Source organism: Stenotrophomonas sp. YJH_SMC_80, assembly GCF_059372495.1.
In genome coordinates this window covers 1-114,896 of the sequence record NZ_JCAFVP010000010.1, presented here as the reverse complement: position 1 = coordinate 114,896, position 114,896 = coordinate 1, and the positions used below count along the sequence as shown (strand labels likewise).

Below are 114,896 nucleotides of genomic sequence, written 5' to 3'. Positions count from 1 at the left end.
GTCGGCAAGATTCTCCGTCGCGAGCTGCGTGATACGCCCGCCCAGTAAGGGTTTCCGGGCAACACGACAGTACAGGGGACCCCGCCGGAGACGGCGGGGTCTTTTTATTGCCGGAACATGGCCGACCCGGCGCTTGCGGGCGGTTCACGACGGGTGCATAGAATCAGTCGCCGCCGCATGTTCAGCTCGCCCCCTCACTCCTCTCCGTCCGCTCTGCGGTTGGCCGGACGGTCACACGGAGAACTCCCATGTCTGCAGTACGCCCCATCATTACCCGTCCCGAGCAGCACCCTACCCTGCGTATCACCGAAGAACCCGAGCGGGATGTTTACTGGATCCATATGCACGCCAACCTGGTCAACCAGCCAGGCCGGCCGTGCTTCGCCTCGCGCCTGGTCGATGACATCGTCGACTACCAGCGCGAACTGGGCGATCGCCTCAGCGCCTCGCACGCTCTGTCACCCCATGTCGTACTTGCCTCGGACAGCGACGTGTTCAACCTGGGCGGCGATCTCGAACTGTTCTGCCGCCTGATCCGCGAGGGCGACCGCGCCCGCCTGCTCGACTATGCCCAGCGCTGCGTGCGCGGCGTGCATGCCTTCCATGCTGGCCTGGGCACCCGTGCCCACAGCATCGCCCTGGTCCAGGGCAATGCACTGGGGGGCGGCTTCGAGGCCGCACTGAGCTGCCACACCATCGTCGCCGAGGAAGGCGTGTTGATGGGCCTGCCGGAGGTGCTGTTCGACCTGTTCCCCGGCATGGGCGCCTACTCCTTCCTGTGCCAGCGGATCAGTCCGCGGCTGGCGGAGAAGATCATGCTGGAAGGCAACCTCTACACCGCCAGCCAGCTGAAGGAAATGGGCCTGGTCGACATCGTGGTGCCGGTGGGCGAAGGTGTTGCCGCAGTCGAACAGGTGATCAAGGAAAGCCGACGCATCCCGCACGCCTGGGCGGCGATGCGTGAGGTCAACGAGATCGCCACCATGGTGCCGCTGCATGAAATGATGCGGATCACCGAGATCTGGGTAGACACCGCCATGCAACTCGGCGAGAAGTCCCTGCGCACCATGGATCGGCTGGTACGGGCGCAGGCCCGACGCAATGGCGACCCGGCCTGATCGTCTGGCGGGTCAGGACGGGCTGCGCTCGCTGTCGTCGCGGTGCGGTGCCCCCGCACTACGGGCAGCCAACGCATGCCTGCCGTTGCGCAGAGCGGTCGCCAGGTTGCTGAGGCGGGAGCTCCATTCACCCTTCAGCTGCCAGTCCGCCATGCGCATGATTTCGCCACTGGAGGCGGCAACCTGGACAAGCCCCAGGTTGCTTGCCACGCCGCGCAGCGCGTGGGCGTGCTCGCGGAAATCCTCCCAGGCCTGGCGCTCGCCGCAGCCCTGCAGCTGGCCCATGCTCGCGTCAACGTCCGCCAGGCATTGGTCGATGAACTTGCGTTCGAAGCCATCGCCCATGCCCAGCGACGCCAGCTCGTCCAGCACCGCGGTATCGAGCACGCCATCGCCGAACGGCAATGCAGGCACTGACTGGATGCCGGGTTCTGCGCGGGTGTTGGCGGCGACATCGGCCAGCACTTCCAGCAGGCGGGTGGCCACCACGGGCTTGGCAAGGAAGGCGCGGGCGCCGGCCTGCTCACAACGCAGGATGGACTCGGGGGTGACGTCTGCGCTCAGCACCATGACCGGAACGTAAGGCATGCCGCTGGCCTGCATCACCCGCAACTGCTTGAGCAGATCCAGTCCGCTCATGCCGGGCATGTGCAGGTCGACGATCGCTGCGTCGTAACTGGCCTGCTCCAACGCATCGAGCACTTCGGCGCCGCCGTTGACGCAGGTGACCTTGTGGCCGGCCTTCTCCAGCAGCCGCTGCAGCACCATGCGATTGGCCTCGTGGTCGTCGGCGACCAGAACCCGCAGGCTCCGCACCCGTGCACGATGGCGCAGGAAGGGGTTGGAAAACGCGATGACATTGCCGGCTTCAGCCACCTCGGACGGAACCGCCGGGGCTGATGAGGTGTCTGCGACGTCCAGCGTGATCTCGACCCAGAACACGCTGCCGCGCGGGCTGTTCGGCGCATAGCCGACCTGCCCGCCCATCGACTCGACCAGGCCCTTGGCAATGGCGGTGCCCAGACCGGTGCCTTCATGGCGACGGGCCAGGCCGACATCGCCCTGCTCGAACGCATTGAACAGGCGTCCGCGCAACGCCACCGGCACGCCGATGCCGGTATCGACGATCTCGAATCGCAGGCGCATCCGCTCGCTGCCCAGCGCATCGGGGCTGGAAACGCGCAGATGCACGTAGCCACTGTCGGTGAACTTGACCGCGTTGCCCATCAGGTTCAGCAGGATCTGCTGCAGATGCCCGGCATCCCCCAACAGGCGCGGCGGCACGTTGTCGTCCACCTGCACGCGATAATCCAGCGATTTGGAGCGGGTCTGCGGGGTCAGGATCAGGTTGATCGCCTGCAGCACGTCGGCCAGCGCGAACTCGTGCCACTCCACGCGCACCTTGCCGGCTTCGATCGCGGAGATGTCCAGCACCTCTTCCACCAGCGCCAGCAGGCTGCGGGTCGAGGCCTGGATGGTGTTCAGGCACTCGCGCTGTTCGTCGTCCAGGCGGGTGGTGGCCAGCACTTCGGTCATGCCGGCCAGCCCGTTCAACGGCGTGCGGAACTCATGGCTCATGTTGGCCAGGAAGCGGCTCTTGGCTTCGTTGGCCTGGCGCGCCTCGGCCACCGCCCGGGTCAAGGCATGCAGCAGCGAATCGAAGTACAGCGGAATCGCGCCCAGGCCCAGCAGCAGGCCCCAGCCCAGATAATCGTGGCCGCGCCAGTACGGCGACAGCATCACCGTGCACAGGAAGGCCAGGCAGCCCATGGCCGTGGCCACGCGCAGGTAGGTGCTGCCGTAGCGCATGCCGTTGCCGATCGTCACCCACAGCATCACCGCATACAGCGGTGCGGCCGGCTCGCCCTGGATGGTCATGATCCAGGCCATGCAGGTGTAATCGGTCAGCATGCCGATCACCCGGCGCACATGCGACACGCCCGGATTGACCAGGATCGCGGTCAGCAGGCCGGCGGAAATGGTCAGCTCGAAGGCGAGGATCAGCCACGTCGCCGTCAGCGCCTCACCGCCGCCGCTCAGCGAGCGCCATCCGAGATAGCTGATGAACAGTGCCGTGATGATGATGCGGATCAGGTTCTGCGCGTGCTCGCTGTCCTCGCGCCCGGACAGGCGCTGCTTGAAGCGGGCCAACAGCGAGCGCTTGTCGGATCCAGCGGCGGGAATCGTATCCATGGTTGGATGTCGCATCCTTCGGCGCAGCAGGGAGGAGCAGCACAACGGTACTGCCAGCAACCCCAACCACAGGGAAATGGCCAGCCCCAGGTTGGCCTGCCAATAGGGAGTCAACAGCACGGTAGTGCCGAAACTGACCATCGCCAGCACGATGGCAGCGGTCAGGTAACGCGGCCCGAAACGCAGGCCGTTGCCCACCGTGACCCACATCACCACCGCATACACCCACGCCAGCGGCTCACCCATCTGGATCATGCCGATCGCGATCAGTCCGTAATCGGCCAGCATCCCGGCCACCCGTCGCGGGCCCGAGCGCTGCGGCCTCCACAGCAGCCAGCCGAACAACAGCAGCGACAGGCCCAGCCCGGTCACCGCCGTTGCCAGCGCGCCCTGGTACTGATCCAGCCGGTGCAGGCGGGCGCCGGACAACAGAACATAGACCAGGATCAGCGAGATCAGCACTACCCGCACGATCGCCTGGCCATGTTCCGAATCCGGACGCTGCGCCAGCCGACGCCTCACGCGTGCGAACAGGTCCTGCATGTCACCCACCCGGTCGCGTCGATGCCGTCGAGTGCTGGGCGCAGATATCCATCAACTGCTGGTGGCCGCGCATCAGCGCATCCACGCAACGCGGATCGAACAGTCGCCCACGCTGGGCGTACAGATAAGCCAGAGTGGCTTCCATGGTCCATGCTTCCTTGTACGGACGGGGCGAGATCAGCGCATCGAAGACGTCGGCGACAGCAACGATCCGCGCTTCCAGCGGAATCGCTTCGCCGACCAGGCCGTCGGGATAGCCGCTGCCGTCATAGCGCTCGTGATGGCGCAGCGCGATGAGCGCACCCACCTGGATGAAACGGTTCTGGCTGCCACTGAGCAGCTCGTGGCCGATGCGTGGGTGCCGGCGCATGATCGCCAGCTCCTCGTCATTGAGCTTGCCCTGCTTGAGCAGCACCGCGTCGGGAATGGCGATCTTGCCCATGTCATGCAGCGGCGCCGCCATCTCGATCAGGCGCACGTCGTCTTCGGGCAGGCCAAGCTGCTCGGCGATCAGCCCCGCAACGCGCGCCATGCGTTCGAGATAGGCGCTGGTGCCGGCATCACGGAACTCGATCGCCCGCGCCAATCGCGACAGGGTCTCGCGTTCGCGTTCCTCGACCTCGTGCATGCTGGCCAGCAGGCGCTGCTCCAGCGACAACGCACGTTGCTTCACGTTCTCGGTCTGCTGGCGCAGCTGCAGCAGGTTGTAGCAGCGCGCGCGCAGTTCGCGCGGGCGGATCGGCTTGACCAGGAAGTCGATGACCCCCGCTTCCAGCGCCGCCTGGCGGATCGGCTCGTCGCCGACCACGGTGATCAGGATCACCGGGATATCGCGGTGCTTGGGCAGGCGCCGGAATCGACGGGCGAACTCCAGCCCGTCCATCTCCGGCATGCGGTAATCGAGCAGCAGCAGGTCGACCGGGTGCGCCTCGCACCAGGCCAATGCGGTCAGCGGATCACCGAAGTCATACACGCTCAGTTCCGGCGCGATGTCTTCGATGACGTGACGCAGCATCGTCCGCGCGGACGTCTGGTCGTCAACAATGACGATGTTCAACGCGTACTCCGCCTGGTTTCTCGACCATGCTGGATCATCAGCAGGCGAGGATACCCTGCTGCTGCGAACGCTCGCACCCTGCATCGGCCCGACTCCCGTGTCATGCGTCCCGGTTCATGATCGTCATCACATTGTGAAGCGGACTCTCCACAATGCGCACTCCCCCTGGCGCCGATCAAGCCATAACAGACGTCAAGGTAGTGCATTAACGATACGCCGAGCGCGGGAGGCGTCAATCGCGCCGTCTCATTTCGGGACGGCGCGCACAAACGGGAGTCAAAAAGACGACTTACTGCTCCGGACGCATGTACGGGAACAGCAGCACGTCACGGATCGAGCTGCTGCCGGTCAGCAGCATCACCAGGCGATCAACGCCGATGCCGAGGCCGCCGGTCGGGGCCATGCCGTACTCCAGCGCACGGATGTAGTCGGCGTCGTAGTGCATCGCCTCGTCGTCGCCGCCTTCTTTCGCGGCCACCTGGGCCTGGAAGCGCTGGGCCTGGTCTTCCGGGTCGTTCAGTTCGGAGAAGCCGTTGGCCAGCTCCTTGCCGTTGACGAACAGCTCGAAGCGATCCGTGTAGCCCGGGTCGTTGTCATTGGCACGGGCCAGCGGCGAGACCTCGACCGGATGGTCGGTGATGAAGGTCGGCTGGATCAGGGTGTGCTCGACCGTGGCCTCGAAGATTTCCAGCAACAGCTTGCCCCAGCCGTAGGACGGCTTGACGCGGATGTTCAAGCGCTCGCAATGGCGCAGCAGCGCATCGCGGTCAGTGCAATCAGCGGCCGAGATTTCCGGGTTGTGGTGGCGCACTGCCTCATCCATGCGCCAGCGACGGAACGCCGGGCCCAGGTCGATCTTCGCGCCGTCCCATTCCACTTCGGTGCCACCGTTCACGGCCTTGGCCACATCACGGATCACACCCTCGGTCAGGTCCATGATCTCGTTGTACGTGGCGTAGGCCTCGTACAGTTCCATCATGGTGAATTCCGGATTGTGGCGGGTGCTGACGCCTTCATTGCGGAAGTTGCGGTTGATCTCGTACACGCGCTCCAGGCCACCCACGGTCAGTCGCTTGAGGTACAGCTCCGGCGCAACGCGCAGGTACAGGTCCAGGTCCAGCGCGTTGTGGTGGGTGGTGAACGGCTTGGCCGCCGCGCCGCCGGGGATGTAATGCATCATCGGCGTCTCGACTTCCAGGAAGTCGCGGTTGTCCAGCCACGCGCGCATGGCGCGGATGATCTTCGAGCGCTTGATGAAGACCGCGCGCGATTCCGGGGTCACGATCAGGTCGACGTAACGCTGGCGATAGCGCTGCTCGACGTCGGCCAGGCCATGCCACTTGTCCGGCAGCGGGCGCAGCGACTTGGTCAGCAGGCGGATCGATTCGGCCTTGACCGACAGCTCGCCGGTCTTGGTACGGGTCAGGCCGCCTTCGACGGCGATGATGTCGCCCACGTCCCAGCCCTTGAAGGCGGTATAGGCATCGCCCAGCACCGTGCCCTGCAGGAACAGCTGGATGCGACCGGACTCGTCCTGGATCTGCGCGAAACTGGCCTTGCCCATGATGCGCTTGGCCATCAGGCGGCCGGCCATCTTCACCTGGCGGCCGTTACCTTCCAGGGCCTCGGCGGTCCACTGTTCGGCATCGGCGAACTCTTCCTGCAGGCGGCCGGCGAAGTCCTCGCGACGGAAGTCGTTCGGGTACGCGATGCCCTGCCCACGCAGCGTTTTGAGTTTCTCGCGGCGCTCGGCGATCAACTTGTTTTCGTCAACGGGGGGGGTATCGGTAGCTTCGCTCATGGATCTGCGGGAATCGTGTAGTGAGGGGGGGGATGTTGCACCCGGCACAGCCGGTTGCCCAGCATACCAAAACCGCCCCGCCCCGGCCCCGGCAGCGCCCGGTAGCGCCGGGCCATGCCCGGCGGTCGGTCGGCGCACGAATCCGCCGGGCGTGGCCCGGCGCTACCTCAGCCGTTCCCCGGGAAGGCCTGCCGCAGCTCGTCCACCAGCACCCGCTGGTTTTCCGAGTAATCCACCGGCACCGACACCAGGTGCACGCCTCCCTCGTTGAACGCCGCCTCCAGTGTCGGGATGAACTGCTCGATGGCGCTCACCTCATGCCCCTTGCAGCCATAGGCCTCGGCGTACTTGACGAAATCGGGATTGCTGAAGGTCATGCCGTAGTCGGTGAAGCCATCCACCGCCTGCTTCCAGCGGATCATCCCGTAGGCGCCGTCGTTGAGGATCAGCACCACCAGGTTCAGGCCCAGCCGGCGCGCGGTCTCCAGCTCCTGGCTGTTCATCATGAATCCGCCATCACCGCACACCGCCAGCACCCGCCGCTGCGGATACAGGATCGAGGCCATGATCGCCGACGGCAGGCCCGCACCCATGGTCGCCAGCGCGTTGTCCAGCAGCAGCGTGTTGGCCACCTGGGTGCGGTAGTTACGCGCAAACCAGATCTTGTACATGCCGTTGTCCAGCGCCACGATGCCGTCCGGCGGCATCACCTGGCGCACGTCATGCACCAGCCGCTGAGGAGTGAAGCCGGCCTCCTCGGCACGGGCGGCCAGGTGCTCCAGGATGGTCGCGCGCAACGGCAGCAGCGCATCGGCGTTCGGCACCGCGCCTTCGATGCGGTCGGCCAGCTGGGTCAGCGAGCGGCCGATATCGCCGATCACTTCCACCTGCGGGAAGTACACCTGCTCCACCGCCGCCTGCGAATAGCCGATATGGATCACGGTCGGCCCACCCGGGCGCATCACGAACGGCGGCTTCTCGGTGACCTCATGGCCGATGGTCACGATCACATCAGCCTGGTCGATGGCCATGTGCACGTAGTCGCGCTCGGTCAGCGCCGCGGTGCCCATGTACAGGCCCGAACCACCGGCCACCGCGCCCTTGCCCATCTGCGTGGTGAAAAACGGGATGCCGGCTCGCAGCACGAACGCCGACAGCGCCTCGCTGGACTGCGGCCGCGACGCCGCCGAAGCGATCATCAGCAACGGTCGCTTGGCATTGCGGATGATCTCCGCCGCGCGGTCCAGCGCCTCCGGACTGGCAATGGGACGATCCACCGCATGCGGCGGAATCAGCGCCACGTCCCCGACCTCATCAGCCGCAATGTCCTCGGGCAGCTCCAGCAGCACCGGACCGGGCCGCTCTTCCAGCGCCGTGCGGAACGCCTCGCGGACGATGGTCGGGATGGTGCGCGCCGAGACGATCTGCCGCGCCTGCTTGGTCAGCGGCTTCATGGTGCTGACGATGTCGACGATCTGGAAGCGCGCCTGCTTGCTGGCAACGATGCCCTTCTGGCCGGTGATCATGATGACCGGCCATGCACCGAGCAGCGCATAGGCCGCGCCCGTGGTGAAGTTGAGCGCGCCCGGGCCGAGCGTGGCCAGGCACACGCCGGGCTTGCCGGTCAGGCGGCCATAGGTGGCTGCCATGAACACCGCCGCCTGTTCGTGGCGGGTGATGACCAGCTCGATGCTGGAATGGCGCAGCGACTCGACCACGTCGAGATTCTCTTCGCCGGGAATGCCGAAAATGCGCTCGACGCCTTCGTTCTCAAGCGCGGCGACAAGCAGATCTGAACCCTTGGACATTGGAATGCCGTCCTTTTCGCTGGACTGGTGATGGATCGTTGCAGGAAGGATGGAAGCTGCGCGTCAACGCTTGTCGAACCATACCGTCTGCGCGTTGACGAATTCGCGGACGCCGAAGTGCGAGAGTTCGCGGCCAAAGCCGCTCTTCTTCACGCCGCCGATCGGCACGCGCGGGTCGGAAGCAGAGAAGCCGTTGACGAACACGCCGCCGGTCTGCAGCCGGCGCGCCAGCTGCATCGCACGGGCGCGGTCGCCGGTCCACAGGTTGCCGCTGAGACCGAACTCGCTCTGGTTGGCCAGCTCCACCGCATGGTCGGCATCACGAGCGCGGCTGATCGAGGCCACCGGACCGAAGGTCTCGGTATCGAAGGCCTGCATGCCCGGCTCCACGTCGGCCAGCACGGTGGGTGCGTAGAACGCGCCCGGGCGATCCAGCTGATGGCCACCGACCAGCAGCTTCGCGCCCGCTTCCACCGAGGCGCGTACCTGCGCATCCAGCTGTTCCAGCAGGTCCTGGCGTGCCATCGGGCCAATGCGATTACCCGCTTCACGACCATCGCCGATGGTCAGCGCCTGCGCCTTCTGGCAGAACTGCGCCACGAAACGGTCGTATACCGCGTCTTCAACGATGATGCGCTTGCCGGCGATGCAGACCTGCCCGGTGTTCTGGAAGCGCGAGGCCACCGCCGCATCGACGGCCGCATCAAGATCGGCATCGGCCAGGACGATGAACGGATCGGAACCGCCCAGTTCCAGCACCACCTTCTTCAGCGCCTGCCCGGCCTGGGCAGCAATGCTGCGGCCGGCGGCCACACTGCCGGTCAGGGTCACCGCGGCGATGCGGTCATCGGCGATCGCGCGGCTGGTGCCCTCGCGGCTGATGTTGGCCGCGATGAAGGTGCCCTCCGGCAAGCCGGCATCGCGCCAGGCGGCGTCGAGCAGCTGCGCGGTACCGACGATGTTCTCGGCCGGCTTCAGCAGGAAGCCGTTGCCGCCCATCAGGATCGGCACCGCCGCGCGCATCACCTGCCAGTACGGGAAGTTCCACGGCATGATGCCCAGCACCACGCCCAGCGGCAGGTAGGACACGTAAGCCTTGTCGTCGGGCACCTGGGTCGGTTCGTCGCGCAGGAACTGCGCACCGTTGTCGGCGTACCAGTCGCACAGCACAGCACACTTCTCGATTTCGGCCAGCGCTTCGGCCTGGACCTTGCCCATTTCGGCGGTAGCCAGCGCGGCCAGCTTTTCACGGTCACGGCGTAGTACCGCGGCCATCGCACGCAGTACGTCTGCGCGCTGTTCGAGGCTCTTGACGCTCCAGGCCGCAAAGCCGACCTGGCCGCGATCCAGGATTGTTTCCAGCTCGGCGTCGGTGGCGAAGGGATGGCTGGCGATCTGCTGGCCAGTGGCCGGATCGCGGGAAATGGCGGTGGTGGGGGCAGCGGACATGCAGGGCTCCTGTTGTCTCGACAACGGGCGGTGGCCCGTCTCCTGCACAGGAATGTGGACCCGAATGGCGGAGGCAACAAGGCGTCTGCTTATCCTGTGACCTGCACTTACCTGCCTGAATGGGGTTATCGGCAGGGCTGCGCCCTGCACCCGCCGAAGCCAGAGCAACGTCAACGGCAGAAGCTGGCATTCCGTGGGTTGGCGGGGTGGGTCCGGTTGAGGGGGGCGCTGCAAGTACGTCCATGTAAGCTCGATCGCCGCATCCATGCGGCTCACGCCCCCTCAACCGGACCCACCCCGCCTTCGACAGATTTCCGCGATCTGTCGGGACGGCGCTCTGCGTTGCTGTTGGTGGGTGTCGACCTTGGTCGACACAGTAGATCCACGCCATGCGTGGATGACTCATTCGATATCTGAAAGAAAAATCGTGTCGACCAAGGTCGACACCTACCAACAGCCGCGCGGAACAAAGCCGCAGTTGCCAACAACCGCGCGAAATCTGTCTGAGGTGGGGTGGTGTGGGTTGGCAGGACCGTTGGCGCCATGGATGGCGCCATCGAGCCCCCATGGACGGGTTTACGGCGTGTCCTGTCAACCCACACCACCCCGCCATCCCTCGGATAGTCCGCTGTTGCTGTTGCCGTTGCTGTCGCTTCGGCCTCTGCGGGTGCAGGGCGCAGCCCTGCCGAACACCCCCTACTTCCGCGGCAGGTAGGTCACCAGGGAAAGGTCATGCCGGCTCTCCGGCACCAGCGCCACGTACTGCAGGTCCAGCAACCCGCGCGTGGGATGGTTCAACTTCTTCGCACCTTCATCGAACCGGCGCACATCGTGCTCCGGCCACCACTGGCGGAACTCCTCGCTGTGCGCCGAGATGTCCTCGACCAGCGCCAGGAACGGGGCCTTGTCCGGTGCCTGCGCCATCGCCGCACGGAAGCCTGCCAGCAGGCCGCGGGTCATTTCTTCCCAGTTGAGGATCAGCGTGCGGTACGGCGGGTACAGGAACATCAGCCGCAGCGTATTGCGCTCGTGCGGTGCCAGCTGGCTGTAGTCCACGAACAGCTCGGCAATGGCCGGGTTCCAGGCCAGGATGTCAAAGCGGGTGTTGCGCACGTACGCCGGGATCGGCTGCATCGCCTCCACCAGCTGGCGCAGGCCGTCGGTCACACTCTCGTCCGGTGATTGCAGCGGCACGCCGTAGCCGGACAGCGCGAAGGCATAGGCGCGTTCGTCGTCGCTCATGCGCAGCACCTGTGCCAGGCGCTCGAGCACTTCGGGAGAGGCGCGCACTTCACGACCCTGCTCGATCCAGGTGTACCAGCTCACGCTGACCCCGATCGCCAGCGCCACTTCCTCGCGCTTCAGGCCCGGGGTGCGCCGCCGCCCGGCCGGCAGGCCGAGCGTGGCGGGGTCGACACGGGCGCGGCAGGCCTTGAGGAAGCCGCCAAGTTCCTTGCGTTCACTTTCGCTGCGCATCATCGCCACCGCCGTACCCGTTGTAGCGTCGAGCCATGCTCGACGCATCTGCTACTGCGCCAACAGCAGCCGAGCATGGGCTCGGCTCTACCGGAAGCGTGATCAGCCACCCTCGGCGTTGCGCACGAGGGTGACGATATCCGCGCAGGCGCGCAGATCAGGCATCGACGCGCTTGGAGCCCACGGCCAGGCCGGCCTTCAGGCTGGCCTCGACGAACTCGTCCAGGTCGCCGTCCAGCACCTTCTGCGTATCCGAACGTTCGATGCCGGTACGCAGGTCCTTGATGCGGCTCTGGTCGAGCACGTAATTGCGGATCTGGCTGCCCCAGCCGATGTCGGACTTGGTCGCTTCCACGGCGTCCTTTTCGGCGTTGCGCTTCTGGATCTCCAGCTCGTACAGCTTGGCGGCCAGCATCTTCATCGCGTTGTCGCGGTTCTGGTGCTGGCTGCGGCCGGTCTGGCAGGCCACCACGATGTTGGTCGGGATGTGGGTGATGCGCACCGCCGACTCGGTCTTGTTGACGTGCTGGCCACCGGCACCGGACGAACGGTACACGTCGGTGCGCAGGTCGGCCGGATTGATGGTGATGTCGATGTTGTCATCGATTTCCGGCGACACGAACACCGAGGTGAAGCTGGTGTGGCGGCGGTTGTCCGAGTCGAAGGGCGACTTGCGCACCAGGCGGTGCACGCCGGTTTCAGTCTTCAGCCAGCCATAGGCGTAGTCGCCTTCCACGCGCAGCGTCGCCGACTTGATGCCAGCGACGTCGCCGCCGGAGACTTCCATCAGCTCGGTCTTCCAGCCGCGCGATTCACACCAGCGCAGGTACATGCGCAGCAGGATCTCGGCCCAGTCCTGGGCTTCGGTGCCACCGGCACCGGCCTGGATGTCGACGAACGCAGCGGCATTGTCCATCTCGCCGGAGAACATGCGCTGGAACTCCAGCTTCTCCACGTGCGCCTGGTGCTTGTCCAGGTCGGCGACCACCGCCAGTGCGGTGTCCTCGTCCTGCTCGGACTCGGCCAGCTCGAGCAGTTCGGTGGCGTCGTTCAGGCCATCCAGCACCGAGGCGATGCCGCCCACGGTCTTTTCCAGGCTGGAACGTTCGCGGCCCAGGTTCTGGGCGTACTCGGCGTTGTTCCAGACGTCGGGGCTTTCCAGCTCCCGCGTTACTTCTTCAAGACGCTCTTTCTTGGCGTCGTAGTCAAAGATACCCCCGAAGCGACAGCACGCGATCAGTCAGATCGGTGATGCGCTGGCGGACAGGATTCAGTTCGATCATGTCGGCGGTTATGCATTCAAAAGATGACTGCCAATGATACCGCAGGCCGGGGGCGCCCGGAATGAGGGACCAGGCCCGCAGCTGGGAGCCAACCACTGGTAGACCCGCCTCAGTAGAGTCGACTGTCAGTCGACTGCTTTTCATTCAGGTTGCGGTGGAGCCCGCGCTGCGCGCGATAGTCGACCGACAGTCGACTCTACCCGCGCCCGCGCCGCCCAGCGCCTGCCGCAGGACCGGCAGCTGGCGCCGGCTGCAGGGCACTTTGGCTCCATCGGCCATGTGCAGCAGGGCCTCGCCTCCGTCCAGCGGCTCGATCGAGCGCAACTGGCCGCGATTGATCAGCCAGCTGCGATGTGGGCGCAGGAACTCGCCCGGGTCCAGCCGCTGCTCCAGCACCGCCATGGTGATCCGCAGCGGGTAGTCGTGCCCGCGCACCCGCAAGTTCACGTAGTTGCCCGCCGACTGCGCGTACTCCACATCTGCGGTGGCAACCAGGAATTCCTTGCCCAGCTTGCGCACCAGGAAGTGCTGGGGGCGCTCGACCGGCTCCACCGGCGGGCCGACGTCGGGCTCGGCCAGCAGGCTCGCTTCGCCCTGCCTGCGCCTGCCGAACCAGCTGGCAAAGTGCTCGAGGGCCACGAACATCGCGAACGTGCGCACATCCTTCAGGTACTCGTAGGCAAAACGCTCCAACAAACCGGCATCGTCCTGGTAGCGGTAGCCCAGCGACGCGTAGGCCAGATGCCGCAGCAGCATCATCCCCATCACGTGCAGCAGCGACCAGCCGACGCTGGCCAGCAGATACAGCGGCAACCGCCGCCTCCAGGTATCGGCATGCAGCGGCCAGCGCTCGCAGCCCCACCACAGCAACGGCAGGGTCAACAGGATCAGGGCGAGGCTGCTGAACTCCCAGATCATCGGCTCCCACAGCCCAAGATCCGCGCCGCGGCGACTGGCGTCCATCACTTCCACCAGCGCATTGGTCACTGCCGAGGCCGACAGGATCGCCGCCCATACCAGCAGGCGGGTTGACGTACGCCAGCGCGATGGTCGGCCCTGGGTCATTGCTGCATCCATGTCGTTGCGGTGCTCCAGCCTGCCTCAAGGGACCAAGGGTAGCGGCTCCATTGGTCCCACCACCCCCGCCATTGGTCACTGCGTCGGTTCCAGCGGCCCCTTGCCAGACGCCGCAAGGATCCGGACGGCGTCACCTTGGCTCGACTCTCCGGCACACCACCACCATGCCCCGACGCTACGACATCGACGCCCTGCGCGTGTTCGCCTTCGCCCTGCTGATCCTCTACCACACCGCCATGGCCTACGTGGACGACTGGGGCTTTCACCTCAAGAGCGTGCATACCGCCGAATGGCTGCAGTGGCCGATGCTGTTCGTCAACCGCTGGCGGATGTCGCTGCTGTTCCTGATCTCGGGTATCGCCATCGCGCTGATGCGGCCGGAAGGCAGGTTGCTGCGCTTCGCCGGCCTGCGCACCTGGCGGCTGCTGCTGCCGCTGCTGTTTGGCATGTTCGTGATCGTGCCGATCCAGCCCTACTGCGAAGGCGTAGCCAACGGCCACGTGGCACCCGGCTTCGGCCACTTCCTGCTGCGCTATTGGCAGGTGCGGCCGTGGCCGGAAGGGAGCTTTGCCGGTTGGCAGTACGGCATCACCTGGAACCATCTGTGGTACCTGGCGTATCTCTGGAACTACACGCTGGCCCTGGCCCTGTTGATGCCGTTGCTGGGAACGGCGGTGGTGCGCCGCGCGGTGGCGTTCTGCGCAGCATCGCCGATGCTGCTGATCGGCCTTCCGTCCGCCCTGCTGCTGGCCTGGGTGATCTGGCTGGAGCCGATCTATCCGTCCACCAATGCCCTGCTTGGCGACTGGTACCAGCACGCCAAATACGCAACGGTGTTCCTGGCAGGCTACCTGCTCGGTCGCGAGCCGGTGTTCTGGCAGCGTGTGGTCGCCCTGCGCCGCACCACGCTATGGCTGGCGCTGGCCGCGATCGCCTGGTATCTGGGGTTGCGCATCCTCGGCGAGGTACTGCCGGCTGATTCCTTTCTGCGGCAATGGCCTGAAACGTTCTGGGACCTGCAGGGCCGCACCAGCCAGTCGCTGTACGTCTGGACCGCGCTGCTGACCATCCTGGGCTGGGGCAAGGTCGCCCTCGACCGCCCGTTCGGCTGGCTGCCGTACTGCACCGAGGCGATCTATCCCTGGTACGTGCTGCACCAGAGCCTGATCATCGTGCTGTTGTTCTGGCTCAAGCCGCTACAGCTGGGGCCGTGGGCCGAACCGGCCCTGCTGCTCGGCGGTACCGTCGGCGGCTGCCTGCTGATCCATGAACTGCTGATCCGTCGTTCGCGCTGGCTGCGGCCGCTGTTCGGCCTGAAAGCCGATCCGCTATCGTCACCGACGGTACGCGCCGCGACGGCGCAATGAGGACAACGGATGTTCCAGACCCATTGGCACCTGTGGCTGCAGCAGACCTTCGATGCCGGCTGGGTGCTGTCGCAGATGCAGTTCGTCAGCCTGCTCGGCTACGAAACGGCCTATACCGCGCTGATACTGCTTTGCGCGTTTGGCGGGCGACTCCGCGCCGGGTTGTGCGTGATGCTGGCTGCCTAGGCGGCGGTGTGGCGCTGGCGAGGCGGATTCCGCGTGGGACCTGATACGGGCAACGGATACGCGCCCCTTCACGGCATTTGCAACTATTCGCATTGGATGTTCCACATCGCCCTGCCAGCCTAGGAGGTCGCCTTCCCGCCAGAAGGCCCCTTTGCCTGGAGACCTGCAATGGATCAATCCGACCTCAAGCTGCTGGTAGCCTTTGTTGACTCAGAAGAAGCTGCGCTTGCTGAGAAGCGTCAAGGCGACATTTACCCGGCTTATCACTACCAACTCGGCGTACTTGCACCGAAAGCAGGTCGCCACCTGTCTGGGGACATGCTGCAACGCTTCTACTTCCACTGGCTGCGAGTGGGGGACTGGAAGGTCGCCGGACTTCCCGAAAAGGATCTACCGGCACTGAGTGCCGCCTACCGTGAACTCACGCGGCTTCCTGTTGGCTATTACTCGCGCCTGCCAAGGCTCGGCCTTGAGCATCTTTTCTGCTTCGGCTTCGACGAGAACGGCGAGCTCCCAAGTGGCTCTCTTGGCAGCGCGGGAGAGCTCAAGCAGCGCGTGCGCCTGGTCGAGCATTGCAGAAAGTACCAGTCGTACTACGCCCAACGTGACAAAGTGGAGAGATTTCTGCCCTATCGCAGCTTGGCACCACAGGTCCTCGAAGCCATTCAACACGTTCAACACGTTCAACACGTTCAACACGATGCCGAACAGCTCGACAGCATCCTGTACTGGGGCATGATTCTGGTCACGCTGCTGGATACTCGAACCCGCCTCGGCGCGCTGCGAATTCAGCTTGATCGCGGTCACGCAGAGAGCGCAGCCCGTGAACGATTTCTCTCGCTTCTCCACTACACAGCGATGGCAGCCCAGCCGCATGGTCCCGAAGACCCGGCGTTCAACACCCTCTGCGAACAGCTGTCGACACTGCACAACGAGCGCGTCATGGCAGGCGCCGCCATCCAGCTGGTCCAGCGGCAGGGATGGACGGTGGAGAACATCCGTGACTGGAACGCGCGCATCACGCTGTATCAGGATGGCGAGCACAGCACCCAGAACGGCCATCCACGTGTCAGCCTGACTCTCAGTAGCTGGCCCGATAGCTCATGGTCGATCAGCTTGTCCGCAGGTGATGGATCGTACGAGGCATATGGGGACCGGCCCATCAGCAATGACCTCGAACTGCCGCCAGTTACAGGCGCCAATCTCGCACAGTTCCCTCAATGGATCAGGCAGGTCAATGCACAACTGGGCATCAATCTGGCACCTGGCAAAGGCATGGTCGCCAGCGCGCACAAGAACCGCGTGCTGGCAAAACAGCTGGATAGCTGGATGCGCGGTTAGAGCAAATGGCTGCGTGGCGCTGGCGCGATGGATTTCGCGTCAGTACCGGCTCGATGAATAAGGCCGGATTGATTCTGGCTCTTCTGTCCCCGAAAGCCGGGCATCCGAATCTGCGCGACGTGCGCACTGAATGGCTGGTCTCGGAATGGGCACACTGGATAGGCCCGGAGTGCCCGGTCGGAAAAGTCCGGGTCCTTTGCCCCTATCCTGCACCGCTTGCGGGAGAAATGCAGAGTCGAGCAAGCCCGACTCTACACGGGTGTGCGAGCGATCAACGCACCTCGAACTCGCCCACCAGCACGGTCTCGGCACGGTCCTTCAACCGCATCGTCACCATCTGGTCCTTCTGCTTGGCCGTACCCCAATGGGTGGTCAGGCGCAGCATCAGGGTCGTCGCACCGGTCACCAGCTGCTGGCGGCTGCCGAAGTAATTCGCCTCCACCTTGTACTTGCCCGGCTTGGCGTTGCGCAGCGAGAACTGCTCGGGACCATAGCCACCGGTGAAATCCTGCGACATCTGCCCGCCCTGGTAGGTCAGGCGGTTGCCGTAGTACGCACGCTCGCCGTTCGGGTCGGTCACCCACAGGTCCATGTCGCTGTTGTCGGCGTCCCACGACAGCACCACGCGCAGGTCCAGCGGCATTGCCTGCAGCAGGCGCGGGTCGATGCTGGTGGTATCCAGCCGGGGCGTGCTGCGGGCCACCAGGTTGGTCAGTTCATCCAATGCGATCAGGGCGATGCCATCGAAACGCCTGTCCCACGGCCGCACCACCACCTGGTACAGCGGCGCCAGCGCCTGCTGCGGCTTGCCGGCCGCGGCCAGTGCCAGGCCCAGGTCGCGGAAGCTCTGCGGCTCTTCCTGGCCCATCGCCAGCACCTGCTCGAACACCGGCACCGCCAGTGCGGAGGCATCAGCCTGCATCAGCCGGTAACCGAGCACGCGCAGCAGGTGGCGGTTGTCCAGGTCCATCTCGGCCAGGTTCGACAGCACGCGCAGTGCCAGGTCGCGCTGACCCTGCTCCAGCAGCAGGTCGGCCACGTCGAGGAAGAACGCGCTGCTGTCGGCATGCGCATCGCGCTCGGCCAGGTAGCGGTCATACAGTTGCGACGGCGGGCCCTGGCGCAGGCGCCGGGCGATGGCCGAGTCCGGCTGCCAGGCCGCCAGCTGGATACCGAGCTCGCCCTCGTTGGCGGCAGCGGGCGCAGCGACACGGCCACCAGTGACCGTAATTGAATCCAGGGCCTTGTTCGATGCAGGCGCAGAGCGACGTGCACGCGCGCTGCTGGCTTCCATGCGCTGCTCGGCGGCGGCCATCGGTGCCGGGGCGGGCGGTGCCGCAGGGGCCGGCGCGGCGAGCATTGCCACCGGCGCCGATTCCATCGCATGGTCCGCCGAGGCCACTTCCAGTGCCCCGCCCTTCGCCTGCGGTGGCGCCCCCTTCGGCCAGCTGCGGCTCCACCACTGCTGGCGCTCCTTCCAGCGTGCCGCCACCTCATCCAGGCGCTGGCGATCAGCAGCGGCGCGATCTCTTACCTGCACTGCAAACCTGGCGTCGTACCCGGCGCGCAGCGTGCCCGAAGGGCGAATCGCATAGCGCAGGTAGTCCTCCAACGTCTCCAGCACGATCAGCGAGGTGTCCGGGCCGACCAGGCCAAACTGCTGCGACAGCCGCTGCATCGCCTCGCGGTTGCCACGGCGGTCGGCGGCCAGCTGCTGCAGGCGCGCCTGCGCCCACAAGCCCGCCAGCAGTTCACCGTCGTTACTCTTCTGCGTGGCGGGCAGCGCCTGCCATTCGCCGCCACCCACGCGCACCCGCATCGGCACACCGTCGGCCGCCAGTCGTGCGTGCAGCCACAGCCAGCCCTGGGCTTCACTGCGACGATCGATCACCACGTCCTGCACGCCGCGCCCCGCATCGACCTGCACATCCAACGGCGACGACAGCAGCTCGCGCGCCGCCGCATCGACATCCGTACTCAGCGCGACGAAGCGACCGCCATGCGCCTCGCTCCAACCACGCAGTCGCACGGCATCGGTGCGCGCACCGGCGCTGCTGACCGCAAACAGGCGTTGATCCGGCGCCATCGCCTGCAGCTGTTCCGGGCCGTAGGTCAACAGGCCATCGCTGACCAGCAGGTACTCCTTCACGCCCGGCTGCGTCTGCCACTGCGCCAGCGCGCTGGCACCGTCAGGGCGCACCGCCTGCAACGCTGCGCGCAGCTCGTTCCAGTTGCCGGCGCGGATACGGAATCGACGCACCGGCTCGGCGCGATCGCGCAGTACGGTCAAGGCCACGGTGCCGTCACCCAGCGCGGCGAAATAGCGATCCAGCAGGGCGAACTCACGTGTGCGATCGCGCTGCCCCGCCGAACCGGAGCCGTCCCAAAGCAGGCCGATCTCGCTGGGCAACGTGCGGGGTGTACTGCTGGCCGCCACCGGCAGCTGTGCCAACAGGTAGTGCCCATCCTGCCAGGGCGCCACCTGCACCTGTGCATGGCGGGCTGCCGGCAGGTTCCACTGCAGTTGCTTCGGCAGCTGCGCACCCTTGCCCTGCCACTGCAGCTGGCCCGCGCTGATGCGGAATGGCGCAGTACCTGCGGTGGCCGCGTCGGGAGCATGCACCTTCAGTTCAACCGAGGCTGCACCGGCGGCGAACTGCAGCGGCAGCGTCCACTGCCAGCCTTGGCCAGCGAAGGCCAGCGGTTCGCGAATCACCAGCTGCACACGCCGACTGCCACCGGCCGGCAGCGGGTAGACGCGCAGGCGGAACTGGTTGCCGGCGGTCTGTTCCAGCAGGCCCGGATCGACACCACGGCGGGCGATTTCCTCGAACACCTGGCGGCCGCGGTCCTTGGCCACCGGCACCGCGTCACGCATCTCGCCGTTGATATCCAGCGCGAAGCCGGTGATCTGCTGGCCATCAGCCAGCGGGAACTGCAGCTCACCCTCAAGCACACGACGGTTCGGGTTGTGGAATTCCAAGGTGATCCGGGTCTGGGCAACGCCGGCCTGGACCTCGCCTTCGATGCGGGCGTGTCGCAGCTGGACCGACTGCTCGGCAGCCGGTGCGATCAGCAGAGGCATGCTGGCCTGCGGCCGGGAGATCGGCGGCGACTGCGCGCCAGCGGGCCAGGCCGCGAGGGCCAGCAACAACACAGTGCAGCAACGGGCGAAGACCATGACCGGACTCCAGTGGGATCGTGGATCGTTGAACGCACCAGCAACCGTAACGGGGTTGGCGGGACCCCAAAAAGGGGACGGAGGGGATTAAGTCGTAATTGGCCAACAAGGCAAAAGCGGCTTAATCCCCTCCGTCCCCTTTTTCTAGGCGGGCAGGCAGTGTTCGATGATCAGCTGGATGGCGCTGCCGCCACGGTAGTCGTCGCAGGCCAAGCGGTAGGCGAGGTGCACGTGGCGGCCAGGCGCGTTGCCGTGCCAGCCGCCGAAATGAATGGCGTTGATCGTGCCGGGTACGCCCGGCAGGCGCAGTTCCAGCTTGAGGTGGCGTTCCTTCAGTACTCGCCAGTTGGCCACTTCGAAGTGGCCGTCGAACAGTGGCTCGGGGAAACCCTGGCCCCACGGCCCGGCCAGGCGCAGCGCATCGGCGTGGCGATGGTCCAGCTCATCTGCCGCCAGTTCGCCGTCACTGAGCACCTGCTGCTGCAATGCGGCCGGATCGAGCATCTCCAGCACCACGGCGACGAAGGCGGCCTTGAAGTCATCGACGTGGTCACGCCGCAGGCTGAGGCCGGCCGCCATGGCATGCCCACCGAAGCGCTCGATCAGGCCCGGATGGCGCGCATCGACCAACGCCAGCGCGTCACGGATGTGCAGGCCGGGAATCGAGCGCGCCGAGCCGCGCAGGGTGTCGGCGCCGGGTTCGGCCGGGGCAAAGGCGATCACCGGACGGTGCAGGCGATCCTTCATCTTCGAAGCGACCAGGCCGACCACACCGGGATGCCAGTCGGCATCGAACAGGCAGGCCGCGACCGGTCGCTGCCCGGCCATGTCCAGCACCACGCGGCTCAACGCCTGCTCGGCGTCGTCAGTCATCGACTGCTGGACGGCGCGCCGTTCCGAGTTGATCTGCTCCAGCGTCTGCGCGATCTCGCGTGCCTGGCGCGGGTCTTCGGTCAGCAACAGCGCGATGCCCAGCGCCATGTCTTCCAGCCGGCCCGCCGCGTTCAGGCGTGGGCCGAGTGCGAAGCCGATGTCGGTGGCGGTCAGCCGCGCCGCGTCACGGCCGCTGGCTTCGATCAGCGCTCGCAGGCCGACGCAGCCCTGCCCCGCGCGCAGACGGCGCAGGCCCGCGCTGACCAGTGCCCGGTTGTTCGGATCCAGTGCCACCAGGTCGGCGACGGTGCCGACCGCCACCAGGTCCAGCAGCGTGGTCAGGTCCGGCCCCTTGCCATCGGCGAAGACGCCGGCCTCGCGCATGTGACGGCGCAGCGCCATCAGCACGTAGAAGATCACGCCGACGCCGGCCAGCGACTTGCTGGGGAACGCATCACCGTCCAGATTCGGATCGACGATGACATCGGCCGGCGGCAGCTGCGGCCCGGGAAGGTGATGGTCGGTGACCAGCACCTGCCAGCCCCGCGCCTTGGCCGCGATCACGCCCGCATGGCAGGCGATGCCGTGGTCGACCGTGACCAGCAGGTCCGGCTGCAGCGCGGCCAGCTCCTCCACCAGAGAAGGTGACAGGCCGTAGCCGTGCACCATGCGGTTCGGCACCGCGTGGAAGACGTGTTGCGCGCCGAGCATGCGCAGGCCACGCACGCCGACCGCACAGGCGGTGGCGCCATCGCAATCGAAATCGCCGACCACCAGGATGCGCTTGTCGTTGGCGATGGCCTCGATCAGCAGACCCACCGCATCATCGATGCCGGTCAGCAGCTCCGGCGCGTGGAGGCTGCCCAGCTTCGGCAGTGCCAGCTCTGGCGTACCGGCGCCGCGGCTGGCATAGAGTCGCGCCAGCAGTGGCAGCGTGCCGTCTGGCCAGCTGTCGGGTACGACCGCATCGCGGCGGCGGATCATCGGCATATCAGAGGACGGCTGCGCAGCATCGGCGGCAAGGGACATCGGCATCGCCGGGTTGCGGAAGACATCCCCATGATAGCGCGGGGTCGGATCTCTCTGCCCGCAGGAGGCTCCCCCCCGATCGCTGGCATTTGGAATCTGCCAGCCTATCTTCCATGCTTGTCGGCCCGGAAATGGACTTCAACGCATGCATCGCACGCTCCTTCCCGCGCTGCTGGGCCTCGCCATGGCCCCGGCCACCCACGCCGCCACGCCCGAACCGAAGGCCGGCGTGCAGTTCCAGCACAACGACTGGTCGCTGGCCTGTGACAACACCCGCACCTGCCGCGCCGCCGGCTACAGTCCGGAACAACCCGGCAATCTGCTCAGCCTGATGCTGGAACGCGCGGGCGGCCCGGGTACGAAGGTGCTCGCGCGGCTGCGCAATGGCGAGGATGGCGAAAGCGCGACGCCGACCGGGGCGCTGCGCCTGCGCCTGAACGGCAAGGACCTGGGCCCGGTGCGCGACACCGGCGACGGAGATCAAGTACTGCTGCAGCAGGGACAGACCGATGCGCTGGTCGCCGCGCTGCCGCGCCACGCACGCATCGACATCATCGACGGCAAGGGCAAGGCGTGGCCGATCTCCGACAGCGGTGCAGCGGCCGTACTGCTGAAGATGGACGAGGCCCAGGGCCGGCTGGGCACACCCGGTGCGCTGGTGCGGCGTGGCGACAAGCCAGAAGCGAGCGTGCCTGCGGCGTTGCCGGTGCCAGTGATCATGCGCGGCACGCTGATGGCACCGCGCGCCTCGGACGCGGCACTGGCGAACGCACCGGGCCTGCGCAAGGCACTGATCGCCAGCCTGCCGAAGCCGGATGAGTGCGGCCGCCTGAGCGAGGGTGGGACAGACGAGATCGAGATCCAGCGACTGGACGCCCAGCATGTACTGGCAAGCACCAGCTGCTTCATGGGTGCCTACAACTTCAGCAGCGGCTACTGGGTAGTGCAGGACAAGGCGCCGTACCAGGCGAAGTTCGTGACCTCCAACGCGGAGGACTTTGATCGCGATGACGCGACGCTGCGCGGGCGCTTCCGTGGACGCGGCATCGGTGACTGCTACTCCGGCCACGACTGGGCCTGGGATGGCGCGCGATTCGTGAAGAGCGGCGAGTTCACCACCGGGCAGTGCCGCGGCGTGGCGGGTGGGCATTGGCAGCTGCCGACGGTGGTCAGCACGGTGAGGTGATTGTTTGCAGGGCTGCGCCCTGCACCTGCCGAAGCAACATCCGAAGCAACAGCAACAGCGGGGAGTCCGTGGGTTGGCGGGGCGGTGTCGGATTGCGGGGACGCCGCAAGTACGTCCCTGTAGGCTTGGCAGCCGCATCCATGCGGCTGACACCCCGCAATCTGACACCGCCCCACCTTCGACAGGTTCACGCCGCTGCTGGTAGGTGTCGACCTTGGTCGACACATCTTTCAGATATCGATAGACAAAATGGGGTCAGAGCCGTTTTCCCTAGGAAAACGGATCCGACCCCGCTCGGCCGAGCCCCGATCAGTCGTGAAGCTGGCGCGGCTTCTTCCAGAACTGCCAGCGCTGTCCGCGATCCAGCTGGAACTGCAGGCCGTCCTCGAAATCCAGCACCAGCCGCTGCAGCTCGCCGCGCTTCAGCGCGGCCAGCAGCGGACGGATCGCATCGTTGCCGAGCTGCTGCAGCGAGCGCAGCTGGCGCAGATCAACCAGTGCATCGACCGCCTGCTCGCCATCCACGGCTACGCCAGCCGCAAGAGCCAAGCCCTGCAGCAGCGCATCGCGGCTGCGCACCTGCGCATGCGGCGTGCTGACCGATACCGGCATCACGCCACCACCCCAGAACCACAGCGAATTGATCGGCTGTTGTCCCTGCGCGGCGCGCTGCTGGTTCCAGGAATGGTTGTGCAGCAGTACCTGCGCTTCGGTCATCAGCGCCCGCCAACGGCGGCCGACCTCGCCTTCCGGCAGGTGCGAGAACAGGTCATCGCCCAGCACCTCGTCCGGACTGTCGAAGTCCGGCAGGGCCAGGTCGATCGGCAGGCGCAGGTACCAGCGCGAAGGGTCCGGTGCGTCGAGCACGAATCCGGCATCGGCGAACAACGGCTGCAGCACCGGCAGCAGGGCCAGGCAGTCGGCCAGGGTCGGTCGCAGCGTTTCGCCGTAGGCCATCATCCGCGCGCCATGCATGTCCGGCACCATGCAGGCCGGATCGGCACGCAGCCAGCTGGCGCCAGCGGCATCGCCGACGTCGCGCTGGCGGGTCAACGCGGCCACCGGCCACTGCGGCGCGGCGACGGTGAAATGGCGCGTCAGCTGCGCGCGTTCACCCGGTGCGACCTGCACCGTCGTGGCGCGGCCAAGCGCGCGCGCCACATCGTCCGGCAACGCAGCCGCGGCAAAGCGGCTGCGTGCCGGCAACAGCAGGGTCGCCGTTGCCACCGGGTCAGTCCACGTAGCTGACGCTGACGATCTCGTACTCGCGTTGGCCGGCCGGGGCGTCGATCACGATCGAATCACCTTCCAGCTTGCCGATCATCGCGCGCGCCACCGGCGAGGAAATCGCGATCAGGCCCTGCTTGATGTCCGCCTCCAGGTCACCGACGATCTGGTACTTCTTCTCTTCGTCGGTTTCCACGTCGGCCAGCGTCACGCTGGCGCCGAACACCACCTTGGAGCCGGCATTGAGCTTGCTCACGTCGATGATCTCGGCGTGCGACAGCTCGCCTTCGAGCTGCTTGATGCGGCCTTCGATGAAGCCCTGTTCCTCGCGCGCGGCGTGGTACTCGGCATTCTCCTTCAGGTCGCCATGCTCACGTGCTTCGGCGATGGCGGCGATCACCTTGGGGCGCTTGACCGACTTCAGGTGATCCAGTTCGTCGCGCAGCTTCTGCGCGCCCTTCATCGTGATGGGGGCTCTCATGCATTCAACTCCTTGTGCAGCTCCTGCAGCGACCAGACGGGGCCGGTGCCGCGGAATTCCAGTGAATCCACCAGCGCCTTGGCGCCGGCAATGGTGGTCGAGTAGGTGACGCGATGCTGCAGCGCCTCGCGACGGATCGAGAACGAGTCGTTGATCGCCGAACGACCTTCGGTCGTGTTGACGATGTAGACGATCTCGCCGTTCTTGATCGAGTCGACGATGTGCGGACGGCCTTCGACCACCTTGTTGATGATCTCGCAGTCCATGCCGTGCTGCTGCAGCCACGCGGCGGTGCCACGGGTCGCGACCAGGCTGTAGCCACGCGCCAGCAGCGCCTTGGCCACCGGCAACACGCGCTTCTTGTCCGGATCGCGGACCGAAACGAAGGCCTTGCCGACCGGCGGCGCCTTGATGCCGCCGGCTTCCTGCGCACGCGCGAAGGCGGCGTTGAAGCTGCGGCCCACGCCCATCACCTCACCGGTGGAGCGCATCTCCGGCCCGAGGATCGGGTCGACGCCCTGGAACTTGGCGAACGGGAAGATCGCCTCCTTCACCGAGTAATAGTCCGGCACGATTTCCTTGGTCGCGCCCTGCTCGGCCAGGCTCTTGCCGGCCATGCAGCGCGCGGCGATCTTGGCCAGCGGCATGCCGGTGGCCTTGGACACGAACGGCACGGTGCGCGAGGCACGCGGGTTCACTTCCAGCAGGTAGATGGTGTCGGCACCTTCGTCGCTGGTCTGGATCGCGAACTGGGTGTTCATCAGGCCGACCACGTTCAGGGCCTTGGCCAGCTCCACCACCTGGCGGCGCAGTTCGGCCTGGGTTTCAGCCGACAGCGAGTACGGCGGCAGCGAGCAGGAGGAATCGCCCGAGTGCACGCCGGCTTCTTCGATGTGCTCCATCACGCCACCGATCAGGACGTTGCCCTCCTTGTCGGCGATGATGTCGACGTCGCACTCGACAGCATTGTCGAGGAAGCGGTCCAGCAGCACCGGCGAATCGTTGGACACCTTCACCGCGTCGCGCACGTAGCGGGCCAGGTCGGCTTCGCCGTAGACGATTTCCATCGCACGGCCGCCCAGCACGTAGCTCGGGCGCACCACCAGCGGGTAGCCGATCTCGCGGGCCAGCAGCAGCGCTTCCTGGTCGTTGCGGGCGATGCGGTTCGGCGGCTGCTTCAGGCCCAGCTTGTCGACCAGCTGCTGGAAGCGCTCGCGGTCCTCGGCCAGGTCGATCGAATCCGGGCTGGTGCCGATCACCGGCACGCCGTTGGCTTCCAGCGCCCGCGCCAGCTTCAGCGGGGTCTGGCCGCCGTACTGCACGATCACGCCCTTCGGCTGTTCCAGTTCGACGATTTCCAGCACGTCTTCCAGGGTCAGCGGTTCGAAGTACAGGCGGTCGGAGGTGTCGTAGTCGGTCGACACGGTTTCCGGGTTGCAGTTGACCATGATGGTTTCATAGCCATCCTCGCGCAGCGCCAGTGCCGCATGCACGCAGCAGTAGTCGAACTCGATGCCCTGGCCGATGCGGTTCGGGCCACCGCCCAGGATCATGATCTTGTCGCGGTTGCTCGGCGCGGCCTCGCACTCGTCCTCGTAGGTCGAGTAGAGGTAGGCGGTACCGGTGGAGAACTCGCCGGCACAGGAGTCCACGCGCTTGTAGACCGGGCGCACCTTGTGCGCACGACGCAGCGCGCGGATGGCGGCTTCGTTGGTGCCGGTCAGCTGCGCCAGGCGTGCGTCGGAGAAGCCGGCGCGCTTCAGCTTGCGCAGGCGTGCGGCGTCCAGTGCGTCGATGCCACCGGCGGCGACGTCAGCTTCGGCAGCGATGATTTCCTCGATCTGGTCCAGGAACCAGTGATCGATGAACGACAGCGCGTAGATCTCTTCCACGCTCATGCCGGCGCGGAATGCATCGGCGACGAAGAACAGGCGCTCCGGACCCGGTGCCTTCAGTTCGCGGCGCAGGGTCTGCAGGTCGTCTTCGTTGCCCAGGTCCAGGCCGGTCGGGTCGAAGCCGACCTTGCCGGTTTCCAGGCCACGCAGGGCCTTCTGCACCGACTCCTGGAAGGTGCGGCCCATCGCCATCACCTCGCCCACCGACTTCATCTGGGTGGTCAGGCGGGCGTCGGCGGCCGGGAACTTCTCGAAGGCGAAGCGCGGGATCTTGGTGACGACGTAATCGATGGACGGCTCGAACGAGGCCGGGGTCAGGCCGCCGGTGATCTCGTTCTTCAGTTCGTCCAGGGTGTAGCCCACGGCCAGCTTGGCGGCGACCTTGGCGATCGGGAAGCCGGTGGCCTTGGACGCCAGCGCCGAGGAACGCGACACGCGCGGGTTCATCTCGATGACGACCACGCGGCCGGTCTTCGGGTTGATGCCGAACTGTACGTTCGAGCCACCGGTATCGACGCCGATCTTGCGCAGCACGGCGATGGAGGCATCGCGCAGGCGCTGGTATTCCTTGTCGGTCAGGGTCTGCGCCGGGGCCACGGTGATCGAGTCACCGGTATGCACGCCCATCGGGTCGAGGTTTTCGATCGAGCAGACGATGATGCAGTTGTCCGCGGTATCGCGGACCACTTCCATCTCGAACTCCTTCCAGCCCAGCACCGACTCTTCCACCAGCACTTCGGTGGTCGGCGACAGTTCCAGGCCGCGGCTGACGATTTCGACCAGCTCTTCGCGGTTGTAGGCGATGCCGCCACCGCTGCCGCCCAGGGTGAAGCTGGGGCGGATGATGGTCGGGTAGCCAACGCGGGTCTGGATCTCCAGCGCTTCGTCCAGGGTGTGGGCGACGGCGGCGGTCGGGCATTCCAGGCCGATCTCACCCATGGCCACGCGGAACAGCTCGCGGTCTTCGGCCATGCGGATCGCTTCGCGCTTGGCGCCGATCAGTTCGACGTTGTACTTCCCCAGCACGCCGTTGTCGGCCAGGTCCAGCGCGCAGTTCAGCGCGGTCTGGCCACCCATGGTCGGCAGCAGCGCATCGGGCTTTTCCTTGGCGATGATCTTCTCGACCGTCTGCCAGTTGATCGGCTCGATGTAGACGGCGTCGGCCATCTCCGGGTCGGTCATGATCGTGGCCGGGTTGCTGTTGACCAGCACCACGCGGTAACCCTCGTCACGCAGGGCCTTGCAGGCCTGGGCGCCGGAGTAGTCGAACTCGCAGGCCTGGCCGATGACGATCGGGCCAGCACCGATGATGAGGATGGTCTTGAGGTCAGTGCGCTTGGGCATTTTCTTCTCTAAGTCAGTACAGCGTGACAAGGGGGAGTGATCGCACGCTGTCGATCAGGAATCTTGAACCGCAGCGCCGCGCCAGGGGCAGCAGCGATGCGGGGTTTACGGTCCATCGCGACGCCACCGGGGGGCCGGCGGCGTACTGATCACGCCTTGGCCTGCTCCATCAGCACCACGAAGCGGTCGAACAGCGGGCCGACATCGGTCGGGCCCGGCGACGCTTCCGGATGGCCCTGGAACGAGAACGCCGGCACGTCGGTGCGGGCCACGCCCTGGTTGGTGCCATCGAACAGCGAGCGGTGGGTCACGCGCAGGGTCGGCGGCAGGGTCGCTTCATCGATCGCGAAGCCGTGGTTCTGCGAGGTGATCATCACCCGGCCGCTGTCCAGGTCCTGCACCGGGTGGTTGGCACCGTGGTGGCCGTGGCCCATCTTCATGGTCTGCGCGCCCGAGGCCAGGCCCAGCAGCTGGTGGCCCAGGCAGATGCCGAAGGTCGGGATCTTCACGTCGATGAAGGTCTTGATCGCTTCGATGGCGTAGTCGCACGGTTCCGGGTCACCCGGGCCGTTGGACAGGAACACGCCATCCGGCTTCAGCGCCAGCACTTCGGCGGCCGGGGTCTGCGCCGGCACCACGGTCACTTCGCAGCCGCGCTCGGCCAGCATGCGCAGGATGTTGGTCTTCACGCCGAAATCGTAGGCCACGACCTTGTACTTGGCCGGCACGCTGACGAAGGCATTGGCATCCAGGTCCAGCTGGCCCTCGGTCCAGGTGTAGGTCTTCTCGGTAGTGACGACCTTGGCCAGATCCATGCCCTTCAGCCCCGGGAACTTGCGGGCGGCTTCCAGTGCCTTTTCCACGTCGATGTCGCCGGCCATCAGCGCACCGTTCTGCGCACCCTTCTCGCGCAGGATGCGGGTCAGCTTGCGGGTGTCGATGCCGGCGATGGCAACCACGCCACGCTGGATCAGCCAGTCCTGCAGCGACACCTGGCTGCGCCAGTTGCTGGGGCGACGCGGAACATCGCGCACGATCAGGCCGGCCGACCACACCTTGGACGCTTCATTGTCCTGGTCGGTCATGCCGGTGTTGCCGATATGCGGATAGGTCAGCGTGACCATCTGCCGGGCGTAGGACGGGTCGGTCAGAACTTCCTGATAGCCGGTCATGGCGGTGTTGAACACCACCTCACCGACGGACAGGCCGGGCGCGCCTACGGATTCGCCCTCGAATACGGTGCCGTCTTCGAGGACGAGGATTGCGGCTTGGGTCACGGGAATCTCACTTTGGCTACCGAGGGGGCTGCCGAAGTCACGCCTGCGCTTCACGGAAATCCGGTTGCAAAAAAGCGCGGACGTGCGGTCTGGGACCGGTCCGGCTTTCGTGATTCGGCGAGTGCGAATTGTAGCGCTGCCGGGGCGCTCGCGCCAGCGGTTATCGCGCTTCATGAACGGGCGATTGCGCATTCATTTCAATCCGGCGGCGTATGCGGCACCCGCTACCGGGTAGTGCCGGCCGCTGGCCGGCAATCCCATTGGCGCCCCGTAACCCAAGGTTGCCGGCCAGCGGCCGGCACTACCGCCTTACGCCAGCAGGTCCCGTACCCGGTAGCTGCCCGGGGCGCGGCCCTGCAGCTGGCGGGCGGCGAACAGGGCGCCGCGGGCGAAAATGTCGCGGTTGGTGGCCCGGTGCACCAGCTCGATGCGCTCGCCCAGCCCGGTGAACTGGACCAGATGCTCGCCGACGATGTCACCAGCGCGCAGGCTGGCATAGTGCGGCTCCGCCCCGCCCCGCTGCGCGGCCGCGCCCAGGGTCAGCGCGGTGCCCGACGGCGCGTCCTTCTTCTGGGTGTGGTGCGATTCGACGATGTCACAGTCCCAGCCGGCCAGCGCCTGCGCCGCGCGCTCGACCAGCTCGTCCAGCACCGCCACGCCCAGGCTGAAGTTCGAGGCCCAGACCAGCGGGATCCTCGCCGCCGCTGCCTCCAGCGCCTGGCGCTGCGTGCTGGAGATGCCGGTAGTGCCCGAGACCAGCCCCGCACCACGTTCCACGCACAGTGCCAGCATCGGGTCGAAACCCTCCGGCAGGCTGAAGTCGATCGCCACATCGAACACCGGCGCGCCGGGCAGCTCACTGGCGCCGAAGAACGGCACGCCGTCGACCACGCGCTGTGCCGGCGCACGGCCGGTCACTGCGGCCACGATCTGCAGGGTTTCGGGATGTTCGGCGGCCAGCCGCAGCAGGGCCTGGCCCATGCGCCCGGAGGCACCGTGGATGAGCAATCGCAGGGGAGTCTGGTTCATGCCTGCAGGCTAGCGGCAGCACGCCCGCTCCGGCAAGCGCCATCGCTGCTACGCTGCATGCCCTTTCATGCAATGGATGGCAGTTCCCTCATGCATATCAGCGAACAGCTGGTGCTGGTCACCGGTGCCGGCCGCGGCCTTGGCCAGCACATCGCCCGCGCCTTCGCCGCCCAGGGCGCGCGCGTCATCATCAACTACCACCGAAGCGAAGGCGCCGCACGTGCTCTGGCTGCCGAGCTGGGCGGACAGGCGATCGCGCTGCCGGCCGATGTCACCGAGCGCGCCGAGGTCGATGCAATGCTGCAGCACGCCCTGGCCCACTTCGGCCAGGGCGTCACCACCGTAGTCAACAACGCACTGGCAGCGTTCTCGTTCAATGGTGATGCCCGCGACGGCGCCGCCGACATCGGCTGGCCGGCGTTCCAGGCGCAGTTCGAGGGCAGCGTGCGCGGCGCGCTGAACACCGTGCAGGCCGCCCTGCCTGGCATGCAGGCCCGTCGCTTCGGCCGCATCATCAACATCGGCACCAACCTGTTCCAGAACCCGGTGGTGCCCTACCACGACTACACCGCCGCCAAGGCCGCGCTACTGTCCCTCACGCGCACGCTAGCCGGCGACCTCGGCCCGCATGGCATCACCGTGAACATGTTGTCGGGCGGCCTGCTGCGCACCACCGATGCCAGCGCCGCCACGCCGGAAGCAGTGTTCGACTACATCGCCGCCAACACGCCACTGCGCAGCGTCACCACGCCGGCCGAGTTCGCCGATGCCGCGCTGTTCTTCGCCAGCCCCTGGTCGCGCGCGGTGACCGGTCAGAACCTGGTGGTCGATGGCGGGCTGGTGCGGGACTGAGTCGATGCGCATCTCCGAAGTCAGCCGCCTGACCGGCGCCAGTGCCAAGGCCATCCGCCTGTACGAGGCGCGCGGACTACTGCCGCCGGTGCCACGCCTGAACCGCTATCGCGACTACAGCGAACAGGACGTGGCCTGGGTGCAGCTGATCCGTCAGGCACTGGGGCTGGGCATCACCCTGGCCGCGATCTCACGCCTGCAGGGCCGCGATGGACGGCTCGACTGGCCAGCGGTACTGGCCTTGCTGGAGCAGCAGCGCGGCCGCATCGCCGACGAGCGGATGCGGCTGGCACAAGTCGAGCGCGACCTGCAGCTGGTCAGCGACGAACTGCAGCAGTGGCTGCACTCCGGCAGCGGCGACTGCATCCTGGAACCCAGCGGCTGCACCACCCCGGTTTGACTCTGCCCCTGGGGCAGACCCCAACCTCGCGCACTTTCCATTGCCCGAGGTTGCCGTGTCCCGCTCCATCCTGATCCTGCTCGGCCATCCTGACCGTAACAGCCTGTGCGGCGCCCTCGCCCAGCGCTATGCCACCGCCGCCGAAAACGCCGGCCACCGGGTGCGCCTGATCGCATTGGGCGACCTTGAATTCGACCCGGTGCTGCGCCACGGCTACCGCCAGATCCAGCCACTGGAAGCCGATCTGCAGGATGCCGCGGAAGCGATCGAGGCCTGCGATCACCTGGTGCTGGTCTACCCCACCTGGTGGGGCGCGATGCCGGCACTGCTGAAGGGCTTCTTCGATCGCGTGCTGCTGCCGGGGTACGCCTTCCGCTACCGGCGCGATTCGGTGTGGTGGGACCGGCTGCTGGCCGGGCGCAGCGCGCGGGTGATCACCACGCTGGATACGCCGCCCTGGTACTACCGCTGGATCTACCGCGACCCGGGCATCGCCCAGATCCGCGCCACCATCCTGCAGTTCTGCGGCATCCGCCCGGTGCGTGTCAGCCGCCTTGGCGCTGTACGCAGCAGTACAGCGGCACAACGCAGCAAGTGGCTGGCGCTGGCGGCGGAGCTGGGCTCACGGGCCAACTAGCCAGAAGAGCGTGCGAACCAAGGTTCGCACCCACCCGGGGCGTTCGCACGCACCTGGGGCGCTCGTTGCGGGTGTCGCGTTTACCAATTGACCGCCAGGCACCGCGCCTCAAGGCTGTGCCCCCCCTGTTCCGGCCCGGGCAAAGCCCATGAAATCCTCGACTGTCTTCAGCAAGTGCGCCAGGAAGACCGGCTTTGCCGGGACCACGACTACCCGCTACCGCTTGCTGGATGACGCCCTCCTTGTCGTGAATCACCAGCGTGCCAGCGAAAGCCGGGGTTTCTATGTGAATGCTGGACTCTACTTTCCAGAGCTGCTCAAGCATCCCCTCGCACCTGACGATCTTGAAACGGCTTTCAGGTACCGCTCCAGCATTCCCACGCCCCACGTCGACTGGCGGATCGAAGAGACACCAGGCCTGCGCCGGGCCTTCATCCAGCAGGATCTTGAAGACCTGCTGCAGGCTGGTAACCGCGACGGACTGAAAGCCCTGCTGCTCGATGCCCTTGCCGACGTGGCCGGCTTCGCGGCAACCCATGGGAACCGGGAATCGGTGCGGCGATTGAATCGGGATGGACGCTTCCGGGCGATCATCCGCAGAGAGGTCTGAACCCCGGAAGCGTGCGAACCAAGGTTCGCACCCACCAGCGCAGGAGAAGCAGCGTCAGTGCCGCTTCGGCGGAGTCGGCCCGCAGCTGTCGCAACCGCTACAGGCACCGCCACTTCCGCTTGCCGGTGGCGCGACCTTCCGCCCCAGCGCCTGCAGCCAGGCGGCACGGCCCGGCTTCAGCAGGGCCAGCGCCAACGCACCGCGCAGCTTGCGCACGGTACCGGGGAACTGCTTCTTCAGCACCACCCAGGCACTGACCAGCACGGCCACCGCGATGATCAGGTACTGGATCAGCAGGCCGGCATCCATCAGCCGCCTCCCAGCGCCCTGGTCACCTGGTAGGTGATCAGGGCGGCCACGTAGGCCGCCGCGAACAGGTAGAACGCAGCGAAGCCCATCTGTTTCCATGAGTTGGTCTCGCGCTTGATGGTGGCCAGCGTCGAGATGCACATCGGGGCGTAGATGTACCAGACCAGCAGCGACAGTGCGGTGGCCAGCGACCAGCCATCGCTGATCAGCGGGGTCAGTGCCTGGCTGGCGGCATCGTCATCGGCTGCCGACAGCGCATACACGGTGGCCAGCGAAGACACCGCCACTTCACGCGCGGCCAGGCCCGGGATCAGCGCGATGCAGATCTGCCAGTTGAAGCCCAGCGGCGCGAAGAACGCCGCCATCGCATGGCCGATCTGGCCGGCGTAGCTGTAATCGATCGCGGGCATGGTGGCCCCCGCCGGCGCTGCCGGGAACGACAACAGCACCCACAGCAGGATGGTCAGCGCCAGGATGATGCCGCCAACGCGCTTGAGGAAGATCATGCCGCGCTCGTACAGGCCGACCGCCAGGTCACGCACGTGCGGCAGGCGGTACGACGGCAGTTCCAGCATCAGCGGATGCTCGCTCTTGTCGCGGCGCCACTTCTTCATGATCCACGACATCGCCAGCGCGCTGAGGATGCCGGCCGCGTACAGGCCGAACAGCACCAGGCCCTGCTGGTTGAACACGCCCCATACCGTCTTCTGCGGAATGAACGCACCGATCAGCAGCGCGTACACCGGCAGGCGTGCGGAACAGGTCATCAGCGGCGCCACCAGGATCGTGGCCAGGCGGTCACGCGGGTCCTGGATGCTGCGGGTGGACATGATGCCCGGCACCGCGCAGGCGAAGCTGGACAGCAGCGGGATGAACGAGCGACCGGACAGGCCGGCGGCGGCCATCATGCGGTCGAGCAGGAACGCCGCACGCGGCAGGTAGCCGGATTCCTCCAGCACCAGGATGAAGAAGAACAGGATCAGGATCTGCGGCAGGAACACCACCACGCCACCGACACCGGCGATGATGCCGTCGGTCAGCAGGCTGGCCAGCGGGCCTTCCGGCAGCATGCTGCCGACGAAGGCGCCGAGCCAGGCGAAACCGGCCTCGATGGCGTCCATCAGCGGCGTCGCCCAGGCGTACACGGCCTGGAAGATCAGGAACATCACCACCGCCAGGCTGACCAGGCCGAACACCGGGTGCAGCAGCCAGCGGTCCAGCGCGTCGTCGATCTTCGCGGTCCGCGCCGGCATGCGCACGGCCACCGACAGGATCTCGCGCACCTTGGCGTGGTAATCGATGCCACTTTCCGGGCCCGGCACCGGCGCATCCAGGTGCGGGACCATCGCATCCAGGCGTTCGACCAGGGCCTTGGCGCCCTGCTTGCGCACCGCCACGGTCTCCACTACCGGCACGCCCAGCTCGCGCTCCAGCGCGGCCACATCCACCTGGATGCCACGGCGCTGGGCCGCATCAACCATGTTCAGCGCCACCACCATCGGCTTGCCCAGCTCGCGCAGTTCCAGCGCGAAACGCAGGTGCAGGCGCAGGTTGGTGGCGTCGATCACGCACAGCAGCACGTCCGGCGCGGCTTCGCCAGGGTAGAAGCCCCGGCACAGGTCACGGGTGATCGCCTCGTCCAGGCTGGCCGGATGCAGGCTGTAGGCGCCCGGCAGGTCGAGCACCGCGAATTCACGGCCGGACGGCGCACGCAGGCGGCCTTCCTTGCGCTCGACGGTGACGCCGGTGTAGTTGGCAACCTTCTGCCGGCTGCCGGTCAGCTGGTTGAACAGTGCGGTCTTGCCGCTGTTGGGGTTACCGACCAGCGCAACGCGCAGCGGGGCGGTAGTGGCAGTAGCAGTCATGCGCGTCGTTCCTGGCTGGCGGCGTCGACCACGACCCGCTTGGCTTCACTGATCCGCAGCGCGAAACGGGTGAACCCGACCTGCACCAGCAGCGGCTCTCCCCCCACCGGACCCTTGGCCACCAGGCGCACTTCCTCGCCCTTCACGAAACCCAGCTCGCGCAGGCGACGGGCGATGGCATCGTTGGCATGCAGGTCCTGCACGGACTCGACCACGGCCGAGGTGTGCAGCGGCAGTTCGGACAGCGTCATCTAGCGTGTTCTCTGCTGGATGTAAATGGTTCTCGATTCTAACATTCCCGCGTCGCGTCATGGCCCATGACCAATGGCCCGCTATGATCCATACAGGTATGGAGTGACCCTGGAATCCCATGAACGATGCTTTGCAGATCGAGCGCAGCGGCGCCGTCCTCACCCTCTGGCTGAACCGGCCGGAGCTGCACAACGCCTTTGACGCCGGGCTGATCGCCCGGCTGACCGCCGCACTGGAGGCCGCCGGCCACGATGCTTCGGTGCGCGCGGTGGTGCTGGCCGGCCACGGCGCCTCCTTCTCGGCCGGTGCCGACATGCAGTGGATGCGCGGCATGGCGGCAGCCAGCGAAGCCGATAACCGCGAGGACTCGCTGGCCCTGGCCCGGCTGATGCGCACCCTGGACGAGCTGCCCAAGCCGACCCTGGCCCGGGTCCACGGCGCGGCCTTCGGTGGCGGCGTCGGCCTGGTCGCCTGCTGCGACATTGCCATCGCCAGCACCTCGGCCCGTTTCGGCCTGACCGAAAGCCGCCTGGGCTTGCTGCCGGCGGTGATCTCGCCCTATGTGATCGAGGCCATCGGCCCGCGCCAGGCCCGCCGCTGGTTCGCCACCGGCGAGCATTTCGACGCCGACACCGCGCTGCGCATCGGCCTGGTCCACCAGCTGGTCGAGCCCGAACGCCTGGACGAGGCCGTGCAACGCCAGCTGGCCCTGCTCGACAAGGCCGGCCCGATCGCCTCGTCCACCGCCAAGCAACTGGTCCGCCAGGTCCGCGACAGCCATGACCGCGACACCCTGGATCGCGATAATGCCGCCCTGATCGCGCGCCTGCGGGTGTCGGCCGAGGGCCAGGAAGGCCTGGGCGCCTTCCTCGACAAGCGCGCCCCCCATTGGGTCACGGAAGCCTGAACATGCTCGATCATCTTGGTTTGACCAGCGCCGACCTGGCGCGCAGCAAGGCCTTCTTCCTGCAGGCACTGGCGCCGCTGCAGATCGGCGTGGTGATGGAAGTGACCGCCGAACAGACCGGCGCGCACGACCACATCGGCTTCGGCAGCGACGGCAAGCCGTTCTTCTGGCTTGGCAATGGTGGCACCGCCAGCCATGGCGTGCATGTGGCCTTCGCCTGCGCCAGCCGCGACCAGGTGGACGCCTTCCATGCCGCCGCCCTCGCCGCCGGTGGCCGCGACAACGGCGCCCCGGGCCTGCGCCCGTGGTATCACCCGGACTACTACGGCGCCTTCGTGCTGGACCCGGATGGCAACAACATCGAGGCGGTCTGCCACCGCCCTGCCAATGGGGCAACCGCATGAGCGACTACGTCCGCATCGTCGAGGTCGGGCCGCGTGACGGCCTGCAGAACGAAAAGCAGTCGGTCTCCACCGGCGACAAGATCGAACTGATCAACCGCCTGTCGGCCACCGGCCTGCGCAGCATCGAGGCGACCAGCTTCGTCAGCCCGAAGTGGATCCCGCAGCTGGCCGATGCCGCCGAGGTCTACGCCGGCATCCAGCGCCGGCCCGGCATCCACTACCCGGTACTGGTGCCGAACGAACAGGGCTACGACCGCGCCCGTGCGGTGGGCGTCGAGGAAGTAGCGGTGTTCACCGCCGCGTCCGAGGCGTTCAACCGCACCAACACCAATGCCGGCATCGACGAGTCGCTGGCCCGCTTTGAGCCGATCCTGCGCCGCGCCGCCGCCGATGGCGTGCGCGTGCGCGGCTACGTCTCCACCGTGCTCGGCTGCCCCTACCAGGGCGAAGTGCCGCTGGCTGATGTGGTGCGCGTTGCTCGCGCCCTGCACCAGATGGGCTGTTACGAAATCTCGCTGGGCGACACCATCGGCGTCGGCACCCCACGCAAGGCACGGGCGATGCTGCAGGCGGTCGCTGCCGAGATTCCGATGGAAGCACTGGCCGTGCACTTCCACGATACGTACGGCCAGGCCATCGCCAACATCGCCACCTGCCTGGAAGCAGGCGTGCGCGTGGTCGACAGTGCGGTGTCGGGTGCCGGTGGCTGCCCGTATGCCAAGGGCGCCAGCGGCAATGTGGCCAGCGAAGACGTGGTCTACCTGCTGCAGGGCCTCGGCCTGGACAGCGGCGTGGACCTGCCGGCACTGGCCGAGACCGGCCGCTGGCTGGCCGGCCTGCTCGGCCGCGCCACCGCCAGCCGCACCGGGCAGGCGCTGGCCGCCGCCGGTTGACCGCCGCACTGCGCCGCCCCGCAAAGGCGGCGCAGTGCACAACAGCGGCGGTCGCGGCTTCCGTTAGAATCGGCGGTTCTCGAACCTGCAGGACCGTTCAATGCAGCTGTCTTCCGTACGTGCCGTGATCACTGGCGGCGTCTCCGGCCTCGGCCTGGCCGTGGCCCAGCACCTCGTCGCCCAGGGCGGCAAGGTGGCCCTGTTCGACCTCAACGACGACAAGGGCGCTGCCGCCATTGCCGGGCTGGGTGCCGACAAGGCCCGCTATTTCAACGTCAACGTCAGCGATGAGGCGGCGGTGACCGCGGCCATCGACCAGGCCCACGATTTCCTCGGCGGCCTGAACGTGGCGATGAACTGCGCCGGCATCCTGGGCGCCGGCCGCGTGCTGGGCAAGGAAGGCCCGATGCCGCTGGCCGGCTTCCAGGGCACGGTGATGGTGAACCTGGTCGGCAGCTTCAACGTGGCCAAGGCCGCGGCCAACCGCATGCAGCACAACGAAGCGGGCACCGACGGCGAGCGCGGCGTGATCATCAACACCGCCAGCATCGCCGCCTATGAAGGCCAGATCGGCCAGGCCGCGTATGCCGCCAGCAAGGGCGGCGTGGTCTCGATGACGCTGCCGATGGCACGCGAACTGTCGCGCTTCGGCATCCGCGTCAATACGATTGCTCCCGGCGTGTTCTGGACGCCGATGGTCGACGGCATGCCCGAAGCCGTGCAGCAGTCGCTGGCCGCCTCGATTCCGTTCCCGTCACGCCTGGGCAAGCCGGAAGACTTCGCCAGCCTGGTCGGCTTCATCCTCGGCAACACCTACCTCAACGGCGAGACCATCCGCCTGGACGGCGCTACCCGCCTCGCTCCGAAGTGATTCCCCACGGGCGCCGGGACGGCGCCCTCCCCCAACGACCTAGATCACCATGAAAGCCAACGACATCAAGAAGGGCAACGTCGTCGAGTACAACAACGGCGTGTATCAGATCCGCGACATCGAGCGCAGCTCGCCGCAGGGTCGCGGCGGCAACGTCCGCTTCCGCTTCATCATGTACAGCGTGCCGGGCGGCAACAAGCTCGACGCCAGCTTCGATGCCGACGACAACCTGGTCGAGGTCGAACTGCTGCGCCGCCAGTCCACCTATTCGTACAAGGACGGCGACGCCTTCGTCTTCCTCGATGACGAGGACTACACCCCCTACACCCTGGATGCGGACGTGATCGGCGACGACGCCGGCTACATCACCGACGGCCTGGCCGGCATCTACGTGCAGGTCATCGACGAGCAGCCGGTGGCGATCCAGCTGCCGGCCTCGGTGGTGCTGGAAGTGATCGAGACGCCGCCGGAACTGAAGGGTGGCACCGCCACCAAGCGCCCGAAGCCGGCCAAGCTCAACACCGGCATCGAGATCATGGTGCCGGAGTACATCGTCAACGGCGAACGCGTGCTGGTGAACACCGCCACCGGCGAATTCGCGGGCCGTGCCGACTAATCGCCTCGCGCTGATCGGCTGCCTGTCCCTGCCTGCGGCGCATTCGCCGCAGGCAGGCCATCGGATGTAGCAGTCGTGTAGCACCGAGCCCACGCTCGGCTGCTGTGCGTTGGACAGGGACTGCAGCCGAGCGTGGCTCGGCTCTACAGGTAGCTTACGGCTGCTTCGCGCCGAAATTGCCGCAGCCGTGGTACTGGCGGGTGCCGATGGTCAGGTTCACCTTGGCATCGAACGCCTCGCCACTCATGTCGTCCTGGCAGGTCGTGCGCTGGAAGCTGAGCTTGACGTCGGTGCCATCGGACGCCTTGCCACTCCAGCCGTCAGCACCTGCGGTGGGCTGGGCGACATCGAAACGACGCTCACCGTAATCCACTTCCACCTGCAGGCCTGGCGTGTCGCCGTCGACAACCGCCAGCCAGCCGGGCTCATTGCCGGTGGCACGGAATGCGGCATTGCCGGCGCTGCCATCGCCTTCAGTGGCTTCGACCGCATGGCACTCTCGGTCCGCCTCGCCCTTCAGGCTCAACAGGCCGTCATCGCTGCCCTTGGTCCAGAAGCTGTTGCCCTGGCCATCGCCATACCTGGCGCCGGATGCCGCGCGTTCGGAGGTCATGGCGAAGGTACGGTCGCCGATCACCACCGTGGCTGCATCCTCGCCATTGAAGGTCGCGCGCACGCTCAGATCACCACACTGGTAGGCGGTCTCGCTGCCACCTTCGGTGCTGGCGCTCGGCTGCGGCGCGGCAGGCGCGGCATCATTGCCGCTCGCAGCGGGCGGCTGGGCCGGCTGGCACGCGGCCAGCACCAACCCGAGGGAGGCTGCCAACAGACTGGGAACTACACGCATGGCTCGACTCCTTGTCGACACTACAGAGAGGCTCGACCCTACCACCTGTCGGTGAGCGGGGCCTGAAAGCGGCCTGACCGCGCTCATGCGGCCAGTACCGCCATCGACAACAGCTGCGCGCCGCTTTCGCCGGAACTGCAGGTCCACACCCGCAGCAGGCGCAGTTTCAGCTCGCGCTCCTGGCCCTGCCCGCGCACCGACAAGCGCACGTCGCTGGACAACAATGCCAAGCGCCCGCACAGCAGCGTTTCCACCGCGTACGACTGCAGGCTGCGCACCTGCAGGTTTCCGGCCAGCCAGTCGCCCAGCCACGGCAGGTCGAGCAAGCGTCCGCCCTGCCCGTCCATCATGAACAATGCCGGCGATACCAGCGTGGTCAGCGCATCGTGGTCGTCATCCAGCAATGCCTGCCGCAGGCGCTGTTCCAGCGCTGCCAACTGCCGCTCATGCAGGTCTTCAACGATGTCCCGTTCCATCCACGGATCCTTCCGGCATCGGCCGGCGCCTGCGCAGGCGTTGCGCGATCCACTGCCGCGCGCCCTGCACCACTACATAGAAGACCGGCACGAAGAACACCGCCAGCACCGTCGCACTGACCATGCCGCCGAACACACCGGTTCCAATCGCCTGCTGGGTTTCCTTCGACGCGCCCTGCGCCAGCATCAGCGGCACCACGCCCAGCGCGAATGCCAACGAGGTCATCACGATCGGCCGCAGGCGCAGCCGCGCCGCCTCCAGCGCTGCTTCAACCAGGCCGCGACCCTGCTGCTGCAGCTGGCGCGCGAACTCGACGATGAGGATCGCGTTCTTCGCCGACAGCCCGATCACGGTGATCATGCCGACCTTGAAGAACACGTCGTTGGGCATGCCCCGCAACAGCACCGCAGCAACCGCACCGAGCAGGCCCAGCGGCACCACCAGCATCACCGCCAGCGGGATCGACCAGCTCTCGTACAGTGCCGCCAGCACCAGGAACACCACCAGCATCGACAACAGCAGCAACCACGGCGCCTGCGCACCGGACTCGCGCTCCTGCAGCGACTGGCTGGTCCACTGCAGGGCAAAACCGGACGGCAGCTTCTCCGCCAACCGCTCCATCTCCGCCATGGCCTGGCCGGTCGACACGCCGGAGGCCGGTGCGCCGGACAGGTTCAGCGCCGGGAAGCCGAGATAGCGCTGCAGCTGCAGCGGCGCCTCGGTCCAGTGCGGCGTCACCAGCTCCGACAACGCCACCATGCCGCCTTCGCTGTTGCGCACGTACAGCTTCAGCACGTCCTCCAGCTCCATCCGGTGGGGTGCATCGGCCTGCAGGATCACCTGCTGCAGCCGCCCCTTGTTGGGGAAGTCGTTGACGTACTGCGAGCCCATCGCCGCCGACAGCGTGCTGCTGATCTGCTCGAACCCCACGCCCATCGCCTCGGCCTTGGCGCGATCGATGTCCAGCCGCACGCTGGTACCTGCCGGCAGGCCATCGGCATGCACCTCCGACAGCAGCGGACTGGCCTCGGCCAGCTTCAGCAGCTGCTGCAGGGCCGCACGCAGTTCGGCCTGGCTCTGCCCGGTGCGCGCCTGCAGCGCCAGCGAGAAGCCGGACGAACGGCCCAGGCTGTCGATCGCCGGCGGCATCACGCTCATCACCTCGCCCTCGGCAATCGTCGCCATCGCCTTCTGCGCGGCCTCCACTTCGCCGGCCGCGGTGGCCCCTGCACGCTCGCCCCAGTCCTTCAGCATCGTGTAGGTCAGCGCCGCGCTCGGGCCGGAACCGGAGAAGCTGTAGCCGAGGATCGACTGGTTGGAGCCGATGCCCGGGCGTGACGCCACGTGCCGTTCGTAGGCTTCGACCACGGCCAGCGTGCGTTCGGCGGTGGCTTCGGCCGGCAGCTGGATCGAGGTCATGAAGTAGCCCTGGTCCTCTTCCGGCAGGAAGGCGCCCGGCAGCCAGTGCAGGCCCAGCAGCAGCGCCGCCACCAGCGCGGCGAACACGCCCATCACCCGCCCGCTCCGCTGCAGCACCGACGCCACGCCACGCTGGTAGCGCCCGGTCATCTTCTCGAAGCCACGATTGAAGGCGCCGAACAGACCGCCCCGACCATGGTGGCCATGGGTGTTCGGGCGCAGCAGGGTCGCGCACAGCGCCGGCGTCAGGCTCAATGCCAGCAGCGCCGAGAACAGGATCGACACCGCCATCGCCACGGTGAACTGGCGGTAGATCGCGCCCACCGAGCCGCTGGCCAGCGCCATCGGAATGAACACCGCAGTCAGCACCAGGGTGATGCCGATCACCGCACCGGTCAGTTCGCGCATCGCCTTGATGGTGGCCTCGCGCGGCGGCAGGCCTTCCTCGGCCATGATCCGTTCCACGCCCTCGACCACCACGATGGCGTCGTCGACGATGATGCCGATTGCCAGCACCATGCCGAACATGGTCAGCACATTGATCGAGAAGCCCAGCGCCAGCATCACCGCGAAGGTGCCCAGCAACGCGATCGGTGCGACCAGTGCCGGAATCAGCGTGTAGCGCCAGTTCTGCAGAAACAGGTACATCACTGCGAACACCAGCAGCATCGCCTCCAGCAGCGTCTGCACCACCTTCTGGATCGAGATCTTGACGAACGGCGCGGTGTCGAACGGAATGCTCGATTCCACGCCGCGCGGCAGCAGCGGCGCCAGTTCGGCCATGCGCTCACGCACCGCCGACGCGGTACGCACCGCGTTCGCGCCAGGACGCAGCTGCACGCCGGCGGCGGTGGCCGGATGGCCATCCTCGCGGGTGCCCCAGGCATAGCTCTGCGCGCCCAGTTCAACGCGGGCGACATCGCCCAGCACCACCCGCGAGCCGTCGGCCCCGGCGCGCAGCACGATGGCAGCGAACTGCTCCGGCGTGGACAGCTGGCCATCGGCACTCAGCGGCACGGTGATGCGCTGGCCTGGAACACCCGGCGAATCACCAATGCGTCCCGGCGAGATCTCCAGGTTCTGCTGCTCGATGGCGGTGGCCACATCGCCCATGGTCAGGCCGTAGCCGGTCAACCGGGTCGGGTCCAGCCACACGCGCATCGCCTGCTCGGCACCGAACAGCTGCACGCGGCCGACGCCATCGATGCGGCGCAGCTCCTCGATGATGTTGCGCGCCATGAAGTCGCCCAGTGCGGCCTCGCTGACGCTGGCATCCGGCGAACGCAGGCCGACCAGCATCAGGAAGCCGGAATCGGCGGCCTCCACGAACAGGCCGTTCTGGCGCACGCTGCGCGGCAGGCGCGGCTCGATCGCCTTGATCCGGTTCTGCACGTCCACCTGCGCCAGCTCCGGGTTGGTACCCGGCTTGAAGGTCGCAGTGATCGAGGCTTCGCCGGACGTGTCCACCGACGACTCGAAGTACAGCAGGTGCTTGACGCTGGACAGCTCGCGCTCGATCAGGCCGACCACCGCGTCATTCAGCGTCTGCGGGCTCGCACCCGGGTAACTGGCATAGATGCTGACGCTGGGCGGGGCAACCGCCGGATAGCGCTCCACCGCCAGCCGCGGGATCGCCAGCACACCGGCCAGGATGATGAAGATCGCCAGCACCCAGGCGAACACCGGGCGATCGATGAAGAAACGTGCCATGTTGGATTTTCCTGGAGGGACCGGCCCGGTAGAGGCTCAGCCCTTGCTGCCGGCCTGCACCGCGCCGGCGCTGGCGACCGGCATCTGCCAGTCGCGCGCATCGACCACCACGCCTTCCTGCAGGCGTTCCTGGCCTTCGACCACCACCTTTTCGCCCACCTTCAGGCCGGTGCGCACCAGCCATTGGCGATCGACACTACCGTCCACTTCCAGCGTGCGGATCACCGCCTTGCCATCGCCACCGATCACCCAGGCATAGGCCTGGCCACCGGCACTGCGCAGCACGGCCTGCTGTGGCACGGTCAGTGCGCTGGCCGGCGCACCCCGCGGCACCTTCGCGCGCACGTACATGCCGGGCAGCAGCTGGCGCTGCGGGTTGTCGACCAGGATGCGCAGGATCACATCACCGGTGCGCGCATCGACATTGATACCGGAGAACAGCATCTGGCCACGTTCGGGCAGTGGCTTGCCGGCCGCACCGATGATCGTCACCGGCAGCTCGCCGCCACCGGCACTGCGTTGCAGCGACTCGAGCTGCGCCGCTGGCTGGCGCACATCGACGTAGACCTGGTCGATCTGCTGCACCACCGCCATCGGCTCGGCATCGGCCACGCCGACCAGTGCACCTTCGGTCACCAGGGCCTGGTCGATGCGACCGGCAATCGGTGCACTGACCGTTGCATAGCGCAGGTCGAGCTGGCGGCGGGCCAGGATCGCGCGCGCCTCGTTCACCGCGGCACGGGCCTGTTCGTACTCGGCACTGGCATCGTCGCGGTGCTGCTGGCTGACCGCCTGCGCGGCCGCCAGCGCATGCAGGCGCTGCGACTGCACGCGACTGCGGCCCAGGGCTGCCTCACTGCGCTGCAGCGCGGCCAGTGCCGAGTCAACATCGGCACGGAACGCCGCCGGATCGATCTGGAACAGGGCCTGGCCGGCGCGCACTTCCGCACCCTGCTCAAACAGCCGGCGCTGCACGATGCCGCCCACCTGGGCACGGATCTGTGCGGTGCGTACGGCGGCCACGCGGCCGGGCAGTTCGTCATCGCGCTGCACGAACTGCGGGCCGACCGTGACCACGCTGACGCGCGGTGCCGCTTCGGGCGTGGCTTCGGGGGCGGAGCAGGCCGTCATGGCCAGGGCGAGGGCCGCGATCAACGCGACCGGAGTCCTGAAGGTTCTCATTGCTGTGCACAATGCCGCGCGGGCGGCTGATAGGTTCTGAAGCGTGCAGTCTGCGGGGCGATGATGGGGTTTCGATGGAGGAACTGTGGAGATACGATGGAGGCAAGCACCTTAAGGCCCCGCCCCTGCATGCATGCCTCCCCTGCCCTCGCCGCCCTCGTCCTGATCGTCGAGGATGAGGCCGAGATCGCCGATATTCTTACCGCCTACCTGGAACGCGAAGGACTACGCACCCTGCGTGCCGCCGATGGCCACAGTGCACTGGACCTGCACCGCAGCGCCCGCCCCGACCTGGTCCTGCTCGACGTACAACTGCCGCGGCTGGATGGCTGGAGCGTACTGACCCAGCTGCGCCAGCGCGGCGAAACGCCGGTGATCATGCTGACCGCGCTGGACCAGGACCTGGACAAGCTGACTGCGCTGCGCATGGGCGCCGACGACTACGTCGTCAAGCCGTTCAATCCAGCCGAAGTGGCAGCGCGCGTGCGCGCCGTGCTGCGGCGTACGCTGCGTGGCTCGCGCGTGGACGCACCGACCGCACTGCGCGCGGGCCCGTTGCTGATCGACTCGGCCACCCATGCCGTGCATGTGGAAGGCGACGGCTACAGCCACGAAGTGCTGCTCACCCTCACCGAGTTCAAGCTGCTGCACTGCATGGCGCTGGCGCCGACCCGCATCTTCAGCCGCAGCGAACTGATGCACGAATGCCTGCCGGAAAGCGAGGCGCTGGAGCGCACGGTCGACAGCCATGTCAGCAAGCTGCGCCGCAAGCTGGATGAAGTGGGCATGGTCAATGTTCCGGCCAGCGTGCGCGGTGTCGGCTACCGGTTGATGGCCGACCGCTGATGGCCCGCCTGCGCCGCTCCGGGCTCAGTCGCCACATCATCGTCTCGATGTCGCTGATGGTGATCGGCGTCATCGTGATGATGATCCTGTCGTCGTGGCTGCTGTACGCGGTGCTGGTCGAGTTCTTCCCCGGCAGTGCCGAAGAGCCGGAAAGCTGGCTGCCGACCGGGCCTGAGCTGGCATGGATGGTCGGGGTGATCCTGACCGGCCTGGCACTGGCCATCGCCGCCTCGTTCCGTCTTGCCCATCGCATCCTGTCGCCGCTGAATTCACTGGTTGACAGCGTGCGCGCGCTTGCCGGCGGCGACCTCGGTGCGCGCGCCAGCGCCCAGGAAAACTCGCCCGGCGAAGTGGCCACCCTGGTCGAGGATTTCAATGCGATGGCGCGCCGCCTGCAGCACATGGAGAGCGAGCGCGCGATGTGGCATGCGGCCATTGCCCATGAACTGCGGACTCCGGTGACGATCCTGCGTGGTCGCCTGCAGGGGCTGGCCGAGGGCGTGTTCCAACCAGACGAATCCCAGTTCCGCAGCCTGCTGGCACAGGTCGAAGGCCTCTCACGCCTGATCGAGGATCTACGCGTGTTGAGCCTGTCCGACAACGCGCGGTTGGACGTACGCCGCGCACGCACCGACGTGGTGGCCGAAGTGCATTCGGTGATGACCCTGGTCGACCCGCAGTTCCGCGCCGCCGGCTTCGTGCTGGAGCTGGAAACCAGCCGCGAGGAACACAACGCGCACTGTGACCCGACACGCTTGCGCCAGGCCCTGCTGGCACTGCTGGAGAATGCGCGCCGCTACGCCAGCCCGGGCAAGGTGCGGATTGCCGTGCACGACACGCCCGGACACGTGCAGGTGGCGATCGAGGACGAAGGCCCGGGCATCGACCCGGAACTTCACACCGACATCTTCACTCCGTTCATGCGTGCCGACGGCTCGCGCTCGCGCCAGGGCGGCGGCAGCGGGCTGGGCCTGGCGGTGGTCAAGGCCATCGCCGATGCACATGGCGGGCGCGTCTACTGCACGCCCGGCAGCGCCGGCGGCAGCCGCTTCGTCATCGAGCTTCCGCGCCAGTAGCCGGCAGCCTGGCCTGTTCGCGCAGGTGCGCGCCGAGTGTGGTCAGATTGGCGTCGATCGCATCCATTTCGTCGCGCTGCGGCGCCGGCAGCGTCTGGCGCAGCTGTACGCGCAGCGCCTGCCACGCCGGCACCGCCTGCGCACTGGCGGTGGCCACGACCTCGGACAACAGCGCCTGCTCATCGGCAAGCGGCAACCCGTAGCCATCGTCGACCAGCAGCGTACCCGGGCGCAGCCATTGCCCACCCTGCTCCAGCAGCTGGCGCAGGCCGCGCGTCTCGGCACTGTCCGGTGCCGCCAGCAGGCGCCGTTTCAGCACATCGCGCGCGCGCAGTTCGGCGCGGCGTTGCGCAGCCTGTTCCAGCAGCAGCAGCCCGGCGCTGGCACGCAGGTCACCCTGCAGCAGCCAGGGCGCACGCTGCTGTGCGGGCAGCTTCAGCCAGGCGCGCACATCGCGCACCGGCAGATCCAGCTGCGAAGCCGCCACATCGAACAACTGCTGGTAATGGTCGCGCGCCGAAGCGAAGTAGTAGCCCTGCGCCTGCGCTGAATCCCGATCAGCCAGCACCTGCTCATCCAGTACCTGCAATCGCGCCAGCCGGCGCTTCAACCCGCGCGGACTCAGCTGGGCCAGCCCGGCCTCCCCCAGGCGCGGCACACCCGCCTGCAGCAGCTTTGCGGTTTCCACCGCGCAGTTGTTGCTGACGAAGTAATAGCGCCCGTCATAGCTCCAGTGCACCTGTGCAGTGCGCTCGAGCAGGCCGGCGATCTCGCCGGGCGACAACTGCAACGGCAGCGACTGCAACCCACGCAGTTCCACCTTGGCGTACTCGTCCACCACCTGCTGCAGCGGCAGCACGAACAGGCGCGAGGGATAGCCGCCGGTCAGGCCACGCCAGTTGGAAATCTGCACATCACCTACGAATGCGCGGAACGACAGCACGCGGTGGTACTCCAGGTCCAGGCGGCAGTCCGGCCCCAGCGCACGGCCCGGCCGGCAGATCACCAGCCGCAGCATGCTGTGCCCCCAGCGGCTCATCGGCTGCGCACTGCCTTCGGCGAACAGGTAGTCCACGGCGTAGACGCGCGAAGGATCGAGCTGCAGCAGCGATGCGGCGCCCTCTTCCGATTCGGCCTGCAGCAATGGCAACGTGGCCGCGCAGTGCGACTGCGGCAGCGATGGCGGGGTTCCGAAATGGGCCTGGTACCACTGCGCCAGCGCCGGGCGCCGGCAGGCAAACTCGCTGTCGAGCACGAAATGCTCGGCGTTCACTGCCAGGTACTCGGCCGGATCCTTCAGTTCATAGGCATCCGGACTACGGTCACGGAAGTCGTTGCCACCACGGCCGAGATGCCAGGGCTTGCGCTGCCATCCGGCCAGGTCGCGCCACCGCGCACTGCGCGACCAGTTCGCGCCGCTACGGTCTGCAACATGGGTCAGTTCATGCACCAGCGCGCTGCGTCGTGCACGGCGTGCGCCGGGCACGGCGTCATCCAGCAGCTCGCGACGCAGGTCGATGCGGGCGGCGAAAGCGCGACCGTGCACATCGGCCGGCAGATGGTCGCTCCAGCGCACCTGCACGTGTGCTGGCAGTGCGCGCAGCAGGCCATCTGGCAGCAGGGACTGCACATCGGCCAGGGTCTGCATCGCCACCTGCTGCTGTGCAGGGCTCAGCCCTTCCGGATCCAGGCGCAGGTCTCCGCTGGCATGTGCGGCCGGAACGGCCAGCAGTAGAGCCAGGCCATGCCTGGCTGCGTTCCGTGCAGATGTCATGGCGTTGCCAGCCAGCGGCCGGCACTACCCGGGATCAACGCGCCAGCAGCGCGCGGGCCAGTTCCAGGTCGCTCTGCTGCTGCGCGGCAGCGCTCTGCTCACGCAGGTGCACCAGTGCGGCCTGCAGGCGGGCGCCACGGATCTGGCCATCGCTGGCGACGAACGCAGCGGCATCGTCGCGTGCAGCCAGCACCACCTTGTCGTCACCCGAGCTGCTGCCCGAGGATCCCGAGGAAGCACCGGTGGCGGAACCGGCCGAGGTGCCGGCGAAGCTGGAAGCGAAGCCGGCCAGCGGCAGGGACAGCAGGGCGAGCAGCAGAAGCGGACGGGTCATCGGTTCGAAGCCGGTTGTGAGGATGCGTGGAGCGTAACGGGTGTGTGAAGGATTTGCCCGGCTCAAACGTCGAACAGCTTGCCCGGATTCAGCCGCGCTTGGGGATCGAACGCACGTTTGACCGCCTTCATCAGGGCGATCTCGGCCGGGCCGCGGGTGCTGTCCAGGTAGCCCTTCTTGACCAGGCCGATGCCGTGTTCAGCCGAGATGCTGCCATCGAACCGGGCCAGCACCTGCGCCAACAGCTTGGTCACCTGCTCGCACTGCGCGACGAAATCGGCGTCGCTGGTGTCATCGGGCTTGAGCACGTTGATGTGCAGGTTGCCGTCACCGATATGACCGAACCACACCACATCGAAGTGCGGGTAGGCCTGCCCGATCAATGCCTGGGTCTCGGCCAGGAACGCCGGCATCGCCGAGATCCGCACCGAGACGTCGTTCTTGTAGGGCTTGTAGCGCGCCAGCGATTCGGTGATGCCTTCGCGCAGGCGCCACAACTGGGCAGCCTGGGCATCGCTGGCACTGATCACGCCGTCGCTGACCCAGCCGTTGCCCATGCAGTCCTCGAAGGCCGCCATCGCCGCCGCTTCCTGCGCTTCGTCGTTGGCGGCGAACTCGGTGACCACGTAATACGGGTGCACCTCGTCGAACGGTGCCTGCGCACCATGCGCCAGCACGTGCTCCAGCGCCCGGTCGGTAAAGAATTCGAAGGCCTGCAGCTGCAGCCGCGCGCGGAACGCGGCGAATACCTGCATCAGCACTTCGAAGCTGGGCAGCGCCAGCAGCATCACGTTGCTGGCTGGCGGCGGATCGGTGAGTTTCACTGTCGCCTCGACGATCACGCCCAACGTGCCTTCCGAACCGATCAGCAGCTGGCGGAAGTCATAGCCGCTGGAGTTCTTGATCAGGCCCTTGTTGAGTTCCAGCAGTTCGCCGCTGGCGGTGACCACCTTCAGCCCGGCGATCCACTCGCGGGTATTGCCATAGCGGATCACGCGGATGCCGCCGGCATTGGTGGCGATGTTGCCACCGATCGTGCACGACCCGCGCGCAGCGAAGTCCACCGGGTAGATCAGGCCGTGGTCCAGCGCGGCGTTGTGCACGGCCTCCAGCGGCATGCCGGCCTGCACCACCAGGGTGCGATCGACCGCGTCGTAGGCCAGTGCCTTGTTCATCCGTTCCAGGCTGAGCACCAGCTCGCCGTTGGCGGCCACCGCGCCACCGGAAAGGCCGGTACGGCCGCCGGACGGCACCACGGCCACGCCCTCGCCCGCACTCCAGCGCATCACCGCCTGCACTTCCTCGACCGTGGCCGGCAGTGCGACCGCCAACGGCGCCGGCGTCCAGCGCCGGGTCCAGTCGCGCCCGTAATGCTCCAGGTCGGCCGGGTCGGTCTTCAGCTTCAGGCCGGGACAGGCCTGCTGCAGCGAGGCAATGCGGGAATCGGTCATGACGGTCCAGCGCGGTGCGTGAAGAACGGGCAAGCGTGCCAGCGGTACGCGCCAGCGTCCAGCCCCACAGCATTGCAGATAGCTACGGATGCAACCAATTGCGCACTGCACCATGGGCGCTTCGATCTGGCATAGTGGTCAGCCCCTGTCCCACTGGCCGTGTTGCCCCATGTCGCCGAAGAAGACCTCGTTCCCCAAGCAGGATATCCGCGTGCTGTTGCTGGAGGGGGTCAGCCAGACCGCCGTGGAGGTGTTCAGCGCCGCCGGCTACAGCCAGATCGAGGCGCACACCAAGGCGCTGCCCGAGGACGAACTGAAGGCGCGCATCGCCGAGGCGCACATCGTCGGCATCCGTTCGCGCACCCAGCTCAGCGCCGAGGTGCTGGCCGAGGCCAAGCGCCTGATCGCGGTGGGCTGCTTCTGCATCGGCACCAACCAGGTCGACCTGGACGCGGCCGAGCTGGCCGGCATCCCGGTGTTCAACGCGCCCTATTCCAACACCCGCAGCGTGGCCGAGCTGGTGATTGCCGAGGCGATCATGCTCACCCGTGGCATTCCGCAGAAGAATGCCGAGTGCCATCGCGGCGGCTGGTCGAAGTCGGCCAGCGGCAGCCATGAGGTGCGTGGCAAGACCCTGGGCATCATCGGCTATGGCCACATCGGCACCCAGGTCGGCGTGCTGGCCGAATCGCTGGGCATGCAGGTGATCTTCCACGACGTGGAAACCAAGCTGGCGCTGGGCAATGCGCGTGCTGCGGCCAGCCTGGACGACCTGCTGGCCCGCGCCGACATCGTCACCCTGCACGTGCCGGAGACCCCGGCCACGCAGTGGATGATCGGCAGCACCGAGCTGGCGAAGATGCGCAAGGGCGCGCACCTGATCAACGCCGCGCGCGGCACCGTGGTCGACATCGATGCGCTGGACGCGGCGCTGGCCAGCGGCCACGTCGGCGGTGCCGCGCTGGACGTGTTCCCGGTCGAGCCGAAGGGCAATGGCGATATCTTCGAATCGCCGCTGACCCGCCACGACAATGTGATCCTGACCCCGCACGTGGGCGGCAGCACGCTGGAGGCGCAGGACAACATCGGCGTGGAGGTGGCGGCCAAGCTGGTGCGCTACAGCGACAACGGCAGCACCCTGTCGGCGGTCAACTTCCCGGAAGTGACCCTGCCCGAACACGAAGACAGCCTGCGCCTGCTGCACATCCACCAGAACGTGCCGGGCGTGCTGTCCAAGGTCAACGAGATCTTCTCGCGCCACAACGTCAACATCGACGGCCAGTTCCTGCGCACCGACCCGAAGGTGGGCTACGTGGTGATCGACATCACCGCCAGCGAGGCACAGGCCGCCGCCGTGCGCGACGAACTGGCCGCGATTCCGGGCACGCTGCGGACGCGCATCCTGTATTGAAAAAAGGGGACGGAGGGGATTAAGTCGTTTGCGGCACATGCGCTATAAACGACTTAATCCCCTCCGTCCCTTTTTACCTCAGCGTGCCAACCAGCGTCGCGCCATGCGCTGCATGGACTCGTCCGATTGCGGATCGGACGCGACTTCGGTCACCGGCCGCCATGCCAGGTCAAGTGACTCTTCGCTGAGCACGAAGGCTTCGCCACCCAGCGCGCGGATCACGAAACGCACGTCGTAGTGCCAGTGCCCCGGCACGTCCTTGCGCTCCGGAATCCAGTGCTTGTCCAGATCGAAGATGGCCGGATCTTCCAGCACCAGGCCGCTCAGGCCGGACTCCTCCTCGGCTTCCTTCAGCGCCACCTGGGCCAGGTCGCGGTCGCCGTCGGCGTGGCCGCCCAGCTGCAGCCAGCGCTGCAGCTTGCGGTGATGGGTCAGCAGCAGGCGCTGGCCATCGGCACTGACCAGCCAGCAGCTGGCGGTGAAGTGGCCGGCAAGCCGTTCACGCCGGAACGGGTCTTCCGGATCATCCAGCAATGTGCCGAATTCGGCAGCCAGTGCGTCGTGGGCGGGCTCACGGCGGGCGTAGTCCCGCAGCAGGTCGCGCAGGCGATCGTCAAGCACGGCAAGGGTTTCGGCGGTCTGGCGCATGAATGGGGGCGGTCTGGAAAAATACTGCTCATTATCGCCGTTCATTGTTGCGATTGCGCTTGTGCGTTGGCTTCAGCTTTGGCTAAGGTACAGCGGGCCGTTCGCGCGGCCTTCACCATTCCAGGGTTGCCGGCAACGTATCGGCGGCCCACCCCATCCGATCACTAGGAAGTACTGCATGCTGAAAGCTCTGTTGAGGGTCAAGCCGGTTGAACCGGCCGGGCACGTCGATGCCGGCGAACCCATCGAAGGCAGCCTGGACGGCGAAGCCACGTTGAAACGGACCCTCACGGCTAAACACCTCATCCTGCTTGGCGTGGGTGCGGTGATCGGCGCTGGTATCTTCGTGCTGACCGGCCAGGCCGCGGCCAACCATGCCGGCCCGGCGGTGATGCTTTCGTTCGTGCTGGCCGGTTTCGCCTGTGCCCTGGCGGGCCTGTGCTACGCAGAGTTCGCGGCGATGATGCCGGTCTCCGGCAGTGCCTATTCGTACTCCTACGCCACCCTGGGCGAAGGCATGGCCTGGTTCATCGGCTGGTGCCTGGTGCTGGAGTACCTGTTCGCCTCGGCCTCGGTCGCGGTGGGCTGGTCGGCATACCTGATCAGCTTCATCACCACCACCTTGCACATGCCGTTCCCGGACCTGCTCAGCGCCGCGCCCATCGCCTGGACCGGCAGCGAGTTCGTCTCCTCCGGCAAGCTGTTCAACCTGCCGGCGGTGCTGATCGTGGCGGCGGTGTCCGGCCTGCTGTACGTGGGCGTGACCCAGTCGGCCTTCGTCAACGCCATCATCGTGGCAATCAAGGTCACCGTCATCTGCCTGTTCATCGGCATCGGCGCGGCCCATATCGACCCGGCCAACTGGCAGCCGTTCATCCCGGAAAACACCGGCGTGCCGGGTGAGTTCGGCTGGAGCGGCATCTTCCGCGCCGCCACCATCGTGTTCTTTGCCTACATCGGCTTCGACGCGGTCTCCACCGCCGCCGGCGAAACCAAGGACCCACAGCGCAACATGCCGATCGGCCTGCTCGGCTCGCTGGCGGTGTGCACCATCGTGTACATCATCGTCTGTGCGGTGCTGACCGGCATGATGCCGTACCACCTGCTCGGCACCGACAAGCCGGTGGCGACCGCGCTGGAGCCCTACCCGACCCTGTCCTGGCTGAAGACGTTCGTGGAAATCGGCGCCATCGCCGGCCTGTCCTCGGTGGTGCTGGTGATGATGATGGGCCAGACCCGCATCGCCTACACCATCTCCCGCGACGGCCTGCTGCCGAAGTTCTTCGGCAAGGTCCACGCCCGCTTCCGCACCCCGTACGTCGCCACCATCGTGGTCGGCGTGATCGCTGCCGCGCTGGCCGGCCTGGTGCCGCTGAACGTGCTCGGCGAACTCGTCTCGATGGGCACCCTGCTGGCCTTCGCCACCGTCTGCGTCGGCGTGCTGGTGCTGCGCTATACCAAGCCGGACCTGCACCGCCCGTTCCGCGTGCCGATGGTGTGGATCATCTGCCCGCTCGGCGCGGCCACCTGCCTGTTCCTGTTCTGGCAGGCGTTCGTGGTGCACTGGCACCTGTTCGTCGGCTGGACCCTGCTCGGCCTGCTGATCTACCTGGGCTACGGCATCCGCAACAGCAAGCTGGCCAAGTCGCCCTGATCCGCCTACGGGCCGGCCTCGCGCCGGCCCGTCCGTTTTCCCCGCGCGCCGCCCGTGGCGCGCTTCGACAAGACCACCACACATGTTCAAGCAACTGTGGGCCACCAAGCACCCGCATGCCGCCCATGAAGACGCCAACGGCCTGAGCCTGCGCCGCCACCTCGGCCCCTGGGGCCTGACCGCCCTCGGTATCGGCGCGGTGATCGGCGGCGGCATCTTCGTCATCACCGGCCAGGCCGCCGCCAACCACGCTGGCCCGGCCATCATGCTGTCCTTCGTACTGGCCGCCATCTGTTGCGCCTTCTGCGCACTGGCCTATGCCGAGTTCGCCTCGATGGTGCCGGTCTCCGGCAGCGCCTACACCTACACCTACGCCACCTTCGGCGAGCTCTCGGCCTGGTTCATCGGCTGGATGCTGGTGCTCGAGTACGGCGTCTCCGCCTCGGCGGTCGCAGTCAGCTGGACCGGCTATTTCCTCAGCCTGCTCAGCCAGTTCGACATCCATCTACCGGCGGCGCTGGTCAGCGCCCCGCTCGATGCACAGCTGCGCCCCACCGGCGCGATCGCCAACCTGCCGGCCGCCGCGCTGGTACTGCTGCTGACCTGGCTGTGCTACGTCGGCATCAGCAAGTCCTCGGCGATGAACATGGCAATGGTCGTGCTGAAGACCGGCCTGATCCTGCTGGTCATCGTGGTCGGCTGGAAGTATGTGGACACCAGCAACTGGACCCCGTTCATTCCCGCCAACGAAGGCCCCGGCAAGTACGGCATGGAAGGCGTGCTGCGTGGCGCGGCGATGGTGTTCTTCGCCTACATCGGTTTCGAAGCGGTGTCGGTGGCGGCGCAGGAATCGAAGAATCCGCAGCGTGACATGCCGTTCGGCATGATGCTGTCGCTGGTGATCTGCACCGTGCTGTACATCGCGATGGCTGCGGTGATGACCGGCCTGGTGCCGTTCCAGCTGCTCGGCACCGACGAGCCGGTGGTGACTGCCGTGGCCGCGCATCCGCAGCTGGGCTGGCTGCGCTGGGTGGTCGAGGTCGGCGCACTGGTCGGCCTGTCCTCGGTGGTGCTGGTGATGATCATCGGCCAGCCGCGCATCTTCATGATCATGGGCCGCGACGGCCTGCTGCCGCCGGTGTTCACCAGGATCCACCCGAAGTACCGCACTCCGCACATCAACACCGTGATCACCGGCATCGGCATCGCGCTGCTGGCGGCGCTGTTCCCGCTGGACATCCTCGGCGAGCTGACCTCGATGGGCACGCTGATCGCGTTCGCCGCAGTCTGCGCCGGCGTGCTGATCCTGCGCCGTACCCAGCCGGACCTGCCGCGCCCGTTCCGCATGCCGATGGCGTGGCTGATCTGCAGCCTGGGCGTGTTGAGCTGCCTTGCCCTGCTGTCGGCGATGACGATGCACAACTGGATGCTGATGGGGGTGTGGACGTTCGTCGGTTTCGTGATCTATTTCTGCTACGGTTTCAGGTACAGCCGCCTGCGGGGTAAGTAAAGGGATTGCAGGGCCTGCGGCCCTGCACCCGCCGGAGCCGGAGCAACTTCCAGAGCAACAGCTGGATTGAGGGTTTGGCAGGGAGGCATGGGTTAGCGGGGGACGCCGTGAATCCATCCCTGGAGGCTTGGCCGCGGCATCCATGCCGCGGACACCCCCGCGAACCCATGCCTCCCCGCCCCTGGCACTTTCCCGGCACGTTCGGTAGATCCACGCCATGCGTGGATGATGGTCATTCCCAGCGACCAGGGCGCCCGACGATGATCATCTGCGGCCAAACCAGATGGTGTTCTGTATCCAGCCTGCGCCGCCCATGCAGCCCATGAAGTGCTCGTGATTCTCCTTGGCGTTGACGTCCACGGTGTGGCGCTCGGTCTTTGGCATCAGCATCTTCTTGTATTTGCCATCCACGTCGCATGTCTCGCCTTCCTTGCAGACGGTCAGCACCTCGATCTCCTCGGTGCGCTCGACAACCTCAATCTTCTCCGGCCACTTCTCGTTCGCTTCGGCCCTGCAGTGCCAACGCGACTCATCCAGCGGATCGGCATGGTCGCTGAAGCGTGCCCATTCGGTCGCACAACCGCCGGTCAACAGCGCAAGCCCCGCAGCCACGGCCATTCGCATACACGTAGCCATCTCCATCATCCTTCTCGATTTCCGGTCGCTGCACGCGCTCGTACTTTCCGTCCACGTCGTACGTGTTCTTGTCCCGCCCCCTGCTCGTCTCCAGCCTCAACGCCTGAACGGTTCGCAGAGCCACGTCATTCTCCGCTGGCCACTGTTGCCTCGAGTCCGTTGAGCAGCAACCGGTCGAGCCGCTGCCGTCCGCCGCGCCGGCTCCGCCTAGCGGCGATTGAACCAGATGAGCTGCTGCTGCCAGCCGGCACCGGCCATGCAGGCATTGAACTCGCTGCTGCGGTCGGACGCATTGACGTCCACGATGTAACTCTCCTCTTTCGGCATGGGTACCATGTTGTACTTGCCGTCAATGGCGCAGACTTCATCAAGCCTGCAGGGCACCTTGCGGTCTTCGTAGACGGTGCGCGTGGCCACTTCATTCCTGACCGGCCAGTGATCGTCGGCCTGCGCCCTGCAACTCGAATGGGCGGGGCCGAATGACCGCGCACCCGCATCCATCTTCACCCATTCCATCGTGCAGCCACTGCTGGCAAGCATGATGCCAATCGCCCCCATCATCCCCATCGCGCGCGCGATCATCGAAGTACTCCTTTCCTTGGCGCTCGCCGGAACTTCTGCGGCAATCCGATGATGTTTCGCGGCAAGAGGGCTGTCCACGACCGGAATCGCTTCCAGCGGGAGCGCTGCCCTCCCCATTCAGCCAGCGCTGTGCTTGCCTCGATCCAACCCCTGCGCGCCGCCTGCCAGCACACCGCTTCGCGTTGCCCACGCAGCAGGCAGGCGGTCGCCGCGCGGGCCCAGCATCGGGCCGGATCACGTAAAATGCCGTCCATGGACACCACCACCTTCCCCTACGACACCGCCCGCCTGGGCGAACTGGCCCAGCTGCTGATCGACAACGTCCGCGAACTGGCCCAGGCCGGCTGGACCCCGGCCACCAGCAGCAACTTCTCCCACCGCCTGGATGATCGCCACGCCGCGATCACCGTCTCGGGCAAGGACAAGGGCCGCCTGATCGAGGACGACATCATGGTGGTGGACTTCGACGGCCAGGCCGTGGGCCGCCCGTTGCGCCCCTCCGCCGAAACCCTGCTGCACACCCAGCTGTACCGCCGCTTCCCGGAAATCGGCTGCGTACTGCACACCCATTCGCCGGTGCAGACCATTGCCTCGCGCCTGTACGCGCCGCAGGGTCATGTGCACCTGGAAGGCTACGAACTGCTGAAGGCCTTCGCCGGCAACAGCACCCACGAGATGGCCATCGACGTACCGGTGTTCGCCAACACCCAGGACATGAACGTGCTTTCGAAGCAGGTCGATGATCTGCTCGACCGCCAGAACCTGCGGGGCTACCTGATCGACGGCCACGGCCTGTACGCCTGGGGCCGTGACATGGCCGAGGCGCGTCGCCACCTGGAAGCCTTCGAATTCCTGTTCCACTGCGAACTGGAACTGCGCAAGCTGCGCGGCTGAACCCGTGCGCAGGTGCAGATGCCGATCCGGAATCTGCGCCTCGTCCCCACCCTGCTACCCTGTCTTCCCCCCGAGACGTTCAAGCTGCCGCCATGAGCCGACTGCGCATCTACGACGACACCCGCCCCGAATCGCCGCTGCTGGACACCCAGGACGGCGCGGTCATCGCTGCCGAACTGCAGAAGATCGGCGTCACCTTTGAGCGCTGGCAGGCCACCGCGCCAGTCGCGCCGGGCGCCAGCCAGGAGGAAGTGTTCGCTGCCTACCGTGCGGACATCGACCGCCTGGTCGCCGAGCGCGGCTTCAAGAGCGTGGACGTCGCCTCGATCGCCCCGGACAACCCGAACCGCGCCGAGCTGCGGAAGAAGTTCCTCGACGAGCACTTCCACAAGGAAGACGAGGTGCGCTTCTTCGTCGCAGGCTCCGGCCTGTTCACCCTGCACGTGGGCGACAAGGTCTACGAGATCGAGTGCGTGAAGGACGACCTGATCGCCGTGCCCGATGGCACCACCCACTGGTTCGACATGGGCGATGAACCGAGCTTCGTGGCGATCCGCTTCTTCACCGAGCCGGACGGCTGGGTGGGTCATTTCACCGGCACCGACATCGCGCAGAAGTTCCCCCGTTACGTACCCACCCAGGCGTCCTGATCCATGCAGCCCCGCGTCATCCTGACCGACATCGAAGGCACCACCAGCAGCATCTCGTTCGTCAAGAACGTGCTGTTCCCCTATGCCCGCAAGGCCTTGCCGGCGTTCGTTGCCGAACATGGCCAGCAGCCGGAGGTCCGCCGCTGGCTGGACGCAGTGGCTACCGAGATCGGTGGCGCCTGCCAGGACAGCCTGGTCGCCGAGACGCTGCAGGGCTGGATCGACCAGGACCGCAAGCACACCGCGCTGAAGGCGCTGCAGGGCCTGATCTGGGATGAAGGCTACCGCCGCGGCGACTACACCGCGCACTTCTACCCGGAAGTGGCGCCGGTGCTGAAGGGCTGGCACGCTGCCGGCCTGCCGCTGTACGTGTACTCCTCCGGCTCGGTGCCGGCGCAGAAGCTGTTCTTCGGTTTCAGCGATGCCGGTGACCTCAGCCCGCTGGTGTCGGGCTGGTTCGATACCGAGATCGGCGGCAAGCGCGAGGCCGACAGCTACCGCCGCATCGTGCAGGCGATCGGCGTGCCGGCCGGCGAGATCCTGTTCCTGTCCGATGTGGTGGAGGAATTGGACGCCGCCCGCGAAGCCGGCCTGCAGACCCGCCTGATCGATCGCCTGGATGATTACCCGATGCCGCGCATCGGCCAGGCCGCCAATGGCCACGAGCGGGTCGAGAACTTCCAGCAGATCCAGCTGTAAAGAAGAGATGTGTGCGGACCAACGGTCCGCACCTGCCCGTCTCCGCGTCTGGTAGATGCCAACCTTGGTTGGCATGTTCGGGGTGTGCCAACCAAGGTTGGCACCTACCAAAACAGGATGTGCCGCCCTCAACGATCAAGGTGTGCGGACCAACGGTCCGCACCTGCCCGGCTCCGCGTCTGGTGGATGCCAACCTTGGTTGGCATGTTCGGGGTGTGCCAACCAAGGTTGGCACCTACCAAAACAGGATGTGCCGCCCTCAACGATCGAGGTGGGCGGACCAGCGGTCCACACCTGCCCGGCTCCGCGTCTGGTGGATGCCAACCTTGGTTGGCATGTTCCGGGTGTGCCAACCAAGGTTGGCACCTGCCAATGCGGGATACGCCGCCCTCAACGATCGTTGAGGGTCTTCAGCTTCATTGCTTCGCGCAGGGCAGTCAGGTCCACCGGGCCGCGCACCGCAATGTCCCGGGTCTCGCCCGGCAGCAGGTCCAGCAGGTTGTCTTCGACCTGCACATCCAGCGCGCCGAAATCGATCCACGTCGCGCGCACGTAAGCCGCGCTTTCCAGGCGTAGACGATAGTGATCGCCTTCGATGGACAGGGTGGCCTTCAGCTTCTGCCGCGGCAACACCTGGTCCTTGGCTTCGACGAATCCGACGACCTGGCGGGCACTGACCGCCCCGTTCTGCAGCAGCTCGAACACGGCCACCGTGCGCTTCGGATCGGCACCGGCCAGCAGCTCGGCATCGCGGAAATCACCAATCGAGGTGACGCCCGCCGCCGTCAACGTCACCGCGTCCTCGCGACGACGCAGCACCTTGCCATCCACATCCATCACCCGCAGCCGCCAACGTGCATCTGCGGCAGCGCCATCATTGATCAGGCGCACCCGCGTACTGCCCTCATCACGCAATGCCGCCAGCGTGATCGGCGCGAAGAAGCGCCGCGCGGCAAAGTGCAATGCCTTCCAGCGACCGAAGTAGTCCACGCTGGACCATGAAGCACCCGGCCAGACGTCGTTGAGCTGCCAGTACAGCGAGCCCATCGTGTACGGCCGCGAGGCGCGATGGTGCAACGCGGCCAGCGCGATGCCATCGGCCTGCATCACCTGGCTGAGGTAGACGAAGTCCTCGAAGTCCTTAGGCGTGCCGTAGCCCAGTTCGATGTAGTGCAGCAGGCGGCTGTTGCCCTCGCCGGCCATGAATTTCTGGTGCGCGCGGATCACCGGGCTGTCGATGCGCTGCTCGGCGCGGGTGGCGATCTGGTCCACGGTGGCCACCGACGGCCATGCCTGCAGGCCGTACTCGGACATGAAGCGCGGCGTCTCGCGCAGGTAAGCCTGAACCGGCAGCGCCGGATTGCCCCAGACCTGCCAGTAGTGCTTGTCGCCACGGGTCGAGTCGATGGCTTTTTCGTCAAGGTCGTTGCTGGGCGAGCTGGACCAGTACGGTACGCCCAGCCCCTCCTCGCCCACCACCTGGCGCAGGTCGTTGCCGAACAGATCGACGTAACCCTGCCAGACCTTTGCCGCAAACGCCGGGTCGGCCGCCTTCAGGTCACGGCCGTGGCCCCAGTCCTTCCATGCGGTTTCTTCCTCATTGTTGCCACACCACAGCACGATGCTGGGGTGATGGCGCAGCCGGCGCACATTGTCGCGTGCCTCGGCCACCACGCTGGCACGGAAGGCCGGATCGTAGCCCGGCTGCATGCCACCACCGAACATGAAGTCCTGCCAGACCAGCAGGCCCAGTTCGTCGGCGATGTCGAAGAACGCATCGTCCTCGTAGTAGCCGCCCCCCCAGTTGCGCAGCATGTTCATGTTGGCGTCGCGTGCGGCGGTCAGCACCTGGCGCAGGCGCGCGGCGTCGACCCGTGCGGGGAAGGCATCGAACGGAATGACGTTGGCGCCCTTTGCGAAGATCTCCACGCCGTTGATGACGAAAGCGAAGCCCTGCCCGCCCTTGCCGTCTTCCTCGCGGCGCAGTTCAACCGTGCGCAGGCCGATACGCTGCTCGCGCACCAGCGCTGCATCGGCGCCATCATCCAGGCGGACCTGCACGGTGTAGCGGTCCTGTGCACCGTGGCCGACCGGCCACCAGCGCTGCGGCTTGACCAGTTCGACCGGTACTTCGACGGCGTTCTGGCCGGGCTTCAGCAGCACCGTGCGCTGCACCTGGGCCACGCTGCGACCCTGCGGATCGCGCACATCGACATTCACCACCGCAGAACCGGCCGCTGCGCCTTGCTCCATCTCCAGCAGCACGGCCAGCTTCGCCTGCTCCGCGCTCAATGCATCGGTACGCACGGCAAGATCGGTCAGGCGGTGCGCATCCCAGGCCTGCAGGTCGACCCCGCGCCACACGCCGGCGGTGACATAGCGCGGGCCCCAGTCCCAGCCGAAGTGATAGGCCGGCTTGCGCGCGAAGTTGCCGACCATCGCTTCCTTCGGCTCATCGCCATACGGCGACGGGTAATTGCCAGCGATCTTGTGCGGCATCGCCTGTACACCGGGAAGCAGTGTGCGGATCGGCGAACGGAACACGATCTGCAGTTCATTGCCATTCGCGCGCAGGCGCCCGTCCACGCGCGCACGCCAGGTGCGGTGCGCGTTGTCCGCGTGCAGCAGCGGCCTGCCGTTGAGGCTGACTTCGGCATAGGTATCCAGCCCGTCGAAGCGCAGCTCGGCATTGGGCTTGGCCAGTGTCGCCGCATCCACGTCGAAGCGGGCGCGGTACTCCCAGGCAGCCAGCCCGATCCATTGCAGCTCTGCCTCAGGCGCACCGACGTACGGATCGCGGATCAGCCCGTGGGCGAGCAGGTCGGTGTGCACGCTGCCCGGCACCTTCGCCGCACGCCACTGCTGCAGGCCCGGGTGGGCGGCGCCCTGCGCATCGCCGGGCAGCATGCGGAATTCCCATCGCGCCTGCAGCGGGGCTGCAGTTGCCGGGAAGGCGGAGACTGCGATCAGCAGCAGGAGCAGACGGACAACGAGGGAAAGACGATGCACGCGGAGCTCCTGTTTTTCCGCCGGGCGTCGCCCGGCGCTGCCGATTCCGGATTGCCAGGCATGGCCTGGCACTACTGCCTTCGAACGATCTTCAGCGCACCACGTTCAACACTTCGTAGCACGCACCCATGGTGTGGTAATCCACCTTGCCAGCCGGGCTCTTCTCGTCGCTGTACTTGCGGTTGTCGGCATCAAGGATGCGGAACCAGGCACCGTACTGGTGGTCGACGAAGTACTCCCACGCGTAGGCCCAGATGCGTTCGTACCACTGCCAGTAGCGGTCGTCGCCGGTGCGCTTGGCCATCAGCGCGGCGGTGGCCAGCGTTTCGGCCTGCACCCAGAAATACTTGTCGTCGTCGCAGACGAAGCTGTCGCCACCGATCGGCGCACCGTCCATGCCCGCCTGTCGGCGCGTTTCCGGTGCGAAACCGTAGTACAAGCCACCGCGCGCCTCGTCCCAGCTGCGCGCCACAGCCACATCGAACAGGTGCTGCGCGGTCGGCACCAGCCAGTCGGCCTGCACGTGGCGATCGAGGATCAGCAGCAGCTTGGCCCACTCGGTCTGGTGGCCGGGCTGGAAGCCCCATGGGCGGAACAGGTGCTTGGGGTCGTCCAGGTTGTAGTCCCAGTCGATTTCCCAGTTCTCATCGTAGTGCTCCCAGACCAGCCCGCCGGCCTTGGCCGCCTGGCGGCGGGTCATGTTGTCGGCTAGCTGCAGCGCACGCTCGACATAGCGCTGCTCACCACTGGCCTCGAACGCCGCCAGCATCGCCTCGCACATGTGCATGTTGGCGTTCTGGCCGCGATAGCCGGTGAAGTTCCACTGGCCATCGGCCTCGTCCTTGTACAGGCCGTGCTGTGGCTCCCAGAAGCGCGCTTCCAGCAGCTTCCAGGTTTCGTCCATCCACACACGCGCCTGTTCGATACCGGCCTTCAGCGCGCAACTGTAGGCCAGCAGCACGAACGCCACGCCGTAGCAGTGGTTCATGTCGTCCTCGACCTTGCCGTCGCGCAGGGTCCAGGCATAGCCGCCGGTGGCCGGGTTGCGGTGCACGTCCCGCAGGTAGCGCACGCCGTGCTCGACCGCCTCGCGGTATTCAGCATTGCCGAATTCGCGGTAGGCCATCGCGTAGTTGAAGACGAAGCGCGTGCTGCTCACCAGGTGGCGGTGGCTGGCATCGTAGACGCTGCCGTCATCCCGGAAGTAGTGGAAGAAGCCGCCGTCCGGATCGATGCAGCGCGGATGGTAGAACGCCATGGTATCGGCGATGTGCGCGCGCAGGAACGCGGGCGAACGGAAATCGGGCGAGGTGCTCATGCGGTAATGTCCTGGGCCTGCAGCAGCTGCTGCACTTCATCGAGCGAGGGCATTGCGGCGAACGCGCCCTTGCGGGTAACAGCCAGCGCCCCCACGGCGGCGCCGAAACGCAGCGTGGCGGTGATCGCCTCCGGGTCCTGGCAGAACGCAGCGAAACCAGCGCCCGCCCCACCGCGCTCCAGCAGGCCGACCAGCACGCCACCGACGAAGGCATCGCCAGCAGCCGTGGTGTCGACCGTGGCCACGCGGAAACTGGTGACCGTGCCGTGGTTGTCGCGGGTGTACCAGTGCAGCGTGGCCGCACCGTCGGTGACGATGACCCAGCGCGCCTGCGCGGCCAGCAGGCGCCGCAGCACCGTCGCCTCGCCGTCACTGCCCAGCGGCGCGGCCAGGTAGTCCAGTTCCTCGCGCGACAGCTTGACCAGATCGGCGCGTTCCAGCGCCTGCCACAGGCGCGGCGTCGGATCCTCGTTCGCCGGCCACAGCGCGGGACGCAGGTTCAGATCGAGGCTGACCACCGCTCCGGCCGCACGTGCACGGTCCATGCCGGCAAAGGTCGCCTCGGCGATGCCCGGCTCGGTCAGGCTGTTGGAGCAGACGTGGAAGCACTGCGCACTGTCGAGGCAGGCGGCCTGGAAATCGCTGTCACGGAACAGCAGGTCGGCGGCCGGCGGGCGGTAGAAGCTGAAGCTGCGCTCGCCACTGGCGTCGAGGGCGACGAAGGCCAGCGCGGTCTTCGCCGCATCGGTACGCACGATGTAATCCGTGCCCACGCCGTGCTCGACCAGGCTGTCGGCCAGGAAGTCACCGAACATGTCACGGCCGAGCATGCCGACGAACTGGGTCTTCGCGCCCAGCCGCGCAGCGGCCACGGCAACGTTGGCCGGCGCACCGCCGGCGTACTGCAGGAACGCCCGCGGCGTATCGGCCGAGGCCGGCGGCTGCGCTAGTAGATCGATCAAAATTTCGCCGAAGCAAACGATGGAACCCATTCCGGACTCAGCCTCCCTGCGTTGCGGAAGCCGGCGTACGTGCGCCGACCAGTCCGTAGAAAATGATGTAGCCGTAGCACAGCAGCGGCAGGATGAAGCTGGCCTGCACACCGATGTGGTCGGCCAGCACGCCCTGCAGGTACGGCACCACCGCACCGCCGACGATGGCCATGATCAGCAGGCTGGAACCCTTGTTGGTCAGCGGGCCCAGGCGCTCGATGCTCAGCGCGAAGATGGTCGGGAACATGATCGAATTGAACAGGCCGATCGCCACCACCGAGTACAGCGCGATGTTGCCGGAGGTCAGCATGGTCGTGACCAGCAGCCCCACGTTGACCAGCGCGAAGATCGCCAGCAGGCGGCTGGGCGAGAAGCGCGCCAGCAGCGCCGAGCCGGCGAAGCGGCCGATCATCGCCATCGTCCAGTAGGCCGACACGTAATGCGTGGCTTCCTGCTCGCTGAAGCCGCCGATGTTGGGCATCGACAGGTAGTTGACCAGGAAGCTGCCGATCGAAACTTCGGCACCGACGTAGAAGAAGATGCCCAGCACACCTAGCAGCAGGTGGCGCTTGCGGAGCGCATCCAGGTAGCTGTGGTGGTGGCCCTGGTCGGCCTGCTCGGTGGCGTCGCTCAGTGCCGGCAGGCGGAACAGGTATACGAACAGCGCCAGCAGCACCAGCGCAACGGCCAGGCCTACGTAGGGGCCCTGCACGGCCTGCGCCTCGGCGGCACGGTAGGCCAGCTGTTCGGCGGCCGGCAGTGCCGCGATGTCATCGGCACTCTTCACCGTGTTGGACAGGATCAGCATGCCGCCGAAGATCGGGGCGATGGCCGTGCCCAGCGAGTTCAGTGCCTGCGCCAGGGTCAGGCGACTGGAGCTGGTCTGCTCCGGGCCCAGCAGCGCGACGTAGGGGTTCGCAGCAACCTGCAGCACGGTGATGCCGGTGGCCAGAACGAACAGTGCGCCCAGGAAGGCGCCATACACGCGCAGCTCGGCCGCCGGCCAGAAGCCCAGCGCACCGATACCGGCAATCACCAGGCCGGCCACGATGCCCTTCTTGTAGCCCAGCGCCGCCACCAGCCGACCCGCCGGCAGCGACATCAGGAAATAGGTGCCGAAGAAGGTGAACTGCACCAGCATCGCCTTGGCGTAGTTCAGCTCGAACACCGCCTTCAGGTGCGGGATCAGGATGTCATTGAGGCAGGTCAGGAAGCCCCACATGAAGAAGATCGTGGTGACCACGGCCAGCGCCTTGCCGTTGGTGACGGCAGGTGCGTTGCCCGAAGATCCCGTTGGACGGGGCGTTGCGGAGATCGGCATGCGGTACGCGCCTCGATGCGCGGAAGGTCGTTGTTGCGTGGAAGGGGTGTATGGAATAAATCAGTTCGGTCGTGCGGCACTGCTTTCGCGGATGCGCAACTGCACCGGCGCGACCGTGCGCCGTGGCGGCGCGTCCGGTTCGTCCAGTCGTTGCAGCAGCAGCGCCGCAGCTTGCCGGCCCCGCTCGCGCGGATCGGCGGTGAGCGTGGTCAACGGCGGCACCGCCACCGCAGCCTCGGAAATATCGTCGAAGCCGGTAACGGCAAAGTCACCTCCCGGACGGATGCCCCGTGAATTCAAGCCCAGCATCAGGCCCAGCGCGACGGTGTCGTTGTAGCAGACCGCCGCACTCGGCCGATGGCCATCGGCAAACAGCTCATCGGTGCGCGCTGCGGCTTCCAGGCGGTTCGGTGCCGACTCGATCATCCAGCCCGGCGGCAGCGACAGACCGGCCTCGGCCAGCGCCTGCTGGAAACCGGCACGGCGCTGGTGGCACGAGCTCGATGCGGCGTGGCCGCCGAAGAAGGCGATCTGGCGATGTCCGCGCTCGATCAGGTGGCGCGTGGCCAGATAGGCGCCGTGCTGGTTGTCCAGGGTCAGGAAATCCCAGTCGGCCCCTTCCAGCTCGCGGTTGAACAGCAGCACGTTGGCATTGGCACCCAGTGCCTGTCGCAACTGCACGGTATCGCTGCCCTCGGCCGGCGACAGGATCAGGCCGGCGGGGGTGTGCTCCATCAACGTGGACAGCACGGCCTGCTGGCGCTCCGGCGATTCGCCAGTGCTGCCGAGCAGGGTCACGTAACCGCGTCCGCCCAGCGCCTCGTCCACGCCGGACGCGAATTCGGCGAAGAACGGGTTGGAAAGATCGTTGATCACCAGCGCGATGCTCGACGAGGTACGCCGGCGCAGGTTGGCGGCAGCGCGGTTGTAGACATAGCGCTGCCGGCGCAGCTCGGCCTCGACCTTGGCACGGGTATCGACGTTGACCAGCGGGCTGCCGCGCAACACCAGCGACACGGTCGCCCGTGACACGCCGATGGCACGCGCGATGTCGGTCACCGTCACTGCCTTGCCGGCGCGCTTGCTGGGACTGCTGCCGTTGTCGTTCATCGTCTTCCCGGACTCCGCTGGAGGCTCAAGCCTAATGGATCAGGGCCGTGTCGTGCCGTGCCGTTCGCTGGGTCACCGCGAACGGCACAGTCCGGCTCAGCGCAGCTGGCTGCCCGGTGCCGCGCACCAGGACACCGGCAGGTCCTTCACCGCCGTACCCCAGCCCTGCTCCGGCGCCTTCGCGTCAAGCGCGAACTGCAGGCGCGGGCCCTGCTGCAGCTGGTTCCAGTCCAGCCAGACCGGCGCATGCGCCTGGCCATCGACCTGCACGCCCTGAACGTACTGCAGGCGGCGGCCATCGGCACCCGGCGCGTCGATGCGCAGCGTCCGGCCATTGCCCATGTCCAGTTCCACCTTGCTGAAGCGCGGGGTGTGCAGCAGGAACTGGCCGCTGCCCGGCACCGCCGGATACACGCCGATGGCGCTGAAGAGATACCAGGCCGACATCGTGCCGAGGTCGTCGTTGCCAGTCACGCCATTGGGCGCGTTGGTGAACAACTGCTGCGCGGCGCGCACCACGGCGGCGGTCTTCCACGGCTGGCCGATCAGCGTGTACAGCCACGGCGAATGCAGGTCCGGCTCGTTGTTCGGGTTGTAGCGGAACTGGTTGTAGTAGCTGTACGGCCCGACCACCCACTCCTTGCGGGCGGCGTTGAGCGGATCGGCCTGCAGCGCGTCCATCGCGAAGAACGCGTCGAGGCGGCGGCCGGCCTGTTCGCGGCCCTGCATCGCTTCGACCAGCCCCGGCACGTCCTGCTGCGCCAGCCACTGGTACTGCCACGCCGTGCCCTCATGGAAACCGTGGTGCGAACGCGGGCTGTAGTGGCCATCGGCCGGGGTGTACCACTGGCCATCCTCGGTGCGCGGGCGCGGGAAACCGGTGAAGCCGGTCTCGGCGTCGCGCACCTGCGGGTCCCACACCTTGCGCCAGTTGCGGCCGCGCTCACGCAGCGTCGCCGCGTCCTGCGCATGGCCGAGGCCATCGGCCATCTGCGAAAGCGCACAGTCGGCCAGTGCGTATTCCAAGGTAGCCGAACCGCCGTGGTGCGGATCGACGTCCATGCCCTTGGACGGGAACGCGCGGTCGTAGACCACGTAGCCCTTTTCCAGGTAGGTCGGGTTGCCGGAACGGCCGGCCATGCGCGAGTTCAGCGGCGGCGTGCCGAAGGCATTGCGGCGCAGCGCATCCCAGGCCTGCGATTCTCGGCCCTTGAGCGCACCGAAGCGCCACAGGTCGACCATGAACGGGGTGACCGGATCGCCGGTCATGATGTTGGTCTCGAAGTTGGCATAGCCCCAGCGCGGCAGCCAGCCGCCCTGCTCGTCGATCGCCAGCAGGGTACGGCCGATGTCGCGCGCCACGTCCGGGCGGGTCAGTGCCAGCCACTGGTTCTGCGCGCGGTAGGTATCCCACAGCGAGAAGTACTCGTAGTAGGTCCAGCCATCGGCACGGTGGATGCCATCGTCATAGCCGCGGTAGCGGCCGTCGGCGTCGTTGCCGGTCATCGGCTGCAGCAGCGCGTGGTAGACCGCGCTGTAGAACACAGCGCGGTCGTCGGCGGTGCCGCCCTGCACGCGCACCCGGCCCAGCTGCTCGCGCCACGACTGCTGGGACAGCGCGCGCATCCGGTCGAAACCGAGCAGCGCCCCGCCCTGCATGCCCTCCGCGCGCAGGTTGATGCGCGCGCCTTCGGCATCCACATGCGATATCGCGCTGATCGCCGTTACCGACTGGCCCTTGGCGAGGTCGAAGCTGAGCCAGGCACCGTTCGGCTTCTGTTCGCCTTCCATGCTGTGGCGCGCACCCGGCAGGCCGCCGCCCTCGCCCCAGGTGCCATGCGCCTTGAACGGGCGGTCGAACTCGATGCGGAACCAGGTGGTGTACTGATGGCCGCCGCAGAAACTTTTGGTCACCAGCTTGCCCTCGACCACGCGGTCGCCGACCACATCGACTACGCTGCCGATCACCGAGTGGCGTTCGTTGGCCTGGCCGACGTTGACCAGCACGTGGCCCTCGCCCTGGCGCTGGCTGAAGGTGTAGCGCTCGGCCGCGGCACGTGTACGCGCGGTGGCCTCGGCATCGATGCCGCCGTAGCTGGTCAGGCGCACCTTGTAATAGCCGGCCTGGCCGATCTCGCCGTCATGCGTGTACGAAGCGGCATAGGTCTTGTGGTTGAAGTTCTTGGCATCAGCAGTATCGAAATCGCCGCCCGGACCGATCCTGCCGGTGACCGGCAGGATCGACACCTGCCCGCCCTGCTCCCAGCAACCGGCGCCAGAGATGAAGGAGTGGCCGAAACCGCGGATCTTCTCGTCGTCGTAGCGCCAGCCGGAATAGTGGCTGCCGATCGGGCTGACCTGGATCAGGCCGAACGGTGCCGATGCGCCGGGGAAGGTATTGCCGTCGTCCTTGCTGCCGATGAAGGTGTTGACCTCGCGCTCCAGCGCCGCCGGTGCGGCCTGCAGCAGCATCGGCATGGCCGAAAATGCCAGCAGACAGGCCAAGCGCGCCAGCGGGCGGGAGGACAATGGGACGGCGGGAGCGGACGGCACTGGACGCATGTCGGGTTCCTGTAGTCGATGACGCGGAGGCAGACGGCCGGGATCGTTCGGCACCGTTCCGCTGAGCCCTGCCCTGACCTGCAGAGAGCTCCCCCTGGAATGACGCCCGACCCACCAGACCTTGGATTTAGATCGATTCAAGTAGAGCATGCGGATTCAGCCGAATGCATTCTGCGGCGCAGCATGAGAGGGGGTGTTCGGCAGGGCTGCGCCCTGCACCTGCCGAAGCCGAAGCAACAGCAAAAGCCGACTATCCGTGGGATGGCGGGGTGGGTCCGGTTGCGGGGGACGCCGTAAACCCGTCCCTGGGGGCTTGGCCGCGGCATCCATGCCGCGGACACCCCCGCAACCGGACCCACCCCGCCTTCGACAGATTTCCGCGATCTGTGGATCCACGCCATGCGTGGATGAATCTCTGTCAGATAACGAAATCGATTGGGGCCAGATCCGTTTTCCAAAGGAAAACGGATCTGGCCCCAGGACCCCATGTCGTTCCAGGATCAGTCCAACCGTCACCGGGAAACTGTCAAAGGTGGGGCGGTGTGGGCTGGCAGGACCGTTGGCGCCATGGATGGCGCCATCGAGCCCCAGGGGTGAGGGCGCTTTGCTTGCGAAGCACTGCTTCGCAAGCGCCCGAACGCACAGCCGCCAGCGGCTGGGCCGGACCCCGGAAGGGGGGTTTACGGCGTGTCCTGCCAGCCCACACCGCCCCGCCAAACCAGCAGAAAACCAGAGCCGCTTTGGCTTTGGCTTTGGGTTGTTGCCGGCCAGCGGCCGGCACACCGCGGGTGCAGGGCGCAGCCCTGCCGACCCACCCTCCCCTGCGCACGAAAACGATTTCACTGTTTTCAGCAAACCGTCATCCCTTCGCCACGCCAGTACCATATTGCGGAGCAGCATGCGCCCACGGGCGACCCATGCTAAAAAACGCCCGCCCATCGCTTAGATCGATCCAAGCCGACATTGCGATGGCCGGGAGTTGGGGGAGCGGCAACAGGACGTACCAGGCCACGCGCACGGTGCAACTGCCACTGCATGGCGATAGCGACAATGTCACTTCAAATTAGATCGATTCAAGTTGTCCGTGCCACGTCACCGGATCAATCCAGGAGAGAGGGAGAGATGGGAATGAAGCATTCAACACGTACGCATGGCCAGGACGCACTGTCGCTGGCCATCGCGCTGGCCCTGGCCGCCGCCGTCGTTCCGGCCGGCGCCGCCGCGCAGCAGGCAACCACCACCGGCTCGCAGGAAGCCACCAACCTGGACAGCGTCCAGGTCACCGGCTACCGCTACGCCATCGAAAAGAGCCTTGAGCAGAAGCGCGACGCCAACGCCGTTGTCGAAGTGATCACTGCCGAGGACGTCGGCAAGTTTCCCGACAAGAACGTGGCCGACGCACTGCAGCGCGTGCCCGGCGTGGTCATCACCCGCAGCGGTGGTGAAGGCAAGAGTGTCAGCGTGCGCGGCCTTGCGCCGGACCTGACCCTGACCCAGTTGAATGGCAACTACGTGGCCACGTCGGAAACCAACGACGAAGCCACCCGTTCGTTCAACTACACCCTGCTGCCGTCGAACATGCTGTCCAGCGCCGAGCTGTTCAAGTCGCCGGAAGCACGCATCGACGAAGGCGGCATCGGCGGCACGGTCATCCTGCACACCCGCCGTCCGCTGGACATGGAGTCCAACTCGGGCTTCGTCACGCTCGAGGGCACCTCCTCCGATACCCACCACGATATCGACCCGCAGGCCTCGGCCCTGTATTCGTGGCACAGCAAGGATGAGCGTTTCGGCGTGCTGGTCGGCGTGACGCAGCAGAAGCGCACGACCCGTACCATGGAAGCCAGCACCGAGGACTACCAGTGGTACGGCGCCGGCAAGGCACGCGACGCCTATGGCAACGTGCAGCAGCAGGACGGCATCCACTACTGGTGGGGCAAGTCCGGCTTCAACAACCAGACCGGCGGCAACTACAGCGACTTCTTCATGCCGACCTCGGTCAACTTCGCCGTGAAGGAAGAAAAGCGCGAGCGCAAGGGCGGCCAGCTGACCTTCCAGTTCAAGCCGGTCGACAACGTCACGATGACCGCCAACTACTTCCGCTTCGAGCTGCAGGGTGACTACACCCAGAACATGCTGAAGATTCCGGAATGGAGCATGGCCCGCTTCAACGGCGATGGAAACTGGGCCGGCGGCCGCCTGCTCAACGGCCTGGATTTCGACCCCAGCGGCAACACCGTCACCGGTGCCCAGTTCGAAAAGCTGGCCGGAAAGACCTACTACTGCAGCGAAGACCAGGCCAAGGCCGCCGGCCTCAAGCCCGGCGGCTGGGGCCCGGACGACTGCACGATTCCGACACCGCAGCTGACCGGTGGCTACAGCAAGGAAAAGGCGCTGTCGCAGACCGCCGACCTGACCATCGACTGGGACATCAGCCCGCTGTGGAAGGCCTCGTTCACCGGTGGCCGCACCTGGTCTGAAGGTGGTCCGTCGATGAACTTCCGCATGTCGGCCAAGCCGCGCCGCAAGGTCGGCAACGACTACCTGTCCGGTAACCAGTACAGCGCATGGGACCTGACCGGCACGCCGTCTGCCACCTTCTCGCCCGACCTGCAGCAGCAGCTGATGAACGGCATCGCCGAAGTCGACACCGGCTCGACCGATTCGTCGTGGAAGCGCACCGAGGTCAAGCAGAACTACTTCCAGGCCGACGTGACCAAGCTGTTCGAGTCCGGTTGGCTGGATTCGATCCAGTTCGGTGCCAAGTACCGTGATGGCAAGGTCCACCGCAACACCGGCAACACCTACTGGGTATGCCCGGGCCGTGACCCGGCCGACTATGACAACAGCCGCTACCAGAGTGGCTGCGATCCGACTGCCGGCGATGCGCAGCCCGGCTTCTTCCTGTCGAACCCGATCAGCAACATTGCCGGTGGCTTCAATGCCAACGTGTTCCCGGGCATCAACTACCCGGCGTACATCGACTATCTGAACAAGACCTACGGTGGTTCGCACAACCGTACCGAGGAAGACTTCGTCTACAACGTCAACGAGAAGATCTACTCCGGCTACTTCCAGGCCAACTTCCGCACCGAGCGCCTGCGCGGCAATGTCGGCGTGCGTGTGGTGCGCACCAAGCAGTTCGCGCAGTCTTCCGACTCGATCGAGAAGTTCAACGACTACTTCCTGGACAACGCGTCCGGCGCGCCGATGGCGTGCACCGACCCCGCCGCTGCGGCCTACCCGACCTACAGCTGTGAGAGCGGCTTCGTGCGCCTGCCGCATGACCTGGCGCAGAGCAAGACCTACAGCCTGATCGGCGTGGACCGCACCTACACCGACGTGCTGCCGAGTTTCAACATTGCATGGGACATCACCGACACGCTGGTGCTGCGTGGTGCCGCATCGAAGGTGATCGCCCGCCCTGGCTACACCGATATCGCAGCACCGGGCGCGCTGAGCTACTACAGCGAGGAGTACGTCAATGATCGCCGCGTTGCCGGTGGCGCATCGACCGCAGGCTGGGTCGGCCAGGGCAGCAACAAGCAGCTGGAGCCGTTCAAGGCCACCCAGTTCGACCTGGGCCTGGAGTGGTACTTCCAGCCTGGCGCGGTCGCCGGCGTCAGCCTGTTCCGCAAGAACGTGGACAACTTCACCCTGCCGGTGGTGCGCGACACGCCCATGGTCATCAACGGTGAAGCGGTGAACGTGCAGCGCTACGAGACCCAGGCCAATGGCCGCGATGGTGTGTCGCAGGGCGTCGAGCTGTATGGCCAGTACACCTTCGATTTCGGCTTCGGCGTGCAGGCCAACTACACCTACAACGACACCAACCTGGCTTCCATTGTTCTGGACGGGCAGGAAATCGGCTCCTCGCCGCTGGTCGGCAGCGCCAAGAACCAGGCCAACGTGACGGTCTTCTACGAGAACGAGAAGTTCCTCGCGCGCGCCTCGTTCAACCGTCGCGGCCAGGTGGTCGGTGGGCTCAACAATGGCCTCACCGTCTACACCGAGCCGTATGACCAGCTGGACCTGAACGTGGCCTACAACCTGACCCCGGACTGGACCCTGACCGCCTCGGTGATCAATGCCACCAAGTCCGAGCAGCGCGTGCACCTGGGAAGCGACACCAAGGCACGCCTGGTCTCCAATACCTATGCAGGCCGCCAGCTGTACTTCGGCGCTACCTGGAAGTTCTAAGGCAACACCGGGTTGCCCGGGCGCGCCCCGGTGCAACCCACGCCCCGCCCTGGCGGGGACGTTCCTCCACGGCAGCCGCGCTGGTACAGGTGGCTGCCGTTTTTTTTGTCGGCGCCTTGCCTTTCGTTCAGCCCGGCGCTTGACCCTGACATCGTTGGAAGGTGCACACTGACTCCACCCCAAGAGCACCGAAGGAGCTACAGATGGAATTCCATGTCGATGGCATGACCTGCGGCGGCTGCGCGCGCAGCGTGACCCGTGCGATCCAGCAGATCGATCCCAACGCCAGCGTGGTCGCCGACCCGCCGACCGGCCTGGTCAAGGTGCAGACCACCGCATCGCAGGAAGACGTCTTCGCCGCAGTGAACGACGCCGGCTTCCCGCCACGTACTGCCTGATCCCCTGCCCCCGTCTCACACAGAAAAGCCCGCCCGGTGCTGCTGCACCCGGCGGGGTTTTTCATGCATGCGATATCGAGTCAATGCTTGTGCGTACGCCGCCGCACCGCACCGGTCTTCGCGGTATCGACCGGCACCGGCGTCTGATCGTCCTCACCCAGCCGCTGCAGGATCGGGCACTCCGGGCGCTCGTCGCCCGCACAACAACTGATCAGCGATTTCAGCGTGTCGGCCATCTGCCGCATGTGCTCGATGCGCTGTTCAAGATCAGCAATGTGCTGTTCAGCCAGGTGCTTCACGTCGGCACTGTGCCGCGAGGTGTCATTCCAGAGGCCCAGAAGATCAGTGATCTCGGCCACCTGGAAGCCAAGATCGCGCGCGCGGCGGATGAAACGCAGGCGGTGGATGTCCGCCTGCGAATACGCCCGGTAGCCCGACTCGGTTCTATCAGCGGCGGGAATCAGGCCGATCTGTTCGTAGTAGCGGATCATCTTCGCCGACACGCTGGAGGCCTTGGCGGCTTCACCGATGTTCATGCGGATCTCCTTCAGTGGGTGGCAGCGGCGGCATCCGCCATCGGCGGCTGGAAGCGGCGCAGGCGCAGTGCGTTGCCCAGCACGAACACACTGGACAGCGCCATCGCACCGGCCGCGAATACCGGCGACAGCAGCACGCCCCAGACCGGGTACAGCACGCCGGCCGCTACCGGGATCAACGCGGTGTTGTAGGCGAACGCCCAGAACAGGTTCTGCCGGATGTTGCCCAACGTCGCCTTCGACAGCGCAATGGCATTCGGCACGCCCTGCAGGTTGCCCGACATCAGCACTACATCGGCCGACTCCACCGCGATGTCGGTACCCGTACCGATGGCCAGGCCGACATCGGCTTCAGCCAGTGCCGGCGCATCGTTGATGCCGTCGCCGACGAAGGCGACATGGCCATGCGTGGCCTTCAAGCGGCGCACCGCCTCGACCTTGCCTTCCGGCAGCACCTCGGCCACCACTTCGTCGATGCCGAGCTGGCGCGCGATTGCCTGCGCGGTACCAGCGTTGTCACCGGTGATCATCGCCACCTTCAGGCCAAGCTGATGCAGTGCCGCGATTGCGGCCGGCGTGCTCGGCTTGATCGGATCGGATACCGCGATGATTGCGGCCAGGCGACCGTCGATGGCGGCATACAGCGGCGACTTGCCCTGGGTGCCCAGCTCTGCCGCCAGCGTCGCGAACAAAGTGATGTCCACGCCCAGGTCGCGCATGAAGCGATCGGCACCGACCTCCACCCGCGCACCATCAACGTTGGCACGCACGCCCATGCCGGTGACCGATTCGAAATCGACCATCGACGGCAGCGCGATGCCCTGCTCGGTGGCTGCATCGACGATGGCGCGGGCAATCGGATGCTCCGAGCGCGACTCCACCGCCGCCACCGCCGCCAGCACCGTGCCGTGATCAAAACCGCTGGCGATCTCCAGATCGGTCAAGCGCGGGCGGCCCTCGGTCAGCGTACCGGTCTTGTCCACCGCCACCACCTGCGCGTCCTTCAGCAGCTGCAGCGCCTCGCCCTTGCGGAACAGCACGCCCATTTCAGCGCCACGGCCGGTCCCGACCATGATCGAGGTCGGCGTCGCCAGCCCCATCGCGCACGGGCAGGCAATGATCAGCACCGCCACCGCGTTGACCAGCGCGAAGCTCAGGGCTGGCGACGGGCCGAAGATCAGCCAGACTGCGAAGGTCGCCAGCGCGGCCAGCATCACCGCCGGCACGAACCACAGCGTGACCTTGTCGACCACCGCCTGGATCGGCAGCTTCGAGCCCTGCGCCTGTTCGACCATGCGGATGATCTGCGCCAGCATGGTCTGCGCGCCCACCGCCGTGGCACGTACCGTCAGTGCGCCCTTCTGGTTGACCGTACCGCCCACCACGCTGCTGCCCGGCTGCTTCTGGACCGGGATCGGCTCGCCGCTGATCATCGATTCGTCGATGTAGCTGCGGCCTTCAACCACCTCGCCGTCCACCGGCACGCGCTCGCCCGGGCGCACTTCCACCACGTCGCCGCTCAGCACTTCATTGACCGGGACATCCACCGTTCGGCCGTCACGGATCACATGCGCGACCTTGGCCTGCAGGTTGACCAGACGCTTGATCGCTTCGGAGGTACGGCCCTTGGCGCGGGCCTCGAGGAAGCGGCCGAGCAGGATCAGCGCGACGATGACTGCTGCCGCTTCGTAGTAGACGTTCACCGTGCCCGGCGGCAGCAGCCGCGGTGCAAAGGTCGCCACCACCGAGTAGCCAAACGCCGCGGCGGTGCCCACCGCCACCAGTGAATTCATGTCCGGCGCCAGCCGCAGCAGTGCCGGGAACCCCTTCTGGTAGAAACGGCGGCCGGGAATGGCCAGCACCAGCAGGGTCAGTACGAACTGCAGGTACCAGCTGGCCTGCATGCCGATGGTGGCCATCACCCATTCGTGCATGCCGGGAATCAGGTGCGAGCCCATCTCCAGCACGAACACCGGCAGCGCCAGCGCGGTCGCCACGATCAGGTCGCGCTTCAGTTCGGCGCGCTCGGCATCCTTCTTTTCAGCGGCTTCATCATCGGACTGCACACCGGCCTCGATCGGGCGGGCGGCGTAGCCGACCTTGTCGATGGCCGCAACCAAGGCGGCCGTATCAGCCACGCCGCGCACGGTCGCACGCTCCGTCGCCAGGTTCACGCTGGCCTGGCTCACGCCTGGCACCGCCAGCAACGCGCGCTCCACGCGGCCCACGCAGGAGGCGCAGGTCATGCCGTCCACGGCCAGTTCAACGGTGGCGGGGGGCACGTCGTAGCCCACCCGCTCCACCGCCTGGATCAACGCGGCCCGATCGACCGGACCGGACGGGCGGATATCCGCGCGCTCGGTGGCCAGATTGACCGAAACACTGCCCACGCCTTCGACCCTGGACAGCGCCGCCTCGACCCGGCCGACACAGCTGGCGCAGGTCATGCCCTCGATGGGCAGGCTGATGGTGGCAGGGCTTGCGGGGGCTGCAGTGGCGCGGGGCGTGCTCATGATCGGATTCCCGGGGTTCCTTCTGGATGCGGACAGGCTAAACCTTGCCATCGTGGGAAGGTCAAATCCAGCCACCCCGGGGTTCATGATGGGGTTCATCCACGCATGGCGTGGAACTGCTGAGCGGACGGAGGCGCCAGGCGGATCAGGCCCGGCGCCCCCTGCGGGTCTGCTCAGAAGGTGAACACGTACTCCAACGCGAACTCGCGGCCGACCGCGCCAAGCAGGCGGGTCGGGGCGAAGTCGTAATCCAGCTTGTACGGGTCCTTGTGGTTCCAGCTGGCGGAGTTGAAGGCGTTGTTGACGTACACGTTTACCTTCGCGTGTTCGGTCACCTGGTAGCCCACGTTGAAGTTCCAGGTGATGAACGGCCCCACTCGACCGTAGTAGCGCGCCGTCTGCTGCCCGGCATTGGGGTTCGGGTTCGGCGAGCCGTCGGGACGTGTCGCCGGCTCCAGGCAGTTCAGCGACGGGCTGTCGCTGGGCACGTAGCCGTCGGCGAACGGCAGGCAGCCGCCGGGGTTGTCCAGGCGGTCGGTGCCCCAGTGGTAGCGCACGCCCGGCACCGAGCCCACGCGGTCGGCATAGACATTGGCATTCCAGTTGCCGCGCTGCCAGGCCAGGCTCGCGCGCAGCTTGCTGCGCAGGTCGCGGTCGCGGCGTTCCGGGTTCGGGTCGTTGGCGTAGCGCTGTTCCTTGGTCGAGATCTGGTTGGTGTAGTTCAGGCCCAGCTGGAAACTGCCCCACTGCGCGGTTTCCAGGCGATAGCGTGCGGTCAGGTCGACACCACGCACTTCGCGGCTGGCCAGGTTGAACGGGCCGCGCTCGATCGACACCAGGCGGCCGCTGCCGTCACGGTTCACGCGGGCCAGGATGCCGGCGCAGTATTCGCCACCGGCCGGATTGGCCCATGGCGTGCCATCGATGTTCTTGCCGGTCAGGCAGCCGGCCTCGCTGGCCAGCACCTCATCGGCGCCGACGTCGACGATCATGTCTTCCAGCTTGATCGCCCAGTAGTCGGCACTGACCGACAGGTTCGGCATTACGTCCCAGACGAAACCGACCGTCCACGAATCACCGGTTTCCGAGCGCAGCAGCGGCGTGCCACGACGGTTCACGTCGAAGGTGTACCAGACATCGGTGTTGCCCACGCCGCAGTTGTTGACCAGGTACGCGCCACTCTGGATGCAGCGCAGGCGATCATAGGTCTGCACTTCGGAGCTGCTCGGCTGGCCCAGCAGGTAATGCATGTCCGGCGCATGGAAGCTGGTGGCATAGGAGCCACGCACCAGCAACGATTCAACCGGGCGCCATTCCAGGCCGACGTTCCAGGTGGTTTCCTTCTGGCTGCCGATGTTCAGTGCTTCGCTGCTGTCGTCGGCCTTGTAGTTGCCATAGCGGTCATAGCGCGCGGCCGCAGTGGCGGTCACGCTGTCCAGCAGCGGAATCTTGAACTCGACGCCGGCCGAATAGCGGGTGCGCTCGCCGCCACCGCGATCGACGTTCTGCAGGTCGAAGTCGATGCCGGCACGTGGGTCGGGGCTGAGGTGATAACCCTGCTGCGCGACTTCAGCCACTGCGGCGAACGAGATCGGGCCGGCCCAGCCCTGGAACAGTTCGCCGGTGATATCGGCCGAGGCCTGGTTGACCCAGGACGCCGCACGGTTCTTCGCCACCGTACCCATCTGCCAGTACTGGTCCGGCGTCAGCGGATTCCACCAGCGCGATTCGTTCAAGGCGTAGATCGCCTCGCCATCGGCCGTGGTGCCCAGCTTCGGGCCGAGGAAGTAGTCGTACGACTTCTGCTTGTCGACCACGTTCTGCCGTTCTTCCACGCGGTAGTACGAGCGCCCCACCGTGGCGCTCCAGTCGAAGCGGTCGGCGAGGCGGCCACGCAGGCCGGCGCTCCAGTCCCAGGACAGTTCGCGGTTGGTGTTGCGCAACGTATCCAGCCCGCCAACCTCATTCGGGGTGAACTGGCGCACGCCAAGAATCGGACGGTTGCGGTTGGCGTCCCAGTAGTAGCCGTTGTCATCGTCGATCAGCGACACGCCGGGCGGATTGGTGCCCCAGATCGCTTCGGAACGGTAGACCGCCAGATTGGTCCAGGCCTGCAGGTCGTTGCTGAAATCGAAGGTGGCATACAGGTTGCCGGACACGTTCTCGGCACCGCCGGTGAGCAGCCAGTTGGCGTAGTCGGCGCTCATGCCGCACAGGCGGCCGGTGTTGGTGATGGTGTTGGCGGCGTAGTTGTAGACCAGTCGATCGGCGGTGTAGTACTCACTGCCGAACTTCTCGCAGGTGCCGGTGGGCGGCGCCAGGCGCTGGCCCGTGGTCGGATCGATCAACGCCAGTCCGGCGGTAGGACGGAAGCCGACCTTGCGTTGTTCCATGTTCCAGGACGGGTACGGCGCATCATCGGCATCGTCCATCTGCGGGCGGTCACGGCCGAACAACGGATCGCGCTTGGTGTACTGCAACGCGTAGGTCACGCTCCAGTTGTCACCGGTCTTGCCGCCGGCCCAGGACAGGTCCCAGGTGTCGCGTCCACCCTCGGTGGAGGTGCCGCCACGCACGCGCACTTCGTCGCCGTCGTAGTTGGTCTTCAGGATGACGTTGACCACGCCGGCGATCGCATCCGAGCCATAGATGGCCGAGGCGCCACCGGTCAGCACTTCGATGCGCTCCACCGCCGCGGCCGGAATGTTGCCGTAGTTGGAGAAGTTGGTTTCACCGCCATAGGGCAGCGGGTAGTCGGCCACGCGACGGCCGTTGACCAGCAGCAGCGAGCGGTTCGGGCCCATCCCGCGCAGGTTCAGGCCACTGGCATTGGGCGTGTGCGAGCCCCACTGCGAGGCGGCTTCAACAGTGCCGGTCGCTTCGGTGAGGGTCTTCAGCGCGTCGTACACGCTGACGAAGCCTTCCTTCTGGATCTGCGCGGCGGTGATCACGTTGACCGGTGCCGGGCCTTCGACGCTGGCGCGCTTGATGCGCGAACCGGTGACGGTGACCGCGTCGAGATCCTTGGTGGACGAACTGGCGGCCTCCTGCGCACTGGCAGCCAGGGGCAACAGGGCTAGGACCAGGCCCTGGGACAGCAGGTGACGACGCTTGCGGACGGACTGAGCCATGGGTGGTTGCTCTTCGAAAGTGTGAACGCACGGACGGGTGTGGCGCGGCACTACGGCTGATCCGGGCACCTGGATCGGTTCAAGACCGTCCCGACGCCCTCCCCTGTGGATCGATCCAAACTAAAGCACAGCTGAACCACGCCGGGCATGCGGCGATGCAGCAATGCCCGAGGGAATGCCGCTATCGGCTGCCGGCATCCAGAACAATCAAAGGGTTGCGAAACATCGCTGAGAGAACAGCACACACGTCAATGACACGATCGCGACAATCGCGCGCGGAACGGTTTTGTCCGCCCTCAGCGATTCCCCTCACCCGATCGAGTCGGGACGAAGTGGCCATTTCGGAGGGCGTAGCGGCTCGACGCATCGCCTCTGTGTCTGATACCCCACCACTCGATGGTGAACCCGTCGCCCTGCCAGATGACCGAGGAAAAGTCGGATTCACTGTGGAGTCGCCCTGAGTTCTGGCTCGCCAGAGACAGGGTCTCAAGGCAGCTGCTGATCAATACCCTGCCGCGCTCAATGGGCTTCGGCAGGGTCAATTCGTAGACGAACAGATGGATCTCACGCCCCGCGCCACAGCGCCCCATCGGGTTGGAAGCGTTTGAATCGAACACCTGATAGAGCGCGCGAAAGCGCTTCTCCCCGATCCGATGTACCCGTGCGTCGACGAACACGCCTGTAGCAGAGGGTGCCAGCGTCACGCCGCCCAGCAAATCGTCGATGCCGCCGCCCTCGGGTCCGACCGCCTTCCAGATAAACACTGGGGGCTGTCCTTCCTCTGCAGCTATTGCGGCGGTGTGCAGCAAACAGAGAAATAGCAGGAGCAATCGAGGCATGCGGAAGGAGGATCATTGCCACGGGGAGTTGGACCCCACTGTCAATAATCCTGGCTTGATCGTCTACCCGGAAACACAGAGGCCCCTGCGTTCCGATGTTTGGCAGACTGACTGGCCATCCGCGCACGTCAGAAGCGTCACTTTTCGGCAACCGGTGCGCGTTCCGCAGCGGGGTCGGAGCCCTTCTGCGAAGGGATCCGACCCCGGCCCTGCGATCAGCCGTCGAGGGCCTGACGCAGTGCGGCCACGGTCGCGGTGCTGGTCTGGCTCCAGTCCGGGTCCAGCCCGCGCAGCGCCGGGTTTTGGAACTGCATGGCCGAGCGCCGCAGGCCTTTGGCCGAGGCGTGCAGTTCGGTGCAGCCGCTGCGTCGTGCGACGGCGGCGACATTGGCCGGGCCCAGCCCGGCGCCGGCCATCACCGTGATACGTCCCGCCGCCTGGGTGACCAAGCCTGCCAGCACATCGGCACCGGCCTCGGCACTGACCTGGCCGCCCGAGGTCAGCACGCGCTGGCAACCCAGTTCGATCACCTGTTCCAGTGCCGCCGGCAGATCGCGGGCGGCATCGAAGGCGCGGTGGAAGGTCACCTGCAGCGGCCCGGCAGCCTGCACCAGTTCACGGCACAACGCCACGTCGATACCGCCCTGCACATCCAGCGCACCGATCACCACGCCATCGCAGCCGAGCGCGCGGCACTGCGCGATGTCACGCAGCATCAGTTCGATTTCCAGCGCGTCGTAGTGGAAGTCGCCCGGGCGTGGCCGCACCAGCACGAACAGCGGAATCGACAGGCGTTCGCGAGCAATCGCGATGCTGGCGAACGACGGCGTGGTACCACCCTCGGCCAGGTTGTCGAACAGCTCGATGCGGTCGGCGCCGCCGGCCTGTGCCGCCAGCGCCGAAGCCAGCGAGTTACTGGCAACCTCCAGAGTCAGCCGCGTGCTCACGCCTGGGTGCTCGTGTAGATCGACGGCGAGTCGCGCAGGTCATCCTGGCGCTGCGCATCGCACACGGCGTAGACGAAGCCGCGATGCAACGCGTAGGCGCCCACCTCGCCCTGCTTGTTCATGGCCAGGAAGCACACCTGCAGCGTTCTGCTAGCTTCCGGGCGCTTGCGCACCACGCGGTCGATGGCTTCGCGGCAAGCCTGCGCCGGCGAGCGCCCCTGGCGCATCAGCTCGACCACCAGGAACGACGCGGCGTTGCGGATCATCTCCTCGCCCACGCCCGAGGCAGTGGCCGCCCCCACTTCGTTGTCGACATACAGGCCAGCACCGATGATCGGGCTGTCGCCGACCCGGCCGTGCAGCTTCCAGGCCATGCCGCTGGTGGTGCAGGCGCCGGCAAGGTGGCCCTTGGCATCCAGCGCCAGCATGCCGATGGTGTCGTGGTTGTCGCTGTTGCCGGGAATACCACGGCGCTCGGCGTTGATCTGCGGCTGATACTTCTCCGTCTTCAGCCACTCGCGCCAGGCCGCTTCGGCCTGCGGCGTCAGCAGGTGCTTGCGCTCGAAACCCTGCTGCATCGCGAACTGCTGCGCGCCCTCGCCCACCAGCAGCACGTGTGGGCTGTTCTCCATCACTTTGCGGGCCACCGACACCGGATGCAGGATGTCGACCAGCGCGGCCACTGCGCCACATCGGCCATCGCCATCCATGATGCTCGCGTCCAGGCTCAGCACGCCGTCGCGATCCGGGTTGCCACAATGGCCGACGGTGGGGTTGCAGAGCTCGCTCTCGGCCCAGCGTGCGCCTGCTTCCACCGCATCCAGCGCGCTGCCGCCCTGCGCCAGTACCTTCCACGCGGCCTGGTTGGCCGGTACGCCGAAGTCCCAGGTCGAAACCACCTTGGCCCCACCCTGCGTGCGCGCCTGCACGCCCGGCAAAGCCGCCATGCCTGCAGCCAGTGCACCGGCCTGCAGGAACTGCCTGCGATCCACCATCTTCCCCTCCCAGTCTGCAATGCACGGCCGGCCCGATGCCGACCCTGCCGATCAGTCGTGCGTGGGCTGCCGTGCGGCGTGCCAGACCGCTGCGCCGAGCACGCCCAACTGGCCGTGCTCCACGCGCCATACCGGCACCTGGCGCAGCACCTCGGTCAGCACGCCCTTGTTGAGGAAGCGCTCACGGAAGCGGCCATCGGCCAGGAAATCCTGCACATGCGCGGAAATACCTCCGGCCAGGTACACCGAGCGCGCACCGACGGCGATCGCCGCGTCGCCGGCCAGGCTGCCCAGCCAGGCACAGAACACCTGCAGCGTTTCCACCGCCAGTGCATCCTCGCCGCTGCGGGCGGCACCGATCAGCGCCTCGGTACTGGTCCACACCGCGGTGGCACCGCGCAGCTCGCACAGGCACGGGTACAGGTTCATCAGGCCACTGCCGGACAGCACGCGTTCGTTGTCCACGTGCGGCCAGCGCTGCAGCAGCTTGCCCAGCACCTGCAATTCCAGCGTGTTGCCGGCGCCGAGCGCGGCATGGCCGATCTCGCTGGCCAGCACCGGGCGCTCGCCGTCGGCAAAGCGCAGTGCGGCGCCCAGGCCGGTACCGGCACCCAGCACCAGCGCCGGGAATGCCTGCGCCGGATCAGCATCGCCGTTCAGCGGCACCAGCGTGTCCGGCCGCAGATAAGGGATGGCCAGCGCCACCGCCTCGAAATCGTTGATCAGCTGCAGTTCTCCCAACCCGGACTGCGCGCGGGTGGCCGACAGCAAGACCGTCCACGGCAGGTTGGAATTGATCAGCACATCGCCATCAAGCAGTCCGGCGATGGCCACCACCGCGGTCTGCACCGGCTGGCCAAGGCCTGCGGTGAAATCGGCCAGGATCGCCGCCAGGCTGGGATGCTCGGCGCAGGCGTAGGTGCGATGGCTGCCCAGCAGCGGCGCCTGGCCGGGTTGGGTTTCAGCCAGCGCAAGGCGGGCGAAGGTGCCGCCGACATCGGCAACGACCAGACGGCGTGGAAGACCGCCGCGGGCGGAGTCGGAGGAAACCGGGGACGCTGCTGCGATGGTCACGCTGGCCTGCTTGGATCGATTGAATCGCCCCGATTCTCAGGCATCGGGGCGGCTTTGCCTAGCGCGCCGATGGTTCAGGTTGGCCTACATGCCTTCCTGTTCGGCCACCTGCACACCATCCACCAGCACGCGCAGCCGCTGCGGGCGGAAGCCGGCGAACAGCAGCGGCCGGGTGCGCTCGACCAGCACTTCATGGCCGGCGATGTGGCGCAGCCACGACTGTACCAGCGAGAACGAGAAGTGGGTGCCCGGATGCAGCGGGTGCTGCACCCAGACCGTCTCGGTGGCGCTCTGCAACTGCATCGCGCCGGTGAACCAGTGGCGGCTGAGGGTCACCGGCGTGGTGCCGGCCATGAAGCGGATATCCATGCGGGGTCCTTTCGCTGGAGCGGTGGTGTGCGGGGTCAGGGCTGGGCAGTCTGCAGGCTGTAGCTGGTGCTGGCGGTGAACACCGCGCCGTCGGGCTGGGTGGAGCGCACCTCGACCTTGTGGCTGCCCACGGCCAGATCGGTCGGCAGCGTGCCACGCCACAGGTGCGGCGATGCGGTGGCCTCCGGCGAGCGGTCGTAGCCACGCAGGCTGATTGCAAGATCGTCGGCCACGTTCTCCACCATCAGGCGCGGATCGGGTTGGCTGACCTGCTTCATCGGCTGCCAGGCGCCACCATCGACGCGGTACTCGACCACGCTGGAATCCTCACCCATGTAGACGTTGGCATAGATGCCCCAGGCCGGGTAGGCGCCCTGGCGCAGCACCTTCGGCGCATGCAGGCCGATCTGCTCGCTGGCCGGTTTTCCGGCCACGCGGTACTGCAGTCTGTAGCTGCCATTGCCGGCCACGTCGAGCAACGCATAGCCCTTCGGCGTGCCATCGCTCATGGTGCTGTCCGGCACGCCGGCGGCATTCTTCACGCCTGACCAGAACGCACCGCAGTTGGCGCCGACATTGTATTCGTGCAGCGGCTTGTCGCCGTTCCAGCCCTCGGCCTTGCCATGGTAGACGTGCTGCTGGGTGTGGCTGTGGCCGCTGAGCACCAGCACGTTGCGGAAGTCCTTCAGCAGGCCGAACAGGCGCTGGCGGTCGGCATGGCGGAAGGTCTCGCGCCCCGGCGCCGCGTCGAACAGCGGGATGTGCATGCCCAGCACCAGCAGGCGATCCTTGTGCAGGCCCTTCAGGTAGCTGGTGAGGAAGGCGAACTGGTCTTCGCGCAGGCCGCCGATGTACTTCGGCTTGGCCTTGGGGTCGTACACCACGTCGTCCAGGAACACGAAACTGGCGCCGCCCTCTTCCACCGCGTAGGTGTCCGGACCGTAGATGTTGCGCCAGCTGTCCAGCGAGTGTTCGTCGCTGGCCGCATCGAAGTCGAGATCGTGGTTGCCCGGCACATGGAACCACGGTACGCCAAGTCCGGTGGTGACCTTGTTGATCGCCGGATACAGGGTCAGGTCGTCGTTGACGATGTCACCCAGGGTGGTGCCCATGCGCGCCTTGGTCTGTCCCACCAATGGCGCGACGATCGACTGCTGGTAGTAGCCGATATCCTTCAGGCTGGCGGTCTGCGAATCGGTGAACACCAGCATCTGGAAGCCGCGCCGACTGTCATGGCGATCCGACTGCAGGGCGAAATCCCAGTTGCGGGTGACGTCGCTGGTCGCGGCGATGCCGCCGTACTTCAACGCCGGCGAACCGTTCGGGCGATAGTGCCGCCAGAACGAAGGCAGGCCGTCGGCCGCTTTCGGGAAGGAATACGCATCGGGCTTGATCACGAACACGGTCTGGCCATCACGCACCGGCAGGCTGTAGCTGCCGTCTGCAGCCGTCTTGACGATGGCCTCGCCGTTGGAGACCTGCACGCCGGCCAGGCCCGGATCGGTCGCGCCGCGCCCCGGCCGGCCGTCACGCTCCAGATAGACCTTGCCGCTGACCACGGTATCCGCGGCCCAGGCCGGCGAAGTCAGCAACAGGCAGCACAGCCAGGTGGCAGGCAGTTTCATGGGCGGTCCGGGAAAAGAAAGACCGCCTATTGTAGATTCCGTTGATGACATCGCGCACGCGATGACGCATTGCCGGTAGTGTCGGCCGCTGGCCGGCAACCTCATGATCGTCGGGCATCTGGGGCTTGCCGGCCAGCGGCCGGCACTACCCCACTTCAACGATGGCGTTTTTCCAGTACCGCGCGCGCATCATCCAGCGACAAGCCACGCGCGCGCAGCAGCACCAGCAGGTGATACAGCAGGTCCGAAGCCTCGCCGAGCAGCGCTTCGTCATCCTGGGCCACCGCCGCCAGGGCGGTCTCCACGCCCTCCTCGCCCACCTTCTGCGCGATACGGCGGATGCCGCCCTCGAACAGGCTGGTCGTATAGCTGCCCGGCGGACGCTGCGCCTCACGCATCGCCACCAGCTGGCCCAGCCCGCCCAGGAAATCCTTCGGCGCCTGGTCGAAGCAGCTCTCTGCACCGGTGTGGCAGGTTGGCCCCGCCGGCCGTGCCATCATCAGCAAAGTATCGGCATCGCAGTCGACGCTGATCGACTGCACCACCAGCACGTTGCCGGACTGCTCGCCCTTGGTCCACAACCGCTGCTTGCTGCGGCTGAAGAAGGTCATGTGGCCGATGGCCAGCGTGGCCGCCAGCGATTCGGCACTCACATAGCCCAGCATCAGTACCTGCAGGGTATCGGCATCCTGAACCACCGCCGGCAGCAGGCCGTCACCCTTGGCCCAATCCAGCGCCTGCAATGCGTCCAACGACGGCCTGACTTCAATAGACATCCCGCACCTCGATCTGCTGTCCGCGCAGGTAGCGCTTCAATTCTGGAATGGCGATGGCGCCGCTGTGGAACACGCTGGCGGCCAGCGCGCCGTCGACGTCGGCCTGGTCGAAGGCTTCGGCGAAGTGCGCCATCGCACCCGCACCGCCGGAGGCGATCAGCGGCACCTGGCACAGGGCCCTCGCCTGCTGCAGCTGCACGACATCGTAGCCACGGCGTACGCCATCGCTGTCCATGCAGTTCAGCACGATCTCACCGGCGCCCCGCCGTTGCGCCTCGACAATCCAGTCCAGGGTGCGCAGCGGCACCGCCTGGGTCTTGTCCGGGTCGCCGCTGAAACGCCGCACCCGCCACTGGCCATCCGCTTCGCGTACCGAGTCGACACCGACCACCACGCACTGCACGCCGAACTCGTCCGCCAGCTCGGTGATCAGCTCCGGGCGCCCCAGCGCCGGCGAGTTGATCGACACCTTGTCGGCACCGGCAAACAGCACGCGGCGCGCGGTCTCCACGCTGTCGATGCCACCGGCCACGCAGAACGGAATGTCGATCAGCCGCGCGATGCGCTCGATCCACGCCACGTCGACCGAACGCGCCTCGGGGCTGGCGCCGATGTCATAGAACACCAGCTCGTCCGCCCCCTGGTCGCGATAGCGCTGCGCCAACTCGGCGATGTCGCCCATGTCGACGTGGTCGCGGAAGCGCACGCCCTTGACCACGCGGCCATCGCGCACGTCCAGGCAGGGAATGATGCGGCGGCTCAACATGCCAGCGCCTCCGCCAGGTCCATGCGCTGCTCCAGCAGTGCCTTGCCGAGGATCGCACCGCCACAGCCGGCGGCACGCGCCTCGGCCACATCGGCCACGTCGCGGATGCCTCCGGAGGCCTGCACCGCCACCCCCGGCAGCAACCCCGACAAGTGCCGGTAGAGGCAGATGTTGGGCCCGGCCAGCATGCCGTCCCGGGCGATGTCGGTACACAGCAGGTGGCGCATGCCGGCGCGCGCGTAGCGCTGAGCCAGCTCATCCAGGGTCACCCCGGCGTTCTCGGTCCAGCCGTGCACCGGCAGCTGCCACTGCCCCTGTGCGTCCTGGCGCGCGTCCAGCGCAATCGTGATGCGCTCGGCGCCGAATTCCTCCAGCCAGCCGACCACTTCATCGGGGCGACGCACCGCCAGCGAGCCGACCACCACGCGACCGGCGCCGGCATCGAGGATGCGCGCCACATCGTCGCGGCCGCGCACGCCACCGCCGGTCTGCACCTGCAGCGATGTCTGCGCGCGGATCGACGACAGTAGCGGCGCCAGCGTATAGCCACCGGCGCGCGCAGCGTCCAGATCGACCAGATGCATCCACTGCGCACCCTGCGCGGCGAAGGCCTGCGCGCGTGGCAACGGATCGTCGCCATACGAGGTTTCCTGCGCGTAGTCGCCCTGGCGCAGCCGCACCACGCGGCCGTCGCGGATATCCAGCGCGGGGTAGACGATGAAACTCATGCAGCAGTGCCCTCGAGAAAATTGCGCAGCATCAGCGAGCCGGTCTCGCCGGAGCGCTCGGGGTGGAACTGTGCGCCGTAGTAACGCCCCTGCTCCACCACGGCAGTGAACAGGCCGCCGTGGTCGCAGGCAGCGACGGTGTGGGTATTGAGGGGCGCGGCGTAGCTGTGCACGAAGTAGGCGCTGGCACGCTCCGGCACGCCGCGCAGCAGCAGCGATTCGCGCAGCGGCAGCAGGCGGTTCCAGCCCATGTGCGGCACCCGGATGCCGCAGGCCGGCACCAGCTTGCGCACCACGCCGGGAATCAGGCCCAGTGTCTCCACACCCGCCTCCTCGGAGCGTTCGAACAGCAGCTGCATGCCCAGGCAGATTCCCATCAGCGGCACCTCCAGTCGCCGCAGCGGTTCCACCAGGCCTTGCGCATGCAGGCGCTGCATGCCGGGACCCGCGGCGCCGACGCCGGGCAGGATCACCCGCTGCGCACCGACCAGACCGTCCGCATCGCGCACCAGCCGCACCGTCGCACCCAGGCGCTCCAATGCGTAGCGCACCGAGCCGAGGTTGGCGCCGCCGGCGTCGATCAGCGCAACGTCGCTCACAGCGCCCCCTTGGTGGAAGGCAGCGCGGTGCCCTGGCGGGCCAATGCCGGGCGCAATGCGCGCGCCAGCGCCTTGAAGCAGGCCTCCACCTTGTGGTGATCGTTGTCGCCGCGTACCTGCAGGTTGAGGTTCAGGCCGCTGGCATCGCACAGCGAGCGGAAGAAATGCGGCACCAGCTCGGTCGGCATGTCGCCCACGCGCTCGCGCTTGAACTCGCCCTCGAACACGAAGTACGGGCGGCCACTGAAGTCCAGTGCAGCACTGGCCAGCGTCTCGTCCATTGGCAGCGTGAAGCCGTAGCGGCCGATGCCGCGCTTGTCGCCCAGCGCCTCGCGCAGCGCCTGGCCCAGGGCCAGCCCGGTGTCTTCGATGGTGTGGTGCTCATCGATGTGCAGGTCGCCCTTGGCCTGGATGTCCAGCGCGAAGCCGCCATGCTTGCCGATCTGTTCCAGCATGTGGTCGAAGAACGGCAATCCGGTGGCGATGCGTGCATCAGCGGCACGGTCCAGGTCCAGTTCGACGCGGATTTTCGTCTCTTTCGTGTTGCGCTGGACCACTGCGGTACGCGGCGCGTCGGCCAGCGCGTGGGCGATGCCCGGCCAGTCCCACTCGCCCCCGAACTGCTCGGTGCGCAGCTGGAAACCGCGGATGTTGAGGTTGTCAGCGAACTGCAGGTCGGTGATCCGGTCACCCACCATGCCCGAACGCGCCCAGTCGATGCTGCGGTCCTGCAGGTAGGCGGTCATCAGGCCGATGCCCGGCTTGCGGGTCGGCGCATTGTCCTGGGGCCAACTGCAATCGATCAGTACGTCACGGAAGGTGATGCCCTGGCTCTCGAAGATCTGCAGCATCAGCTCGTTGGGGCCATCGAAGCTGGCGCGCGGGTAGCTGTCGCTGCCGAGGCCATCCTGGTTGGTGACGATCACGAACTGGTAGCCGGCATCCCGCAGCTTCAGCAGCGCCGGGATCACCTGCGGCACGAAGCGCAGCTTCTCGTAGGCATCGATCTGGAAATCGGACGGCTCCTCGATGAGGGTGCCGTCGCGGTCGATGAACAGGATCGGGGTCATGCTGCGGCCCTCCGCGCCGACAGGGCCGCAAGCACGCGGTCATTCTCTTCGGGACTGCCGATGCTGATGCGCAATGCATCACCCAGCTGCGGCGCGGCGCGCTGGTCGCGCACCACCACACCGGCATTCAGCAACGTGTCGAACGCCGCCTGCGCATCGGCGAAGCGGACCAGCAGGTAGTTGCCGGACGAGGCATACACCCGGCGTACACCGGGCAGGCTGGCCAGTGCCGTTCGCAGGCGCTCGCGTTCAGCGATGACCGTGGCCACGCGCTCGGCGGTGCGCGCCAGCGCGGCCGGCTGCAGTGCCTGCACGGCCAGTTCCGCGCACGGCGTCGGCACCGGGTACGGCGCCTGGCAGCGACGAAGCAGGGCAATCAGCTCCGAGGCAGCGATCAGCGTGCCAACGCGGGCGGCCGCGAGCGCGTGCGCCTTCGACAGCGTGCGCAGCACCGCCAGATTGGCGTGCGCGGCCAGCAACGTGGTCGCCGACGGCCGTTGTGCATACTCGACATAGGCCTCGTCCACCACGACCAGCGCCTGCCCGCGCAGCGCAACCGCCACGCGCTCGACCTCATCCAGGGCGATGTCACTGCCGGCCGGGTTCGACGGCGCACACAGGAACACCAGCTTGGCACCCTGCGCCTTGGCCGCGTCGATCACCGCATCCAGATCGGTGCGCAGTCCATCCTCGCTGTCCACCAGCGGCACTTCAATCAAGGCGGCACCCTGCAGGCGTGCGCAGACGGCGTACATGCCAAACACCGGCGGCGTGACCAGCACGCCATCGCGACCCGGCACGCACAGCGCGCGCACCAGCAGATCAATGGCTTCGTCGCTGCCGCGACCGATCAGCAGCTGCTGTGGCGTCACGCCGTACATCGCCGCCAGTCCCTCACGCAATGCCAACGGCTGCGGTTCGGGATAGCGCCGGCTGCTGCCCGCGGCATCAGCGGGATTGGCCCAGGCCGATTCATTGGCGTTCAACCAGACCTCGCCCTGCACCGCCGCACTGCGCGCCGAACTGTAACCGGCGAACGCCTGCAGGTCCGGGCGCACCAGCGCCAGCACATCTTCGATCGCCGTGCTCATGCTGCCACCTCCATGCGCAGGGCAACCGCACGCTCATGCGCATCCAGGCCTTCGGCACTGGCGATGATGCGCGCGCAGCCGCCGATTGCCGCCAATCCCGCGGCGCTGGCGCTCTGCACGCTGATCAGGTTCTGGAAGCTGGCGACGCTGACGCCACTGTAGGCACGCGCGGCACCGGCGGTCGGCAGCACGTGGTTGGTGCCGCTGCAGTAGTCGCCCAGTGCTTCGGGCGTGTAATCCCCCAGGAACACCGAGCCGGCCGCCTGCACCTTGTCCAGCCACGCGCGCGCATCACGCAGCGCCAGGATCAGGTGCTCCGGCGCATAGCGGTTGCTGATCGCGAAGGCTTCGTCCAACGAATCGACCTGGATCAGCCGCGAGGCCGACAGCGCCTGGCGTGCGATCTGCTGGCGCGGCAGCAAGGCCACCTGGCGCTCGACTTCGGCCTCGACCGCCGCCAGCATCGCGGCATCGTCGGTCAGCAGCAGCACCTGCGAATCCGGGCCGTGCTCGGCCTGCGATAGCAGGTCGGCTGCGACGAACGCCGGGTTTGCACCTGCATCGGCAATCACCAGCACTTCGGAGGGACCGGCCGGCATGTCGATGGCGGCGGCGCCGTCCTGTGCGACCTGCTGCTTGGCTTCGGTCACGAAGCTGTTGCCCGGCCCGAACAGCTTGTCACAGGCCGGAATGCTGGCGGTGCCGTAAGCCATCGCAGCGATGGCCTGGGCGCCGCCCAGCTTGAACACGCGCTGCACGCCGGTCAGGCGTGCGGCCACCAGCACCGCAGGATCGGCCGTGCCGTCGGCGCGTGGCGGCGTGCACAGCACCACCTGCGGGCAGCCGGCCAGCTGCGCGGGCACGCCCAGCATCAACGCGGTGGACGGCAGCGGTGCGCTGCCGGCCGGCACGTACAGGCCGACGCGGCCGATCGGCCGCAGCATGCGTTCGCAGACCACGCCCGGCGCGGTTTCCACCGCATACCCCGTACCCACGCCGGCGGCGTGAAAGCGGGCGATGCGTTCGGCAGCTTCGACCATCGCCTGGCGCAGTTCGGCGGGGACGGCGGCATCGGCCGCTGCGAACTCGGCTTCGCTCACTTCGAACGATCGCAGCTCGACACCGTCGAAACGTGCGGTGATCGCGCGCAGCGCGTCGTCGCCCTGTGTGCGCACCTGTGCAATCAGCGTCGCCACCGCGTCGCGGGTCTGCTGCGCCACGGTCTGCACCGGGCGGGTCAGCGCCGCGCTGCGCGCGGTCTCATCAAGTCGGGACCAGATCAGACGGTTCATGCCAGCGACCGCTCCACGCTCAACACCATCAGGCCCTGCGCGCCAGCGCGCTCGAGTTCTTCCATGCGCTGCCAGCTCAGCGGGCCGGGGCACATGGTCTGCAGGCGCAGCGCGCCGCCATCGGCCGGCAGCCGCACCAGCGGCTCGGCATCGGCCAGCAGCTGCGACAGCGCGTCGACGCGATCCTCGCTGGCGCGGAACATCAGCAGCTTGCGGTCCTGCCGCTGTACCACGCCATCGAGGCGGCGCAGCAGCATCGCGCGCAGCGATGCACGCGCATCATCCGGCACGCGCACCGCACCCGCCAGCACCGCCTCGCTGTCGAGCAGGTTGTGCACCGGGGTCAGCTGGTTGGCGCGCAGCGTGGCGCCGCTGGAGACGAGGTCGCAGATCAGGTCGGCGGTACCCAGTCGCGGGGCGATTTCCACCGATCCGGACAGCTCGACCACCTGTGCATCCACACCCTGCTCGGCCAGCCACTGCTTGAGGATGGCCGGGTAGCTGGTGGCGATGCGGGTGCCGGCCAGCTGCGCCGGACCCTGCCATTGCCACTCCTCCGGCACCGCCAGCATCAGCCGGCACTGGCCGAAGCCCAGCCCGCGCAGCGCCTGGTAGGCATCCGGCAGGCCGACCTGGCGACGTGCCGCGGCCTGCTCGTCCAGCTCGTTGCGACCGACGATGCCGAGGTCGCAGACGCCGTCGGCGATCAGGCCGGGGATGTCGTCGTCGCGCACCAGCAGCAGGTCCACCGGCAGCGATTCGCCGTAGCAGAACAGCTTGTCGCGGCTCTCGCGCCAGCTCAGGCCGCAGGCGCTGAGTAGGTTGCGCGCGGGTTCGGCCAGCCGGCCACTCTTCTGGATGGCGATACGCAGCCGGTCTCGTGCCGGCGCTGCCTGGGTTGCACTCATGGGGGAGGTCTCGAAGTTCGGAACGGGGCGCGGATCAGCGCGAGGCAAGGCGGTCGATGGCGGCGGCATAGCCTCGATGGCCATGCTCAAGGGTGCGTGCCACCCGTCCGGTGGTGGTCACGCTGACCCCGGTGCGCTCGTGGATCTCGCGATACGGCACGCCCTGCTGCAGCAGCGGCACCACCTTCCAGCGGTCAGCCATGGCTTCCAGCTCGGCCGGTGTGCACAGATCGCGCAGGAAGGCCTCGACCTGTTCCGGCTCGCGCAGGGCGGCAAAGGCCCGGGCCAGGGCTTCAAGGTCGGCCTTCGGGTCTTTGGCGGCAATTTCGGGGCGGGCTTTCACGGGGTCGTTTCCATGCATCAATGTAATAGCGCGTTAGTACATTAGCGCATTCTTGCGCAGTGCGTCAAATCGAGGGTTGAGGGTGCGGCAGGGCTGCTGCCCTGCACCCGCACCCGCAGAGGCCGGAGCATCGGCACAGCTGGGTTCCGGACCGACCCCGCCCTCGACAGGTGGTCACGAGCTGTCGGGACTGCCGGGGTCGGATCTGTTTTCCAGAGGAAAACGGCCCTGACCCCGGAACGAGGCCCGGAAACGAAAACGCCCACCGGTTGGTGGGCGTTTCGTTGAAGCGCTGCATGCTGCCAGGGGCCGTTACATCACCTTCGACTGCTCCAGCTCGACCTGCAGGGTGCTGGCCAACTCGTCACGGGAGACTTCGAACTGCTGCTCGCGCAGCAGGTCCTTCACTGCCACCACGCCGCGCGCCAGCTCGTCCTCACCGGCCAGCACCACGAAGCGGATACCGGCCTTGGCGGCGTACTGGAACTGCTTGCCGATCTTCTTCGGCTCCATCTGCACTTCGGTGTTGATGCCACCGGCGCGCAGGCGGCGCGCGATGTCCAGCGACTGCGGCATGCCCTGCTCGTCCATCAGCGCCACCAGCGCCTGCACGCTGCTGCCCTCGATGCCATCGATCAGGCCGGCTTCGCGCAGCTGCCAGAACAGGCGCGACAGGCCGATGGAGATGCCCACGCCCGGCAGCTTCGACTTGCTGTAGTGGCTGGCCAGGTCTTCGTAGCGGCCGCCCGAGCAGATCGAACCGATCTGCGGGTGGTCGGTCAGCGTGGTCTCGTAGACGGTGCCGGTGTAGTAGTCCAGGCCGCGCGCAATGGAGAAATTCAGGCAGTACGCGGTTTCCGGCACGCCCAGCGCCTGCACCAGCTGCAGCACTTCGCGCAGTTCGGCGACGCCGGTACGCAGGATCTCCGAAGAACCGGCGTCGGCTTCAAGCGTGGCCAGCTGCGCCAGTGCATCGGCATGGCCCTGCGAACGCACGGCCACGAACGCCAGGATCTTCTCGACCTGCTCGGCCGGAATCTCGAAGCCCTCGCCCACCAGCGTCTCGCGCACGTAATCGGCGCCGCGCTTGTCCAGCTTGTCCACTTCGCGCAGCACTGCCAGCTGGCGCTCGCCCTCGGCCACGCCCAGGCTCTCGAAGAAGCCACGCATCAGCTTGCGGTTGTTCAGCTGGATGCTGAAGTCACCAATGCGCAGTTCCGAGAACACCGCGTGGATGACCGCCAGCACTTCGGCGTCGTATCGCACGCTCAGGCTGTCCTTGCCGATCACGTCGATGTCGCACTGGTAGAACTCACGGAAGCGGCCGCGTTGGGCGCGCTCGCCGCGGTACACCCGCTGCATCTGGTAGCGACGGAACGGGAAGGTCAGTTCATGCTCGTGCTCGGCCACGTAGCGCGCCAGCGGCACGGTCAGGTCGAAGCGCAGCGCCATTTCCGGCAGCGAACGGTCACCCGATTCGGCGGCGTTGGCCAGCGCACCGGTGGACTGCACGAAATAAACCTGGCGCTCGGTCTCGCCACCGGACTTGGTCAGCAGCACGTCGGACAGCTCGAACACCGGCGTCTCCACCGGCAGGAACCCGAAGCGCTCGTAGTTGCGGCGGATGACGTCCAGCATGCGCTGGAACGCAATCTGCTCGCGCGGCAGCAGTTCAAGGGTGCCGGGCGGGGTACGGGGCTTGATCACGGGCGGAACTCCTGCTGGAACGGGACGTGGGAGGGGGCGACATTCTAGCGCCCCCGCCTCGGGCAGGGTCGAACGGCCGCTTGAAGTATCATAAGGCCCTCCCCGCCCGCGATACGCCCCCGCAACATGTCACGGCCTTCCGGCGCTCCGCCCGCCACCAACGATCCCGCCTCGCCGTCCTGCAACACGCTGGACTGCCTGCACTGCTCGGTTCGCCACCTTGCGGTGTGCTCGGCGCTGTCGCCCGATGAAGTGCAGGCACTGGAACAGGTCACCGTTTCCCAGCAGGTCAGCATGGGCAGTACCCTGGCCCGCACCGGCGAAGAGCGCGACCATGTCTATACATTGACCGGCGGCGCCCTGCGCCTGGTGCGCACCCTGGCCGATGGCCGCCGCCAGATCAATGGCTTCGTGCTTCCTGGCGACTACCTGGGCCTGAGCGGCAGTGACCACCACCGCTACGATATCGAGGCCATCGCAGACAGCCGCGTATGCCGTGTCGCGCTGCCGCAGATGAAGGCGCTTCGCAGCCGTTTCCCACACCTGGAACGCAAGCTGCTGCAGCGTGCCTGCCAGGAGCTGGACGCCGCGCAGGATGCCGCGCTGGCACTGGCGCGGCTGCAGCCGGCCGAGAAGGTGGCCGACTTCCTGCTGCGCCTGGCCGCGCGCGAGGCCAAGCTGGGTGGCGATGGCCTGCGCGTCTCGCTGCCGATGGGGCGTGGCGACATCGCCGACCATCTGGGCCTGACCATGGAAACGGTCAGCCGTACCTTCACCAAGCTGCGCCAGCAGGGGTTGATCGCCCTGCCCCACCTGAACGTGGTGGAGATCCTCGACGAGGACGGGTTGCGCACGCTGGCCGGTGAAGGGTTGATCTGACCGCATCGCGGTTGGCTGGGTTGCCGGCCAGCGGCCGGCACTACCAGGTGGACGCAGCACGGGTAGTGCCGACCGCTGGCCGGCAACCCCAGATGCCTTCGATCAACGCAGCAACACCTCACGCAACGCCGCATACTCCGCAGCCAACGGTTCCGCGTGCGCGGGCCGCTGCAGCAACGCATCCAGCGCCGGCGGCACGGCCACTGCTTCGCCAATCAAGGGCTCCACCACTGCCTCGAACTTGGCCGGATGTGCGGTAGCCACCACCGCCCAGTCGCCCTTGGCGCCGCGCGCACGCAGGTCCTGCAGCACCTTCACCGCTGTGGCCGTATGCGGGCAGAACAGTTCGCCGTTGCTGGCGTGCGCCGCCGCAATCGTCGCGCGGATGGTCACGTCATCCACCGCGAACGCGCGGAACGCAGCGCGCAGCTCGGCGTCATCTCCGAGGTAAAGCCAGCGCAGGCGTTCAAAGTTGCTGGGCGCCCCTACGTCCATTGCATTGGCCACGGTGGCCACGCTGGCCTGCGGCTGGTAGTCGCCGCCATTGAAGTACGCCGGCAGTACCGCATTGGCATTGGTGGCCAGCACGATCTGCCCGATCGGCACGCCCAGCGCGCGCGCCAGCACGGCCGCCATCGCATTGCCAAGGTTGCCGGTCGGCACCACCAGGTTGAGCCGGCGACGATGCGTCGCGTAATGGGACACCGCCGCATGCGCGTAATAACTCATCTGCGGCAGCAGGCGGCCGAGGCTGATGCTGTTGGCCGAACTCAGCGGCACCTGCGCCTGCAGTTCGCGGTCAGCCAGTGCCTGCTTGACCATCGCCTGGCAATCGTCGAAGGCGCCGGCCACGCGCAGCGCCTGGATGTTGTCGCCGAAACAACCGAGCTGATGCGCCTGGCGCGGTGACACGCGGCCATCCGGATACAGCACCACCACGCGCACGCCGGGCTGGCGATGGAAGGCCGCAGCAACGGCGGCGCCGGTATCGCCAGACGTGGCGACAACAATTGTCAGATCGCGGTCCTTGCCGGCCTGCAGCCGCGACAGTGCTCCGGCCAGGAAGCGCGCACCGATATCCTTGAACGCCGCCGTCGGCCCATGGAACAGCTCCAGCACATGGTCACCGCCGCCCAGTGGGCGCAGCGGCACCTGAAAGTCGAACGCTTCCCGGCAGATCGACGGCAACGCAGACTCCAGCGCGTCGCCGGAAAAGAACGGTGCCAGCAGATCGGCGGCGGTATCGGCCAGCGTTGCGCCGGCCCGCAGCTCACGTGCCGCCGGCAGCACCTGCGGAACATACAGCCCTCCATCGGGCGCCAATCCTGCAGCGATCGCCGCACTGAGGCCAACGGCCGGGGACTGACCCCGGGTCGAAACAAATTGCATGGGTTCGGTATCCAGTAACGGGGAAGGATTCAGCACAAGCGGGCTCCCGGTGCATCCAGCGGCGACACCCAGGCATCGCTGTCGAAACCGGCGGCGGCAAATGCCGCCTGCACCGGTGCGGCAGCGGCGCGGGCCTGGTCGGCGTCCTCGAACCAGGCGAACACGCTGGGTCCGGCACCGGAGATGCCCGCACCCATTGCATGGGCCGACAGCGCCGCATCGCGGGCTGCTTCGAAACCCGCAATCAGGCCGGCCCGCCGTGGCTCGACCAGCACATCGCGCAATCCAGCCCGCACCAGTGCCGCATCACTACGATGGCAACCACTGAGTACCAGCGCGAGGTTCGCACTCTGTGCCACGAATTCACCCAGCGCGTAGCTGCCCTGCAGCACCTGGCGCGCACGGCGTGTTTCCAGCACCGCGTGCGGATGCACCAGCAGGCTGTGCCAGGTCGCCGGCACCGGAATTGGCAGCAGGCGGTCGGCCGTACACAGCGCAAGACCACCCAGCAGCAGCGGCCCCACGTTGTCGCCGTGGCGGCCACCGCTGGCCACCGCCTCGCCGTCGAGCGCAAACGGATACAGCGCCTCGCGCGACAGCGGTACATCCAGCAGCGCGTTGGCGGCAACCAGCGCCGCAACGCATGACGCTGCCGAACCGCCCATGCCGGAACCGAACGGAATGCCCTTGTCGATCTCCACCGCGAATCCGAAATTCAGGCCCAGGCCTTCGCGCAGTGACATCAGCGCAGCGCCCGCGGTGTTCCCGGCTGCCTCCAGCGGCAGCTCGACCGCACTGCCACGGATCGCTTCGATGCGCACCAGCGGCTCGTCGATGCGGCGCACGCTCACGGTATCGCCAACACCGGCGATGGCATGACCAAGAATGTCGAAGCCCACCGCCACGTTGGCCACCGAGGCCGGCGCGAACGCACGTGCGATCACAGGCGCGCTCCTTCACCGGCCGCGACCCGCAGCAGGTCGGCAAACACACCGGCGGCGGTGACTTCCGGGCCGGCGCCCGGACCCTGCACCACCAACGGGTTGTCGCAGTAGCGACGGGTACGGAACTGCACCACGTTGTCGGTCAACCGAAGGTTGGCGAAGGCGTGGTCGGCGGGCAGTTCCTGCAGGCCCACCGAGGCACCGTCAGCGCCCAGCTGTGCCACGTAGCGCAGCACCGCGCCACGCGCCCGCGCGTCCTGCAACCGCTGCAACAGGCTGGCATCGGACTCGCCCAGACGCGCCATGAAGTCATCCACGCTGCCATCGCGCAGCAGCGCCGGCACCAGGCTTTCCACCTGTACCTGTTCCAGGCTGAGCGCGTGGCCGGCCTCGCGGGCGAGGATCACCAGCTTGCGCGCCACGTCCACGCCCGAAAGATCATCGCGCGGGTCCGGCTCGGTGTAGCCCATCGACCGCGCCTGCGCGACCAGCTGCGAAAACGGCTGACTGCCGTCGAAGCGGTTGAACAGCCACGCCAGCGTGCCGGAGAAGATGCCTTCGATCGCCAGCACCTCGTCGCCCGTATCGACCAGATCACGCAGCGTGGTGATCACCGGCAGGCCCGCGCCCACCGTGGCTTCGTAGCGGAAGCGCGCACCACTGGCCGCCGCAGCAGCGCGGATGCGCTGGTAGCGCGGCAGCGGGCCAGCACCGGCCTGCTTGTTCGGAGTCACCACGTGGATGCCGGCGGCCAGCCAGCCCTCATAGCGCTCGGCCACGTCGGCGCTGCCACTGCAGTCGATCACCACCGCATGCGGCAGGTGCGCGGCCAGCAGGTGTTCGGTGAAGCGATCCAGGTCGCTGGGCTCGCCCGCGTCCCGCAATGCCTCCCGCCAATCGGCGTGCAGGCCATCCACTTCCAGCCGCATGCGCGAACGCGAGGCCAGCGCGCGCAGGCGAAGATCCACATTGGCCTTGGCCAGCAGCTGCGGGCGGGCCGCCAGCAGCTGGTCCAGCAGTGCCGCACCGACGTTGCCCGGCCCGATCACACCGACCGCGAACGTCTGCGGCGACAGCCAGAAGCCCGCATGTGCGGCCCGCAATGCGCGGGTGGCATCGGCACTGTCCACCGCCACAGAAATATTGCGCTCCGACGAGCCCTGCGCGATCGCCAGGATGTTCACCTGCGCGCGTCCCAGCGCCTCGAACAGGCGCGCCGCAACACCGGGATGGCCGGCCATGCCGTCACCCACTGCCGCCAGCACGCTGACGCCCTCACTGACCTGCACCCGCTGCACCTGCCCTACCGACAGTTCATGCGCGAACGCGTGCAGCAGTGCCTCACGGCCACGCGCCGCTTCGGCAGCGCGCACCACGCAGCAGATCGAATGCTCTGACGAACCCTGCGAGATCATCACCACCGACACCTGCGCCTGGCGCAGCGCCGCGAACACGCGCTCGGCGGTACCGGGCACACCGATCAGGCCGGTGCCTTCCAGGTTCAACAGGGACAGCCCGGGGCTCAGGGTCAGGCCCTTCACCGGCCCGCGCGGCGAGCGCTCGGCGCTGATGCGCGTCCCCGGATGCGCCGGCTGGAAGGTATTGCGGATGAAGATCGGCAAGCCGAGGCGGATCGCCGGCGACATCGTCTGCGGGTGCACCACCTTGGCGCCGAAATAAGCCAGCTCGCAGGCCTCGTCGTAGCTCAGTGATTCCAGCTGCACCGCTTCGGGCACCAGTCGCGGGTCGGCCGACAGCACACCGTCGACGTCGGTCCAGATGTGCAGTTCATCGGCATTGAACAACGCGGCGAAGATCGCGCCGGAATAGTCGCTGCCGTTGCGGCCGAGCGTGGTGATGCGGTCATGGCGGTCACGGGCAACGAAACCGGTGGCGACCAGGCGCATCTGCGGATGCCGCAGGCGCCACTTGGCCAGACGGTCCGCGCTGGATTCCCAGTCGACATCCACGCCCAGTTCGCCATGCCCGACCACCAGCACGTCGCGTGCATCGAGTACCGCACAGTCTTCGCCCAAGGCACGCAGGTGGGTGCCAAGCAGCTGCGCGGAGAATACTTCGCCCAGGCCCTGCACGCGGTCGAGCACTTCGCGCGGCAGCTCGCCGATCACCGCCAGCGCCGCCAGCACTTCGGCCAGTTGATCGAAGCGGGCGTCGATCCACTCGACGGTCTCGCCCACCTGCTCGCCCAGCAGGGCCACGGCGGCGCCACGGTGACGCGCGCGCAGCGCATGCCAGGCCTCGCGCCAGCCTTCGTCGCCCTTGGCCGCCAGCTGGGCCAGTTCGATCAGCGCGTCAGTGACGCCCTTCATTGCCGAAACGACAGTGACCTGCAGCGATTCGGGACGGGCCAGCAGCAGGCCCGCAACATGGCGGTAGCGTTCGGCATCGGCCACCGAGGTGCCGCCGAACTTGTGCACGACGATGGACGGTGCAGCCAGATCGGCCGGGGCAACGGGATGAGCGGGGGCGTGGGAAGACATGCAGACCTCGGCAGAAGGCCCCGTCGCATGCAGGTGTCGAGTTTCCCCGCCACCTGTATGGTGCGGGGCCGTGGTTTTCGGGAGTTACACGAAGACGACGGGCCGCACCAGGGCAGTGGTGGCGGTGGTGGTGGTAATGGTGGTGGTGGCGACCGGCGCAGTCGAACGGCCCGCAGTGGCGGGAGCGATCAGGCTGGCGTGGGCGGCATCAAGAACCATGACGCACAGAAAACACTGTGCGCCGGCCTGCTGTCAAGTGCTGCGATGCAAAAAACCAGTGCCGCGATCATCGCTCAACATGCCGGCATTTGGTTGCATCTGAGACCAAGGCAGCATCAGCACGCTTGACGCACGCATTCAGCCGGCATGTTCGGCGATCGCCCGTGGACTGCGATGGGCATGCGCGCACAGCATCACGCCGGCCACCAGGAACACGATCGCCAGCGCTTCCAGCAGCGAAGGCCAGCGCTGCTGCCAGGCGAAGGCATACGCCAGCGCGAACAGCGTCTCGAACACGATCATCTGGCCGGTCAGGGTCAGCGGCAGCAGGCGGCTGGCGCGGTTCCAGAACGCATTGCCGAGGATCGAGGCCACCACCGCCACACCGGCGCTGATTGCCCAGAAACCACTCCACTGCGCCGCCGTGTGCCCGCTGGTGTGCCCGATGAAGGCCATCGGCACCAGCAGCAGGGCCAGGCCGCCGGTGGTGACGCCGGTCAGCAGCGACCAGTCGTGGCTGGACAAGTCCGGTCGACGCGCCAGCCAGCGGCTGTTGCCGATCGAGTACAACGCCCACGAGAACAGCGCGCCGAACGCGCACAGCAGGCCGATCAGGCGCTGCCGCCACGGGGTTGCCAGGTGCTCGGACATCAATGCTTCCCAACCAACCAGGGCCACGCCCAGCACGCACAGGCCCAGTGCCGGCAGCAGCTGTTTCAAAGGCACTGCACCCTGTTCGCGCACGCCGACCAGGGTGACCACCACCGGAATCAGGCCGACAATCAGCGACGCCGCCGCACCGCCAGCCCACTGCACCGCCGTGGCCAGCAGCAGGAAGTACACCAGGTTCCCGGCCAGGCTCAGCCACAGCAGCCCGATCCATTCGGTGCGACCCAGCTGGGGTGCCAGCCGCTTCCAGCGCGGGAGCAGCAGTACTACGGCGATCAGGCCGTAGACCAGATAGCGCCCGGCCGACAATTGCAGGGCGTTGAACGACTGCAGCACGGCGGGCGCGAGGAAGACCACGCCCCACAGCGCGCCAGCGGCAACGCCATTGGCGATGCCCAGGGCCATCGGGTTGTTGCGCATTCGGGTTCTTCGGGGGGAGAGAACAGGCCGCGCAGTGTAAGCGCTGGCCAGCGGGCGCTCTTGACCTAGGCTATTGCCCTGACCGGCCGCGCGTGCGCAAAGCCGAGCGTGGCTCGACCCTATAGTCCGGCGCCCCGGCGCCACGCTGCGGGAGTCTGGCCGCACTCGCGGCGCAGCGCACGGGTCAGTGCGCTCTGCTCGGAATAGCCCGCGGCCAGCGCGATATCGCTGATCGGCGCCACGCTGGTGCGCAGCTGGTGCTTGGCCCAACGCAACCGGCTTGCACTGAGCCAGGCCTGCGGGCTGAGCCCGAACTCCTGCCGGAACAGCGCATGCAAACGGCTCTCGCTGACCCCGACGAACCCCGCCATGCGCGCCACCGGCCACGCCTGCCCGGGGTCGGCCTGGACCGCCGCACACAGACCCTGCATGCGCGCGCCACTGCCGGCAGGTGCAAATACCTGCAGCAACTGCGGCAGCAGCGCCGGCATCGGCTGCCCTGCCTGCACCTCAGCCAGGCGTCGGCGCAATGCCAGCGGCAGATGCAGCCAGCGCTGCCGGCACAGATGCTCCTGCGTGCCGTCATCAAGTACGCCCGGAGGACAGTCAACGATCACGAAACCATTGGGACCATCAGCCATCTGGTCATGCGCCTCACCGGCGGCCACGAATGCCCCCTGCAGCACGTCCAGCCGACCTCCGCGGCCTTCCATTTCGAACTGCAGTTCACCCTGCACTGGCAGCACCCACTGCGCGTAGTCATGGCGATCCAGGCCGGTGGCCTGGCCGTAGTGCCGCAGATGGAAGATGGCGCCCATCCGGGCAGTGTGCGCGTGTAACAACGGCCGTGCAAACCGTTGCTATAGTCGAACCGTCATCCACCGCAGGGAGTGCAGGACATGACCCATCAGCAGGTATCCCTGGCGCTCGCCACCAGCCTCGGCCTGGTGCTCGCAGCTTCGGCCTCCGCTCAGGAGCGTACGCCCCCGGCTCCGCACTGCATGGACGCTGTCGGCGTACAGGAAGTGGAGCAGGCATCACCGCGCTCGATCGCACTGCGCGCCGCCTCCGGCCAGGCCTATCGGATCGACTTCAGCGAAGATTGTCCCGGCGTCCGCGGTGCCACTTCGCTGAAACTGGAAGCCCCCGCCGGCTGGGCCTGCGGCCGCCCCAGCGAACGCTTCGTGGTCGACGGCCGCCGATGCACCATCAGCGCGGTCACCCCGCTGCAGAATCGCGACTATGCCAGCGTCGCCCGCGACAGCGACCGCCTGCGCACCGCCACCCTGCCTGCCGTGACCATCCGCGAACGCAAGGAGGTGCGTCGCAGCTTCGGCGGCTCACCGTCCTACTGCTTTGCCACGCGCAACGTGCGTGCCTGGTCATCCGACCCGCAGGGCATGCTGGTGGAGACCAATCCGCGCCGCAATGGCGGCCATCGCTACTACCGGGTCGAACTCGGCAGCCACTGCCGCCAGCTCGACCGCGCGCCGCAGCTGAGCTTCCACTCGGGCCTGCAGAACGGCCTGATCTGTGGCAATCCCGGCGATCGGATCATGACTGCCGAATTCGAGACAGACGATCTGCGCGGTGAAAGCATCGCCCCGCTGCCGCAGTACACGCGCGGCAGCTGCACGATCCAGGCGGTCTACCCGGCCTCCAGCCAGGCGTCGAACTAACCGTCGACGCCGAGGAAGGCGAACGGTGCGCTGGGCACGAACTGGCCCAGTGCATCACCGGCGAAGGTATTGCGCTGGTCCTTGCCGAGGTCGAGCTTGAGCACCTTGCCGGCGAAATCGACCTTGTTCAGATCGACCCAGAAGGTGTTCGGGGTCAATGCCGATTCGAAGAAGTACAGCCGCCGCTTGTGGTCGGCCACGGTGCGCCAGCGCGTGGATGAGATGTTCGGCTCACCCGGCGTGGTGATGCCATACGGCACCGACGCGTTGCGGATCACGCTGAACACACTGGCCAGGGCCTCCACCGGATCCTCGGCCTTGGGAATGGCGTTGATGTAGAACGAGGCGCGCGCGAAACGGTCAGCAGAGCGGTTGGTGCCCGGCAGCATCACCGTGCCGCCGATCTGCTGCCAGTAGCTGTTGAGCGCAAGCTGCTGCTCGAAGATCGGCGAATTGGTCATCACCTGGTAGCGCCGGTCATGGTGGATCACCTGGCGGCCGCCGATGTACTCGACGATGGCACTGTCGCCGCTGGCATCGGACAGCGACAGGTGCAGCGTCGCCTGCCGATCTTCACCGGGCACCTTGTCGGTGACGATCGAGTACGGCTCGCGCTTCAACGCGGCGACCGCCTCTTCCACGGTAGCGAAGTTGTCCAGCACATACTGCGCCCACAGCGAAATCGCCAGACCCGGCTTGTTGCCACGCTGCTGCGGATACTCCGATTCGACCAGCCACAGCAGGTTGGCCACCAGGCCCTTTTCGTTCATGCCATCGGTGGTCGACACGTCGTAGCCGGTGGCCACCACCGAGCCGTAGCGCGCAGTCCACGCCAGCGACTTCGGGCCGGCCTGGCCGGTGCGCGCAATGCCGCGCGGCAGTATGTAGAGGTTGGTCGCCACATCGACCTTCCAGTCCATCGAGCGCGCGGTGATCACATCGCCGTTGTCACCCAGGTACACCGCGCGCGTGCAGGCCAGTGCCGGTGCCACGGCTGCGGCCAGCGCGACCGCCAGCATTCCCCTTCCCATCCACTTCATCCGTGCCATGTCGTTGCACTCCTTTTCCCCGTGATCCGAAGATAGGACCCCAGGCAGGGTGAGACAGGGGTGAAAGCCTCAACGGACGAAGCGGTCGTGCAGCCAGAATCCTGCAAGCATCGAAGGCACGAACCACAGGGCTTCGCGCGACGCCACGGCCACCCCGGCGATGGCCGGTCCTGGGCAATAGCCCGCCCAACCCCAGCCGATCCCGAACAGCGCGGCACCCAGCAGCAGGCGAGCATCCACACGCCGGGTAACAGGCAGCCGGAAGCGGTCTGCGTACAGCGGCTGCTGTCGCCGCAACACCCACCGCTGCCCGATCGCGCTGACCAGCAGCGCCGAGCCCAGCACCCACAGCAGCGTGGGATCGAAGTCACCGGTGATGTCGAGGAAGCCGAGGACACGACGCGCGTCGGTCATTCCCGAAAGTGCCAACCCCATGCCAAACAATGCGCCCGCCGCGCCGGCGGCCCAGACTGCGCGGCTCATGTTGGGCCTCCGCCATGACGGACCAGGAAGGTGGTCAGCATCGCGCAGGCCATGAACACCAGCACGGCCGCCAGCGATCGCTTCGAAGCGCGGGCCATGCCGCAGACACCGTGGCCGCTGGTGCAGCCGTTGCCCAGCCGCGTACCGAAGCCGACCAGCAGGCCGGCTCCCATCAACTGCCATGCCGGCAGCGCATCACGCAGCAGCGCACGCGGCGATGCCTCGGGCACCGATTGCCACCACAGCACCAGCCCCGCCGATGCGGTCAGGCCGGCCAAGAAGGCCCAGCGCCAGGCACGCTCGCCCTTGCCTGCGCGCAGGCTGCCTGCGGTGATGCCGCTGATGCCCGCCACGCGTCCGATGGTGGCGAGCAACAGCACCGCGGCGGCGCCGATCAACGCACCACCTGCCGCCGCACTCCATGGCAGGTTCATGCCCTACCCTCTTCGCTGCCGTACATGAGATTGCCCATTTGTTTAGATTATTCTAAATTAGATCATTCTAAATAAAATGGTCAACCATGGCCCGGACCCAGCTCGACAGCGCCGCGATGGCCGAACACGCGTCGCAGGCAGCCACGCTGCTCAAAAGCCTGGCCCACCCGGCCCGGCTGCGGGTGCTGTGCCGCCTGGTGGAAGGTGAAGCGCCGGTACCGGAACTGCAGGCACTGACCGGCCTGAGCGCATCGGCGTTGTCACAGCATCTGGCGGTGCTGCGCGGACTGGATATCGTGGCGACCCGGCGCGAAGCGCAGGCGATACACTACCGGGTTCTTGAAGGGCCCGCACTGGGCGTGCTGCAGGCGCTGCATGCGGCGTACTGCGGTGCTGCTTCGCGCTGAATCCGGCGCAGACCATCAGCCTGCGTGCAGCGCCGACTGCACCACCTGATCGAGCAGGTCCACTGGCGTCGGTGCCGAACGATCGCCCTGCAGGCGCCGGGAGAATCCGGACCAGTCACTGCAGGAAAGCTGGCGAGAATAGGCACCCACGCTGGCAGTTGCGGACCAGTCCGTCTCAGTCCGCCGGGATGCTGGCTGAAGCGCTTAGGTTGCCGCCAAGACCGTGCCGTCGCAGCGCCGTGGCAGCATTGCCTCGAACACCACCTGGCCCGCTTCGTTGCGGGCCGCAATGCGCCCGCCGTGCGCGCGGACGAACTGATCGACGATGTACAGGCCCAGGCCCAGGCCCTTGCTCTGGTGGAAGCTGGCCTTGAACGGTTCGAACAGTCGCGGCAACAGCGCGTCATCGATCCGGCCGGCGTTGCTGACCCGCAGCAGTACGCCGCGCGGGTCGCGCCCATCCACCTCCACCCTCGCCTCGCTGCCATGGGTCAGCGCATTGCCGACCAGGTTGGCGGCGACCTGGCCAAGGCGATCCAGATCGCCCTGCAGCCGCGTATCTCCCTGCAGGTCCAGGTGGATCCGGTCCGCCCCATGCGCGCTGCCCGCCTCGGCGACTACCGCGCGCGTTACGTCGGCCAGATCGCAGGCACTTGCCTCCAGCCTCAGGCCACCGCTGCGGATCCGCGAGAAATCCAGCAGCTGCTCGACCATCCGCGCCATCCGCAGGGTGCTGGCTTCCAGGTACTGCAGGGTCTGCTGCGCGCCTGCGTTGTCTTCCGGAAGCTCCAGCGCCAGCTTGTCGGCACACAGCAGGATCGCCGACAACGGCGTGCGCAGGTCGTGGGTCAAAACGGCAGCCATCGTCTCGTTGAGCTTCAGCGCGCGCTCCAGTGCCTCGTTGCGCGCCTTCAGCAGCTGCCGCTGCTGGTACAGCTCGATGAAAACGTTGACCTTGCTCAGGATCACCTGCGGCGCCACCGGCTTGTGCAGGAAATCGACCGCACCGCTTTCGTAGCCCTTGAACACGCGCAGGGGATCATCCGGAGAGGCGGTCAGGAAGATGATCGGCACGTCGCGGCTGCGATGCGAACCGCGCATCAGTTCGGCCAGGGTGAAGCCATCGATCTCCGGCATGTGCACGTCAAGCAGGGCCAATGCCACCTCGTGCTCGAGCAGCAGCTCCAACGCCTGCGCGCCCGAGCCGGCCAGCAGCAGGTTGACCCCTTCGCGCTGCAGCAGGGCCTGCATGGCTACCAGGTTCTGCGGCACGTCATCGACGATCAGCAGGTTGACCGGGGTCTGCGACTGCGCAGGTTCCGGTGGCAACAGGTTCATGCAAACAACTCCTTCAGGCGGCGACACATCAGTTCAAGGGGCAGCACGGCATCGGCGCCGGCGTACTGCAGGGCGGAAGCGGGCATCATCGACGCCTCGGCTTCCTCGGGACATTGCAGCCAGGCATGGCCACCGGCACGGCGCACGGCGGCAACGCCCTCGCTGCCATCACTGCTGGCACCGGTCAGCAGCAGGGCCAATACCTGCGCGCCGAACACCGCAGCAGCGGAATCGAACAGCGGATCGATGGCCGGACGGGAAAACAGCACCGGTGCATCCACCGACAACGCCACCGCCCCCTCGTCCTCCACCAGCAGGTGGTAATCCGGCGGCGCGAACGTCACCGTGCCCGGCTGCAACGGCTGCTTGTCTTCGGCTTCGCGCACCGGCAACGCGCAGTACGGCGCCAGCACCTCGGCGATGCGGCTGGTACGGTCACGCGGCAGGTGCAGCACGGCCAGTACCGGTACCGGCAGCTTCGCCGGCAGTGCACCGAGCACCGCCTGCAGGGCCGCCACGCCACCGGCGGACGCGCCGATCACCAGCACGGCCGGACGCACTGGCAGCGTCATCAGGCCACCTTCCGATAAAGGCGGTGCTCTCGCGAACAGACCTCGAAGGCATCGTGGTGGCACCCGAACTGCAGCGACTCCTTGCTGCCCAGGCCAAGGAAGCCCCGGTGCACCAGCGCTTCGCGGAACAGGCCGACGGCACGGTCCTGCAGGTCGCGGTTGAAATAGATCAGTACGTTGCGGCACGACACCAGGTGCACTTCGGAGAACACGGTATCGGTGGCCAGGCTGTGGTCGGCGAACACCACGTTGCGGCGCAGTTGGCGGTCGAACACGGCACCATCGTAGGCGGTGGCGTAGTAGTCCGACAGCGACGCGGTGCCACCGGCGGCCAGGTAGTTGCGGCTGAACTGGGCCATCCGGTCGATGCCATAGGCGCCCGCCTCGGCGGTGGCCAGCGCGGCCGGATTGATGTCGGTGGCATAGACGATGCTGCGCTCGAGCAGGCCTTCTTCATGCAGCAGGATCGCCAGCGACCACACTTCCTCGCCCGTGCTGCAGCCGGCCACCCACAGCTTCACCGAGGGATAGGTACGCAGCACTGGCACCACCTGCTCGCGCAGCTCACGGAAATACGCAGGGTCACGGAACATCTCCGAGACCTGCACAGTGAAGAACTGCATGGCCTGGGCGAACAGGTCCGGCTCGTGCAGCAGCCGGTACTGCAGGTCGACCAGCCGCTCGCACTCATAGCGCTGCATCGCCTGGCGCATGCGTCGGCGCAGCGACGACACCGCATAGCTGCGGAAATCGTAGTGGTAGCGCTGGTACAGCGCCTCCAGCAGGACCTTCAGTTCGAGGTCGAACAGCGCCTGTTCGTTCATTGCCGCGAGCACCAGACCCGGCACAGCGAGACCAGCTTGTCGACGTCGATGGGCTTGGCGATGTAATCGTTGGCGCCCGCCTGCAGGCAACGCTCACGGTCGTCCGGCATGGCCTTGGCAGTCAGCGCGATGATCGGCAGGTCCTGCAGGTGACGCTGCGCGCGGATCTCGCGCATCGCGGCCAGGCCATCCTTCTCCGGCATCATGATGTCCATCAGCACCAGGTCGACTTCGCGCTCGGCCAGGCGGTCCACTGCCTCCTGCCCATTGCGCGCGATCTCCAGCGTCACGCCCAGCGGCTCGAGCACGCTGGACAGCGCAAAGATGTTGCGCACGTCGTCCTCGGCCAGCAGTACGGTGCGTCCATCGAGCACGGTGTCGCGACGGCGCGCCTCGCGCAGCAGGCGCTGCTGGTCGGTGGGCAGGCTGGCTTCCACGCTGTGCAGGAACAGGGTGACTTCATCCAGCAGGCGTTCGGGCGAACGTGCGCCCTTGATGATGATGCTCTTGGAATAGCGGCGCAGGCGCTGTTCTTCCTCGCGACCGAGCGCGCGACCGGTATAGACGATCACCGGCGGGAAGCCGACGTCATCGTTGCCGGCCATGTGTTCGAGCAGGTCGTAGCCGCTGCCGTCAGGCAGTGACAGGTCCATCACCATGCAATCAAAGGTGACCGTGCTGAGCTGCTCCAGCGCGCCAGCAAGCGTTCCCACGGCGACGATCTGCAGCTGATCACGGCCCAGCAGCAGTTCCAGGTTGTGGCGCAGCTCGCTGTCGTCCTCGACGATCAGCAGGCGCCGCACGTCGCGCTGGCTGGTCTGTTCCAGCTGCTCGATGGCGCTTACCAGGCGCTCGCGCGTGGTCGGCTTGATCGCAAACCCGATCGCGCCAAGCTCGCGCGCCACCTGGCTGCGGTCCGTTGCCGAGACCACGTGCACAGGAATATGGCGGGTATCGGGGTTGCGCTTCAGGCGCTCCAGCACGCTCAGGCCGGACACGTCCGGCAGGCCGATATCGAGCAGGATGCCGTTCGGTCGCAGTTCGCCGGCCAGGGCCAGCGCCTCTTCGGCCGTCCCGGCCACCACGCAGTCGAAATCCAGTTCATGGGCCAGGGCCACCAGCGCTTCGGCGAACGTGGCGTCGTCCTCGACGGCCAGGATCAGGCGGCCCGGGTGCTGGCGACGACCGCGGTCGTCGGCCACGCTGGGCACCGTCGTCGGCGGCGCCACCGGAGCCCTTGCTGGCACCTGCATCGCCGGCACAGCGGCCGCGACAGGCGAAGCCACGGGAGCTGCGGCGATGTCCGCGGCGTTCGACGCGGGCGCGCCCTGCAACGGCAGTTCCAGAATGAAGCAGCTGCCACGGCCCGGTTCGCTGTCGACCTGGATGCTGCCGCCCATGCGCTCGGCCAGATCGCGCGAGATCGACAGCCCCAGGCCGGTGCCACCGTAGCGGCGACGGGTGCTGCCATCGGCTTGGCGGAAGGCTTCGAAGATGACCTGCAGCTGCTCGCGGGCAATGCCGATACCGCTGTCGCAGACCTCGAAACGGATGCGCCCCTGACCGGCCGCGCGCACGTGCAGGCTGACCTTTCCATGCTCGGTGAACTTCACCGCATTGGCCAGCAGGTTCTTCAGGATCTGCTGCAGGCGCTGGCTGTCGACCACCAGCTGGCTCGGCGCCAGCGCATCGGCCTCGATCTGCAGGGCCAGGCCCTTCTGCCGCGCCATCGGCTCGAAAGTCTCGCGCAGGCGCTGCAGCACGCTGTCGGTCACCACCACTTCATCGGCCAGCTCGACGTGGCCGGCCTCGATGCGCGACAGGTCCAGGATGTCGTTGATCAGCGCCAGCAGATCGTTGTTGGACGACAGGATCGCACGCGCATACTTCACCTGTTCTTCGGTGAGCGTGCCGTCCTTGTTGTCGGCCAGCAGCTTGGCCAGGATCAGCGAGCTGTTCAGCGGCGTGCGCAGTTCGTGCGACATGTTGGCCAGGAACTCGGACTTGTAGCGCGATGTCGCGGCCAGTTCGTTGCTGTTGCGCACCAGCTGGCTCTGCGCGACCAGCAGTGCCTGCTTCTGCGCCTCCAGCTCGTGGGTCCGCTCTTCCAGCTGGACGTTGCTCTGTTCCAGCTCGGCCTGCTGTTCTTCCAGATGGCTCTGCGACTGCAGCAGGCTGCGGCTCTGCTCTTCCAGTTCCTCATTGGCCACGCGCAGCTCTTCCTGCTGGGCCTGCAGCTCCTCGCCCTGGCGCTGCGATTCCTCCAGCAGCACCACCAGTTGTGCGCGCAGCAGCGATGCACGCAGCGCCATGCCGATGGTCTCGGCGCAGCGCTCCAGCAGCTCACGATCCAGGTCGCGCTGCGCACCCGCCCGGGCGCGTCCCAGCTCGACGATGCCTACCACGGTGCCGTCACTGCTGATCGGCGCCAGGATGCGCTCGCGCACCGGCAACCGCCCCAGGCTGGTCTGCAGTTCAAGTACGGCGTCGTCGCTGCCCTCCAGGTGACGGATGCACTCATCCCGCGCCACCTGCCCGGCCACGCCCTCCTGCAATGCCAGCGACGCCGGCATGCCGGACGGCAACGCCAGGCCGCCGGTCAGCTGCAGTCGTCCGCCTTCCAGCCGGTACACGGCGCCGACGTCGGCCTCCAGTTGCGCGCCCAGGCTGGTGGCTGCCGCCTCGGCAATCTGCTCCGGACCGAGGTCGCCGCGCAGGCTCATCGCTACCGCGTTCTCGGCCTCCTGCAGCCACAACGCCCGCATTGCGTCCCGGCGTGCCTGGATCGCGCGGGAGACGATCAGCGCGATCATCAGGAACGCACAACCACCGATGCTTCGGTTGACCAGCGAGAACGCCGAGTTCGAGCTGGCCGGGGCGATGTTGAAACCGATGACCAGCAGGACGCAGGCGAGCACAGCCACGATGAACGGCGCGCGCACACTGCGCTGGAACACCGTGACGCCCACGGCCAGGAAATACGCCAGCCATACCGCATAACCGAGCGGTACCACCAGCTCCAATGCGATGGTCGCAGCCAGCAGCACGGCGGACGTCATCCAGATCCAGCGGTCACGCGTAGTCGCACCAGGACGCATGCAGGTCGGTTCCAGAACAAAAAGGGTGGGTGATGGTACTCCGTGTCGTATTCAGCCGCACAGGACAAATGGCACGTGTCCCGCCTCCACGCCTCCTTCACACTTGAATGCCTAGCTTCACGTCCCTCACAGGGGTAACACTTATTTTTACGTGGACGCTGCCGCCTCTACGACGTCCGTGCTGACGGACCCTTCCCGCCAACTGCGACTGCTGATCGACAGCGTGCGCGACCATGCGCTGTACCTGCTTGATCCGGATGGCATCGTCTGCAGCTGGAACCCGGGTGCGGAGCGCATCAAGGGCTATTCAGCCGATGAAGTGGTGGGCACCCACTTTGGTCGCTTCTACCTGGCCGCCGACCGCGAGGCAGGAGAACCGCAACGCCTGCTCCGTCATGCAGCGCAGCATGGCCACGTTGCCAATGAGGGCTGGCGGGTACGCCGCGATGGCTCGTCATTCCGTGCCAGTGTTGTCATCGAGCCGGTGGTTGAAGCGGGTGAGCTGCTGGGCTTCGTCAAGATCACCCGCGACATCACCGAGCAGTGGCAGGCACAGCGCCTGCTGCGTGATGCCCAACGAGCGCTGCGCAATACCCAACAGTTCGAGACCGTCGGCCGACTCAGCCGCGGCCTGTCGCACGAGTTCAACAACCTGCTGACCACCATCGGCAACGCACTGGACCTGCTGTCCCTGCGCGTTGGCGGTGACGATGCGCGCGCCGCCGAGCTGCTCGATGCCGCGCAGAGCGCGACCGATCGTGGTGCGCTGCTGACCCGCCAGCTGCTGGCGTTCAGCACTGGCCAGACCCTGATCCGCGAACCACTGGATATCAATGTGCTGATACAGCAGTGGCTGCCGGACCTGCAACGCGCCTGCCCGTCCACGGTGATGCTGGATGCCAAGCTGGCACCCGGCCTGCCTGCGGTCAACACCGATGCGCTGCAGCTGCAGACGGCGCTGGCCAATCTGGTCGCCAATGCCGCCGATGCTACCCTTGAAGGCGGCCGCATCCTGATCGGCACCGCGCTGGAGCATCGCCTCGACCCGGACGCGGACTCCACGCTGCAACGTGGCTATGTCACTCTCAGCGTCTGCGATGAAGGCCACGGGATGGCGGCCGACATCGCCGAACGGGCCACCGAGCCCTTTTTCACCACCAAGGACATCGGCAAAGGCAGCGGCCTGGGCCTGAGCCAGGTGTTCGGATTCACTACCCAGAGCGGCGGCTTCGTCGACGTGTCCACCACGCCCGGTGTCGGCACCACGGTCAGCCTGCTGCTACCCGCAATGGAGGACCCTGCCGATGACCGATGACCCGATCCGCGTACTGATGGTGGAAGACCAGACCGATCTGCGTGAAATGATCGGCCTAGCCCTGCGCGACCTCGGCATCGATGTGGCCACGACCGCCGATGGCCACGAGGCGGCGGAACTGCTCAAGGGCGAAGCACGTTTCGACGTGGTGTTCAGCGACGTCAGCATGCCCAACGGCATGTCCGGCATCGAGCTGAGCGAGCATGTGGCACGCGAACAGCCGCAGGCACGGATGATCCTCTCGTCCGGCTATGCCCGTTCGCAGCTGCCGCCGCTGCCCGAGCAGGTGGAGTTCCTGCCCAAGCCCTATCGCCTGCGCCAGCTGGTGCAGCTGCTCAGGCAGGCGTAAGCCACGGCGCCCCGCAGGAAACCCCTGCGGTCAACCCATCATCGCCCCGCGCTGGAACGATGCCAGCAGCGTAGAGGCTGCCGCTGCCGGCGCCAGCCGACCGCGTGCCAGTGACCAGGTGATGCCGTAGAAGCAGCTCCAGTAGAAGTCCGCGAGCCATACCGCGGTGAAACCGACGTTGAACTCTCCGGCCGCCTGACCCCGCAGGAAAAAGGCCTCGAAGCGCTCGCCGATCGGCGCCCAGCGCTCCGGCAGCAGATGCAAGTCTCCCACGCGCTGTTGCTCTTCCATCATCCGCGCGAACAGCAGCGTCACCAGCTCCCAGTCCGCCAGCAGCGTGGCGGTGACCTGCTCCAGCACGAGGCGTGCATCACCGCCCTGGTCGAACCAGGCCGCCGCCGCTTCCACGCGCTCGAAACCGGCCGCGAACAGGGCCTCGTCGATCGCCTCGCGGGTAGGCGCAAACCGGTACAGGGTGGCGCGGCTGATGCCCGCCCCGCGCGCGAGTTCGCTGAGGGTGCAGCGTGGATGGCTGACCAGGGTGGCCGCCAGCGCGTGCGGCAGGTCGCGTCGTGTACGTGCTGCGGCAGGTCGCATGAAAAGCATTGAGGTGTGGGCTGGCCCTCACGCTAGCATGAATCATCAATTAATAAACTGAATCAAACATGATTCATCCGAATCACGAATGCGCTACAACAGGGGTGCGTCCGGTGCACCCGGGTCGGTGCACGGCAGGGAACGCGTCACAGGCATCGAGGGAGACAACGCCATGCTGCACCCACTACGCGATATCGCCGTGCTGTTCGACGCCAGCGACACCGGGCACCGCGTTCTCAACATCGCTGCCGACCTGGCGCAGGCCCAGCAGGCGCATCTGGTCGCAGTCTCCACGGCCCTGCATCCCACCGACATCGCCAACGGCTTCGCGCGCGGTGCCGGCATCGCCGCCGCGCTAGACCACGAGGCCCGCGCGGATGCCGCCTGCACCGCACAGCTGATGCAGAACCTGCGTGCCGTGTCCGAGCCGCTGCAGATCAGCACCGAACTGCGCATCGTCTCGGACTACCTGGGTGGCGCTGACCTGGCGCTGCAGTCGCTGTACTGCGACCTGATCATCGCCGGCTATCCGCACACACCAGGCGCGCCCTCCGGCTGGCATCCACTGGGCACGCTTCGCCAGACCGGGGTACCGATGCTGCTGGTGCCGCCGCACTGGAAGGGCGAGCAGGTCGGCCGGCGTATCGTGGTGGCCTGGAATGCCAGCAAGCAGGCCCGTCGTGCGGTGGCAGATGCCCTGCCTCTGCTGGCCCGGGCGCAGGCCGTGCACCTGCGGGTTCACCCCCGTTTTCACGGACACTTACGAGAAGGCCGATCAAGGCCATGAGGAGTGTTCATGTCGAAGCGAAGGAAGTTCAGCACCGAGTTCAAGCGCGGTGCGGTTGAGCAGGCCAGCCAGCCGGGCGTCAGCTGT

Annotated in this window: 100 protein-coding genes and 1 pseudogene (1 of these 101 running past the window's edge); 34 read left to right on the top strand and 67 right to left on the bottom strand. The window is 66.9% G+C overall.

Annotation, left to right across the window (positions count from 1 at the left end; genetic code table 11):
* Both AC5P99_RS16070 and rpfF read left to right on the top strand, forming a co-directional pair.
* On the top strand, nt 1-48 hold the end of the coding sequence (locus AC5P99_RS16070; protein WP_012480081.1) for a long-chain fatty acid--CoA ligase. It extends 1,629 nt beyond the left edge of the window; 48 of the gene's 1,677 nt are visible here — the last part of the coding sequence; its start codon lies off the left edge, out of view; it ends in the stop codon at nt 46-48.
* 200 nt (nt 49-248) lie between these two features.
* Complete coding sequence (gene rpfF / locus AC5P99_RS16065) at nt 249-1,118, top strand: diffusible signal factor synthase RpfF (RefSeq protein ID WP_032966706.1); 870 nt, start codon at nt 249-251, stop codon at nt 1,116-1,118.
* A 12-nt stretch (nt 1,119-1,130) separates the two neighbouring features.
* On the opposite strand, the gene AC5P99_RS16060 is transcribed toward rpfF, so the two are convergent.
* From AC5P99_RS16060 to AC5P99_RS16025, 8 genes are all read right to left on the bottom strand, one after another.
* Nucleotides 1,131-3,854 carry a response regulator gene (locus tag AC5P99_RS16060; protein ID WP_495213333.1) on the bottom strand — a complete coding sequence of 908 codons (2,724 nt, stop codon included), beginning with the start codon at nt 3,852-3,854 and terminating at the stop codon, nt 1,131-1,133.
* A 1-nt stretch (nt 3,855) separates the two neighbouring features.
* A complete protein-coding gene (rpfG, locus tag AC5P99_RS16055; protein ID WP_005409495.1) occupies nt 3,856-4,995 on the bottom strand; it encodes a cyclic di-GMP phosphodiesterase response regulator RpfG in 1,140 nt (379 codons plus the stop codon).
* A 205-nt stretch (nt 4,996-5,200) separates the two neighbouring features.
* Nucleotides 5,201-6,712 (bottom strand): lysine--tRNA ligase, encoded by a 1,512-nt coding sequence (lysS, locus tag AC5P99_RS16050; RefSeq protein WP_108270023.1) that lies wholly within the window; start codon nt 6,710-6,712, stop codon nt 5,201-5,203.
* A gap of 167 nt (nt 6,713-6,879) precedes the next feature.
* Nucleotides 6,880-8,520, bottom strand: coding sequence for an acetolactate synthase large subunit (locus tag AC5P99_RS16045; RefSeq protein WP_495213332.1), 1,641 nt, complete (start codon nt 8,518-8,520; stop codon nt 6,880-6,882).
* 63 nt (nt 8,521-8,583) lie between these two features.
* Nucleotides 8,584-9,969 (bottom strand): NAD-dependent succinate-semialdehyde dehydrogenase, encoded by a 1,386-nt coding sequence (locus tag AC5P99_RS16040; protein ID WP_049449865.1) that lies wholly within the window; start codon nt 9,967-9,969, stop codon nt 8,584-8,586.
* Between the two features lie 696 nt (nt 9,970-10,665).
* Entirely contained in the window at nt 10,666-11,448 is a 783-nt protein-coding gene (locus AC5P99_RS16035; RefSeq protein ID WP_164222554.1) for a helix-turn-helix transcriptional regulator, read from the bottom strand.
* Between the two features lie 154 nt (nt 11,449-11,602).
* A protein-coding gene (gene prfB, locus AC5P99_RS16030) for a peptide chain release factor 2 (RefSeq protein ID WP_014037064.1) occupies nt 11,603-12,728 on the bottom strand; the annotation gives its coding sequence in 2 pieces (ribosomal slippage) (nt 11,603-12,652 and nt 12,654-12,728; 1,125 coding nt in all).
* Between the two features lie 144 nt (nt 12,729-12,872).
* A complete protein-coding gene (locus AC5P99_RS16025; protein WP_049448345.1) occupies nt 12,873-13,793 on the bottom strand; it encodes a LytTR family DNA-binding domain-containing protein in 921 nt (306 codons plus the stop codon).
* A gap of 176 nt (nt 13,794-13,969) precedes the next feature.
* On the opposite strand from AC5P99_RS16025, the gene AC5P99_RS16020 reads away from it, so the two are divergent.
* The 4 genes and pseudogenes from AC5P99_RS16020 to imm45 form a co-directional block, all read left to right on the top strand.
* Nucleotides 13,970-15,172 carry an acyltransferase family protein gene (locus AC5P99_RS16020; protein ID WP_262091421.1) on the top strand — a complete coding sequence of 401 codons (1,203 nt, stop codon included), beginning with the start codon at nt 13,970-13,972 and terminating at the stop codon, nt 15,170-15,172.
* A 9-nt stretch (nt 15,173-15,181) separates the two neighbouring features.
* Complete coding sequence (locus AC5P99_RS16015) at nt 15,182-15,358, top strand: hypothetical protein (protein ID WP_232015537.1); 177 nt, start codon at nt 15,182-15,184, stop codon at nt 15,356-15,358.
* A 168-nt stretch (nt 15,359-15,526) separates the two neighbouring features.
* The gene (locus AC5P99_RS16010) at nt 15,527-16,699 is read left to right on the top strand and encodes a hypothetical protein (protein ID WP_495213331.1); all 1,173 of its coding nucleotides are present in this window, start codon (nt 15,527-15,529) and stop codon (nt 16,697-16,699) included.
* 5 nt (nt 16,700-16,704) lie between these two features.
* A pseudogene (gene imm45 / locus AC5P99_RS16005) lies at nt 16,705-16,881 on the top strand (Imm45 family immunity protein); the annotation flags it as partial.
* An 89-nt stretch (nt 16,882-16,970) separates the two neighbouring features.
* Here the strand turns inward: imm45 and AC5P99_RS16000 are convergent.
* Both AC5P99_RS16000 and recJ read right to left on the bottom strand, forming a co-directional pair.
* Nucleotides 16,971-19,880: a DUF2135 domain-containing protein gene (locus AC5P99_RS16000; protein ID WP_495213330.1), complete on the bottom strand. Its 2,910-nt coding sequence runs from the start codon at nt 19,878-19,880 to the stop codon at nt 16,971-16,973.
* A 144-nt stretch (nt 19,881-20,024) separates the two neighbouring features.
* Entirely contained in the window at nt 20,025-21,782 is a 1,758-nt protein-coding gene (recJ, locus tag AC5P99_RS15995; protein WP_495213329.1) for a single-stranded-DNA-specific exonuclease RecJ, read from the bottom strand.
* A gap of 145 nt (nt 21,783-21,927) precedes the next feature.
* On the opposite strand from recJ, the gene AC5P99_RS15990 reads away from it, so the two are divergent.
* Complete coding sequence (locus tag AC5P99_RS15990; RefSeq protein WP_495213328.1) at nt 21,928-22,968, top strand: DUF1176 domain-containing protein; 1,041 nt, start codon at nt 21,928-21,930, stop codon at nt 22,966-22,968.
* Nucleotides 22,969-23,277: 309 nt separating this feature from the next.
* Here AC5P99_RS15990 and AC5P99_RS15985 read toward each other — a convergent pair whose 3' ends face one another.
* From AC5P99_RS15985 to dapB, 5 genes are all read right to left on the bottom strand, one after another.
* Nucleotides 23,278-24,195 (bottom strand): hypothetical protein, encoded by a 918-nt coding sequence (locus AC5P99_RS15985; protein ID WP_012480070.1) that lies wholly within the window; start codon nt 24,193-24,195, stop codon nt 23,278-23,280.
* 4 nt (nt 24,196-24,199) lie between these two features.
* Nucleotides 24,200-24,664 carry a transcription elongation factor GreA gene (gene greA, locus AC5P99_RS15980; RefSeq protein WP_181453298.1) on the bottom strand — a complete coding sequence of 155 codons (465 nt, stop codon included), beginning with the start codon at nt 24,662-24,664 and terminating at the stop codon, nt 24,200-24,202.
* An 8-nt stretch (nt 24,665-24,672) separates the two neighbouring features.
* Nucleotides 24,673-27,915: a carbamoyl-phosphate synthase large subunit gene (gene carB / locus AC5P99_RS15975; RefSeq protein WP_495213327.1), complete on the bottom strand. Its 3,243-nt coding sequence runs from the start codon at nt 27,913-27,915 to the stop codon at nt 24,673-24,675.
* Between the two features lie 149 nt (nt 27,916-28,064).
* The gene (gene carA / locus AC5P99_RS15970) at nt 28,065-29,192 is read right to left on the bottom strand and encodes a glutamine-hydrolyzing carbamoyl-phosphate synthase small subunit (protein ID WP_005413213.1); all 1,128 of its coding nucleotides are present in this window, start codon (nt 29,190-29,192) and stop codon (nt 28,065-28,067) included.
* 309 nt (nt 29,193-29,501) lie between these two features.
* Nucleotides 29,502-30,221 carry a 4-hydroxy-tetrahydrodipicolinate reductase gene (gene dapB, locus AC5P99_RS15965; protein ID WP_169448676.1) on the bottom strand — a complete coding sequence of 240 codons (720 nt, stop codon included), beginning with the start codon at nt 30,219-30,221 and terminating at the stop codon, nt 29,502-29,504.
* A 90-nt stretch (nt 30,222-30,311) separates the two neighbouring features.
* Between dapB and AC5P99_RS15960 the strand changes: the two genes are divergently transcribed.
* The 4 genes from AC5P99_RS15960 to AC5P99_RS15945 all read left to right on the top strand — a co-directional run bounded on the left by AC5P99_RS15960 (nt 30,312) and on the right by AC5P99_RS15945 (nt 32,720).
* Complete coding sequence (locus AC5P99_RS15960) at nt 30,312-31,073, top strand: 3-oxoacyl-ACP reductase (RefSeq protein ID WP_425505340.1); 762 nt, start codon at nt 30,312-30,314, stop codon at nt 31,071-31,073.
* Between the two features lie 4 nt (nt 31,074-31,077).
* Entirely contained in the window at nt 31,078-31,473 is a 396-nt protein-coding gene (locus tag AC5P99_RS15955) for a MerR family transcriptional regulator (protein WP_012480067.1), read from the top strand.
* A gap of 55 nt (nt 31,474-31,528) precedes the next feature.
* Nucleotides 31,529-32,110, top strand: coding sequence for an NAD(P)H-dependent oxidoreductase (locus AC5P99_RS15950; protein ID WP_088436795.1), 582 nt, complete (start codon nt 31,529-31,531; stop codon nt 32,108-32,110).
* 148 nt (nt 32,111-32,258) lie between these two features.
* Nucleotides 32,259-32,720 carry a DUF4304 domain-containing protein gene (locus tag AC5P99_RS15945; protein WP_049431942.1) on the top strand — a complete coding sequence of 154 codons (462 nt, stop codon included), beginning with the start codon at nt 32,259-32,261 and terminating at the stop codon, nt 32,718-32,720.
* Nucleotides 32,721-32,774: 54 nt separating this feature from the next.
* Here AC5P99_RS15945 and AC5P99_RS15940 read toward each other — a convergent pair whose 3' ends face one another.
* From AC5P99_RS15940 to AC5P99_RS15930, 3 genes are read right to left on the bottom strand one after another with little or no spacing between them, the layout of a single operon-like run.
* On the bottom strand, nt 32,775-33,029 hold the full coding sequence (locus AC5P99_RS15940; protein WP_495213326.1) for a DUF6587 family protein: 255 nt from the start codon (nt 33,027-33,029) through the stop codon (nt 32,775-32,777).
* The gene (gene feoB, locus AC5P99_RS15935; RefSeq protein ID WP_495213325.1) at nt 33,029-34,894 is read right to left on the bottom strand and encodes a ferrous iron transport protein B; all 1,866 of its coding nucleotides are present in this window, start codon (nt 34,892-34,894) and stop codon (nt 33,029-33,031) included. Before feoB ends, AC5P99_RS15940 begins: the two co-directional genes overlap by 1 nt.
* Nucleotides 34,891-35,145 (bottom strand): FeoA family protein, encoded by a 255-nt coding sequence (locus tag AC5P99_RS15930; RefSeq protein WP_005409473.1) that lies wholly within the window; start codon nt 35,143-35,145, stop codon nt 34,891-34,893. Before AC5P99_RS15930 ends, feoB begins: the two co-directional genes overlap by 4 nt.
* Nucleotides 35,146-35,264: 119 nt before the next feature.
* Here AC5P99_RS15930 and AC5P99_RS15925 point away from each other — a divergent pair, with 119 nt between their 5' ends.
* The 5 genes from AC5P99_RS15925 (at nt 35,265) to yeiP (ending at nt 38,837) form a co-directional block, all read left to right on the top strand.
* The gene (locus AC5P99_RS15925; RefSeq protein ID WP_005409472.1) at nt 35,265-36,053 is read left to right on the top strand and encodes an enoyl-CoA hydratase/isomerase family protein; all 789 of its coding nucleotides are present in this window, start codon (nt 35,265-35,267) and stop codon (nt 36,051-36,053) included.
* Between the two features lie 2 nt (nt 36,054-36,055).
* Nucleotides 36,056-36,457 carry a VOC family protein gene (locus AC5P99_RS15920; protein ID WP_005409471.1) on the top strand — a complete coding sequence of 134 codons (402 nt, stop codon included), beginning with the start codon at nt 36,056-36,058 and terminating at the stop codon, nt 36,455-36,457.
* Nucleotides 36,454-37,350, top strand: coding sequence for a hydroxymethylglutaryl-CoA lyase (locus AC5P99_RS15915; RefSeq protein ID WP_012480063.1), 897 nt, complete (start codon nt 36,454-36,456; stop codon nt 37,348-37,350). The genes AC5P99_RS15920 and AC5P99_RS15915 overlap by 4 nt, the downstream gene beginning before the upstream one ends.
* A 100-nt stretch (nt 37,351-37,450) precedes the next feature.
* Complete coding sequence (locus tag AC5P99_RS15910; RefSeq protein WP_005409469.1) at nt 37,451-38,221, top strand: SDR family oxidoreductase; 771 nt, start codon at nt 37,451-37,453, stop codon at nt 38,219-38,221.
* A gap of 49 nt (nt 38,222-38,270) precedes the next feature.
* On the top strand, nt 38,271-38,837 hold the full coding sequence (yeiP, locus tag AC5P99_RS15905; RefSeq protein WP_088436798.1) for an elongation factor P-like protein YeiP: 567 nt from the start codon (nt 38,271-38,273) through the stop codon (nt 38,835-38,837).
* A 154-nt stretch (nt 38,838-38,991) separates the two neighbouring features.
* Here yeiP and AC5P99_RS15900 read toward each other — a convergent pair whose 3' ends face one another.
* From AC5P99_RS15900 to AC5P99_RS15885, 4 genes are all read right to left on the bottom strand, one after another.
* Nucleotides 38,992-39,684 (bottom strand): COG3650 family protein, encoded by a 693-nt coding sequence (locus tag AC5P99_RS15900; RefSeq protein ID WP_005409467.1) that lies wholly within the window; start codon nt 39,682-39,684, stop codon nt 38,992-38,994.
* 83 nt (nt 39,685-39,767) lie between these two features.
* Nucleotides 39,768-40,160: a nuclear transport factor 2 family protein gene (locus AC5P99_RS15895; protein WP_495213324.1), complete on the bottom strand. Its 393-nt coding sequence runs from the start codon at nt 40,158-40,160 to the stop codon at nt 39,768-39,770.
* On the bottom strand, nt 40,141-43,290 hold the full coding sequence (locus AC5P99_RS15890) for a multidrug efflux RND transporter permease subunit (RefSeq protein ID WP_164255515.1): 3,150 nt from the start codon (nt 43,288-43,290) through the stop codon (nt 40,141-40,143). Before AC5P99_RS15890 ends, AC5P99_RS15895 begins: the two co-directional genes overlap by 20 nt.
* A gap of 36 nt (nt 43,291-43,326) precedes the next feature.
* Nucleotides 43,327-44,472 carry an efflux RND transporter periplasmic adaptor subunit gene (locus AC5P99_RS15885; protein WP_049448947.1) on the bottom strand — a complete coding sequence of 382 codons (1,146 nt, stop codon included), beginning with the start codon at nt 44,470-44,472 and terminating at the stop codon, nt 43,327-43,329.
* Nucleotides 44,473-44,601: 129 nt separating this feature from the next.
* Here AC5P99_RS15885 and AC5P99_RS15880 point away from each other — a divergent pair, with 129 nt between their 5' ends.
* Nucleotides 44,602-45,318, top strand: coding sequence for a response regulator (locus AC5P99_RS15880; protein WP_005413196.1), 717 nt, complete (start codon nt 44,602-44,604; stop codon nt 45,316-45,318).
* Nucleotides 45,318-46,394, top strand: a complete 1,077-nt coding sequence (locus AC5P99_RS15875) for an ATP-binding protein (RefSeq protein WP_005409462.1) — start codon at nt 45,318-45,320, stop codon at nt 46,392-46,394. The genes AC5P99_RS15880 and AC5P99_RS15875 overlap by 1 nt, the downstream gene beginning before the upstream one ends.
* On the opposite strand, the gene AC5P99_RS15870 is transcribed toward AC5P99_RS15875, so the two are convergent.
* From AC5P99_RS15870 to AC5P99_RS15860, 3 genes are all read right to left on the bottom strand, one after another.
* Nucleotides 46,372-48,168, bottom strand: coding sequence for a DUF7844 domain-containing protein (locus AC5P99_RS15870; protein ID WP_495213323.1), 1,797 nt, complete (start codon nt 48,166-48,168; stop codon nt 46,372-46,374). The genes AC5P99_RS15875 and AC5P99_RS15870 overlap by 23 nt on opposite strands.
* Before the next feature lie 34 nt (nt 48,169-48,202).
* Nucleotides 48,203-48,502, bottom strand: coding sequence for a DUF2388 domain-containing protein (locus tag AC5P99_RS15865; RefSeq protein WP_049447145.1), 300 nt, complete (start codon nt 48,500-48,502; stop codon nt 48,203-48,205).
* 62 nt (nt 48,503-48,564) lie between these two features.
* Nucleotides 48,565-49,953: an FAD-binding oxidoreductase gene (locus tag AC5P99_RS15860; RefSeq protein ID WP_495213322.1), complete on the bottom strand. Its 1,389-nt coding sequence runs from the start codon at nt 49,951-49,953 to the stop codon at nt 48,565-48,567.
* A 169-nt stretch (nt 49,954-50,122) separates the two neighbouring features.
* On the opposite strand from AC5P99_RS15860, the gene serA reads away from it, so the two are divergent.
* Nucleotides 50,123-51,364: a phosphoglycerate dehydrogenase gene (serA, locus tag AC5P99_RS15855; protein ID WP_005409458.1), complete on the top strand. Its 1,242-nt coding sequence runs from the start codon at nt 50,123-50,125 to the stop codon at nt 51,362-51,364.
* Nucleotides 51,365-51,442: 78 nt separating this feature from the next.
* On the opposite strand, the gene AC5P99_RS15850 is transcribed toward serA, so the two are convergent.
* Nucleotides 51,443-52,057, bottom strand: coding sequence for an NUDIX hydrolase (locus AC5P99_RS15850; protein ID WP_080353057.1), 615 nt, complete (start codon nt 52,055-52,057; stop codon nt 51,443-51,445).
* A 133-nt stretch (nt 52,058-52,190) separates the two neighbouring features.
* Here AC5P99_RS15850 and AC5P99_RS15845 point away from each other — a divergent pair, with 133 nt between their 5' ends.
* Nucleotides 52,191-53,666 carry an amino acid permease gene (locus tag AC5P99_RS15845; protein ID WP_005409456.1) on the top strand — a complete coding sequence of 492 codons (1,476 nt, stop codon included), beginning with the start codon at nt 52,191-52,193 and terminating at the stop codon, nt 53,664-53,666.
* Between the two features lie 82 nt (nt 53,667-53,748).
* A complete protein-coding gene (locus AC5P99_RS15840) occupies nt 53,749-55,176 on the top strand; it encodes an amino acid permease (protein ID WP_495213321.1) in 1,428 nt (475 codons plus the stop codon).
* A 264-nt stretch (nt 55,177-55,440) separates the two neighbouring features.
* Here the strand turns inward: AC5P99_RS15840 and AC5P99_RS15835 are convergent, their stop codons facing one another.
* Nucleotides 55,441-55,794 (bottom strand): hypothetical protein, encoded by a 354-nt coding sequence (locus AC5P99_RS15835; RefSeq protein WP_495213320.1) that lies wholly within the window; start codon nt 55,792-55,794, stop codon nt 55,441-55,443.
* A 225-nt stretch (nt 55,795-56,019) separates the two neighbouring features.
* The gene (locus AC5P99_RS15830) at nt 56,020-56,394 is read right to left on the bottom strand and encodes a hypothetical protein (protein ID WP_032957971.1); all 375 of its coding nucleotides are present in this window, start codon (nt 56,392-56,394) and stop codon (nt 56,020-56,022) included.
* 252 nt (nt 56,395-56,646) lie between these two features.
* Between AC5P99_RS15830 and AC5P99_RS15825 the strand changes: the two genes are divergently transcribed.
* The 3 genes from AC5P99_RS15825 (at nt 56,647) to mtnC (ending at nt 58,637) form a co-directional block, all read left to right on the top strand.
* Nucleotides 56,647-57,288, top strand: a complete 642-nt coding sequence (locus AC5P99_RS15825) for a methylthioribulose 1-phosphate dehydratase (RefSeq protein WP_495213319.1) — start codon at nt 56,647-56,649, stop codon at nt 57,286-57,288.
* 92 nt (nt 57,289-57,380) lie between these two features.
* The gene (locus AC5P99_RS15820) at nt 57,381-57,938 is read left to right on the top strand and encodes a 1,2-dihydroxy-3-keto-5-methylthiopentene dioxygenase (RefSeq protein WP_005409451.1); all 558 of its coding nucleotides are present in this window, start codon (nt 57,381-57,383) and stop codon (nt 57,936-57,938) included.
* Between the two features lie 3 nt (nt 57,939-57,941).
* Nucleotides 57,942-58,637: an acireductone synthase gene (gene mtnC / locus AC5P99_RS15815; RefSeq protein WP_033833463.1), complete on the top strand. Its 696-nt coding sequence runs from the start codon at nt 57,942-57,944 to the stop codon at nt 58,635-58,637.
* A gap of 390 nt (nt 58,638-59,027) precedes the next feature.
* Here the strand turns inward: mtnC and AC5P99_RS15810 are convergent, their stop codons facing one another.
* From AC5P99_RS15810 to AC5P99_RS15785, 6 genes are all read right to left on the bottom strand, one after another.
* Nucleotides 59,028-61,646, bottom strand: a complete 2,619-nt coding sequence (locus AC5P99_RS15810; RefSeq protein ID WP_495213318.1) for a beta-mannosidase — start codon at nt 61,644-61,646, stop codon at nt 59,028-59,030.
* Between the two features lie 91 nt (nt 61,647-61,737).
* Nucleotides 61,738-62,964, bottom strand: a complete 1,227-nt coding sequence (locus AC5P99_RS15805) for an AGE family epimerase/isomerase (RefSeq protein WP_088435779.1) — start codon at nt 62,962-62,964, stop codon at nt 61,738-61,740.
* Nucleotides 62,961-63,956: a carbohydrate kinase family protein gene (locus AC5P99_RS15800; RefSeq protein ID WP_005409447.1), complete on the bottom strand. Its 996-nt coding sequence runs from the start codon at nt 63,954-63,956 to the stop codon at nt 62,961-62,963. Before AC5P99_RS15800 ends, AC5P99_RS15805 begins: the two co-directional genes overlap by 4 nt.
* 7 nt (nt 63,957-63,963) lie before the next feature.
* Complete coding sequence (fucP, locus tag AC5P99_RS15795) at nt 63,964-65,277, bottom strand: L-fucose:H+ symporter permease (protein ID WP_005409446.1); 1,314 nt, start codon at nt 65,275-65,277, stop codon at nt 63,964-63,966.
* A gap of 60 nt (nt 65,278-65,337) precedes the next feature.
* Nucleotides 65,338-66,387: a LacI family DNA-binding transcriptional regulator gene (locus tag AC5P99_RS15790; protein WP_005413180.1), complete on the bottom strand. Its 1,050-nt coding sequence runs from the start codon at nt 66,385-66,387 to the stop codon at nt 65,338-65,340.
* A 96-nt stretch (nt 66,388-66,483) separates the two neighbouring features.
* Nucleotides 66,484-68,949: a GH92 family glycosyl hydrolase gene (locus AC5P99_RS15785; RefSeq protein ID WP_088435780.1), complete on the bottom strand. Its 2,466-nt coding sequence runs from the start codon at nt 68,947-68,949 to the stop codon at nt 66,484-66,486.
* A 1,122-nt stretch (nt 68,950-70,071) separates the two neighbouring features.
* Here AC5P99_RS15785 and AC5P99_RS15780 point away from each other — a divergent pair.
* Complete coding sequence (locus AC5P99_RS15780; RefSeq protein ID WP_088436210.1) at nt 70,072-73,149, top strand: TonB-dependent receptor; 3,078 nt, start codon at nt 70,072-70,074, stop codon at nt 73,147-73,149.
* 203 nt (nt 73,150-73,352) lie between these two features.
* A complete protein-coding gene (locus tag AC5P99_RS15775) occupies nt 73,353-73,547 on the top strand; it encodes a heavy-metal-associated domain-containing protein (RefSeq protein WP_005409441.1) in 195 nt (64 codons plus the stop codon).
* Between the two features lie 80 nt (nt 73,548-73,627).
* On the opposite strand, the gene cueR is transcribed toward AC5P99_RS15775, so the two are convergent.
* From cueR to hisS, 19 genes are all read right to left on the bottom strand, one after another.
* Nucleotides 73,628-74,083 (bottom strand): Cu(I)-responsive transcriptional regulator, encoded by a 456-nt coding sequence (gene cueR / locus AC5P99_RS15770; protein ID WP_005409440.1) that lies wholly within the window; start codon nt 74,081-74,083, stop codon nt 73,628-73,630.
* Nucleotides 74,084-74,094: 11 nt separating this feature from the next.
* Nucleotides 74,095-76,596: a heavy metal translocating P-type ATPase gene (locus AC5P99_RS15765; RefSeq protein WP_088436208.1), complete on the bottom strand. Its 2,502-nt coding sequence runs from the start codon at nt 76,594-76,596 to the stop codon at nt 74,095-74,097.
* A gap of 173 nt (nt 76,597-76,769) precedes the next feature.
* A complete protein-coding gene (locus AC5P99_RS15760) occupies nt 76,770-79,727 on the bottom strand; it encodes a TonB-dependent receptor plug domain-containing protein (protein WP_088436207.1) in 2,958 nt (985 codons plus the stop codon).
* 296 nt (nt 79,728-80,023) lie between these two features.
* Complete coding sequence (locus AC5P99_RS15755) at nt 80,024-80,491, bottom strand: hypothetical protein (protein ID WP_088436212.1); 468 nt, start codon at nt 80,489-80,491, stop codon at nt 80,024-80,026.
* A 290-nt stretch (nt 80,492-80,781) separates the two neighbouring features.
* A complete protein-coding gene (locus tag AC5P99_RS15750; protein ID WP_088436206.1) occupies nt 80,782-81,513 on the bottom strand; it encodes a copper homeostasis protein CutC in 732 nt (243 codons plus the stop codon).
* Nucleotides 81,510-82,508, bottom strand: coding sequence for a glycosylasparaginase (locus AC5P99_RS15745; protein ID WP_049395194.1), 999 nt, complete (start codon nt 82,506-82,508; stop codon nt 81,510-81,512). The genes AC5P99_RS15750 and AC5P99_RS15745 overlap by 4 nt, the downstream gene beginning before the upstream one ends.
* 51 nt (nt 82,509-82,559) lie before the next feature.
* A complete protein-coding gene (locus tag AC5P99_RS15740) occupies nt 82,560-83,582 on the bottom strand; it encodes a glucokinase (RefSeq protein WP_088436205.1) in 1,023 nt (340 codons plus the stop codon).
* A gap of 84 nt (nt 83,583-83,666) precedes the next feature.
* Complete coding sequence (locus AC5P99_RS15735) at nt 83,667-83,951, bottom strand: hypothetical protein (protein ID WP_012480039.1); 285 nt, start codon at nt 83,949-83,951, stop codon at nt 83,667-83,669.
* A gap of 35 nt (nt 83,952-83,986) precedes the next feature.
* Entirely contained in the window at nt 83,987-85,576 is a 1,590-nt protein-coding gene (locus AC5P99_RS15730) for a calcineurin-like phosphoesterase C-terminal domain-containing protein (RefSeq protein WP_088436204.1), read from the bottom strand.
* Between the two features lie 155 nt (nt 85,577-85,731).
* The gene (gene hisIE, locus AC5P99_RS15725; RefSeq protein ID WP_088436203.1) at nt 85,732-86,352 is read right to left on the bottom strand and encodes a bifunctional phosphoribosyl-AMP cyclohydrolase/phosphoribosyl-ATP diphosphatase HisIE; all 621 of its coding nucleotides are present in this window, start codon (nt 86,350-86,352) and stop codon (nt 85,732-85,734) included.
* Nucleotides 86,342-87,118 (bottom strand): imidazole glycerol phosphate synthase subunit HisF, encoded by a 777-nt coding sequence (gene hisF / locus AC5P99_RS15720; RefSeq protein ID WP_088436202.1) that lies wholly within the window; start codon nt 87,116-87,118, stop codon nt 86,342-86,344. Before hisF ends, hisIE begins: the two co-directional genes overlap by 11 nt.
* Nucleotides 87,112-87,846 carry a 1-(5-phosphoribosyl)-5-[(5-phosphoribosylamino)methylideneamino]imidazole-4-carboxamide isomerase gene (gene hisA / locus AC5P99_RS15715; protein ID WP_049395190.1) on the bottom strand — a complete coding sequence of 245 codons (735 nt, stop codon included), beginning with the start codon at nt 87,844-87,846 and terminating at the stop codon, nt 87,112-87,114. The genes hisF and hisA overlap by 7 nt, the downstream gene beginning before the upstream one ends.
* On the bottom strand, nt 87,843-88,445 hold the full coding sequence (gene hisH / locus AC5P99_RS15710; RefSeq protein ID WP_049449720.1) for an imidazole glycerol phosphate synthase subunit HisH: 603 nt from the start codon (nt 88,443-88,445) through the stop codon (nt 87,843-87,845). The genes hisA and hisH overlap by 4 nt, the downstream gene beginning before the upstream one ends.
* Nucleotides 88,442-89,515, bottom strand: coding sequence for a bifunctional histidinol-phosphatase/imidazoleglycerol-phosphate dehydratase HisB (gene hisB / locus AC5P99_RS15705; protein ID WP_049449719.1), 1,074 nt, complete (start codon nt 89,513-89,515; stop codon nt 88,442-88,444). The genes hisH and hisB overlap by 4 nt, the downstream gene beginning before the upstream one ends.
* On the bottom strand, nt 89,512-90,606 hold the full coding sequence (gene hisC, locus AC5P99_RS15700; RefSeq protein WP_049449718.1) for a histidinol-phosphate transaminase: 1,095 nt from the start codon (nt 90,604-90,606) through the stop codon (nt 89,512-89,514). Before hisC ends, hisB begins: the two co-directional genes overlap by 4 nt.
* Complete coding sequence (gene hisD / locus AC5P99_RS15695) at nt 90,603-91,898, bottom strand: histidinol dehydrogenase (RefSeq protein ID WP_088436201.1); 1,296 nt, start codon at nt 91,896-91,898, stop codon at nt 90,603-90,605. Before hisD ends, hisC begins: the two co-directional genes overlap by 4 nt.
* A complete protein-coding gene (gene hisG, locus AC5P99_RS15690; protein WP_088436200.1) occupies nt 91,895-92,806 on the bottom strand; it encodes an ATP phosphoribosyltransferase in 912 nt (303 codons plus the stop codon). The genes hisD and hisG overlap by 4 nt, the downstream gene beginning before the upstream one ends.
* 34 nt (nt 92,807-92,840) lie before the next feature.
* Nucleotides 92,841-93,149, bottom strand: a complete 309-nt coding sequence (locus tag AC5P99_RS15685; protein ID WP_005416326.1) for a YerC/YecD family TrpR-related protein — start codon at nt 93,147-93,149, stop codon at nt 92,841-92,843.
* Nucleotides 93,150-93,461: 312 nt separating this feature from the next.
* Nucleotides 93,462-94,856 carry a histidine--tRNA ligase gene (hisS, locus tag AC5P99_RS15680; protein ID WP_005413164.1) on the bottom strand — a complete coding sequence of 465 codons (1,395 nt, stop codon included), beginning with the start codon at nt 94,854-94,856 and terminating at the stop codon, nt 93,462-93,464.
* Between the two features lie 126 nt (nt 94,857-94,982).
* On the opposite strand from hisS, the gene AC5P99_RS15675 reads away from it, so the two are divergent.
* Nucleotides 94,983-95,735, top strand: a complete 753-nt coding sequence (locus tag AC5P99_RS15675) for a Crp/Fnr family transcriptional regulator (RefSeq protein ID WP_005409422.1) — start codon at nt 94,983-94,985, stop codon at nt 95,733-95,735.
* 102 nt (nt 95,736-95,837) lie between these two features.
* Here AC5P99_RS15675 and thrC read toward each other — a convergent pair whose 3' ends face one another.
* The 3 genes from thrC to thrA are packed head-to-tail and all read right to left on the bottom strand — an operon-like array spanning nt 95,838 to nt 100,569.
* The gene (gene thrC / locus AC5P99_RS15670) at nt 95,838-97,124 is read right to left on the bottom strand and encodes a threonine synthase (RefSeq protein ID WP_049396337.1); all 1,287 of its coding nucleotides are present in this window, start codon (nt 97,122-97,124) and stop codon (nt 95,838-95,840) included.
* Nucleotides 97,125-97,153: 29 nt separating this feature from the next.
* Nucleotides 97,154-98,068 carry a homoserine kinase gene (locus AC5P99_RS15665; protein ID WP_049396335.1) on the bottom strand — a complete coding sequence of 305 codons (915 nt, stop codon included), beginning with the start codon at nt 98,066-98,068 and terminating at the stop codon, nt 97,154-97,156.
* Entirely contained in the window at nt 98,065-100,569 is a 2,505-nt protein-coding gene (gene thrA / locus AC5P99_RS15660) for a bifunctional aspartate kinase/homoserine dehydrogenase I (RefSeq protein ID WP_495213317.1), read from the bottom strand. Before thrA ends, AC5P99_RS15665 begins: the two co-directional genes overlap by 4 nt.
* 27 nt (nt 100,570-100,596) lie before the next feature.
* On the opposite strand from thrA, the gene AC5P99_RS15655 reads away from it, so the two are divergent.
* Nucleotides 100,597-100,917, top strand: coding sequence for a hypothetical protein (locus tag AC5P99_RS15655; protein ID WP_187757369.1), 321 nt, complete (start codon nt 100,597-100,599; stop codon nt 100,915-100,917).
* A gap of 9 nt (nt 100,918-100,926) precedes the next feature.
* Here the strand turns inward: AC5P99_RS15655 and AC5P99_RS15650 are convergent, their stop codons facing one another.
* Nucleotides 100,927-101,877 carry a DMT family transporter gene (locus AC5P99_RS15650; RefSeq protein WP_005409418.1) on the bottom strand — a complete coding sequence of 317 codons (951 nt, stop codon included), beginning with the start codon at nt 101,875-101,877 and terminating at the stop codon, nt 100,927-100,929.
* 119 nt (nt 101,878-101,996) lie between these two features.
* Entirely contained in the window at nt 101,997-102,695 is a 699-nt protein-coding gene (locus AC5P99_RS15645; protein ID WP_149500985.1) for a helix-turn-helix transcriptional regulator, read from the bottom strand.
* Nucleotides 102,696-102,776: 81 nt separating this feature from the next.
* On the opposite strand from AC5P99_RS15645, the gene AC5P99_RS15640 reads away from it, so the two are divergent.
* Nucleotides 102,777-103,556 carry a DUF6491 family protein gene (locus tag AC5P99_RS15640; protein ID WP_149500984.1) on the top strand — a complete coding sequence of 260 codons (780 nt, stop codon included), beginning with the start codon at nt 102,777-102,779 and terminating at the stop codon, nt 103,554-103,556.
* Here AC5P99_RS15640 and AC5P99_RS15635 read toward each other — a convergent pair.
* The 3 genes from AC5P99_RS15635 to AC5P99_RS15625 form a co-directional block, all read right to left on the bottom strand.
* Entirely contained in the window at nt 103,553-104,605 is a 1,053-nt protein-coding gene (locus tag AC5P99_RS15635; protein WP_012480021.1) for a linear amide C-N hydrolase, read from the bottom strand. The genes AC5P99_RS15640 and AC5P99_RS15635 overlap by 4 nt on opposite strands.
* 69 nt (nt 104,606-104,674) lie before the next feature.
* Complete coding sequence (locus AC5P99_RS15630) at nt 104,675-105,088, bottom strand: DUF6691 family protein (protein ID WP_005409414.1); 414 nt, start codon at nt 105,086-105,088, stop codon at nt 104,675-104,677.
* Nucleotides 105,085-105,522 (bottom strand): YeeE/YedE family protein, encoded by a 438-nt coding sequence (locus AC5P99_RS15625; protein WP_043035070.1) that lies wholly within the window; start codon nt 105,520-105,522, stop codon nt 105,085-105,087. The genes AC5P99_RS15630 and AC5P99_RS15625 overlap by 4 nt, the downstream gene beginning before the upstream one ends.
* An 86-nt stretch (nt 105,523-105,608) precedes the next feature.
* Between AC5P99_RS15625 and AC5P99_RS15620 the strand changes: the two genes are divergently transcribed.
* The gene (locus tag AC5P99_RS15620; RefSeq protein ID WP_012480019.1) at nt 105,609-105,929 is read left to right on the top strand and encodes an ArsR/SmtB family transcription factor; all 321 of its coding nucleotides are present in this window, start codon (nt 105,609-105,611) and stop codon (nt 105,927-105,929) included.
* 15 nt (nt 105,930-105,944) lie between these two features.
* On the opposite strand, the gene AC5P99_RS15615 is transcribed toward AC5P99_RS15620, so the two are convergent.
* The 5 genes from AC5P99_RS15615 to AC5P99_RS15595 are packed head-to-tail and all read right to left on the bottom strand — an operon-like array spanning nt 105,945 to nt 111,761.
* A complete protein-coding gene (locus AC5P99_RS15615; protein ID WP_265411824.1) occupies nt 105,945-106,079 on the bottom strand; it encodes a hypothetical protein in 135 nt (44 codons plus the stop codon).
* 54 nt (nt 106,080-106,133) lie between these two features.
* Nucleotides 106,134-107,267 (bottom strand): hybrid sensor histidine kinase/response regulator, encoded by a 1,134-nt coding sequence (locus AC5P99_RS15610; protein WP_005409410.1) that lies wholly within the window; start codon nt 107,265-107,267, stop codon nt 106,134-106,136.
* Nucleotides 107,264-107,839: a chemotaxis protein CheB gene (locus tag AC5P99_RS15605; protein ID WP_005409409.1), complete on the bottom strand. Its 576-nt coding sequence runs from the start codon at nt 107,837-107,839 to the stop codon at nt 107,264-107,266. Before AC5P99_RS15605 ends, AC5P99_RS15610 begins: the two co-directional genes overlap by 4 nt.
* Nucleotides 107,839-108,663 carry a CheR family methyltransferase gene (locus AC5P99_RS15600; protein WP_005409408.1) on the bottom strand — a complete coding sequence of 275 codons (825 nt, stop codon included), beginning with the start codon at nt 108,661-108,663 and terminating at the stop codon, nt 107,839-107,841. Before AC5P99_RS15600 ends, AC5P99_RS15605 begins: the two co-directional genes overlap by 1 nt.
* Complete coding sequence (locus AC5P99_RS15595; RefSeq protein WP_049449599.1) at nt 108,660-111,761, bottom strand: response regulator; 3,102 nt, start codon at nt 111,759-111,761, stop codon at nt 108,660-108,662. Before AC5P99_RS15595 ends, AC5P99_RS15600 begins: the two co-directional genes overlap by 4 nt.
* A 151-nt stretch (nt 111,762-111,912) precedes the next feature.
* Here AC5P99_RS15595 and AC5P99_RS15590 point away from each other — a divergent pair, with 151 nt between their 5' ends.
* Together AC5P99_RS15590 and AC5P99_RS15585 are read left to right on the top strand one after the other, a co-directional pair.
* Nucleotides 111,913-113,076, top strand: a complete 1,164-nt coding sequence (locus AC5P99_RS15590) for a two-component system sensor histidine kinase NtrB (protein ID WP_394764588.1) — start codon at nt 111,913-111,915, stop codon at nt 113,074-113,076.
* Nucleotides 113,066-113,425: a response regulator gene (locus AC5P99_RS15585; RefSeq protein ID WP_005409405.1), complete on the top strand. Its 360-nt coding sequence runs from the start codon at nt 113,066-113,068 to the stop codon at nt 113,423-113,425. The genes AC5P99_RS15590 and AC5P99_RS15585 overlap by 11 nt, the downstream gene beginning before the upstream one ends.
* Nucleotides 113,426-113,455: 30 nt before the next feature.
* Here the strand turns inward: AC5P99_RS15585 and AC5P99_RS15580 are convergent, their stop codons facing one another.
* Nucleotides 113,456-114,022 carry a TetR/AcrR family transcriptional regulator gene (locus AC5P99_RS15580; RefSeq protein ID WP_049449691.1) on the bottom strand — a complete coding sequence of 189 codons (567 nt, stop codon included), beginning with the start codon at nt 114,020-114,022 and terminating at the stop codon, nt 113,456-113,458.
* Between the two features lie 172 nt (nt 114,023-114,194).
* Here AC5P99_RS15580 and AC5P99_RS15575 point away from each other — a divergent pair, with 172 nt between their 5' ends.
* Nucleotides 114,195-114,809, top strand: coding sequence for a universal stress protein (locus AC5P99_RS15575; RefSeq protein ID WP_495213316.1), 615 nt, complete (start codon nt 114,195-114,197; stop codon nt 114,807-114,809).
* A 9-nt stretch (nt 114,810-114,818) separates the two neighbouring features.
* Nucleotides 114,819-114,896, top strand: a 78-nt coding sequence (locus tag AC5P99_RS15570; RefSeq protein WP_495213335.1) for a transposase, incomplete at its 3' end; no start/stop codon positions are given.

Bases quoted from the DNA above. Each gene is read 5' to 3' on its own strand.
- rpfF (WP_032966706.1), top strand. From the start codon at position 249: ATGTCTGCAGTACGCCCCATCATTACCCGTCCCGAGCAGCACCCTACC.
- AC5P99_RS16060 (WP_495213333.1), bottom strand. From the start codon at position 3,854: ATGCAGGACCTGTTCGCACGCGTGAGGCGTCGGCTGGCGCAGCGTCCG.
- rpfG (WP_005409495.1), bottom strand. From the start codon at position 4,995: ATGCAGGGTGCGAGCGTTCGCAGCAGCAGGGTATCCTCGCCTGCTGAT.
- lysS (WP_108270023.1), bottom strand. From the start codon at position 6,712: ATGAGCGAAGCTACCGATACCCCCCCCGTTGACGAAAACAAGTTGATC.
- AC5P99_RS16045 (WP_495213332.1), bottom strand. From the start codon at position 8,520: ATGTCCAAGGGTTCAGATCTGCTTGTCGCCGCGCTTGAGAACGAAGGC.
- AC5P99_RS16040 (WP_049449865.1), bottom strand. From the start codon at position 9,969: ATGTCCGCTGCCCCCACCACCGCCATTTCCCGCGATCCGGCCACTGGC.
- AC5P99_RS16035 (WP_164222554.1), bottom strand. From the start codon at position 11,448: ATGATGCGCAGCGAAAGTGAACGCAAGGAACTTGGCGGCTTCCTCAAG.
- AC5P99_RS16025 (WP_049448345.1), bottom strand. From the start codon at position 13,793: ATGACCCAGGGCCGACCATCGCGCTGGCGTACGTCAACCCGCCTGCTG.
- AC5P99_RS16020 (WP_262091421.1), top strand. From the start codon at position 13,970: ATGCCCCGACGCTACGACATCGACGCCCTGCGCGTGTTCGCCTTCGCC.
- AC5P99_RS16015 (WP_232015537.1), top strand. From the start codon at position 15,182: ATGTTCCAGACCCATTGGCACCTGTGGCTGCAGCAGACCTTCGATGCC.
- AC5P99_RS16010 (WP_495213331.1), top strand. From the start codon at position 15,527: ATGGATCAATCCGACCTCAAGCTGCTGGTAGCCTTTGTTGACTCAGAA.
- AC5P99_RS16000 (WP_495213330.1), bottom strand. From the start codon at position 19,880: ATGGTCTTCGCCCGTTGCTGCACTGTGTTGTTGCTGGCCCTCGCGGCC.
- recJ (WP_495213329.1), bottom strand. From the start codon at position 21,782: ATGTCCCTTGCCGCCGATGCTGCGCAGCCGTCCTCTGATATGCCGATG.
- AC5P99_RS15990 (WP_495213328.1), top strand. From the start codon at position 21,928: ATGCATCGCACGCTCCTTCCCGCGCTGCTGGGCCTCGCCATGGCCCCG.
- carB (WP_495213327.1), bottom strand. From the start codon at position 27,915: ATGCCCAAGCGCACTGACCTCAAGACCATCCTCATCATCGGTGCTGGC.
- dapB (WP_169448676.1), bottom strand. From the start codon at position 30,221: ATGAACCAGACTCCCCTGCGATTGCTCATCCACGGTGCCTCCGGGCGC.
- AC5P99_RS15960 (WP_425505340.1), top strand. From the start codon at position 30,312: ATGCATATCAGCGAACAGCTGGTGCTGGTCACCGGTGCCGGCCGCGGC.
- AC5P99_RS15955 (WP_012480067.1), top strand. From the start codon at position 31,078: ATGCGCATCTCCGAAGTCAGCCGCCTGACCGGCGCCAGTGCCAAGGCC.
- AC5P99_RS15945 (WP_049431942.1), top strand. From the start codon at position 32,259: ATGAAATCCTCGACTGTCTTCAGCAAGTGCGCCAGGAAGACCGGCTTT.
- AC5P99_RS15940 (WP_495213326.1), bottom strand. From the start codon at position 33,029: ATGGATGCCGGCCTGCTGATCCAGTACCTGATCATCGCGGTGGCCGTG.
- feoB (WP_495213325.1), bottom strand. From the start codon at position 34,894: ATGACTGCTACTGCCACTACCGCCCCGCTGCGCGTTGCGCTGGTCGGT.
- AC5P99_RS15930 (WP_005409473.1), bottom strand. From the start codon at position 35,145: ATGACGCTGTCCGAACTGCCGCTGCACACCTCGGCCGTGGTCGAGTCC.
- AC5P99_RS15925 (WP_005409472.1), top strand. From the start codon at position 35,265: ATGAACGATGCTTTGCAGATCGAGCGCAGCGGCGCCGTCCTCACCCTC.
- AC5P99_RS15920 (WP_005409471.1), top strand. From the start codon at position 36,056: ATGCTCGATCATCTTGGTTTGACCAGCGCCGACCTGGCGCGCAGCAAG.
- AC5P99_RS15915 (WP_012480063.1), top strand. From the start codon at position 36,454: ATGAGCGACTACGTCCGCATCGTCGAGGTCGGGCCGCGTGACGGCCTG.
- AC5P99_RS15910 (WP_005409469.1), top strand. From the start codon at position 37,451: ATGCAGCTGTCTTCCGTACGTGCCGTGATCACTGGCGGCGTCTCCGGC.
- yeiP (WP_088436798.1), top strand. From the start codon at position 38,271: ATGAAAGCCAACGACATCAAGAAGGGCAACGTCGTCGAGTACAACAAC.
- AC5P99_RS15900 (WP_005409467.1), bottom strand. From the start codon at position 39,684: ATGCGTGTAGTTCCCAGTCTGTTGGCAGCCTCCCTCGGGTTGGTGCTG.
- AC5P99_RS15895 (WP_495213324.1), bottom strand. From the start codon at position 40,160: ATGGAACGGGACATCGTTGAAGACCTGCATGAGCGGCAGTTGGCAGCG.
- AC5P99_RS15890 (WP_164255515.1), bottom strand. From the start codon at position 43,290: ATGGCACGTTTCTTCATCGATCGCCCGGTGTTCGCCTGGGTGCTGGCG.
- AC5P99_RS15885 (WP_049448947.1), bottom strand. From the start codon at position 44,472: ATGAGAACCTTCAGGACTCCGGTCGCGTTGATCGCGGCCCTCGCCCTG.
- AC5P99_RS15880 (WP_005413196.1), top strand. From the start codon at position 44,602: ATGCATGCCTCCCCTGCCCTCGCCGCCCTCGTCCTGATCGTCGAGGAT.
- AC5P99_RS15875 (WP_005409462.1), top strand. From the start codon at position 45,318: ATGGCCCGCCTGCGCCGCTCCGGGCTCAGTCGCCACATCATCGTCTCG.
- AC5P99_RS15870 (WP_495213323.1), bottom strand. From the start codon at position 48,168: ATGACATCTGCACGGAACGCAGCCAGGCATGGCCTGGCTCTACTGCTG.
- AC5P99_RS15865 (WP_049447145.1), bottom strand. From the start codon at position 48,502: ATGACCCGTCCGCTTCTGCTGCTCGCCCTGCTGTCCCTGCCGCTGGCC.
- AC5P99_RS15860 (WP_495213322.1), bottom strand. From the start codon at position 49,953: ATGACCGATTCCCGCATTGCCTCGCTGCAGCAGGCCTGTCCCGGCCTG.
- serA (WP_005409458.1), top strand. From the start codon at position 50,123: ATGTCGCCGAAGAAGACCTCGTTCCCCAAGCAGGATATCCGCGTGCTG.
- AC5P99_RS15850 (WP_080353057.1), bottom strand. From the start codon at position 52,057: ATGAACGGCGATAATGAGCAGTATTTTTCCAGACCGCCCCCATTCATG.
- AC5P99_RS15845 (WP_005409456.1), top strand. From the start codon at position 52,191: ATGCTGAAAGCTCTGTTGAGGGTCAAGCCGGTTGAACCGGCCGGGCAC.
- AC5P99_RS15840 (WP_495213321.1), top strand. From the start codon at position 53,749: ATGTTCAAGCAACTGTGGGCCACCAAGCACCCGCATGCCGCCCATGAA.
- AC5P99_RS15835 (WP_495213320.1), bottom strand. From the start codon at position 55,794: ATGGCCGTGGCTGCGGGGCTTGCGCTGTTGACCGGCGGTTGTGCGACC.
- AC5P99_RS15830 (WP_032957971.1), bottom strand. From the start codon at position 56,394: ATGATCGCGCGCGCGATGGGGATGATGGGGGCGATTGGCATCATGCTT.
- AC5P99_RS15825 (WP_495213319.1), top strand. From the start codon at position 56,647: ATGGACACCACCACCTTCCCCTACGACACCGCCCGCCTGGGCGAACTG.
- AC5P99_RS15820 (WP_005409451.1), top strand. From the start codon at position 57,381: ATGAGCCGACTGCGCATCTACGACGACACCCGCCCCGAATCGCCGCTG.
- mtnC (WP_033833463.1), top strand. From the start codon at position 57,942: ATGCAGCCCCGCGTCATCCTGACCGACATCGAAGGCACCACCAGCAGC.
- AC5P99_RS15805 (WP_088435779.1), bottom strand. From the start codon at position 62,964: ATGAGCACCTCGCCCGATTTCCGTTCGCCCGCGTTCCTGCGCGCGCAC.
- AC5P99_RS15800 (WP_005409447.1), bottom strand. From the start codon at position 63,956: ATGGGTTCCATCGTTTGCTTCGGCGAAATTTTGATCGATCTACTAGCG.
- fucP (WP_005409446.1), bottom strand. From the start codon at position 65,277: ATGCCGATCTCCGCAACGCCCCGTCCAACGGGATCTTCGGGCAACGCA.
- AC5P99_RS15790 (WP_005413180.1), bottom strand. From the start codon at position 66,387: ATGAACGACAACGGCAGCAGTCCCAGCAAGCGCGCCGGCAAGGCAGTG.
- AC5P99_RS15785 (WP_088435780.1), bottom strand. From the start codon at position 68,949: ATGCGTCCAGTGCCGTCCGCTCCCGCCGTCCCATTGTCCTCCCGCCCG.
- AC5P99_RS15780 (WP_088436210.1), top strand. From the start codon at position 70,072: ATGGGAATGAAGCATTCAACACGTACGCATGGCCAGGACGCACTGTCG.
- AC5P99_RS15775 (WP_005409441.1), top strand. From the start codon at position 73,353: ATGGAATTCCATGTCGATGGCATGACCTGCGGCGGCTGCGCGCGCAGC.
- cueR (WP_005409440.1), bottom strand. From the start codon at position 74,083: ATGAACATCGGTGAAGCCGCCAAGGCCTCCAGCGTGTCGGCGAAGATG.
- AC5P99_RS15765 (WP_088436208.1), bottom strand. From the start codon at position 76,596: ATGAGCACGCCCCGCGCCACTGCAGCCCCCGCAAGCCCTGCCACCATC.
- AC5P99_RS15760 (WP_088436207.1), bottom strand. From the start codon at position 79,727: ATGGCTCAGTCCGTCCGCAAGCGTCGTCACCTGCTGTCCCAGGGCCTG.
- AC5P99_RS15745 (WP_049395194.1), bottom strand. From the start codon at position 82,508: ATGGTGGATCGCAGGCAGTTCCTGCAGGCCGGTGCACTGGCTGCAGGC.
- AC5P99_RS15735 (WP_012480039.1), bottom strand. From the start codon at position 83,951: ATGGATATCCGCTTCATGGCCGGCACCACGCCGGTGACCCTCAGCCGC.
- AC5P99_RS15730 (WP_088436204.1), bottom strand. From the start codon at position 85,576: ATGAAACTGCCTGCCACCTGGCTGTGCTGCCTGTTGCTGACTTCGCCG.
- hisIE (WP_088436203.1), bottom strand. From the start codon at position 86,352: ATGTCTATTGAAGTCAGGCCGTCGTTGGACGCATTGCAGGCGCTGGAT.
- hisF (WP_088436202.1), bottom strand. From the start codon at position 87,118: ATGTTGAGCCGCCGCATCATTCCCTGCCTGGACGTGCGCGATGGCCGC.
- hisA (WP_049395190.1), bottom strand. From the start codon at position 87,846: ATGAGTTTCATCGTCTACCCCGCGCTGGATATCCGCGACGGCCGCGTG.
- hisB (WP_049449719.1), bottom strand. From the start codon at position 89,515: ATGACCCCGATCCTGTTCATCGACCGCGACGGCACCCTCATCGAGGAG.
- hisC (WP_049449718.1), bottom strand. From the start codon at position 90,606: ATGAGCACGGCGATCGAAGATGTGCTGGCGCTGGTGCGCCCGGACCTG.
- hisD (WP_088436201.1), bottom strand. From the start codon at position 91,898: ATGAACCGTCTGATCTGGTCCCGACTTGATGAGACCGCGCGCAGCGCG.
- hisG (WP_088436200.1), bottom strand. From the start codon at position 92,806: ATGAGTGCAACCCAGGCAGCGCCGGCACGAGACCGGCTGCGTATCGCC.
- AC5P99_RS15675 (WP_005409422.1), top strand. From the start codon at position 94,983: ATGTCACGGCCTTCCGGCGCTCCGCCCGCCACCAACGATCCCGCCTCG.
- thrC (WP_049396337.1), bottom strand. From the start codon at position 97,124: ATGCAATTTGTTTCGACCCGGGGTCAGTCCCCGGCCGTTGGCCTCAGT.
- thrA (WP_495213317.1), bottom strand. From the start codon at position 100,569: ATGTCTTCCCACGCCCCCGCTCATCCCGTTGCCCCGGCCGATCTGGCT.
- AC5P99_RS15655 (WP_187757369.1), top strand. From the start codon at position 100,597: ATGCAGGTGTCGAGTTTCCCCGCCACCTGTATGGTGCGGGGCCGTGGT.
- AC5P99_RS15650 (WP_005409418.1), bottom strand. From the start codon at position 101,877: ATGCGCAACAACCCGATGGCCCTGGGCATCGCCAATGGCGTTGCCGCT.
- AC5P99_RS15645 (WP_149500985.1), bottom strand. From the start codon at position 102,695: ATGGGCGCCATCTTCCATCTGCGGCACTACGGCCAGGCCACCGGCCTG.
- AC5P99_RS15640 (WP_149500984.1), top strand. From the start codon at position 102,777: ATGACCCATCAGCAGGTATCCCTGGCGCTCGCCACCAGCCTCGGCCTG.
- AC5P99_RS15635 (WP_012480021.1), bottom strand. From the start codon at position 104,605: ATGGCACGGATGAAGTGGATGGGAAGGGGAATGCTGGCGGTCGCGCTG.
- AC5P99_RS15630 (WP_005409414.1), bottom strand. From the start codon at position 105,088: ATGAGCCGCGCAGTCTGGGCCGCCGGCGCGGCGGGCGCATTGTTTGGC.
- AC5P99_RS15625 (WP_043035070.1), bottom strand. From the start codon at position 105,522: ATGAACCTGCCATGGAGTGCGGCGGCAGGTGGTGCGTTGATCGGCGCC.
- AC5P99_RS15620 (WP_012480019.1), top strand. From the start codon at position 105,609: ATGGCCCGGACCCAGCTCGACAGCGCCGCGATGGCCGAACACGCGTCG.
- AC5P99_RS15610 (WP_005409410.1), bottom strand. From the start codon at position 107,267: ATGAACCTGTTGCCACCGGAACCTGCGCAGTCGCAGACCCCGGTCAAC.
- AC5P99_RS15605 (WP_005409409.1), bottom strand. From the start codon at position 107,839: ATGACGCTGCCAGTGCGTCCGGCCGTGCTGGTGATCGGCGCGTCCGCC.
- AC5P99_RS15600 (WP_005409408.1), bottom strand. From the start codon at position 108,663: ATGAACGAACAGGCGCTGTTCGACCTCGAACTGAAGGTCCTGCTGGAG.
- AC5P99_RS15595 (WP_049449599.1), bottom strand. From the start codon at position 111,761: ATGCGTCCTGGTGCGACTACGCGTGACCGCTGGATCTGGATGACGTCC.
- AC5P99_RS15585 (WP_005409405.1), top strand. From the start codon at position 113,066: ATGACCGATGACCCGATCCGCGTACTGATGGTGGAAGACCAGACCGAT.
- AC5P99_RS15580 (WP_049449691.1), bottom strand. From the start codon at position 114,022: ATGCGACCTGCCGCAGCACGTACACGACGCGACCTGCCGCACGCGCTG.
- AC5P99_RS15575 (WP_495213316.1), top strand. From the start codon at position 114,195: ATGCTGCACCCACTACGCGATATCGCCGTGCTGTTCGACGCCAGCGAC.